Here is a 115,343-nt window from a genome sequence, read left to right on the forward strand (position 1 = left end):
CTATCCATCTGTAATCCCCCTTTGGCTTACTATTCTTCACAGCAGCCGCAGCCGCCCTCATGTTTGTGTTCTTTTCTAAACTCTGCCTGAGCTTCTTCGCTCTTATACATTGTCTGTCTTCTCATAGCCTCATCAAAATCTACTAAATGTCCGTTAAACTCAGGTCCGTCTACACAGGCAAACTTAGTTTCTCCGCCTACTGTAACTCTGCAGGCTCCGCACATGCCTGTTCCGTCAACCATTATTGGATTTAAGCTTACTATTGTAGGTATGTCTAATTCTTTAGTAAGCTTTGCCACAAATTTCATCATTATCATAGGTCCTATAGCAACTACTAAATCGTAGCGTTTTCCATCTTCTAAAACAAGCTTCTTTAAACAGTCTGTAACCATTCCTTTAAAGCCATAGGAGCCATCATCCGTAGCCACATATAAATTACCTGCTACCTTTTTCATTTCATCTTCAAGTATAAGCATGTCCTTATTCTTGCATCCAACTATAACATCAGCTTTTATTCCTCTTTCATAAAGCCACTTAACCTGAGGATAAACAGGAGCAGTACCCACGCCTCCTGCAATAAACATAATCCTCTTGTTCTTTAAGCTTTCTAAATCCTCATGCACCATTTCTGATGGCTGTCCAAGAGGTCCTGCAAAATCTGCAAAGCTGTCTCCTTTTTCAAATGCTGCCATTTCCTTTGTAGATTTTCCTAAGGTTTGAAACACTATAGTAACAGTTCCTTTATCAGCATCATAATCGCAAATTGTAAGAGGTATTCTCTCACCTTTTTCATGCATTTTTACAATTAAAAACTGTCCAGGCTTAGCTGCTTTTGCTAACCTTGGTGCTTCTACATCCATAAGATAAATATTTGGTGCTAATATTCTTTTGTCTACTATTTTATACATATTACTCCTCCGTATTTCTTACTATCTGACTTTCAAATCAGATTTTACAAATAGTCTAAAAATTTCCTCTAATAAATTCTATTATAACATATTATCTTATAATTTCATTATTTAAAAAGTAAATTTTCTAGTAAAATATTGAAATTTATGTTTAAAAATGCATAAAAATACATTAAAAACTCCCCTTGAGCTTTATAAACAAAGGAGAGTTTTATAAATATACAGCTAGTTATTTTCTTCCTCTTTATCTTTTAAAAGATAAGTAAGTGTAAGAAGACTTTCACTTAAGTGAACATTTTCTACTACTACATCATCAGGAACAATTAAATCAGTTGGTGCAAAGTTCCAAATTCCTTTTATTCCATTTTCAACCAGAAGATTGCAAACCTTTTGAGCATTATTCTTAGGAACACATATTACCCCTATATCTATTTTATGTGTCTTAAGAAAACTAGTAAGGTTATCTATATCCTGAATTTCAATATCTCTTATCTTAAGTCCAATAAGTTTAGGATTTGCATCAAAAATTCCTTCTAATTCAAATCCTAATTTATCAAACCTTGTATAATTTGCTATTGCTTGGCCTATATTACCAGCACCGATAATAATATGTTTATATTCTTTGGAAAGACCTAATATTGCACTTATCTCATTATATAAGTCTTTTACATTGTAACCATAACCTTGCTGACCAAAATCGCCGAAACAATTTAAATCCTGCCTGATTTGCGAAGCTGTAAAACCTATTTTTTCGCTTAATTCCTTAGAAGAAATTCTGTCAACATCATTTTTCAATAATTCACTTAAATATCTATGATATTTAGGCAGTCTTTTAATGACAGCCATTGAAATATTGCTTTTTTTCTTTTCCATAACGCACCTCTCACTTTTTAGTTATATCTTATAGTATTAACTAATTTATCTTTGATGTCAATATTTTAACATATATATGTAAAAATGAAATAACTTTACTAACAAAATACAATAAATTATAATAAATAACTATTAAATTTATCTTTTCCATAGTAAAATATACTTTATACTTATTTTGATTTTTATACTTTTATCTTATCAAAATATTGGGAAAGGTGAGAAAAATTGATAGTTTTAAGCTGTAAAGATATTCATAAAAGTTATGGTATAGATATAATTTTAGACAAAGTAACCTTTAATATAAATGAAGGCGAAAAAGCAGGATTAATAGGTGCAAACGGAGCAGGAAAAACCACTCTTTTTAAAATACTTACTGGTCAATTAGAGCAAGATAGCGGAGATTTATTTATAGACAAAAATAAAGTTGTAGGTTATTTATCTCAGCATCTCTCTTTAGATAGCAGCAATACAATTTATGAAGAACTATTAAAGGTATTTAAAGATTTGCTGGATATAGAAACTAAGCTTAAAGATTTAGAAGCAAAACTTAATGAACCCTATGATAGTTCTAAACATAAGTATCATGAAAAACTCATTGAAGAATATACAACCCTATCAGAGCTGTATAACCATAGAGGAGGTTATACCTATAAAGGAGAAATAAGCAGAGTTTTAAAAGGATTAGGATTTACTCAGGAAGACTTTGATAAAAAAATAGGTATCTTAAGCGGCGGGCAGAAAACAAGATTAGCACTTTGTAAGCTTCTTTTGACAGCACCTGAAATACTTCTTCTTGATGAACCTACAAATCATCTTGATTTAGATGCTATTGAATGGCTGGAAGAATATTTAAAGGCATACAAAGGTACTATCATAATTATATCCCATGACAGATTTTTTCTTGACTCAATAACAAATAAAACTTTAGAAATGATTAACGGTCATGTTAATACTTATAATGGCAACTATACAGCTTTTATAGAGCAGAAAAAGAAAAATTATGAGGTTCAGCTAAAGGCTTATAATCTTCAGCAGGCTGAAATTAAAAGACAAGAAGAAATTATTGAGCGGTATAGATCCTTTAACAGAGAAAAAAGCATAAAAGCAGCTGAAAGCAGGGAAAAAGCACTTCAGAAAATAGAAAGGATAGAAGCACCTGATGCAGACACAAAGGTTTCAAAAATAAAGTTTGAAACAAGAATTAAATCTGGTAATGATGTTCTTCACATAGAAAATTTAAGTAAAAGCTATGGAGATAAAAAGCTTTTTTATAATTTAAACATGGATATTAAAAAGGGTGAAAAAACTGCTCTTATAGGAGAAAATGGACGAGGTAAAACTACTTTATTTAAAATTATAATGGATAAAATTGAAAAAGACAGCGGTATAAAGGTTCTTGGCAAAAATGTATTTATTGGTTACTACGACCAGGAACAATCGGATTTAAATCCTGAGAAGTCTATACTAGATGAGGTATGGGATGAATTTCCTGATATGACTACTACTCAGCTTAGAAATGCTTTAGCAGCTTTTTTGTTTACAGGAGATGATGTATTTAAAAAAATTTCTACACTTAGCGGTGGAGAAAAGTGCAGAATTAATCTTTTGAAACTTATGCTTTCAAAAGCAAACTTTCTGCTTCTTGATGAACCTACAAACCATCTTGATATTGTGTCTCGTGAAGCTTTGGAGGACTCTCTTTTAAATTATGATGGAACAGTGCTTGTAATATCTCATGATAGATATTTCTTAAATAAGGTAATAAACAAAATTTATGAACTTAAGGAAGATGGAATAAAAGAGTATCTTGGAAATTATAGTTACTATGTTGAAAAAAAGAAAAATCCATTAAGATATGAAGAAGAAATTGCAAATCAAGGTAAAACTAAAACTCAAATACAAGAGGAAAGGAAGAAAAAGAAAAATTTAGAAAAGGCACAAAAAGAAAAACAATCTAGAATAAAAGATATAGAAACTGCTATAAGCAATAATGAAAAAAAACTTTTAGATCTTCAAAATCAGCTTTGTCTTGAAGAGGTTTATTCTAATCCTTTAAAAAGTGAAGAAGTTAATAAAGAAATTGCATCTACCGAGGCTGCTTTGGAAAAGCTATATAGTGAATGGGAAGAACTATTATAAAACAAAAAATTAATTATAAATTTTTGAAATTGGGTATATATAGCTAAAATTCAAAACACATTTTATATTGGAATAGTTTAATTGTTTAAATAACCTAAAATAATCACATAATAATTTTGTAAACTTCTTTTTTAAGGAAGGTGAATTTTATGGGAAGAAAAGAATATGAAAACAGAGAACGCAGCTCTGGTCCTAATAGTGCTAAATATCATTCAAGAAGTGCAGGTTTTAAGCAGGAAAACAAAGCTCATGAGCAAAACGGAAAGGAAAAATTTCAAAATAGCGCAGAATAATTAATAAATCTATAAGCTGCAGACTTTTCATACTTATATAAAATAAGCCTTAGCCATGCAAATAATCTGGCTAAGGTTTATTTTATGATATTTAAATAAATAAATAATAAATTATCGGTATAAAAATAGCAGGAAGCATATTTGCAACTTTTATTTTTCCAATGTTCATCATATTAAAGGCAAGACCCATAATAAGAAGACTTCCTACCGCTGACATTTCTGTAATTACCGGCTGTGTAAGTATTCCCTGAAGAAGAGAAGCCGCAACTGTTATAACTCCTTGATACAGAAAAACACAAACAGCTGAAAGTGCTACTCCAATACCTAAAGTTGAAGTAAACATTATAGATGATATTCCATCCAACATTGCCTTAGTATATAGTATCTCATGGTCTCCCTTAAGTCCGCTGTTTAATGAACCTACAATAGCCATAGCACCAACACAGAATATTAAGCTTGCAGTTACAAAACCTTCAGAAACTTTTCCACCCTTACCCTGAAGCCTGCTTTCTATACTGTCTCCAAGCCTTTTAAGCCACTTATCTATATCAATAATTTCACCGATAAAAGCTCCAATTACTACCGAACAAATAACAAGCAATGTATTTTCACTTTTTATAGCACCTGTTACCCCTATTATTAGTATACAAAGCGCTAACCCCTTCATAATAGTTTCATTAATCCGCTCTGGTATTCCCCCTTTAAAAATAAAGCCTACCAAGCTTCCTAAAATAATTGCTGCACAATTTACTATTGTCCCCAGCATTATATCCCCCCTTTTTTTTGCAAAGTCTATTATAACCTGTACAAAGCAGCTATAAAAGACTAAACTGTAACTAGGCAGTTTAGTCTAAATTTAACCTTATCTATAGTTTGTAAATTGAAGCTCTATTCCAAAATCCTTAGATTTTAATAATGCGATTGTTTCCTGAAGATCATCTTTATTTTTACCAGAAACTCTTAATTGATCTTCCATTATTTGTGCTTGAACCTTTATCTTGCTGGCTTTTATTTCAGCAGCTATAGCCTTTGCCTTTTCCTTTGAAATGCCTTTAACAATTTTGGCAGTCTGCCTTACTGTTCCCAAAGCCGCCTTATCTATTTTACCAAAATCTAAAGCTTTTGGAGATATTCCTCTTTTAATGAATTTTGCCTTTAAAATCTCGATAACGGATTTTAGCTTATATTCATCATCAGAAGTTATTTTTATTTCATCATCCTTTACTTCTATTTCGGTTTTACTTCCTTTAAAATCATATCTCTGTTCAATTTCTTTTTTAGCTTGATTTACAGCGTTATCCACTTCCTGCATATTAACTTCTGAAACAACATCAAATGAATATGAACCTGCCATTCTACCCTCTCCTCTCTACATAATACTTATATTAATAGAATTCCCTTATTTTATCAATATTAAATTCAACATTTACCTTAAACTCAACTTCCATTTAGTTACATCACTAATTGGCTCAAATACAAGCAACAATATTTATATTATATAACAAAAATAAAAAATTTACATGGGGTGTTTAAATAATATTGAATTTTATGTTAAGTATGTTATAATAATTATTGAGCGAAGCTCATATATATTTTTTTGGGTCAATTTTTCAAGGCACTTTTACCCCTTTAATCATATAAAGAGGAATGTGGTCCATGAACAATTAGTCCCTATGATTAAAGGAGGTTTTTTATAATGGCAGACAAGAACATCGTATGTAAAGACTGCGGAAAAGAATTTGTATTTACTGAAGGAGAACAAGCTTTCTACAAGGAAAAAGGATTTGAAAACGATCCAGTAAGATGCCCTGAGTGCAGAAAAGCTAGAAAAGCTCAAAAGAACAATCAAAGAGAAAAGAGATTTTAATTAAAAGAGAGGATTTAAATCCTCTCTTTATTAATTTGTCTTAAGTTTTGCAAGCTTTAAAGCTTTAATAACAGGTAGTGCAATAACTATACCTGCAGCAACTTGAATTATATTTCCAGTTATATCTCCTATAGCAGTAATAAAGCTTTTATATATTACTCCCCCTGCAAAGAAATACCCTGCAATCATCCATATTCCTGCAACTGTAAATGCAAATATATTATTTACTAAATTATTCCCGTTATAATCTTTTCTATAAGCAATTGCTCCTGCTATATAACCCATAAGTCCTTTAATTACAAAAGTAAACGGTGCCCAGACTGCATAAGGTGATAGAATATCAAATAATGCCATTCCTATTGCTGAGGCTAAAGCCGCTTTTCTTTTTCCAAGTATTACAGCTCCTGCAAAAACCATACTGTCTCCTATGTGTAGTACTGCCTTAGTTCCTACAGGTATTTCAATTACATAAGTTGCCACAAAAATCATTGCAGCCATAAAAGCTACTTGTACAACAGCAGCTGTACTTAAATTCTTAGTTTTATTTTGTTGTGTTTCCATTTTTGAACCCTCCATTAATTATATTTAATCTAGTGCACTATATTATCTGTATTCATTATACTAAAGAACTTTAATTAAATAAAGTGTATGGGTACAATCACTGTAAAGAGTAAATTTCATATTTTGTAATAATTTAAAAATTAGTGCTAATACTAAGTAACAAGTAGAGTAGTTGTTTCAAGCACAAAGCATTAGGAGAAAAGTATTATCAATTTTAAGCTTAAGGAGGGCTTACAATGACAGTTTTACGTTGGATAGGCGGATTCGTTGTTTTATTCTGGCTTATAGGTCTTATATTCAGAATTGGTGGCGGTCTAATTAACATATTGCTTATAGCTGCTGCTGTAATATTTATAGTTGATGCTTTATTGGGACGAAAAAAAACAATGTAGGCTTCAGCAAAAAAGTGAAGGGTATACTTTAAATAAACCCTTCACTTTTTTATTATGCATTATTTTTTGCTATATCAGAAAGTACCAATCCTTTATTATGTTCCAAAGCCCAGCTTATAGCCCAATCACTTTGGAATATAAGCAGGTTTCTATCTCTGAAATCTTTAACTCTTTTAGTATCACTGGTTAAATTTAATTTTTCTACATCAATTTCTGTATTTTCAATCCATCTTATATATTTAAAAGGAAGCCTATCCATCTTGATATCAACGCCGTATTCATGCTTTAATCTATATTCTAAAACTTCAAACTGAAGAACTCCTACAACTCCAACTATTATTTCTTCAATTCCTATAAAAAGCTCTTTAAATACCTGTATTGCTCCCTCTTGTGCAATCTGAGTTACACCTTTTATAAACTGCTTTCTTTTCATTGTATCTACAGTTCTGATTCTAGCAAAATATTCCGGAGCAAAAGTTGGAATTCCTTCAAATTTAAACTTCTTAGAGCTTTCACATAAAGTGTCCCCTATATTGAATATTCCTGGATCAAAAACACCTATTATATCTCCGGCATAAGCCTCATCTACAATTTCCCTGTCCTGAGCCAGAAACTGCTGGGGCTGTGCAAGTTTAACCTTATTGCCAGCCTGCACATGATAAACTTCCATTCCCTTTTTAAACTTTCCTGAACAGATTCTCATAAAAGCAATTCTATCTCTGTGAGCAGGATTCATATTAGCCTGTATTTTAAACACAAAAGCTGAAAACTCCGGATTAAAAACATCTACTTCTCCTATATCTGCTGTTCTTGGAAGAGGCGGAGAAGTTAAATTTAAAAATGCCTCAAGAAATGGCTCAACCCCAAAGTTAGTTAAAGCACTTCCAAAGAAAACAGGAGTAAGCTCTCCCTTTTTTACCTTTTCAATGTTAAATTCATCTCCTGCTATATCTAACAGCTCAATATCTTCTATTAGTTTATTATGAAGACTTTCCCCAAGAACATCCTTAAACACATTGTCTTCTATATTTCCTTCAACAGATTCAACTAGTGTTTGACCATGATTTCCACCGTTAAAGGCCTGAATAACGTTTCTTTCTCTGTCATATACACCTTTAAAATCTGCTCCGGAACCTATAGGCCAATTCATAGGATAAGATTTTATACCAAGTTCGTTTTCTATATCTTCTAAAAGTTCAAAAGGATCTTTTGTTTCTCTATCCATTTTATTTATAAAAGTAAAAATAGGAATCCCTCTTATGCTGCATACATGAAAAAGCTTTTTAGTCTGCTCCTCCACACCTTTTGCTCCGTCAATAACCATAACAGCACTGTCAGCTGCCATAAGCGTTCTATAAGTATCCTCACTAAAGTCCTGGTGGCCAGGTGTATCTAGAATATTTATGCAATACCCTTCATAGTTAAACTGCATAACTGATGAAGTAACAGAAATACCTCTCTGCTTTTCAATTTCCATCCAGTCTGAAACTGCATGTTTTGATGCCTTTCTAGCTTTAACAGAACCTGCTAATCTAATAGCTCCCCCATAAAGCAGAAGTTTTTCCGTAAGTGTAGTTTTTCCTGCATCTGGGTGTGAGATTATAGCAAAGGTTCTTCTTCTCTCTATTTCTCTGATTAAATCTGCCAAAACTGCTCTCTCCTTCTTTATTTTATATGAATATAATTATTTCAATCTTTACATTGGGTTAAGCCTCCGATTTTATATACAAAAGTCTGCTTTTTGCAGCAGACTTATCAGTTTTATTATCTTAAACTTAGTAGATTATATCAGTTTATAGTGTTTTTTTCAATAAAACCTATTATATTTATAAAAATTATTTTTCAGCAAACAATTATGATAACATTTACATTGCAATTAGTGCCATTTATTTTCTTGTTAATAATGTTATAATAAAATTGGCTAATAAAAAGGAGGTTGGTTTTATGTACAAGTTAATAGCGCTTGATATGGATGGTACACTTTTAAAAGATGACAGAACTATATCAAAAGAAACCTTTAAAGCTATACAAAGAGCTAAAGCTAAAGGTGTTAAAGTAGTTTTATCAACAGGAAGACCTATGATTGGCATTAAAAATTATTTAAAGCAGTTAGACCTTGTAAATGAAGATGATTATGCGGTTGCCTATAACGGTGCTCTAGTTCAAAATACAAAAACCGGCAGGATTGTTGCACAAAACCCAATGACCTTAGAGGATTTGAATTACTTATATGATTTAAGCAAAAAATTAGAGGTTAACATACATTTTTTAACCGATTCTTCTTGTGTAACTCCAAAATGGAGTAAGTACAGCCAAGTAGAATGCGACATTAACAATATACCTATGGAGATTGTTGACTTTACTAAAATAGATGAAAACACCAGCATTGTAAAGATTATGTTCATAGATGAGCCTCATATTTTAGATAGAGTTATAAATCAGCTTCCAGAGGAAGTATACAATAAATTTTCAGTACTTAGAAGCGCCCCATATTTTCTTGAATTTTTAAATAAAAAGGTAAATAAGGGTTACGGTATCGAATTACTTGCTAAAACCTTAGGCATAAAACGCGAAGAAATTATATGCGTTGGAGATGCAGGAAATGATATAGCCATGATTCAGTTTGCCGGCCTTGGAGTAGCCATGGGTAATGCCTTCCCTGAAGTTAAGGATATTGCAGATTATGTAACTCTTTCCAATGAAGAACATGGAGTAGCACATGTTATAAACAAATTTGTATTAGGTATTGAAAAGGCAAGCTAAAAGGGACTGTTTTTACAGCCCCTTTTCTTTATTTTTCTTTACGTAATATCTTTTTTACCAAGCCAAAAAATTAGTATAAAACCTATTACAAAAGCTGCCGCGGACCACAATATAGTAAGCCCTTGCGGTAATCCTGGGTAAGCCGGCATTAAAGAGCCTGCTACAAAACCTAAAATCAGCATATAAGTTTTTCCCGGATGCTTTTGAAGCAGATTTTCTATAGTTTTTGCAGTACCTAAAGTTCCTAAAGCTAAACCTAGTCCCAGTGGAATTAAAAAAGGTATATTCCTGTTATTTATAGCATTTAAAGTAATATCATAAAGTCCTAAAGTATAAAGCATAAAAGAAGCACTTATTCCTGGCAAAATTAATGCTATAGCTATTATAATACCAGCGATTAAAAGAAAAATTATGCTTGTTAGACCTTGTGCGGTGGCTAAAGTAGTTGTAGCTGTTGTATCCTCTGACATAAAAAATACAATTATAAAACCAATAATTAGGTATATGAAATCTATAGAATTTCTTTTTACCTCTCTTGATTTTCTATACAATACCGGCAATCCCCCGCATATAACGCCTATAAAGAAAAATTTCATTACAAAAGGATATTTTTTAAGAGCCTCTTCCATCAATCTGCTAAATAGCAAAATTCCTGTAATACCGCCAAGTCCTATCTGAAAAAGTATCCCAATCTGATTTTTCCAATCTTTAAAAAATGAACTTACAGCATGAATTAAATCATCGTAAACCCCAAGTATAATAGCCATTGTACCTCCGCTTACACCTGGAACCAAGGTGGCTACACCTATTACTATTCCTTTTAAATAATTAATTATATATCTCACTTTATCCTCCTTAATTTCGTAAATATCTTGTCCTAAAGCTTTAACAAACATAATTATAGAATTTTAATATAAGCTTGTAAAGAGCGATATTATCCTTCCAAAGCTTATATTTACTTTAGTTTATTAATAATATTATTAATAGTATCATATTCTTCACTTCTGCCCAGTATTGCCAAATGCTTATTAAAATTACAATCAAAAATTTCATATTTCAGTTCATCACTTAATTCCTTATCATAATCCCGCTGCAGCTTATCTAACAAATCCTCTTTGCAATATTCACTGTTATATAAATAGTAATAAACATTAAATATATTAAGAATATGTTTTATTTGTTTAAGCTCAGCTAAATCTATAATAAAACCTAATATGTATTCTTTATGCTTTTTTTTGCTGTCAATTCTCATTGGCATTCCAAATATTTTCATATCTTCATCCGTCTTTACCACAATTTTCTTATATTTAATACTTAGAGCCTCAATTTCTGTTATTAATTCATCTAAAATAACATCATAATCTTTTTTAGGTTCCTTGTAAGTTAATTTAGTATCAACAATTACAAAACAAGTTTTCCCACTAATCATTTCCTTTAACAGTTTAACAGTAAAATCTTCATTTTTTATATTATTATAATCAATATAAAACTTAACTTCATCGTCTGTAAATTCACTTCTTACTTTTAACTTATCTCTGCTGAAAAATTTCATTGTTATCCCCTCACTGCCGCTTAATTTCAACTATAAGCTGTTTTTATATATTTCTTCAATAACTTTAACATCTACATCCTCTGGGTGATTTTTTAATTTATTTTTGTTCTGAGCAAAACTTAAAGCATATTTATTTATTTCTTCATAAGTAAGCTTTATATGAACTTTAAATAAGTTGTCGAATATAGTCTTCAAACCATTTAAATCTTTAATTTCCATTATACCTAACATTTTTGTAAGTTTTTCTTTATTTCTAAAGGCTTTTAAATATTCTACAGTAAGCACCCCATTAGCAAGACCATGGGGAAGATTTTTATAGTATGTAAGTGCATATCCCATCCCATGCGGCAGCGAGGTTCCGCACTGGGCAATAGCTACCCCGCCAAACATAGAGGCTAGCATTACCTTCTCTCTGAATTCTTCAGTAAGCTCCTTTTTTATAAGGCTTTCAAAACAGGACTTAAATAGCGCAAAACCTTTTTCAGCATAAGTATCGGACAAAATATTGGCGTTAGTATTTAAATAGCTTTCAACAAGGTGAGTAAAAGCATCTACAGCTGTATTTACAGTAATATCATATGGTAAATCATCAGTATAACTGCTGTCCATAAAGGCAATTACAGGAAAAATTCTTTGACCTAAATTTTTCTTAGTCTGCTCCTTATGAACTGTAACTATGCTGTAAGGAGTAACCTCCGAGCCTGTTCCTGAAGTTGTAGGAACTGCAACCACTGAAAGACTTTCAAGTTTCCCGCTTATAAATATATTATCCTTATTAATTTCTGGATTTTTAATAAATAATGCTACTGCTTTAGCTGCATCTAAAGGTGAACCCCCTCCAATACCTATGACAAAATCTGCTTTTAACTCTTTTCCCATAGCAGAAGCTATCTCTATAGTTTCAAGAGAAGGGTTTTCCTCTACATCATCAAAAACTCTGTATTTAATGCTTAATGCTTCTAGAGCATCTGTCATATCCTTTAAAGAACCGTTTCTTTTTGAGGAACTTTTCCCTGTAACAATCAAAGCTTTACTGCCAAGCTTTAACATGGCACTTTTATTATTTTCAACAGCCCCTCTTTCAAAATAAATTTCTGTTGGCATAGAATAATTAAATTTCATATATAAAACACCGCCTGTTGTTATTAATAATACCTTATAGAAATAATTTTCTATGATATTAATTTTACCATATAACAGCGGTGATTTTACAATATTTATATAAAAATAAAAATCATTTAATTTTTATAACCATTTAAATACCACCATGCCCAAATTGATGTTATTGATATAGTAACTAAACTTAAAGTATAATGTTAATGAATACTTGTAAGATATTACGTCTCTTAGAGGAGGACATGTTATGAAAATTTCAAAAAAAGATGCGCTTATGTGGTTTGAATTTTTCTCAATATTGCCAGAGGATGAGGAGCCAATGACAAAACAAAAGGAAATCATCTACTCTACCTTTGCGCAAATTGAGGCAGCCATAGAACATAGAAATAATATATTAATGTCTGAAATTAAGGGTTTAAAAACCTTGAAAAATAGAACTTATTTTGTAGGAAATGAAAACAAATTTCCCAAAGGATGTTGTTCTTGTCTGTTAGGCACTGGCCTAGGTGCAATCAGGAAAACAAACAAATGCAATATTGAGTGTAAGTTCTGTTATAATTATGGTGAACTCAATGATATTCCTCCAATTGGGGAAGGCATGTGGGAAATTGGAGGCACAAAATTTTACGAAAAAGATATAGATTTGCTTCTTTCCATCCACAAGAAGCCTACTGGAGTTGCTTACGTTTATTTAGAGCCATTCATGGAAATTGAAAAATACTATTCCGTAATAAAAAAATTCAGTGATGCAGGAATTCATCAACATTTATATACAAATGGCACTTTAGCTACGGAAGAAACATTAAAAGCATTAGGTGAAGCCGGTCTTAACGAAATACGGTTCAACCTAGGTGCTTCTAAGTGTTCAGACAAAGTTATTGAAAATATTAAAATAGCTAAAAAATATATTGAAAATGTAGGTATTGAAACACCAATGACGCCTGAGTTTTTCAAAGCTTTTTTTGAAAAAAAGCAAGCAATTTTAGATACAAAGCTTGATTTTATCAATTGTGCAGAATTACATTTAAATGCCAATAACATAAACAATTATTACGGAGAAAACATGTATATTTCAAGGCTCGGTTATATATCTCCCATTTGGAGCAGAGAATTAACTCTGAAATTCATGAAAATAGCAGATGAAGAAAAATGGGACTTAGCAGTTCATGATTGCTCAAACAATACAAAATTTGTAAGAGATTTAAATTTAAGCAGCAAAGAGGGTAAGTGGTTCGGAGCCAGTAATTATGGCTGTGAATTTTCAAAAATTCCATACGAAGTATTTCTACCAATACTTCGTGATGACAATTTCAAGTTTTTAAATGAAGAAGAATTACCTGAGGGCTATAAACCCGGAGAATTAATTTTTTAGTAATAATTTAAAGCATTTAAAAAACGAGCCGTACAGCTACTGTATGGCTCGTTAATACTTTATTCTTAATTTAGAACTTATTTTACTTTGACACTGGTATAAATCCAATCTTTTTCTGCATTTTTCTAAGTGTCTTCGTTGCTACATAATTAGCTTTTTCTGCACCTGCTTTATAGATGCTTTCAAGGTAAGCTTTATTTTCTAAAAGTTCTTTTACTTTCTTTTGGATTGGCTCTAGTTCAGTAATAATAGCTTCTGCAACGTCTTTTTTAAACTGAGCATACCCTTGTCCTTCATACTTTTTCTCAATATCTTCAAAAGACTGACCTGTTATTGTGCTTAGTATTGTCATTAAATTTTTAACTCCCGGCTGTTCGTCGCTATACTTAACAACACCAATACTGTCAGTTACTGCTCTATTTATCTTCTTTCTTATTACTTCCGGAGGATCCATAACTAATATATAGCTGTTTGGGTTGTCATCTGATTTAGACATCTTTTTGGCAGGATCTTGAAGACTCATTATTCTAGCTCCATTTTGAGCTATATAAGGTTCTGGAACTACAAAAGTTTCACTATATGTATTATTAAACCTTACAGCAATATCTCTTGCCAGCTCTAAATGCTGCTTTTGATCGCTTCCAACAGGAACTAAATCTGTTTGATATAAAAGTATATCTGCAGCCATCAGTACAGGATAATTATAAAGTCCAGCACTAATTGATTCTCCATATCTTTGGGATTTATCTTTAAATTGTGTCATTCTTCCAAGTTCACCCATATAAGTATAGCAGTTTAAAAGCCATGCAGCTTCACAGTGAGCCGGAACATGAGATTGAATAAATATAGTATTTTTTTGAGGATCTATTCCAGCTGCTATATATATAGACATAACTTCCAGTGTTCTTGCTCTTAAATTTTTAGGTTCCTGTTTTACTGTTATAGCATGCAGGTCTACTACACAAAAGTAGCACTCATACTCATCTTGAAGCTTAACCCAATTCTTTATAGCTCCCAGATAATTGCCTAATGTTAATTCTCCTGAAGGTTGAATTCCGCTGAATATAACCTTTCTCTTGTCTTCCATAGCGTGTGCCTCCTAATAGTTTATGAAATATAAAAACCCTATAGTAAAACTACAGGGCTAAACATCCATTGATTACCTAATTATATATTATTCCCAATGAAAAGGAATGTCAATATACTTATTAACATTCCTTCAAAAATAAACTTTTCTGCCTTATGCCTTCCATAGTCCGTGAAGATTACAGTATTCTCTTACAAATAAAATCTCTTCATTAAGTGCAAAAAAAGCTTCTGGTTTTTCTCCTGAATTTAAATATTTTCTATAAACTTTATTTGCTGTATGAACTTCTATCCATTCAATATAATGATTGTCAAGCATTGGGTGTTCAACTGAACCAACCTTAACTAATACCCCACCTTCTGCTTTTTCAACAAATGGAACATGTTTTTCTTTAGCTCCATCAGAAGTGTTTTCTGCTTTTAAAGTCATTGGCTGACCACAGCATACTAATGTTCCACCTGCAGCATGAACTACTTCAACTATGTTTCCACAGCTTGCACATTTATAGACTTGCCTTAATTCTGTCATTTTAAAACCCTCCTAAAAATATATTTTTATATAATAATGATTATTAATATTATTCTACATTTATTTAGGAAATCCTTCTAAATAATAAAAATATTTAACCACCTTCAATTATACTTTTGAAGATGGTTAAATATAATTTTAATTTTTAGATACTTATATTATCACTTCAACTACATGTTCTCCAGAATCTAAATAAGGTATAAGATTATCTTCTAACTGCTTTCCGTCAAGATAAATCTCTTTTTTATCTCCTCTTTTTATTTGTATATTATACTTAGCCTCACCCTTTCTATAATAGATTTCATATCCATTCCATTCCTGTGGAATAGTAGGCTCAACTTTAAAGCCTTTTCCACCTTCAAGCTTTAAGCCGAGAATTCCTTCAATTCCTACTCTGTACATCCAGCCTGAAGCACCAGTGTACCAGCTCCATCCTCCTCTTCCCTCATGTCCTTCTGTATAATATACATCTGCGGTCATAACATAAGGCTCTACCTTGTATCTTTCTGCATTAAGATAAGATTTTGAATGATTAATAGGATTTATCATGTGGTAAATTCTCCATGCCTTATATCCGTAGCCTAGTTTAGCCATAGCAAGCACTACCCAGGTTGCTGCATGAGTATACTGTCCTCCATTTTCTCTGACTCCAGGAACATAGCCCTTTATATATCCTGGTTCCAGCTTTGAATTATTAAAAGCTGGAGTTAATAGAAGCACAATACCTTTATCTTCTTTCACAAGATGTCTTTCAAGAGCTTCCATAGCTTCTTCAATACGGGAACGTTTTGCAGCTCCAGAAATAACTGCCCAGGATTGTGATAAAGAATCTATTTGACACTCGTCATTTTCCATAGAACCAAGCGGAGTTCCATCATCAAAGTATGCTCTTCTGTACCATCCGCCATCCCAAGCATTCTTTTCAAGATTTTCTCCAATAAAATCTCTCATCTTTTCATATTTTTCAGCTCTTTCTTCATCACCTTTATATCTGCAAAGTTCCTTAAAATTATCCAATATCTTATAAAGAAACCATCCAAGCCATACGCTTTCTCCCTTACCTTCATTTCCTACAGTACTCATACCATCGTTCCAATCTCCGCTGCCCATTAATGGTATGTTGTGGCTTCCAAATCTTAAAGAAATATCTATAGCTTTAATGCAGTGCTCATATATAGAACCTTTTTTATCTGAAACTGGTGTAACCTTATATCTTTCATCTTCCCCTTCTTTAAGAGGTTCTTCTTCAAGATAGCTTGCTTCCTCATCTAAAATACTGTAGTCTCCAGTATTTTTTATATAATCTGCAGTTACAAAAGGAAGCCATAAAAGGTCATCTGAAAATCTAGTTCTTATACCGCTGTTAACAACAGGATGCCACCAATGCTGTACATCACCTTCTAAAAACTGTCTTGAAGCACTATGAAGTATTTGTTCTTTAGTAAATTCAGGCTTTAAATATCCTGCCGCCATAACATCCTGAAGCTGATCTCTAAAACCCATGGCTCCACCTGATTGATAAAATGCTGTTCTTGACCAGTATCTGCAGGATATAGTCTGATACATAAGCCAGCCGTTAAGCATAATATCCATTGTTTTATCTGGAGTTTTAACCTGTATTCTGTGAAGTAAATCCTTCCAGAAATTTTTAACTTCTATAAGTTTTTCTTCCACTCTTTCTATATTGCTGTAATTTTCGCAAATCCTTTTTATATCTTCCAGGCTTTCCTTTTGCCCAAGCATAACTATAAGATTAACCTCTTCCTCTGGAGCTATGCTTACTTTTGTATTTACTGTCAAACATGGATCAAAGCCTGAACCTACATTATTTGAAAAAGCTTTGTATTTCAGTCCTTCAGGAGCAGCTGTACTTCCTCCTCTTCCAAGAAACTCTGTTCTGTCTCCTGTGTAAGAAACTTCCTCTCCTCCAGCAATTCTTAAATAAGCATAAGCTCTTCCAAAATGCTCGCTGTAAGGATTTTGAGCGTATATAAAATTCTTTTCCTCATCAAGATAAGTTGATATATATTGTGCAGTACTTTGCGGTACAACTCCTAATACAAGCTGTGCATAATATGTAAGAGACAGCCTTCTTGAATATTTTGTATTGTTCTTAAGTTTAACTATACCAAGCTTTACACTTTCATCAATTGCTGCAAAAACTGTCAGCTCTCCTAAAACTCCTTCCGCTTCATGTTTAAAAACAGAATATCCAAAGCCATGCTGTATTCTATACTCACCTTCATCTCTTACAGGCTTCGAAGTTATGCTCCATATTTTACCTGTTATTTCATCTCTTAAGTATAAAGCTTCCGTAGGCGGATCAGTAATGGGATCATTAGACCATGTAGTTATCTTATTTTCTCTGCTGTTTTTAAACCAGGTATAACTGCTTCCGCTTTCAGATATATGGAAACCGAATTCCCCGTTTGAAATTACATTTATCCAAGGAGCTGGAGTATTTTTATAATCCTTTAATATTATTGTATACTCATCATTTTCTGTATCAAAGCCTCCATAACCATTAAAAAATTCTAAATTTACATGTGGAAACTTATAAGGCTTTATATCATACTTTTCTTCTTTTACAGAAAGAAGCTCTAGAGTTTCTGATATATCTTCATCTTTTATCTGCTGAAGCAGATTTCCTTTTTCTGCATCTACTACAAGTCTTGCTACAGAGATTAAAAAATTCACATCTTCAGCTGCCATACTTCCTCTGCTGTGAAGGAATACACCTCCTGTCTTATTCATTTTATCTCTTGCATGACTTGATGAAATTAAATCCCTAACAGAATCTAAAAGAGGCTGAACATAGAGTGTATTTTGAAGATTTAATATAACTAAATCTACTTTTAATCCCTTAATACTCCAATACTCGTGAGCCTGAAGCACCTGTCTTACCAAATCTACATCCTTCTCGCTTCTTATAATAATTAAAAGAATAGGTACATCTCCTGATATTCCATAAGGCCATAGGGATGATTGAAATTTTTTGATATTTTTTATATAACTTTCTCTAGCTCTAAGATTTGAGTTTATAAATAGTATTTTAGAAGCTATATGCTGGTACAAATTTGCCTGAGTTGATTTTATTCCCAGGTACTTAAGCTCTACCTGAGTCTGAGTCCAAGCAAGCTCGAAGACTCTGTTTATGTTGTGCATTTCACTGTACTTTCTTGCAAGCTCAACTGCCTCTTCCCTTGAATCTGCAACTGCTGTAGTGTATGCAATCTTTACTGTTTCCCCAGGTCTTATCTTAAGCCTTCTCCTTATGCTTATTATTGGGTCAAGTACTGCACCCACACTGTTTTTTAATGGAGCGTCATTTTCCATAACTAATGGATTTGATACATCTCTGCCTCTTCCTAAAAAATTTGCCCTGCTGGTTTCAAACTGCATACTTCCTACAGTTTCACCTGACACTGCAATTGTCTGTATTAAGTGAGGCTTTTTCTGTCCCTTTGCCCTTGGTCTTCTGTTTGCAATTATGCATCCTGGATTTTCAACAAACTCTGTTCTTATAAAAAGATTGCTGAAAGCAGGGTGCACTATATCAGCATTATAAGGTGCCAGAGTTACTTCTAAATAACTTGTTATCTCAACTGTTCGTGAATGTTCGCTATGGTTTGTTATAGATATCCTTCTGACTTCAGCATTATCCTCCTGAGATACAGCTATTTCAGTATGAGTAACTAAATTACCGTCTTTTCTCTTAAACTCTGCCTTATCCAGAGAAAAAATAACTTCATAATTTTCTCCTTCAGTCTTAGAAGGCTCATAGGCACTGCTCCAGAATTCATTTGAATTCAGATTCTTTATATAAAAGAACATACCTGTATTATCTAAGGTAGGATCTTCTCTCCATCTGTATACAGTCATATCATTAAGCTTTCCATAACCACTTCCGCTGTTAGTAAGCATTAAAGAATAACTTCCATTAGATAATATATGAGTTTCCGGAAGCTTTGTTTTTGCAGTATTAAAGCTTCTAACCACTATATTCTGTTTTTCAGAAGTTACATCAACAACTTCAAATTTTTGTTCTCTGTCATATACAACTCTTCGTGGAATCCTTTCTTGCAGTAAAAGTTCTGTTGCTTTAACACAAGGTATCCTATGAAATCTTTCCTGTAGTATGTTGCTGTTTAATACGTTATTTAATGCCATTAAACTCATACCTTCATGATGAACCATAAAACACTTTATAATAGCTTTGTTTTTACCCTTAGGAAGTCTTTCTTTTGTATAATCTACTGCTTCATAAAAGCCGTATCTTCCTTCAAGACCTTCTTCAACAAGATTTTTCATATTTTTTATAGCTCCATCAAAATCTATCTGTAGAGCCATAACTGTTGAATAAGGTGATATTACAAGCTCATTTACAAGCCCTCTTTTAAGACCAATTCCAGGTACACCAAAAGCTTTATATTGATAATTAAGTGCCGGGTCGAAAGTATGATAAGCTGACTCAGATATTCCCCAAGGAACCTTTCTTTCTGCTGCATATCTTTTTTGCCCGTCTACTACTGCTTTATAAGTTTCATTTAAAAGAGTATCTGGATAGTTTTTCATTATAAGAAGGGGCATAAAATATTCAAACATTGTTCCGCTCCAAGATACTAAACCCTTGCTCTTTCCCATGATTGTCATTGCTCTTGATAATTTAAACCAATGCTTCTGCTCTACATCTTTTTTTGCTATAGCCACAAAGCTTGCTTGCCTTGATTCAGAAGCTAATAAATCATAATAAGAGTTTCCTAAAGTATCCTTCTCTATATCATACCCTATTGCAAAAAGCCCTCTCTTTTTATCATAGAGCATAGAAAAATCTGTTGACTCCGCCATGTTATTTAATCTTTCACGCAGGTTCTCAATTTTTTTTAACAGATTAATTATTTCATTTCTGCTGGAATCTAATAATGTATTTAACTGTTCCAGCCATTCACTTTCTGAAACATCTCCTTTTTTATCTATACAGCTTTGTGTTATTTCGCCTGATATTTTATCTATTTCATCTATTACAGTTTTTAATGAAGCCTGTGATGCAATAGTTTTAAGTTTTTCACATAAGCCTTCCCAATTGTCTGGTCTTTCAATTATTAAATCTGTCCAGGGAAAAAGTTTTTGCAGCTCTGTTAAGTACTTAATCACTGAATGTTTACACTTAGAATTCCAATATAAATTTTCGCAGCCTTTTACCTTTTCAATTTCTAATGCTTTACTCCAAACATCCATAAGTATTTTCTTCCAGGATATTATATCTAAGTCTGCTTTCTTTATATTGTTTATTGTATTTGAATAAAAATCTTTAATTTCAGCAGAACTTTCAATTTCTCCACTGCATAGATTTAAAGTATCGATTAATCCATAAGCTTTATTTTTACATATAACTGGATTATTAATGTATTCCTTGAGGCTTTCTGCAGTAAGCCATAGATAACCTACCAAATTTCCGCTGTCTACAGTAGATATATATCTTGGATGCAGAGGCTCTTTTGAAACTGTATCATACCAATTATAAAAGTGACCCTTATATCTTTTGATATCTTCCATACTGTTTAGTATTTTCTCAATTCTTTCTACAGCTTCAAGAATCCCTATATAACCTAAATCGTAAGCGGCTAAATTAGAAGTAAGTCCCATACCCATATTAGTAGGAGAGGTTCTTGTAGCAACTCCATTTAAAGGATCTTCCTGAAAATTATCAGGTGCCAGATAGTTATTTTTATCATCCACAAAATCCTCAAAATAAGCCCAGGTTTTTCTGCTAAATCTTCTAAGCATATCAATCTGTTCACTGCTGATTTGTACAGACTTTAACTTTATTTCTCTGCTTATATAGTAAGCTATAACAGGACTTACAAACCACAAAATACAGGAAGGCAGCATTAAAATCCCGCTGCTTGCAGAATTATTGAAAGCTAATATTAATACAATTACCGATATTAAACTTCCCGGCCACATAGCTGCAATAAAATTACCAAGCTTTCTTCCGAGCTTTGCCTCAACATCTGCTGCAGTCTGCCATTCCAGCAGCTTTCTTTTACTTATAGTTAACCTGTAAATTGTCCTTACTATAGCATCTAACATCAAATAAGCTTGATAAGGCAGAAAACAAAATATCAAAAATACCTGTTCTACTGCAATCTTTTCATTATTTATTTTTCCAGATAGACTTATACCTTTAATGGGAGATACTACCGCCTCCGATACATCAAAAAAGATTGGACAAAGTATAGCTAAAAATGCCACTATAAGCCACTGGTCGCTGCGTGGAAGAACAGCAAAAGATAAAATCACCAAAAGCATAATGGATGGTGCTAAAAGACTCCTTCTTAAATTATCAAGTATCTTCCACTTTGAAAGTGTATTAAGCGGTGATTTTTTAGCAAGCCATCTTATTATCTGCCAGTCTCCCCTGGTCCATCTGTGCAGTCTCATGGCACTTGAATTATAGTAGGCAGGATAACCATCTATAAGCTCAACGTCAGTAACTAATGCAGTTCTTACGTAAGACCCTTCAAGCAAATCATGGCTTAGAACAGTATTTTCAGGTATTTCATCCTTAAGCATGTAGTTAAATACATCTACATCATATATTCCCTTTCCTGTAAAAATACCTTCTCCAAAAAGGTCTTGATAAACATCGGAAACTGCAGTAGTATACATATCAATACCAGTTTCACCTGAAAAAATCTTAGAAAACATTGTCTTGTTTGCTGCAATAGTACTTACGCTAACCCTTGGCTGCATAAGTCCATAACCTCTTAATACTCTCTTATTCTTATAATCTATATGAGGTTTGTTTAACACATGGCTCATAGCACCTATAAGCTTTTTAGCTATATCTCTTGGAAGCTGTGTATCCGCATCTAGAGTTATAACATATTTTGCTTTACGCAATGTGTTAATATCTCCGCTTATTACATTATAGCTTGTGCTGTTGTCTCCTCTAAGCAAAGCGTTAAACTCCATTAACTTTCCGCGTTTTCTTTCCCAGCCAAGCCAAATTCCTTCCTTTTCATTGTATTGTCTGTATCTGTTTAAAAAGAAGAATATCTCTTCTCCATTTTTTGAATACTTTTCATTTAAAGCCTTAACATCTGCTAAAGCAGCTTTTACTATATTACTGTCATTTTCTTCATGCTCTTTAGCACTGTCTTTAAAATCTCCAAGAAGTGCAAAATAAATATTCTTTTCCTGATTTGCAAGATAATATACTTCCAAATCAGCTATTAATTCATGCACTCTGCTTTGGTTATTCAAAAGAGTTGGGATTACAACTACAGTGCTGCATTCTTCTGGTATTCCCTGCTCAAACTCCATCTTTGGAATAAACCTTGGAGAAAACAGATGGTTTATACTCCAATTAAATATAGAAATAACAATTTCACTGCAGGGTATTATAAGCACTATAAATGCTGTAACAAGCTTCCAAACAGGTATATTATTATTTTCAGCTATTATGGAACAAATAACTGCAAAACATAATAGTACTACAGAAGTTAATATGGTTCCAATATAAAACCCGATTTTATTTTTATTAATAACACCTTTCAGTTTTCCAAATCCTTTTTCCTTAAAATTAAGCCTTGTTTTTAAAATTTCCATACCATCATCTATAAGATAATATCCGATGTGGCTTAAGTAATCTTTATTCTTTTCTGCTAAAGCTGCACATTCCAGTGCTTTTTTAGCAACAAATATTTCATCTGCATTTATGTGCTTAGCTAACTTTTCAACCTTATGTCTATAGTAGTCTCTTGATTCAAAATCCATATACTTATAAATATTTGCAGGATCTTCCTTCAATATCTGTTCAACAAAGCTTAACTTTTCAAAAGCATCTCTCCAATTGATTGCCTCTACCTCTCTTATACTTGTAATAGAATTTCCTATTGAAATTTGGAAAGCAGCCTGCTTTTGATGTTCTGTACTTATCATTTTTTCAGCAGTAACTTGCTGAAACTCCAGCTTTTCATCCAGCCATTTATATAATTCTGCACTATCTACACCATTATCTCTTATAATCTTTAAAAATCTTTCTACAAAATGTGAGCTGAAAGTCATATTTTCAAATGTTGATTTATTTAATTCCTCCTGAAGCCTGTTTTCGTTATAAGCATTAATGAACCTTTCAGCTAATAAATCTCCTCTTTTCTTTTCTTCCTGAGAATAAATTATTCTCTCTGAAATTTTGCTTATATTCTGTATAAGAGCTATTCTTATCATTATAGGAAGAGCCCAAAGCTCACCTATAGTAAGTATAGTATTTTTTTGATAAGCATTTATAAATAGTTCTATAGTTTTTTCATCTACTCTTCCATCTGTATGTGAGACTAACTCTACAGCAATATGGTAAATTCTCGGATATCCCTTTAAAATTCCTTTATTTATTACAGGAAGCCCTCTGTAATAAGAACTAGGCATATTGTGTTTAATATCCTTATATTCTTTTTCTATTAAATAAAGATTGTCAAGCATCCATTCAGCTGCAGGAACTACATCTCTCTTATATTTTACATCTTTATCTATGTACTCATAAGTCTTTAATATGTCTGCATAGCTTTTATCTAGACTTTTCATAAGCTTTCTTCTGCAATTTGACTTTCTTGTTACTTTTGAATAAAACTGAGAAATTTGTGCTGCGTGCTTTTCCAGATCTTCTTTGTTTACACTTATAGTTGGAACATCCTCCATTAAGTTATGCTCATCATCATTCGTGTCCTTAATCATCATGTATAAAACAAGTAATACTAAAAATATTAATACAGCTATATATAAATAGAACATTCCACCCACTCCTTACTTTATTCATAGCATAATTTAGTATTACCGAAGAAGTTAAAATTTATAATAAAAAAAAGCAGAATTTGCATAGAATGCAAATTCTGCTTTTTTTATTATAAAGGCAGTTCATTACTAATTACATCTTCATAACTCTGTCTTCTGCAAACAAGCTTTGATTTACCATCTTTAACAAACACTACTGCAGCTCTTGGGATTTTATTGTAGTTACTGGACATAGAATAACCGTAAGCACCTGTAGAAAGTACTGCCAGAATATCTCCGCTCTGAGCTTTTGGTATTTGCACGTCATTTAAAAGTATATCCCCAGATTCACAGCATTTACCAGATATTGTTACAGTTTCTTCAGTTTTATCTTGAACTCTGTTTGCTATGACACACTCATACTCAGCCTTGTAAAGTGCTGGTCTTATGTTATCAGTCATACCGCCATCTACTGCTACATATTTTCTAACCTCTGGAATTTCTTTAATTGAACCTACAGTATATAGCGTTGTTCCTGCTTTACCTATAATAGACCTTCCTGGCTCTATAGTTAAGCTTGGCAGTTTTATATTCAGCTTTTCAGCCATTTTGTCAGCCTTATTTATTATGGCACTACAGAATTCTTCTATGGTTCTAGGCTTATCTCCACTTCTATAGTGTATTCCAAAACCTCCGCCTAAATCTAATTCTGTTATTTCATAATTTAATTGTTCCTTGATATTTGCAATTAAAGACATCATAACTTCTACTGCATCTTCATAAGGAGTTATATCAAATATTTGCGAGCCGATATGGCAGTGAAGTCCAACAAGCTCTATATTAGGAAGCTCTACAGCTTTTTTTACCGCATTAAGAGTATTATTGTTCAATATTGTAAAGCCGAATTTTGAATCAATCTGCCCTGTTTTGATATATTCGTGTGTATGTGCTTCAATACCTGGAGTAACTCTAAGAAGTATTTTTTGAACTTTGTTATAACTTTTAGCAATTTCATTTATCTTTTCAATCTCATAAAAGTTATCTACAACAAACTTGCCAACTCCACTCTTTATTCCCATATCTATTTCTTCCAAAGTCTTGTTATTTCCATGGAAATATACCTTTTCAAGGGGAAAGCCGCTCTTAATTGCAGTATAAAGCTCTCCGCCAGATACTACATCCAGGCAAAGACCTTCTTCGCTAATTAGCTGGCACATAGCAAGTGTTAAAAAAGCCTTGCCAGCATAAGCAACTCTGTTTCCTCTTTCCTGAACTTTAAAGGCTTTATAGTACCTGCTGCATTTTAATCTGACAAAAGCTTCATCAATAACATAAAGAGGAGTTCCGTATTCTTTTGCAAGTTCAGTAGTGCTTACACCGCCTATATAAAGTACATTGTCTTTAACCTTTGTAGTACCAAAAAATTCCATAATGCCACCTCTTTTTTTTAATAACCTATAGATTAAATTCCTCTGCTACTATATTAATTGCTTTAATCTTATCTTCCTGCTTTATTGCACAAGTAATTCTTATCTCTGATGTAGTAATCATTTTAACACAAATGTTATTATCACTGAAAAGCTTAAACATTCTAGCTGCTACACCAGAAGTTGTTTTCATTCCTATTCCAACTATTGAGAATTTTGTTATGTCTTCATCAATTTTTATATTTTCATCTTTTGCAAAATCTCTGGCTATACCTAAACATTCTTTTAAATCATCCTTAGGTATTGTAAAGGATATATTTACCTTTCCATTCATAGGTGCAGTCTGGCTGATAATATCCACATTTATCCTTCTGCTTGCAAGGCTCTCAAATAAATTTGAAAGTATATTTATATCACTATCTATGTCCACTATTGTAATAGCCACATCATCATCGCTAGTTGCTAGTCCTGTTACTGGTTTGCTTTCCATATTCATATTTTTTACCTCCCTAATTACAGTTCCTTTTATATCGCTTGTGCTTAATCCTACATATATAGGTGTTTTATATTTTTCACCAAGTTCTATAGATCTTGAATGCATAACCTGTGCTCCAAGGCTTGCAAGCTCAAGCATTTCCTCATAATCTATTTCATCAAGTTTTTTAGCCTTAGGATATTTTCTCGGGTCAACACTATATATTCCATCTACATCTGTATATATTTCACATATTCCATTTAACTTGACTGCTATTGCTACTGCAGTAGTATCAGAGCCCCCTCTTCCAAGGGTAGTTATATCTCCATCTTCATTTATCCCCTGGAATCCAGCTACTATAACTATCTTTCCTTCTTCAATACTTTCTTTTATTTTACTTCCATCAATATCATCTATAAGTGATTTACCATATTGCCCGGTAGTTCTGATTCCTATTTGATAAGCTGTATAACTTACAGCATCATGCCCCATCTCTTTAAGAGTCATTGCAAGAAGAGATGCTGAAATCATCTCACCTGTAGAAAGTAATGCATCCAGCTCTCTTTTATCTGGATTGTCTGAAATTTTCTTTGCAAGTGCTATTAAATCGTCTGTAGTATCTCCCATTGCAGATACTACAACTACCAGACTATCTCCATTATTTTTTCTTTTAATAATAGTTTCTGCTACTTTTTTTATTTTGTCAATTGTACCTACGGAGCTCCCGCCGTATTTTTGAACAACTATTGACATGTAAATTCGCCCCCTTTTATTGCTTATCAGCATATAAGAATTAATAATCCTTATGCATTTTATAAAAATAAATGCAGCAAAGGAACACCTTTGCTGCACTATAACACAAATGTATTATGCAACTTCGTGTACCTTGTAGCTCTCCACCATTTTCATGATGACAGCCTTGCGCATGTTTTACGCAAAGCCAGGAAAAATACCTGCAAAGCATATTTTCCTTCGGCCATAACTCCTTTTTCCATACATCATCGCATGCCTGCTTCTTATGGATACTATTAGTTACAGCACCTCTACCCTAGGTAAGCTTAAACACTTTATTAAGTTAAAGTAAGTTTATCATAAATTTTTAAATAATGCAATAGAATTTTTATAATTTATAAAATTCTTCAAAAGATTTGGCTGCATAACTATGATCTTTTACTCCTCCAAGTTCCCTTACTGAGTGCATAGCAAGTATAGGAGTCCCCATATCCACAGAGCGCACAGCTAAATGTGTAGAAGATATAGGTCCGATAGTTGAACCGCCTGGAGAATCTGAACGGTTAACAAATTTTTGTACAGGTACTCCAGCTATCTTACATACTTGTTCATAAACTGCTGCTGAATTACTGTCTGTTGTATAACTTTGGTTAGCTGCAAGCTTTATAACAGGTCCTTTATTTAAAATAGGTCTGTTTATCGGATCTGCCTTTTCACTAGCATTTGGATGAACAGCATGAGCTAAATCTGCTGAAATCATGAAACTTTTCGATACAGCTCTAAAAAAATCTTCTCTATCTCCACCTAGACTTATAACTATTCTCTCAATTATATTTGAAAGAATTTCTGAATCTGCCCCTTGTTTTGTTGAACTTCCAACTTCTTCATTATCAAAACATGCCATTATATTAGTACTCTTTGAAGTTCCTGCATTAATTAAAGCTGTAATTCCTGCATGAACCATTGCTAAATCATCAAGCCTTGAACTGCTTATAAACTCATTATTAAGTCCTATGATTTTTCCTTTTTCATACTCATATAAGAAAAGATCAAAATCTAAAATATCAGCTGCGTTAACCTTTAACTCATCTGCAACAGCATTTAGAAGATAGTTTCCTTTTTGAAGTTCCTCATTTATAAGAGACAGCAGCGGAAGTGTATCTCTCTGCCTGTTAAGTTCGTAACCTTTATTAACTTCTCTGTTCATATGTATTGAAATATTTGGAATTATCATTACAGGTCTATTTATATTTACTAGTTTAATTAAAGGATATAGTGGATTTTCACCCTTAAAAATTACCCTTCCTGCAACTGAAAGCGGCCTATCAAGCCAAGTATTTAAAATAGGACCTCCATAAACTTCTGTATTAAGCTTTACATAAGCATTCTCTGCTGTAATTTCTGGATCAGGCTTTATTCTAAAACCTGGGGAATCTGTATGTGCTCCAATTATTTTAAAGCCATTTTCTGTAGTATTTCCACTGCCTACTGCAAAAGCAAATATTGCTGAATTATTTTTAGTTACAAAGTATTTTGAGCCTTTTTTTAATTCCCATCTTTCTTCTTCCTTAAGCTCATTAAAACCGCTGTTTAAGAGAAGTTTTTTTACAGTTTCTACTGCATGAAAAGCTGTAGGACTTTTATATATAAAATCGATAAGCTCCTGTGCAAATTTAAGTTCTTCTGACATTTGTATCCCTCCTGTATTCCTTTTAAGCACATAAAGATTATCAATCTTTATGCCTCCTGTATTCCTTTTAAGCACATAAAGATTATCAATCTTTATGCCTCATGTATTCTTTTACGCCTCCAAATTTATACATAATACAATTACTAGAAGTAAATCATATTAACAGTATAACAAATAAATAGTTATAATTTCATAAATAGTTATAATTTCCATGTTTTTATTTATTTACTTGCATTATTGGTATTATGTGCTATATTAAAATTATTATTATTTTAAGGAGTGTTATTGTGTTATCTCAATTTTTAGTTTCACGTTTTATAAAAAATCATGAGAATACTAAAGATACTAAGGTTCGAGATTCTTATGGTTACCTTGGAGGAATAGTTGGTGTTTGTGTAAATGCTGTTCTATTTGCAATAAAGCTCTCTGTTGGTTTAATCTCTGACAGTATAGCTGTAATTGCTGATGCCTTTAATAATTTATCTGATGCAGCCTCTTCAATTATAACCATTGCAGGTTTTAAGCTGGCCAGCAAGCCTGCAGATGAGGAGCATCCCTTTGGTCATGGAAGAATTGAATATATCTCTGCACTTATAGTATCTTTCATGGTTATGCTTGTAGGCTTTCAATTTATTAAAGCTTCTTTTGACAGAATAGTCAATCCTTCACCAGTTACTTTTGAATTAATTCCTTTTATACTTCTTTTAGTATCTATAGCTGCAAAAATCTGGCTCAGCAGTTTTAATAAATTTATCGGTAAATCCATAAATTCAGATGCCCTTGAGGCTTCATCCTTAGATGCACTCGGAGATGTATTTACATCAAGCTGCGTTGCACTATCACTTTTAGTATCAAAATGGACTGCTTTTCCAATAGACGGTTACATAGGTATATTGGTAGCTTTATTTATTTTGTACTCTGGTTTTACACTAACAAGAGATACATTAAGTCCCCTTTTAGGAGAAGCTCCAGATGCTGAACTCGTTGAAAGTATAAAATCCGGAGTTTTAAGCTATGAACATATAAGCGGCGTACATGATTTAATAATACATAACTACGGACCGGGACGCTGTATGGCTTCTATCCACGCAGAAATTCCCTGCGATATTTCTGTTGTTACAATACATGAAATTATAGATAAAGCAGAAAGAGAGCTTTCAAAAAAGCTTAATATTTTTCTAGTTATACACATGGATCCAATAAATACAGACAGTAAGGAAGTTAACAAAGCAAGAGAGGAACTAGAAGGTATTATAAAAAATTTCCCATTAGTAAAATCCATGCATGATTTCAGAGTAGTAGGAGATGGAGAATACAAAAACTTAGTTTTTGACCTTGTAGTAGAGCATACTAAAGGTTTTAAACATGAGGACGAAGAAACTCTGAAAAAAAATATCAATAAAGAACTTAAAAAAATTCATCCCCTCTACAATGCACTGATAACTATAGATAGAGATTTTACTGTATTATAAAAAGTCCCTCTCACAAGGGACTTTTTTGCGTAAAAGGTTTATTTGTATTTGGGCAACCAATCTCCATGCACATTTTTTGCAAAAATAGTGCTGCCTGCACCTATAAAAGTAACCTTCTGCATTTTTATTCAGCTTTTATTTTCCATATGGCACTCTTATAATCTCCTTGAAGATCCGGCAAAGCAATCCCTATATTCATTAATTCATCTCCACCATATACTCCTTTTTTTCCTTCAACTATATAAGTTTTATCTGGATTTAAGCCTCTTAAAGTTAATCTTCTTACTGGAGCATCTGGTTCAGCAAGAATTCTAAAATATGCAACAAAAGCCTCTGTCTTATCTTCTGATACGTACATCCATGCAGTTTCATTTCCTTCAAATGGACTTAATAGTCTATACATATCACCAAATTGAATAAGTTCTCTTAATTCTTTATACCTAACAACCTGCTTCTTTACTTCTTCTTTTTCTTCTTCTGTAAACTTTGTAAGATCAAGCTCATATCCAAAATTTCCCGACATTGCCACATCTCCCCTCATCTTAAGAGAAGTATTTCTATGAACTTGATGATTAGGTACTGCTGAAACATGAGCTCCCATAGTGCTTGCTGGATATACAACACTTGTACCGTATTGTATTTTTAATCTTTCAACAGCATCAGTATCGTCACTAGTCCATATTTGCGGCATATAATAAAGTATACCTGCGTCGAAACGTCCACCTCCACCAGCACAGCCCTCAAATAACACATTTGGAAAAGCACTTGTTATAATTTCCATAACCTTATATAAACCAAGCATATATCTATGGGCAGTTTCCCTTTGTCTCTCAGGAGGCAGCAATGCTGATCCTATCTCTGTCATATTTCTGTTCATATCCCACTTAACATAGCTTATTGGTACAGTTCTTAATATATCTGATACAGATTTTATAATATAATTACAAACGTCCTCTCTTGATAAATCAAGAACTAATTGACTTCTTGCTGTTGAGCGTGATCTATTTGGGACATGAAGACACCAATCTGGATGCTTTCTATATAAATCACTATCTGGTGATACCATTTCCGGCTCAAACCATAAACCAAACTGCATATCTAAATCATTTATACGCTTTGCCAAATCTTTCAGTCCATTAGGCAGTTTATTTTTATCCGGCACCCAGTCTCCTAACGAACAATTATCATTATCTCTTTTTCCGAACCAGCCATCATCAAGAACAAAGAGCTCTATTCCAAGTTCTTTTGCTGTCTTTGCAATATTTTCAATCTTTTCTGCATTAAATTTAAAATAGGTAGCTTCCCAGTTATTTACCAACACAGGTCTTGTTTTATCTCTAAACTCTCCCCTGCAAAGTCTTGTACGATAAAGTTTATGATAAGTTCTTGACATTCCTCCTAAACCTTCATAAGAATATACCATAACAACTTCAGGAGTTTGAAAAGCTTGTCCTGGTTCTAAAAGCCACGAAAAATCAAATGGGTTTATCCCAATAGATATTCTAGTAGTTTTATACATATTAATCTCTGCTTGAGCTAAAAAATTTCCGCTATATACTAAATTAAACCCATAAACTTCTCCATGTTCCTCATTACAATCACTGCTTAATAGAGCAATAAATGGATTATGCTCATGACTGCTTGCCCCTCTTCTGCTGTCTATTTGATGAACTCCCGGCTTTAGTGCTTCTCTAACAATGTGTCTTTCTCTTGCCCAAGATCCAAATAAATGCATAAAATCAAAATCATCTCTTATAAAATCTACGCTCATACTTAATGCACGAAGCAGCTTTAAATTTTCTTGACCATAATTTATAAACCTAACACTCCTTGCTATTGCATTAAAATTTTCAAATACTGTATATGAAAGAATAACCTTTAATCCTATTAAAGAATCTACTAACTCTATTTCTAAAGTTTCAGCTTCATTATCATTTTCTACATAAGTAGCTGGGAGACCTTCTAACACCTTTTTTCCTTTAAAGATTCTATGTGATTCATATCTTAAATCTGTTATTGTACTTCCATTTTTCAACTGCAATTGATATGCAGGAGTTCGAAAATCTGTATTCCCATATGCAGGATATTCTTGAGGAAGAATATCTAATGAAAACACTTTATCATTAAGATCCGGATTTGCTGAAAAAGATGTTCTTCCTTTTAATATTATAAGTTCCTCTGAATTAATATTTTTTATCTTCCTGCCCCAATACAAGTGAGCAAGATACCCATCTCTATATACCTGCATAACATAACTTGTGTTTCCAGCCTGCAAATGAAAAACTTTATTAAATTCATTATACATTATTCCCATAAAAACTTCTTCCCTTCTTAAATGCGTAACATTATACTTTATTGTATCAATAATTAAATTATAGCGAATTTTAACTAAAACGTATACATTGAAATTCTATGAAAAATTATAAAATACTATAATCTTATAATAAAAAAGAAAGGTTAGAAAACAAACTAACCTTTTCCTAATGTAATAGAATCTGCTTCCTCTTTTTTTATTATTGGAAGTGTCATAACAATGGTAGTACCTTCCGAAGGAACACTTTTAACATTAGCTCCATAATTATCTCCAAAAAATAATTTTATTCTTTTTATCACATTTCTAAAACCATATCCTTTTTCTATATCTTTATACGATGTTATGCTGTTAAACATATCTACTGCATCTTTACTCATTCCTATTCCATCATCAGAAACCAATACTTCTATTTTATCTTCTTCATTATAAATACTAAGTACTATTGTACCGCTTTTTTTAGGCTTTATCCCATGAACTATAGCATTTTCAATTACAGGCTGAAGTAAAAGCTTTAATGTATATAAACTATATACTGTTTCATCTATATCAAAAATAACATCAATTTGAATACTATAAACGTATCTGATTAAATCTACATAAATTTTAACCATATCTACTTCTTCCTTAAAACTGCATAATGTTTTGCCTCGGCTTAAAATTCCCTTATAAAAGTTAGAAAGGCTGTCAGTTATATGAACTATTTCAAGCCTGCCTTCTTTTTTTGCCGTGTAACTTACCATTGCTAAAGTATTATACAAAAGATGCGGATTTATCTGCTCTTGAAGAAGCTCAAGTTTAACCCTATTTATCATTATTTGAGATTTGTATTCTGTTTCTATCAAATTATTAATTCTTTCCACCATTTTATCAAATGTTCTATCCAACTTTCCAAGCTCATCATTTCCTTTGAGTGATAAAGTTGTTTTTAAATTATTCTCACCAATCATATTAGCTTTCTTTACAAGTATTTTTATTCTTCTAGTAATAATATCAGACAGACTATATGCAATGGCTGCACAAAGCAATAACGCTAAAAGCATTAATACTGCATTTAAAATAATCATTGTTTGAGTCTTTCGGGTTATCTCCTCTATAGGCACAAGGTAAATTATTTTCCAGCCTGTGGTTCCAGACTTTAAAAAACCTACTAAAAAATTTTTATGGTTTAATGTAATACTACTTGTTCCCTCGGGCAAATTTATAAACTTTAACTTATCAAAATCATTATCTTTTTCTAAACCCTTCTCTTGAGTTCCTATTATATTATTGTTATTATCATCAACATAGTAAACCTTGTGGCTATTGCTGCCAACGATGGATTTTATGACATTGTTTATTCTTTGTACTGGTATAAACACTTGAAGCAGCCCTTTTGTTTCTGAACTATCGAAATTTACAAGCCTTCTGCTTAAAGACACATAAAACTCCCCATTAATAATTTCGTTACCTTTCCATTTAAAGGTTCTAGTTTCAACCTCAAAATCTTTATACCAATCTTCTTTTACTATATTTCTAAGTGGCTTAGTTTGACCTCCAAATGATGTAAAACTATCGTTATCTAAATATAACCTATAAAATATATTTCCTCCGTAATAGTAAGAATTTTTAAGTTCTGGATATTTATTATCATTTTCTATATAATCACATAAATACTTTATTTTTTTATCAATTTCAACAGCCTGTCCAATATTAAAAACAGGAGTTTTCATTATATATTGAAGCTCATCACTCATAAACACAAGATTAGTTCTATCCATATATATTTCAAAAAAATAGTCTAAACCATTATTTAACTGAATCATATTTTGCTCAATATTAGCTTTTTCACTTTCTATAAGATATTTTCTTGAAAAATATATTGAAATTACTCCAATTATCAATACAGTTAAAACTATAAGGGCAGAAAAAGCTAGTATTAATTTTCGAGTTAATGTTATATCATTAAGATAATCTATTATTTTATTTTTAAACCTATTCATCATGATTTATGCCTTTCCCTATATTCCTTTGGTGTCATTAAAGTAAATTTTTTAAACACACTGCAAAAATACGCTGTATTACTAAAGCCTAATGCCTCAGAAACACTATAAATTTTATTTCGTATATCTAAAAGCATATTTTTTGCTTTTTCTATTTTAAGCTTTGTAATATAATCAGCTATTGTTTCTCCTACTTCCTGTTTAAAGATGTAACTTAAATAATTAGGGCTATAATGAAGCTCATCTGCTATAGTTTCTATGGTTATACCCTTTGCAAAATTTCTATCTATAAATTTTTTAGCTTCTTCAACTACAATCTTATGTTTAGTTCTTGCTTTACTAGTAAAATAATTATTAGCATTTAAAAGCAAATTTTTAACCCATATTTTTAAATGTTCTATAGTCTCAAACTTTAACAGTTCCTCCCAAACTAGTTTTTCATCTTTAAATATACTATTTAAACTTTCATTATTTTCATTGAAAACAAATATTACAGATATAACAATTGAAAAACTAAGGTTTCTTAAATATCTTTCAGAGACTTTCTCAAATTCATTTATAAAAAGCTTATCAACATAGCTTATTATTTCCTCCTTATTTCCTGAGTTAATTAAAAACTTTATATCTTTTTGCATTGTATTTATATCTATATCATGACTATAGGTACTAGAAGGTATATCGCTTGATTTTAATACCTTGCCATTACCTAAAGTAAATTTATATCTCATTATATAAAGGCATTGCTGATATAAAGATTTCACATTCTCAACTTTTTCACATATATCACTACAAGAAATAGTCACACTTGTATCAGATATATTGAATACTTCTATAACATTTCTAGAAAACTTCAAAATTTCTTCCTGTATCTCGCTTTTATTATAACCGCTGACTAAATAAACAAAATGACAATCATCCAGCCTTACAATAGGATAATTCCCACAACTTCTGGAAATCTCCTTAAGCTTTTCATATACTTTAATAGTAAAAAACTGCCTTTGTTCAATAGACTTATTTTCAATAACTTTTTCATAGTTATCAATCTCTATATAAGCTAAAATAAAATTCCCACTAACAAATTTAACACCTAAATAATCCGCTTTATCCATTATATTCTGATCATTTATTGTGATGCCGTTAATAATTTCTCTAATAAAATTATTTATAAGCTGAGGCCTGCTGCTTTCAATTATCTGTTTAAGTTTCTCATATTCTTTCTTAAAACCTACTTCGTTTTTTATTTCTAAAATTATGCTGTTTAAAGCTTTTTCTAACTCCTCTTTATCTATAGGTTTTAGTATATAACCATAAGTATTTAAAAAAAGTGCTTTCCTTGCATACTCAAATTCATCATATAAAGAGCAAAAGATTATTTTTATATTAGGATATTTAAAATTCACATTCCTTGCCAGCTCTAATCCATTCATAAAAGGCATCTCAATGTCGCTTATAATTATATCTACTTTATTTTCTTCAAGAAACTCCATAACCTCAATTCCATTATCACACTCACCTGCAATATTAATCGGCATATCATGAAAAGAATAAAGTATATCTCTTATGTTTTTTCTATCTATTTGAAAGTCGTCTACTATAAGCAAATTAAACATTATATTTCCTCCAATTTTTTATTATTATGCCTCTTAACATAGGTAATTAATATATCCTGCCATATCTATTAAACCATTTAATCATATCTTCTCTTGCTTTATAATACCTGCCTTTATTAATAAATAAATCAAACTGCTCTTTCCAAGCTGTTTCAAATTCTTTTTCATCCTTTGCGCTAAGTATTTTGGCAATGCCAACATTTTGAAATTCAGCCCAAAAATAAGTAGAAGTAATAGAAGTATTCATACCTCCATCACCATATGAAGCAATTCCTTTTGTATCATATCCACCTAGAGCAATTTGTCTATTTGCCATATATTTGTCAATCTTCATATCATAATTTTTTCTGCTATCAAAAGGATTAAAATCTGCTAAAACTGGTGCACATACAGCTGCTTTTGATGTAAAAAAAGTCAATTCTGAAGAATTACCTACAGGAGCCCATAATCCATACTTTTCAGGGCTTTCTTCTCTACCATTCGTACCATTTATAAGTGATTCTGCTAATTCTTTATTTTTAAACTGCTTTTTTCCATCTTTTATTTCCCAAAGCCCGGCATTCTCTGGACCCCAAGTTAATATATCCAGTCCTTCATCAGAATAAAACCAATCAAAATATTCAATAAGTCTTTTTATGTCTTTAAAATCTTTTCTTATAAGATATCTGTAAAAACCCGGCTGTGCTATGTCGTAAAATCCTAAATCCTTGTTTTTCTTTGGTAAAGGTATAAACCTTATTTTATAATTTAAATCCACCTTGCTCATAGAATTAACCGCTCTATTAAAGTCCGGAATAATCATACCAGAACTTACCTTGCCTTGTTCTATTTTTTTCTGTAATTCCTCAGCACTTTGAAGAAGAAAGTTTTTATCAATAAGCTTCTCTCTATACATGGTCCAAAGCATTTTCATCCACTCTTTTGCCTCTGGAGTTCCTAAAAAACCTTCTATATTTCCATTTTTATCTATTCTCCAATGTCCATAATCAAACATGCTTCCAAGATGAAAAGTACTCCAATTTATACTAGAAAAAGGTACAACCTCTTTATTGCCTTCTTTTATATTTAACTCTTTAACCTTCCTTAAAAAATCTAAAAACTTATACGGTGTATCTATGGGTGGGTCAATATAATAAGACTCAAGCGGAGCTATTTTGCCTTTGTCCATATACTGCTTTGCTATATCATCTAACGGAGTAAATTTATATCCAAGCTTTTTAAGCACATCCTCCCTTACCCATAAAGAATGTAAATAAGGCAGACAATAAGGATTATCCTTATAACTATCATCTGAAGGATTAATTTTAACAACTGGTATCTGATACTTTTTATCATTGTTTGTGAATCTATACCACATATTTTCTGGGAAATATTTATTGAAGTTTTGCATATCTTTTATATAATCAGTTAAATCCGCAAATTTCCCAGTGGACACAGCATAATCTGCAATATCCTTAGCTGCTACAAGCACATCAGGTATATCGTTTGCAGCTATAAACATATTAAGCCTTTCCTTAGCTGAAATCTGATCATTAGGCTGTATTACTCTGTTTACATGTATATTGAACCTATTCTCAATATATTTAGTAACAACATCATTAGGATTTTCCACAGCCTTCTGTACTTTTGTTGATATACCAAAAAATATTGAATACTCCAAAAGCTCTTTGCTAGAAGGTGTTTCATTATTATTTTCATTTGTACACGACAAAAAGCTTGTCCCTGAAAATGCAATACAAATAACAATGCTTAGTTTTTTTAAAACCTTGCCTAACATCTTGTATACCTCTTAATATATATATTTTTAATGGCTTGAAAACATTTTTATTTAATTATAACATTTATTAGAATTTATATCTCTTATTTTTTACCAAAAATTATAAACAAAAACAGGAGCTGCTGCACAGCTGATTATTAAACTAATTGTGCAGCAGCTTATTATCTTTTCTTAAAAGCTAATTTTTAGAACCTGTAGTTGCAATACCTTGAATAAATTGTTTCTGAAATATAATGAATATTAAAAGCATAGGCCAAATGGCTATCATTGAACCTGCCATAAGCTGTGGAAAGTTAGTTGAATACTGCCCTTGTAATGATGCAAGTCCTGCTGATAATGGCATTTTTTCTATGGACATATTTACTACTAAAGGCCACATTAAATCTTTCCAAGCAAATAATGAAGTAAATATTCCAAGGGCTATAAGTCCTGACCTTGTAAGAGGAAGCATAATCTTCCAGAATATCTGCCATCTGTTACAACCATCTAATAAAGCTGCTTCTTCTAATTCATTTGGGATTCCAATGAAAAATTGTCTAAGCAGGAATGTACCAAAAGCACTTACTATACCAGGTACAATTAAAGCTTTAATAGAGTTTAACCATCCTAATTTTGAAACTAAAAGGTACTGTGGAATTATAAATATTTGTCCAGGTACCATCATTTGTATAAGAACTATCATAAACAATATATTTTTTCCTGGAAATTTTAATCTTGCAAAAGCATAGGCTGCCATGGAACTGAAAAATACTGAGCCTGCTATTCTGCCTAAAAGCATTAATATAGTATTTATATAAAATTTTGGAAAAGGCAGTATATCCCATACATCTTTGTAATTATACCATCTCGTTTCTTTAGGCAATATCGTCGGTGGTATTGATGTAGATTCTGTAAGAGATTTTAATGAAGTTAAAATCATCCAAATAAATGGAAGCAACATGGCTATCGAGCCGACTATAAGTACAGTGTGTATTATATAATTATTTTTAGTTGATTTTACACTCACTGGTTACACCTCCTTGATTTATTGATAATGAACCCATTTCTTTTGCAGGTAAAGTTGAATTACTGTAATTATCAGTATTACTGCAAGCAAGAACATTACAATAGTTGAACCATATCCTTTATCATACATAACAAATGAATATTTATAAAATAAATAAACTAATGATTGTGTTTTTTCAAGAGCTATATTAGTCTTGTCAATCATCATAAATATATGATCAAACACTTGCAATGATCCTATAATTGTTGTAATAACAACAAAGAACATTGTTGGTGATACTAGCGGAAGTGTTATTGTGAAAAACTGACGAACAGACCCTGCACCATCAATTTCTGCGGCTTCATAGAAAGTTCCCGGTATTTCTTGAAGTCCTGCAAGAAGTATAACCATGTTATATCCTAGTGTACTCCATATACCTACAATTATTACTGAAACTAGCGAAAATTTAGGATCTGTAAGCCAATTTATTCCTTTAACCCCAATTAAAGAAAGCAAGTAATTAAATAAACCAAATTCACCATTATACATCCATCTCCAAACCATAGCTATAGCTGCTGGAGCAGAAACCATTGGCAGAAAGTAGATTGTACGATATAAAGATTTACCTTTAATATGAGAATTTATTAGTACCGCAATTAAAAGCGAAAGAATTATTCCTATTGGAACAGATACTATAGAATACATAAAAGTATTAGCAATAGCTTGTATTACTATTTTATCTTGAAATAATTGTTTATAATTATCAAAACCAACAAATTCATTTAAACCAAAATCGCCGGTTTTATGCAAGCTTAACCAAAAGGTTTGAATTATAGGCCATACATTTAAAATTATAAGACCGATTATTGTAGGGGCAATCATAAAATAAGCCCATGCGTAATCCTTTAAATCCTTCTTACTTGCTTTTATTTTTGTATATGAAGACGTTGATATATTGCTTTCAGCCTCTAACTTCAATCTTTTCATCCCCTTTATGCTTATTCTAAATAAAGGACTTAACTTAACATATAGATAAATTTATTAGAAGAATAGCAATTAGTAATTTAGTACTAATTGCTATTTTTAAAGTAACTTATTTTTCAGTTGCTAAAAGTTCATCTATTTGCTTAGCAAGTTGATTTGCTCCTTCTTCAACTGTAAGCTCTTTCATCCATACTTTCTTTAAAATATCTGTTTCTATTTCCTGCCATTTATTTCTTGTCTTAGAATTAGCCATTATTACTGCATAATCTAACATTTCCGGATAAACCTTTAAATTAAACTCTTTTGAGAAATCAACCCAAGCCTGTTCAGTTCCTTTAAATGCTGGTATCGCAGCACCTTTTTCAGCCTGAATTTGATTAGCTTCTTTTGTTCCTAAGAACTCTAAGAACTTCCATACTTGCTCTGGATACTTAGTTTTAGCATAAGCAACATTTGCAAGCCCGTTGTAAATAGTGGCTCTTTGTTTTCCTTGTGGAATTACTGCTACATTACAATTTTCTCTTACATAGTCATTAGCTTTAAACTCACTTACCATCCATGAACCAAAAAGACCCATTGCAGCTTTTCCTGATTCGAAATATTGAGTAAAGCTTGTATCAGCAAACTTGTCCTGAGTAGGAGATACTTTATATTTTTGACTTAAATCAACTAACCATTGAATAGCTTCTTTTGCTTCTGGCTGATCATAACCTGACTTCTTCTTATCTTGTGAAAGTATATACCCACCATTTTGATGTATAAAATTATAATATCCTTGTTGTGCATCTGCTGGAGCAACAAATCCATAAACTCCCTTAGCTGGATCATTTAATTTTTGAGCAGCTTCTAAAAGTTTGTTCCAGTCCCAAGTTGCATCTGGATAAGTAATCTTCTTTTCATCAAACATTTTCTTATTATACCAAAGTGCTATTGTGTCATAATCCTTTGGAATACCATAAGTTTTCCCATCAAATGTGTACAAATCAACAAGTCCCTTAGGGAAGTTATCCATACTCATATCCTTACTGTTTTTAACCTTATCAGTTAAATCTAATAACTGTTTTGCTGAAGCATACTTTACAAAGTTGTTTGAGTGCATCCAAAATATATCTGGAACAGATCCGCCAGTAGCACCTGCTTCTAGTTTTGTCCAATATTGTTCCCAAGGTGTAACCTCTACCTTAATTTTTATATCAGTATTTTTAGCTTCAAATGCATCAGCTATAGCTCTCATACCTGGCTCTTGGTTCTTATCCCAAATTGCGTAAGTAAGAGTTACAGGCCCTGATGATTTTCCCTGAGAAGATGTATTTGTTCCTTTTGTACTACAGCCTGTAAATGCTGTAATACCTGCCGTTAAAGAAAGTGCTAATGCCACTAATTTCTTTAAATTTTTTTTCATTAATAAGTTCCCCCTTTATTTTATATTTATTTTTACACCTTGTGTTTACGATTACATTTTATCAACTAACATAAGCATACGTATACAATAAAATTCTATGAAAAATTATAATATTCTATCGAAATAAAAAATTCAAATATAATAATGCTAAACTTATAACAACAAAATTTACCTCAATACACAAATAAACAACTTTATATTCTAAAACTAAATATCTATACACACCTTGCCAACAACCTTTTGAAAAGTAATGCAATAAAAAGTTTCACACAATACCTGTTTACTACATAGTATATAGTGATTAGATTTTTAGGAGTGTGAGCTATGAAAGGAAAAACAATTGACTTATTCCCTGGTGGAAACACATCCAAAGGCTTTTATTCTTTCTACAGGTATATTTTAAATCAAGAAGAAGCTAGAAGAATAATATGTATTAAAGGCGGACCAGGCACAGGAAAGTCTTCACTTATGAAAAAAGTAGCTGCTTTTTTTAATGATAAAGGCTACGATATAGAGTATCATCACTGTTCGTCAGATAATAACTCATTGGATGGAGTTGTTATTAAAGGTTTGAATGTTGCTATTTTAGATGGAACTGCACCACATGTGGTTGACCCTTTAAATCCAGGAGCAGTTGACGAAATTCTGAATATGGGCGACTGCTGGAATGAAGAAGGCTTTAAAAAATACAGAAAAAATATAATAGAAATAAATAAAGAAGTTGGTAAGACATTCAAACGTGCTTATAGATTTATTGGAGCTGCCAGAGCTGTACATGATGATTGGAGCAATTTTAACAACGAAGCTTTAAACCCAGGCAAGCTTAATAAACTTAAAGATGAGCTTAAAGCCAAAATTTTTACAGCTTCTAAAAATACTTACGGCTCAGAGAGGCATCTTTTTTTAACAGCCTTTACACCAAATGGCATTGTAACTTATGTGGAAACTATAATAAAAGACTGCGGCACAGTTTATGTACTTAATGGAGGTCCTGGTACAGGCAAAACTGAAGTTCTTGATTTTCTATCTAAAGAAGCTCTTAAAAGAGGCTATAACGTTCAATTTTTCCACGACCCGCTTATTCCGGAAAGAATTGAACATATTTTCATTCCAGAACTAAATACAGCTGTTGTTACTTCTAATGAGATTAATAATAGAAAGCTTGAAGGCAAGCAAATATATATGGATAACTACTTAAACTCTAATGTACTTGGTAAAAACAGAGAAGAAATTAAACAGGTCTCTGAAATATTTTATGAGCTGCTTAACAAAGGACTTAAAATTATAGCTTCCGCAAAAATTCTTCATGATCAGATGGAAACTTATTATATTCCTAATATGAATTTTGATAAAGTAAATAAGATAAGTGAAAATATTATTAATAAGCTTTTAGGATATGAGAAAGATTATTTAAGTGAAAAGTAAAATAAATAAAGTGTAAGCTATAAAACAATACGCTCCTCTCTATAATAAACAGTTTTATTATAGAGAGGAGCGTATCAAATTTTATTTTAAATTATTATTTCACCTTTATAATCTTAAAACTTATAAACCTCAACATAAAAACAGCTCGGCATATCCTTTAAATTCAATGCTATTTTTTCATCACCATTTAACCTGCGTCTACTCTTCCATTCACCTTTATAGAAATCCCCTTCTTCAAATTTCAGAATCTCAACTTTAACATTTTCACCCGGCTTTGGCAGAATTTTAATAGAACACATCATACCTATAATATAAAAACTATTTTCAGATATTTCATATATCATTCCTGCAGCTACTGGTTTATATGGCTGTTTAGGTGCATAAGCTATCTGCATATCGTATTTTTGAAAGTGTAAAAATGCTCCAAAATCATATTCTGACTTTTTCACAAAGCTTTGAAGTTTAGATGTACCACGATATTTGAAATACAAGGGCTTAATATTTTCCATCAACTCATATACCCTTGAAAGGTAAGCTTTACTTCCTTTTATATCAAATGCTGAAGGATCAATGTTTAATGCAATCATTACTTCCATAGGAGGCTTGTCAATATCCTCCGGATCCATAGATAATTCCTCTACAGCAAAAGGTGAATATCCAATAGCATTATATTTTCCAAAGGCATACAACGCATAGGAAGCTGTTACTGCATCTTTACGTACTTCTGGAATAAAAAGAGGATTGCCCTTTTGCGAATACTCTTCCATAATCTGCGGTACATATGGAACATATATATCCGGTGCAAAGCAGAACAAAGATGGAGCCATAAGCTTCCACATCTTATACATAGATATAATAGGTCCTCCGCTTGGATAAGACCCAGCGTACCATGGATACTGCTTTAACCAGGCATTTGCATAACATGGAAGATTGTATTCTTTTTGTGCTGCTTTCGTAATATATTCTACAGCCTTAGCAAAATGATATGCCATAAAGTATTCTCCAGCTTCATCTCCAAAACAATCCTTCCAGCTGCCAGAAACAGAAAATTCCTTTTCTATCTCAGGTGGCACATGTTTTGCAAATTCACTTTCTGCCTCTTTCGAATAATCTCTGTCAGTTCCAAGAAGACCAATTTCATTTTCCACCTGAATTGCAATTACTGTATTTTCTTCTTGGTCAATTTCTTTTAAATGTGCCATAATATGAGCTAATGCATTAGCATCCTTATCAATAGCAGCCTGGCATAAAGGAGATATAGTGTTAATTGCTTCCCCATTTACTTTTCGAGCATGAAAATAAGTATCAACATCTCTTTTTATCCATGCTGGTACATAAGAAGATTCTGAATTCTTCCACAAACCAAACCACAATAAAATTAAATGCATTTTATTTTCTCTTGCTTGGGAAACAATACCGTCTAAAATAGAATAATCAAAAACTCCTTCTTTCTCTTCAATAAGTTCCCAATATATTGGAATAATAACTGTATTCATATTTAAGCCTTGTAAATTCGGCCAAACATTTTTCTTCATAAACTCAAGACTGCTGGCACTTGAATTGTGTATTTCCCCTGATAGTACAATAAAAGGTTCATCCTTAACAAATAAAGTATCAATGCCATTGTACTTTCTAATTTCAGGCAAACTTTTCATAACTTTTCCCTCTTTCTCCTTATCAGCTTTGTTTATTTCTCTCCTCTATACTCAAACCAATCAAAATCAGCCATATTATCACTATGTTTTCCATTACTTGAAGCAAACATGCCTATATAAGTTCCTGAGCATCCCCCTGCTATTTCAGGACTTAATATTCTTCCATCCACATTTTCTATAAGAGGTTTCATTGATTCTAAACTGTCTCCATAATAAAAGCTGTAATCTTGACCTCTGGCAGTTACTTTTAAATATATTACTTCTGAAGCAAAAGCTTTCTGCGCCAGTTTTTCTTCTAGATTTTCGTAATTAAATGTTTTTGCTGCAAAATCAAGTTCAACTTTAGAAGTATGCTTAATTAGGCGAATAACCTTCTCACCATTTTCAACTGTATATTCAAATCTGAATTGATGATTGTTATTTTGAATTAATGCGGCTCCTGCAGCTTCATTTTCACCTTGAGGCTTAAACTCCATTTTTACATGAGCCTCAAAGTTCATATGCTGCTGACGTCTTCCTATAAAGCTAGGACAATCTAAAATTATTTCCTTTCTTCTTTCGTATTTAGCATCATATGGAGGCATTTTAAGAATTTCAACTAATCCTAAAGAACTAAGCTTTAATCTTAAATGTCCTTTTCTTTCTGTAAGACTCCAGAAATTTTCTCTCGGGGTGTGGTAAAAATTCCATACATAGTCTAAGGTTTCCTTATCAAAATCATCACGATTTTCTCTTTTATCAATTTTATATTCAGGAAGATTAGGAAATGGGTAAGTAAATTCAATACGACCCGTTCCCGGGCTTACAATAGGCCAGCCGTCTTCCCACTCAACAGGCATTAAAAATGTTTCTCTGCATAGATTTTTATAATACCCTCCATAAGGACGGGAAGCTAAAGCTACCATATACCATTGTCCATTTTGAGTTTCCACAATATCTGCATGTCCTGGATTTGATATGGGATAACCTTTACCAATATGTCTGTGAGTTAATATAGGATTGCCTGGATTTCCTTCATATGGTCCTAATATACTTTTACTTCTTGCAATAGTAACTGAGTGATAGTGGTCTGTGCCTCCTTCAGCAATCATAAGATAATAATATCCATTAATTTTATATAGATGAGGACCTTCAGGGAAAAATGCATTTTTTAAAGCTCCATCCCAAAGTGCATAGCTTTCGCCAACAAGCTTCATTGTATTTAAATCAAGCTCTTGAAGCCAAATTTCCTGATCTCCGAAATACTTTGGCTCCTTTTTACTTCTTGTTCCTATATAATAAGCCCTGCCGTCATCATCAAAAAACAAAGAAGGATCTATTCCCGGTGCATCATCAAGCCAATAAGGGTCTGACCATGGTCCTTTCGGATTTTCCGCTGTTACAATGAAATTCCCTCCATTATCTACATTTGTAGTAATTACATAAAATGTTCCATTATGATACCTTATTGTAGGTGCAAATATTCCTCCAGTATATGCAGCTCCATCTAAGTTTAACTGAGATGGTCTGTCTAATACATGACCAATCTGTTTCCAATTAACAAGATCCTTGCTTTTGAATATCGGTATCCCAGGAAAAAAAGAGAAACTTGAATTAATCAGATAATAGTATTCTCCTGCCCTGCAGATTGACGGATCAGGATAAAATCCTGGAAGAATTGGGTTATTAAAAATTTTACTACTCATAAACGTTAAACTCTCCTTCTAAACCTTCTTTTGAGTTTGGTCCAGCATATATCTTAAATAATCCTGGTTCCACAATATATTCTAGATTTTCATTGTAAAACCCAAGTTCACTGACATTAAGCTCTATACTTACAGTTTCGCATTGACCTGGCTGAAGCAGTATCTTTTTAAAACCTTTAAGTTCTTTAACAGGTCTTACTCTGCTTGCAGTTACATCTGATACATAAACCTGTACTATTTCTTCCCCAGCTACATTTCCTGTATTTGTTACATCAACACTTATTATTAATTTTTCATTTGCTTTAACTTCTGTTGATGATAAAACTAAATTATTATAACTGAAAGTTGTATAGCTTAATCCAAATCCAAAAGGATATAATGGTTCTACAGGTCCATCTATATATTTTGATGTAAATTTTATCTTACCAGCAGGTCTGCCTGTCATAGGATGATTATAATAAATAGGTACTTGCCCTACTGAATACGGAAATGTAACTACTAACTTTCCGCTTGGATTATAATCTCCAAATAATACATCTGCAACAGCAGGACCACTTTGTATACCTAATTGCCATGCTTCTACTATAGAAGCTGCATTTTCTGAAACCCATGGAATAGTTAAAGGTCTTCCGTTAATTAAAACTACAATTAACGGTTTATTAGTTTCATGAAGTGCTTTTAAAAGCTCCTCCTGTTTTCCCGGTAAATCAAGATACATTCTGCTTGAAGCTTCTCCGCTCATGTCTGACTTTTCACCAACTACTGCTATAACAACATCAGCCTTGCTTGCAGCTTCAACTGCTTCTTTAAAGTCAGCATCTTTATCACCAGTTATTTCACAGCCTTTAGCATATAAAATTTCAGTTTCGCTGCTTACTTTAGATTTTATTCCTGATAAAATAGTAACTACATCCTCTGCTCTTCCTGTAACAGCCCAGGTTCCAAGCATTTCTTCAGCATTATCTGCAAGAGGACCTACAACTGCAATTTTCTTTAAGTTCTTTTTTAATGGAAGAATATTATTTTCATTCTTTAAAAGCACTATTGAACGCTTTGCCATCTCTCTTGCAGCTTCAATATGTTCAGCACATAATATAGTCTTTTCTTCTTTTTCTTTACTTGTTCTATAAGGATTATCAAATAACCCCATCATAAATTTTATTCTTAGTATTCTTCTTACTGCTTCATTTAAAACCTCTTCTGGTATAGTTCCATCAGCTGCCTGGTCAGGCAGGTCTTCTCTGAAAGTTCCATGGCTCATATCCATATCCAGTCCAGCCAGTAATGCTTTTCTGCTGGCTTCCTTTCTGTCAGCTGAATGTCCATGTACAACACATTCAGCTACAGAATTTGCATCACTTACAACAAATCCATTAAATCCAAATTTACCTCTTAAAACATCAGTTAAAAGATATTTATTTGCAGTACTAGGCACTCCATTTATATCGTTAAAAGAACTCATAAAGGTTGCTGCCCCAGCCTTTGCTGCTGCTTCAAAAGGAGGCAGATAAACCTCATGTAAAGTCTGCAGGGACATATCTACCGTATTATAATCTCTTCCTGCAACTGCTGCACCATAGGCTGCAAAATGCTTAGCACAGGCAAGTATGCTTTCTGTGTCGGATAAATCATCCCCTTGAAAACCCTCTACTCTTGCTGCAGCAATAACGCTGCCTAAATAAGTATCTTCACCAGCTCCTTCTGCTATTCTTCCCCAGCGTGGATCTCTGGATATATCCACCATTGGTGCAAAAGTCCAATGAATCCCTGCTGCTGAAGCTTCTTTTGCTGCAATTCGGGCACTCTTTTTAATCATATCAATATCAAAACTGCAAGCTTCAGCTAAAGGTATGGGAAATACAGTTCTAAAGCCATGTATAACATCAAGTCCAAAAAGCATTGGAATACCAAGTCTAGACTCTTCAATTGCAATTCTTTGAAGTTCATTGCTCTTTTCAGCTCCAATTACTCCTCCCATGGAACCAATTATTCCTTCACGTATTTCATCTTCGTGATAATCTCTATCAAGCTTTTCAAATTCTTCTGGAGATAACTCCCCATTAACAAGCTTTTGAATTAATTCATCTACTGTTAGTCCAAATGCTCCAAACAGTGATGGAGATATCTGAACTAACTGCCCTATCTTTTCCTTTAGCGTCATTTTTGCTATAAGTTCGTCTATTTTCTTTTCATAATCTTCACGAATAAACTTTTCCTGCTTATTTGTCATAATCATATAAAATCACCTGTCCTTTATATCTATAAATATAAATTTACCCTTCCAAACATACCAGTTGGATCAATTATATCGTGCGATAAAATAAATGGAGGTTCCGGATGGTTAAATTTATCCCTGTCTAATGTTGTTGCTACTTCTACTCGTATTGTATTTTTACCCCTCTTTAAATACTTTGAAATCTCATAAATATAAGGACAGCTTATCTTCATTCCAACATATTCATTATTTATCCATAGTTCCATTGTTTCATATACATATTCAAAACTTAAATATGCTTTATCTTCTACACTGTTAAGTTCTATTTCCTTTTCATATCTTATTATTCCTGCAAAATAAGGGTTTTCTTTTGAAACTGGAATAAGCTTATGCATGTTTTTTGTTTCACTGAAAGCAGGGTATAATTTACTCTTTACTAAAAAATACTTCCAGTCTGAAGATAAATCTATTTCTTCCTTAAATTCAAGAAGTCTTTCTGATAAAGACCTATAACTTTCTATATCCATATTTTCTGAATCCGCCTTTTCAAATATAATGCAAGATTCAAATGGTTTAAGTTCTAATCTAATGCTTGTCTTACCTTGTTCTTCAATTACTTCCAAGGCTTCAAATCTATTATCCAATCCGTAATATATAACAGCATCTTTTCCAATAGATAATTCAATCTCTCCGCTGAAAGTTTCAAAAGCCGACTCATTTTGGAACATGTATATATTTCCTTCTTTATAATAGTGATAATAAGTTAAAGATGAAAATTCATTTTTAAGTGTTATATCATAAATTCCACAAGTTTTAAGTTCTTCTGCAAGTTTTTCTAATTCTAAAGCTCTACACTTTCTAACAATATTCATTAATTCTGAAGCAGCAGCCTCATTAGTTTCATTGGATATTCCCTGTGGCAAATCGTCAACAAATATTACATTAAAATCTTTGGAATTTTTTATGAATATAGCTAATTCCTTTGTAATGTATTGAGAATAAGGAATTATCAGACATTTAAATTCTTCACCATTTATTTTTAATGTGTTATTATCTATACTTCCATTGTAGGAATTCAAATCAGCAAGCATATCTAAAGATACAAAATCAAAATCTATCTGGTTTTCCGTTAATATTCTTGCAGGCACCTGCATCTTCATGTACTCCCCAGTCCATTCACTCTCTCCATGATATAAAATTGCTGCTGGTGCAATATGTCTGCCGCCATTAAAAATATGACATAAACGGTTAGCATATTTCATAAGATGCGCAAAAGCTTTAAACTGAGGATTATTTCCTCTTGCATAAAAATGAGGAGGACAATCTACGTCTGGATATTCCGCCATTGAAAAAGCATGAGGAACAAGGTAGTTAATTCCTCTCACAACCAAATGATCTAAAATATATTTCATATCTCTTACTCCCAATTTCCAGCCATAGGCTCCAAAAAGCTCGCACATTGTTCTTCCTTTTTTATTAGGCTCAAGATGTCCGCAAGATGAACCTAATTTCCCTAATGCATAATGATAAAATTCTCCGTCTCCCTTTGTAATTCCCATTATTTCCATACCTGCACCTCCAGGAATTACCTGACCGCCGATAACATCTATACCAGCCATATGCTGCCCTGACATTGCCCTGAAGTAATGACCGGTACCGCATCCTAACCTGCTGTGCTGATTGTTGTCCTCAACTACGTGACCTATATACTCTACATTATGTTCTTCACACCATTTTCCTAATTGACCGCTGAAGTTCTTTTCATATAATCTAGTTACTACATTCATGTAAGTATATCGTGTATTTACACACTGCTTCATTTCCATTGTATCTACCCACAAGAATGGCAGTAATGATTTCCACTCACTCCCAAGTTCATCTTTCATCATAATTTTTGCTTCTTCATTCCAAGGAAGAGGCATGTCTCTTTTACCTATTGATTCGTTAAAATCATAACCAACAGTATTTCCGAAGGATGTTTCATCTGAAAAAAATCCTGCAAATGTTTTTCCAAAATCTTTCTTATAATGCTCGTAGTGTGGTTCATACACTGCTTCTATTTGAGTACTTACAGATTCTTTATCGATTACATTTATATATCTGTTGTCACCGCCATCTGTTTTAGTCTCATATACAACATAAATCCTCCATACACCTTCTGGAAGTCTGCAGGTTAAAAAACCGTCTTCTACCTTACCTGTTAAATCTATAAATTCTTCTTTAACTATACCATTTTTAACCATTCTTACAGCTGTAACACTAATAAGCTTATTCCTCTTTTGCTCTTCAACCTCTTTTTTCTTGCCAAAATCTAAAAAAGAAGTTTTAGGCTTTAACATTGGTGTAATATGAACAGTAAATTCACTTTGAGCTGCAAATACATCTAATGAATTATAGTTTATATAAGTTTTCCTTCTTTCAGGATACTTCTTCTCAATAAGTCCATTAGCATATCCTGTTGGGAAATGAGCATCGTCTAAAACCCATACTTTCATTCCCCTTTGCCTTGCTTCTTCCATTACAATATCTAAATCATGCCACCATTTTGGTCCTGCAAAATCAGGATGTGGTCTTGCTTCAACACATATTCCTCTTATTCCGCACTCATATATCTTACTTATTTCTTCTCTGATAATATGTTCTTCTTCCCCACGCATCCATAAGAAAGGAAGTATATAGTTATCATTTTTACCATCAATTAAATCCCTAATTATCTTTTTCATTCTTAATCCACTTACCTTTCACTTAATATTATTATAGTACTCTAATCTTTTTATTAACTAATCATACATAGTAAACCAAAGGGACATTTCCTTGACACATAAATATGCCAGAGGAACCGTCCCCTTTTTCCATGTCACTAATTATTAGCCTTTTACCGCTCCAAGCGCTATACCCTTAACAAAATATTTCTGGAAGAATGGATATGCACACAATATCGGAACTACACCAATTGCTGCCATTGCCATTCTTACGGTCTCAGCAGGTATTGTCTGTGATGTAGATTTGTTTCCCATATTTGTTGATGCCAGTACCTGAATATCTGCCATAATTCTGTTTAAAAGATTCTGAAGACTGAATAATCTTTGATCTGTAAGGTAAATAAGACCATTGAACCAATCATTCCAATACGCCAGCCCTGCAAGCAATCCGATTGTTGCCAGAATAGGAAGTGACATTGGAATAATAATTTTAACAAATGTTTTTATCTCTCCTGCTCCATCTATTTTTGCAGACTCGATAAGTTCCACAGGAATATTTGTAGCAAAGAAAGTCCTCATAAGCATTACTCCAAAACCATTTATAAGTAAGTTTGGTATTAAAAGTGCCCATATAGTATTTTTAATATGAAAAAACTGTGTATATACTAAATAGGTTGGAACCAAACCTCCATTGAAAAGCATGGTAAAAACAACATAAAAAGAGAAAATGTTACGGTGAGGCAAATCCTTTCTAGACAGCGGATAAGCAAGCATGGAAGTCAGTACTAATGTACCTATAACGCCGACTACTGTTATAAATATTGAAATAAAATATGCATGTCCAATTTGTGTCCACTTTGCAGCTAAATAATTATATGCTTGAATACTAAAAACTTTAGGAAAAAAAGAATATCCGTCATTTTGAATAGCCATTTCATCTGTAAATGATGAAATTATCAATAACACAAAAGGTAGGACACATGCTAAAGAAAATAAACCTAAAATAATATGTCCAGCTATCTGAGTTCCTTTATCTTCAGATTTTTTCATAAATAATACACATCTCCTTTCTAAAACAATGCGTCCTCTTTGCTTACTTTTCGCACAATTAAATTAGATACAAGCACTAATATAAATCCTACTAAAGATTGATAAAATCCTGCTGCTGAAGACATACCGATATCTCCAAGCTGCATAAGGGAACGATATACATATGTGTCAATTGTATTTGTAACATTATATAGCTGCCCAGAATCCATAGGCACCTGATAAAATAACCCGAAGTCTGAATAAAATATTTTACCGATAGCAAGAATAGTAAGCATGATTATTACAGGTTTAAGCAGTGGAATAGTTATTTTTGTAATCTGCTGCCACTTAGTAGCTCCATCAAGTTTAGCAGCTTCATAATACTCAGGACTTATACCTACTATTGAAGCTAGATAAATAATACAGCCAAAGCCCGAATTTTTCCATACATTTACTAATATTAAAATCACAGGCCAATATTTAGATTCTGCATACCAGGCCACAGGTTCCATACCAAGTGCAGGAAGAATTGATTTATTGAAAAGACCTGTATTTATGCTTAAGCCTGCATAAACAAGATAGGCAACAATTACCATTGAAATAAGTGACGGTAGAATAATTAGACTTTGATATAATCTTGAAAAAAACTTTTGTTTTATCTCATTAAGCAGTATGGCAAAAGCCAACTGAACTATTGTTCCAATTATAATAAAAGCTACATTATACAAAATGGTGTTTCTTGTAATTATTAACGCGTCTGACGTTGCAAATAAATATTTAAAATTATCAAAACCAGCCCAATCACTGGCGAATATTCCTTTTTGAAAATCTACATTTTTAAAAGCTATAACAAGGCCAAACATTGGCAGATAATTATTTATAAAAAAGTAAACTAATCCTGGTGCCATTAAAAGAAAAAGCGGAATATACCTTTTATACTGAATTTTCTTTTTAGTCTTAAGGGGCTTTTGGACATTTACTGCTACGGTATTATTTTTTTGTACTACCTCTTTCATATTCAACCCTTCCCTATAATAAAATCATATAACCCAACCAACATTGTGTCAGTTGGGCTAAAAATTTATAAAAATTATTATTTTACATTGTTTGCTGCAGCCCATTCATCAAGCTGTTTCTGCTTTGCAGCTATAACCTTGTCAATACCTGCTGCTTTTAGTTTTTGAATAAATTCTGGATATGTCTTGTCAGGATCAACAGTACCTGACTCTAATCCAAGTTTATACTGAGTCCAAACGTTTGAAAGTGCTGCAATCTCAGTCTTTACAGAAGTCGCATCGTAAGTAAAGCCAAAAGCTTTTGATATTGAAGCTGAATCATTGAATTTCTTTGTCTGCTCCCTAATGTCAGCAGGATTTCCCTGCCATACTTTTGAAAGGAACTCATTACCAAACATCCAAGAAGTATTTAAATAATAACCTGAATTCTTCTCAGAAACACCTGATGGGAATCCAATAGTTCCGTCTGATTTCTTTTCATAATGCTTTCCTTCAATACCCCATGCAAATAAATTCTGCACTTCAGCATCTGTATACATTAAGTTGAGTAATTGAACAGATTTATCAGGAGTTTTAGCTGCATTTGGTACTACCCATGAAAACACTGCACTTCCAGCCATTGGTTTAGCAAATTCTATAACAGTCATTTCATAACCATTTTGTGCTGATTCCTGTTGTGCTATACCAGGCTTTGTTGCACTGAAATAACCTAAAGCTTTACCAGATTTTACAAGTGTATGTTGATCTTCTTTAGCGTATGCTACATCTTTCATCACGTAGCCTTTTTGATACCAGTCCCTCATAGTTTTAAGTAAATCTTTGTATTCCTGTGTTTCAAACATATTTACAACCTTAAGCTCCTGGCCGTAATTCATAAGTACACCAAAATAATCGCTAAGCCAGTCTATACTTGAACCAAGAACTGATTCCGCAAAACCAATACCTTGAGATCCATAAGTAAGAGGATATAAATTTGGCTCTTTTTCCTTTATTATTTTAAAAATATTGCCTAAATCTGCAAAGCTCTTAACCTGAGTTGTATCTATATTATATTTATCTATAATGTCTTTACGAATAATTAATCCATTTCCTCCTGCCATGTCACACAACGGTCTTACCCCATATATCTTACCGTTAACATAATTTGACTTTAGATATCTTCCTAAATTATCTTTTATACCTTGTCCATATTTATCAAGCAGCGGTCCTATTTCCTGTACCTTCTTTTGAGCAACTAAACTCTGATAAGTGTTAGGGAATGTAAGCAATAAGTCGATTTTTTCATTACTTGCAAGCATTACGTTATACTGCTGCATAGCTGCACCAAAATTTATAGGCATAAGCTTAACTTTTACATTAATTTTAGGTGTAACTACTTTATTAAGTGCTTCTTCCACCAATGCCTGATCCGCTGGCTGAGGACCTGTAGTTAAGAATACTACTGTTAATTCTGTAGGTGCTTCCTGACTTGTCTTATTTTTTGAGTTGTCTGCAGATGTTCCTGATGAACTCTTATTTCCACAAGCTGAAAAAGTCATCATTGCAGATAGTGCCAATGCTAAAATGCTGGTGATTTTAGTTTTCTTCATTTTAATCCCCCTTAAAATTTTTAGCACATGAAGATTATTAATCTTCATGTCCATTGATTTTTTATACTTTAAATGTTTACAATCACATTTTAATCCTTTTCTTAAATATACACTGCTCCAAATAAAACTTTTAATTTGCACTTTTGAAACTTTTCGGACTATTCTAATTTTTCGCTGTATTTTTTCTATAATCAACAGGGGAAATGCCTAAAGCTTTTCTGAACATCCTTGAAAAATGAGAAAAATTTGTATATCCAACCTGTGCAGCTATTGAGCTTACTGGCATATTTGACTTTGATAAAAGTTCTTTTGCTACTTTTAAACGTTCCTTCTGAATATATTCAGATAGTGGTATACCTGTTTCTTTTTTAAAAATACGTGCTAAATATATTGGATTTAAGTAAACCTGGTCTGCAATATATTCTCTTGTCAATTCCTTATCGATATTTAACTTAATGAAACTTTTCACCTTGCCGACTAAAGACTTGGATTTTTCAATTTCAGCTACGTAGGATAAGGCTTTTTCTATTCCGTATTCTGCAAACTTAATCATATGTGCAATTGAGCGTGTAGCCTTGTTGTATAATTCTGCAGACTGATTATCACTATAAAGCATATGAGCCAGTACTCCTTTTCCTTTTAAATAAGAATGGAGTACCTGTATAAAATCCTGCTGAAACTGATACAATACATTTGCATTAACTTCTTTAGAGTTAGTAAGTTCTTTCATAAAAACATAAATTTCTTCAAGCACCAGGTCTTTTTTTCCGCTTTCAAGCATTGGCAGCCACATGCCCATATCAGGCAGTCTGATATCTTGTGACACTTCTCTTTTTTCATCAAGAGAAAATACTTTGTTAGTAAAAATAACATTATTTTTATCAAGTTCCAGCAGTTTGTTAACTGTTTCAAATAATTCATGATTGCTGATACGGCTTCCCAGATAACAGGATAAATCACAGCCTAAGTATTTGCTGCACTCTGTTATATATTTTTTGCAGTCCTCCTTAAGTAAACTTAAATCCTTATCTTCAAATTCGTCCAGATAAATAAGGATAAGCACTGTTTCTTTATCAAGCTCAAGAGTGATGCCGTTACTTTCTTCCTTTAATATTAAATTTTGAGCAATATTTCCTATTGCAAATTCCATAAGCTTTTCATCTCTCATATTCATTTCTCTATTCCAATTTTGAACTTTTACAAGTATTGGAATAACATTCATATCCTCAAGTCCTGGAAAATTAATTTCTAAAGCCGCTTTTCTTATTTCTTCATGGGTGGAAGGTATTGTCTGATTAATTATATCAAGCCAAAAACGTTCTATTATAAGAGGCTGATGCTTAACCCACAGCTTGCTGAAACGGCTATGCTGAAGCTGTTCATTAGCCATTTTAATTTTTTCCATTGCTTTAACTACTACTTTTTCTAATTCCTCTGGCATTGCCGGCTTTAGTATATAGTCAAGACTTCCAAGTTGTATAGCCTTGATGGAATAATTAAAATCAGCATGGCAGGTTATGAATATGCACTCAGTTTTCGGGAAATTTTCACGAACCCATTCAAGTAGTTCAATTCCGCTGCCTTGCGGCATCTCTATATCACAAAACATTAAATCAATTGAATTATTTAAGAATAATTCTTTTGCCTGACGTATATTATTAGCCTCAAAAATCTCTGTAATACCTAATTTATAAAAATCTACAGTTGATTTTATTCCCTCAATTTCTAATTTTTCATCATCTACAATAATTAAATTAGCCATAATATCACCTTCTTCATTATATCTCAGGCTGCAGCGGAAGCGTTATTTTAATAATTGCACCCTTTTGATTACCGTTTGAAAATTCAATACTTGCACTTCCCTTGTATAAAAGCTGCAGTCTTCTCTGCACATTCCAAATTCCGATATGCTCTCCATCCTTGCTTATAACTCGTTGCCCTGCTTGTATTTGTTTTAAAATTTCTTCAGGAAATCCTTTTCCTGTATCTTGTATAATAATTTCAAGTTTATCCTGTCCTTTTTCCTTTACAAAATCTGCTTTAATTAAAATATGCAGAGGCTCGTCCAATGTTACAGCATATTTTATAGAGTTTTCCACAAAATTTTGTATAATAAGGGGCGGCACAGGAGTATTCAGTATAAATTCCGGTACCTCTATATTATAATTAAGGCTTTCAGGAAACCTTAATTCCTGTATGTGAATATAGTTTTTAACATGCTTAAGCTCATCTTTTAAAAAAACAAAGCCGGAGTTTTCTCTGAACATATATCGAAAATATTGAAGCAGACAAAGAGCCATCTCCTTAATTAGCTCATATTTTCCTGTTTGAGCCATTCTATAAATAATGTTTAGAGAATTTAAAAAAAAGTGAGGATTTACCTGCAGCTGTAAATGCTTCAGCTCCGCCTTCTGTTTACTTAGCTGCTCTTCATATATACTAATTTTCAAATCATGTATTTGATCAACCATTTTATTAAAAGTATCATAGGCTATCTGAAACTCATCTGAAGTTTTATAGTTTTTAATACGTACTTCAATATTACCATCTCTTATCTTTTTCATAGCAGTCATCATACGATTTATTGGAATTAAAACAACTTTACGAAGAAATACTAAGCATAATGGAAGTAAAAGTATTGAAGCAAAAGCGATAATGTTAATAATATTTTTAAGATAAGGAAGCTTCTCTAGAATTTCTTCATCAGGTATAACTGCTACCAGATTAAAATCTCCTTTAGTTGAGTTTTCTCCTACAACAATATACTTGTTTTTATCTCCTGTTATATAGTAATTCTGTAAATCTCCAGTTAAATCTATATCTATATTGTTAGTTTCAACGGAGCTTGCCATAATTGTTCCTTCGCTGCTAGTTAAAGCAGATTTTCCCCCTTCACCAAGATTAATTAATCCTAATGGAATTAAAAGCCTTTTAGTATTTACCCAGGCTCCTATATAAGAATCCCCTGCTTTAAATATTTTAATTAAATAAAATTGCCCGTCTATTTTGACAGGAGTCCATTTTTTTACATTTAAATCATCAGATTGAGTACTTTTATCTAATAAATTAATAATATATTTTTTTACTATTTCACGTTCTTCAAAATCATTTTTATAATTAAGTGCATACAAGAATTCTTTGCTGATTGTATTATAAACAAAAACAACATCTATTGCCTTATAAGAACCAATATTTTCCGAAAGCCTGTTAGATACTTTTATTTGAGCCAATGACCTGTAATTTGGGTCAATATCTGCCCCTATGAGCTTTAAATCATTATCAAGTGCTGCCATGTATGCCATATTTTCATCTGCAGCATCAAGGCTGTCATCTATCTGTCTCATATATAAAGTTAATAAATTCTTATAAGATTCAGCTACCTGATTGTGTATAACTTTAATTGAATAAATGTTATTATAAATAAGCAGAAATATCAAAGGCAGCAATACTGCAAAAACACCTGCTGTTAGTTTAAAACTGATAGAATTTAAAGGAATCTTTGAAATAAACTTTCTCATAGCTTCTGTTCTCCCTTAATTTTTAATAAATTTACAAAACGTTTTCTCGATTTATTATAACATTTATAAAAATCTATAAATAGTTCTAAGTCTCAAATACTGTATAAGTATAACAAACTTCTTTATAATTATAAAGCGGACATAGATTATACACATCCTTGTCCGCTGATTATTAATAGAAAATTTATTTCAAAGAAACCTTCCGTTATTTTATGCATTCAGTTCTACTGCTGATTTTTGTGCACCCTTTTTAGAAACAGCTACTAAAATTCCAAGCAATACAGACAGGAATGCTGAAGCTAAAACTCTGTACTGAGGAGGTAGCAGGAACACAATAGTATGACATGGTATCCAGATTAAAGTACATGTTTTTAGCCAGGAAAAGCTTACTAATGTATACCAGTCAATTCTGTCTACCATTTCTTTTACTGTAAATTTATTGCCATTTTTCTCAATTTTCAAATCAATATATAAATCTCCAAACTTATGGTATATATACAGCATCGGCCCGAAAGTCAGATTCATTATGGTGCTACCGAAAAATGCCTGTGCAAACTTTGAGCCTGCAAAAGGAAGTCTTCCTAAAGATTGGGCTACACCTGCACCAGCAGTAAATACAGTAAATACTAAAGTAATAGCCATGCCTAAAATTCCCCATACCACTGCCTTGGCAATAAATCCTTTTGGCAATATCCATTCACCTTTTAGTATTCTTACTCCAAGAAGGTCACCCATTGTAGCCAGTATAAAAAACTTAACAAATCCTCCTATATAGGGATGTGCTTCAGTTACAGCTATAAAAACAGTACGAGCTGCAGGAACTACTAAAACTAGTATCCAGAGCAGTAATACAAATCCCCATAGAAAATCTCCTTTTTTATTATTCATTTTTAACACTCCTTTTTATACCCAGTCCAAACAGGTTTACCAGTATAGGTTTTAATTTCTTCTGTACCTTTTAAAGCTCGTTCTGCTCCTGCAGCCATAGCTTCCATTTCAAACTCACCTGGATATGCAGTAACTGGTGCAATAAAAGAACATGCCTCTGTAATTGTTTGAACTAAACCTTTATTATGAGCCATGCCTCCACCCAGCAAAATGCCATCCACCTTTCCATGAAGAACTGCTGCCATAGAGCCGATTTGTTTTATTATCTGGTAAATCATAGCGTCCCATATAAGTTTAGCGTAGGAGTCTCCTTTACTTGCCATTTCAATAACCTCAATAGCATCAGAGGTACCAAGATGGTCAACAAAACCACCTGTCTTTGTGCATTTTTCAAGCATTTCCTTCTGGCTGTACTTACCGCTGAAGCATAATCTGATAAGCTGATCAGCAGGTACTGCACCTGCTCTTGTAGGTGCCATAGGTCCTTCTCCACCAACAATATCATTACCATCAATCATTCTGCCCATGCGGTGTGCAGCCACTGACACCCCGCCGCCAATATGACATACTATGAAATTACAGTCAGTATATTTTTTACCTATAGCTTCTGCATGACGCTGAGCGGTTTCTTTCTGATTTAGCGCATGAATGTGACTTGTACGATTGATTTCTTTAATACCTGTTACTCTGGCTACTTCCTCAAATTCATCTACATCTGGCGGATTTACAACAAAAGCCTGCCCGCCATATTGCTCACAAAATTCATTTGCCAGAAGGCTCCCTAGATTTGCAGGGTGCAATACACCATTTGCACAATTTGCAGCGTGATTGAGCATTATGTCATTAACTGCATAAACTCCGCCTTCCATAGAAAGAAGTCCTCCTCCACGCCCAACAAAAGCATCACAGCCATCTAAACTAATATTCTCTTCTTCTAAAATATTAATAATAGTCTGTTTCCTGTAAGGCAGCTGTTCTGACAGATTTTTATATTTCGCAAGTTCTGATGCTTCATGTTTAACATTTTTTATAAATATGCATCTATCATTATTAAAAAGAGCAATTTTTGTTGATGTTGATCCAGGATTAATTGCAAAAATCTTCATATAATAGCTCCTCCCTATTTCTTTTCTGCTGCAGCACGGATTATTAGCATAGCTACATTGCCAAGCATTTCCTCAACTGGTGCACTACGTGAAAAATCGCATACAGGCTGTTTAAAACCTTGTAAAATAGGTCCATACGCATTAGCATGACCGAAAATCTGTATCAGCTTAACGCCAATGTTTCCTGCATGTAAATTTGGGAATATAAGCACGTTAGCTTTTCCGGCTACATCACTTTCTCTCGGTACTTTCTTAGCTGCCACCTTTGGAAGAAGAGCTGAATCCAACTGAAATTCACCATCACATTTTATATCCGGACGCTTTTCGTGTACAATTTTAATCGCTTCACGAATTACTTCTATGCTCTCATGCTCTGCACTTCCGCAAGTAGAGAAAGCAAGCATAGCAACACGAGGCTCCCATCCAAGTAAGGTGCTTACTGTATTAGCTGATGCAATAGCTATTCCTGCCAAATCTTTTGCATCAGGCTGTGCAGTAATAGCACAGTCAGCCACCCCAAACATCTGACCCTCTGAACCTAGAAAACCAGGTACATCTGCAATACCCAGGCTTGATGGGCTTTCTACTCCCTCCATGAGACCAACAATACTCATAGCCTCGAATACTACATCTCCTGTTGAATATTCTTTACCAGCAGCTACGCAATCAACTTTACCGAGTTTTAACAAAAACATAGCACAGCGAACTGCATCTTTTATTTTACGTATTACTGCCTTTTCGCTGAAATCGTCAAACTTGGAGCAGTATTCATAAGCCAAAGCAGCTTTAGCTTCTTCATTTGTATTATCAAAGTAAGTAAATCCCTCAGTGGACACATTATTCTGTGCAGCAAGAGTTTCAATCTCCGCCTGATTACCTACTAATAACGGATAACCGATTCCTGTTAATACAACTTGTTCTGCGGTGCGTAAAATATCTACATTTAACGCCTCTGGGAAAGCTACTCTTTGCGGAGACTGCTTTGCCCTTTTAGTCATTTCTTGAATAAATTGGTTCATAATTATACCTCCTGTATTTCATTTAATTCAGGTGCTCGTTACACAAAATGCTATAGCATAATCTTTATCATAAGAAAGGCTTAACATGATTTGCTGTATCCCTTTTTCCTCTGCTGCCTTTTTCATATTGCCATGCAGCCTTACATAAGGTGCTCCATTATCACTATTTAAAATTTCTATTTCATTCCAGTGTTTAAGCCTATCAGGGTAAGTATTAAGTGCCTTAAACACTGCTTCTTTTGCCGCAAACCTCATACAAAAATATATGTGCGGAACATCATTAAGTGCACCCAGGCGCTGTTCTTCCTCGGTAAAGGTTTTGCAGAAAAATGGATCATCGAATTTTAAAAATTGTCTGCTTAGTGTGCTCATATGCAGAATGTCTGTACCGATGCCAACTATCATTGTTTTCACCTTCCTTTTATAAAATGACGGGAACCTTTTAAGCAGCCTATAAGGTGCATCAGGGTTCCCGCCGTTACTTTTAACTTGTATTATTCTTCCATTAACTCTACTACATAATCAGCTGCTTCGCCTAAAGTCTTACATCTCTTAAAACCCATATATGGTACTTCCAAATCAAATTCATCCTCTAAAGCAGTTGTAATTTGGGAGATGTGACCTGATTTAGCATTAACTTCTGCAAAAGTAGTATCAGCACTTAATTCGCTAGCGTCCTTTCCCCATAAATAAGCTCCACGCTCAATTATTTTTGCTAAAACTTTTTCTCTCATTTTTTTCCCTCCTGTATTCCTTTCTCGCACATAACAATTATCAATTGTTATGCCTCCTGTATTCCTTTTAAGCACGTAAAGATTATCAATCTTTACGCCTCATATATTCTTTGATTATTAACGATATATATAGTCGCCATCTTGATAACGTGGTGGTATAACAGGTATTTGCAAGTAAGAATCGTATTTACCACCAGTGTAAATTAAATGTCTTCCCTTATTATCAGTATCCCATACTAATGGCTCAAACCAGTTTTCACGAATATATCTGCCTGCAATTTGAACACGAATCTTCTGACCTTTGTGCCAAATCCAGCTTGTTGGATTAATTTCAATATCAACAGGTACTATTTGACCTGGCTCTAATTTTTCATCAACAGTATGAGCTTGTACAGGATTGTAGTGAGTACTAAGTTTCTCATCAAGTTTTCTACGAGAAACTCGCATCTTACCCCATACACCAGGATGAGGTTCTCCAAATACTGTAATTGGAAGCCATTCTCCTTTTGTACTTAGTTTCTGCACGTTAATGAACAAGTCCATATCGTTATAGCTTTCTGCTGCAACCCAAAGACGTAATTTCATGTAACCAGTTAACTCTGTCTCTTCTTCAAAAGTATAGTCAAAAGTAACCTCTCCATCTGCACTTTCATAAGCTGCCATAGCTTCCTCAGCAACCGGCTGTGCTTTCATTGACATATCTGTAGCATCCAGATACAACTTTTCATACTTTGTACGTTTTAAAGGGAAGTTTTCTTCTGGTCTGTTTATCTGATAACAGTAATTAAAAGCGTCCTGTACTTCTATACGTACTCTTGGAGTAAGCTCCCAGCCGTTTCTTTCAAGTTTAAGATAACGTGCAAAGAAACGTTCAAGTTCTTCCAAATTCTTATTATTATATGCATCCGGCCATTCAAAATCACGATGTGCACGAAGCCACTTCTTGCTGGACTTTATCTTACGGAAAGCATTAATAGAACCTCTTAAATGAAAGTGATTCCAGCAGGCAGTAACATAAACAGGAATTTTTATATTTTCCCAGATTGGATCTTTATCTTTCCAATAAGCACAATTAATAAACGGATATTTTTTTGCATTTTCTGCAGTATTGTCTATATAATTATATCCAACTGCATCACCCATTACTAAACCTACAAATGTTGTTGCAGGAATTCCTCCCTCATATAAGGATTCACGATACAAGTCGCTTGTACCTTCCCATGGAGCAATACAAGCAAGGTGAGGCGGACATTGGGAAGCAATACGCCATTGAGTCATTGCTACAGCACTGTTTCCGGACAAAGCACATCTTCCATTACACCAAGGCTGCTGAGCTGCCCATTCTATAAAGTCATATCCATCACGTCCATCCTGTGAACCAAACTGTATATAGTCACCTTCAGAATGACCAATACCACGTGGATCTACATTTGCTACTGCATAACCTCTGCGGCACCAATATCCAGGGTCAGGACTTTCAAACTTGGACATATTTGATATAGTTTGAGGTGGTACACCCATAACCTGCCACTCACTTTGTCCTTCAAACGGACGTTTCCCATAAAAACTCCAGCTTATTATAAGCGGAACCTTTACATCACCAACAGGTTTGTATATGTCAACATAAATAGTAACACCATCTCTCATTTTTACCGGCACATCCTGCATGCATTCAATACCATCTTCAGCAATATATGTGCGAATATTAAGCGGAGAAAGGTATTTATAACGGGAACGGGTTTCAGGATCCATAGCGTCCAATTCCTCACGGGATGCAGGGCGAACCATCTCAGTCATTATAATATCAACTTGCTCGCCGCACATTTCAACAGTTTTAATAATTTTTTTTACTTCAGACATATTTTTCCTCCTCTTTATCAAACACAGGGCAGCCATAAAACACTTGGTGCTGCACACCAGTCTGCCCGCAGCAAACTTGAAACATTAAAAGAAATAAGCTATAATAAATTAATAATTGCTGCTTTTCTTTAAATTCAGTTTATAATAAAATGGTTTACATATATAGAACACTTTCTATTCAAAGTGTTCAATTTAGACATAAAGCGCAAAAGTGTTCAATTTTTATAGCTGCTTTGCACTATCAGAAAGGAGGCTTTTCATTATGGGCGAATCACGAAATACTGTAAGCAAAACAAAGAAAAGTGCCCAGACGCAAGCACGTATTATATCTTCTTATTTGTCTTTAATGCAGGAAAAACATTTTGAAAAGATAACTGTAAAAGAAGTAGTTGATAAAGCAAACATTACCCGTGGTACTTTTTATTTATATTTCAATGATATCTATGAAATGCAGCAATATATCGAAGATGAACTGCTGGCTCATTTTAATAGCTTCTGTCTGGACGTACAAGAACCTTCCTGTGCCTTGCAATGTAACTTGACAGACTGGGGTTTTTCTCTTAATCCTCCTGCAGCACTTATGCGATGGTTTGAGTATTGTAAACAGCATGGAGAAGCAATTAAAGCTCTGCTGGGTTCTTACGGCGATCCGTATTTTGTAATAAAACTGCGAAACCAGATGCGGGTGTTTGTTAATCAGTTAATGGATAAAGATAATATGCCTCATGATCAGCTTCGTGAATATTATCTTGAAACTTTTGTGGAACTAAACTTTTTACTTGCAAGACAATGGCTTAATGAAAGTTCCGAATCTTCCCTTACAATTGAAAGGATGACTACCATTTTAAACACAATAAGAGTGGGTGCAAATACTCTAAGTTATTTTGAACGTAAGCAAAATAAATGACGTTTTGTATGGCATATGCTTTTACCATATAAAACGTCATTCTGATTTTAGCTCAGTTCTTCTTTATAACTTTTCTGCTCATATTTCGTTTTTATAACAGTAATAAGAAAAATTGCCATCATTGCAATAGCTGATATCATAAACTTTTCTTTTACTCCTCCATCAAACACTGAATTAATTTGATTTACTATGACCGGAGATAGAGCGTTGCCAAAATTACAAAAGGCAAACACAATTGCAATACCTATAGATAGGTTTTGTTCTGTTAGATATTCTGATACAAGAAATGATAGTGATGGTGCAAATATTCCAAGGGCGAAACCTACCAAAAATCCACCAACACAAATAACTGATAAATTGCCAGCTATGGAGATTAACCCAAGTCCTATGGCTGCCATTACTACTGAAAACGAAATTATATACTTATTAAATACTGACAATGTCTTCTTTAATGTAATCCCTGCAAGTATACCACCTAAAGTGCTGAACGTAGATGCAGTACTAGCTTGCACAGTACTTCCAAGCTTTTGTTCAGCTACATATAGGGATATGTTTGTATTATAAGTATTAATGAAGATACATAAAAGAAAACCTATAACAGCAAGATAGAAAACATTTATCCCAATATTGTTATTGTCAGCTTTATTAATCTTTTCTTCAATTCTCCCCCGTGGGAGCAATAACGCAACTGCTAATATTGCGGGTAAAGTAATTAGATAGGAGCCATATGCAAATTTCCAGCCAATTCTAGAAAACTGTCCTCCTAGAATACTGAAAATCATTGCTCCTGAATTTACTACCGCAGCCTGTATTCCCATTAAACTGCCTCGTTCTTCTCCATCAAAGTATTCACAAATCAAGGCTGAAGTAGCAGGAATCAGTGCACCCATACCAATTCCTATAAAACAGCTTGCAATTATTAAAAAGACTATATTGCTGGAAACAATCAGTGGAATACAGCCCCCAAAAAATACAGCCCCAATTGAAAACATTATAATAGTTTTCTTAGTAAATGTTGAGGCTAACCTTCCCGCTAAAAGTGAAAAAGGTACAGTCATTAGCTGTGATATGGTTATAAGCATCTGTATAATAGACACGCTTACATTAGGAAAGCTTGCTGAAATATCAGCAAGAGCAGGGGCTATAGCTATATTAGAGGACATAAATAAGCATCCTGTCAAAATTCCAATTTTGATTTTTGTCAAACTAACTTTTTTTAAGACCTTTTCAGTTGGATTAATCATAATATCTCCTATAACTTAAAACTTCGGGCAAAATTCCTTAACATTCACCCGAAGTTTTCAATTCTGTTTATTATCCTAGTATTTTTTTATTTAATGCCACATATCTCTGAAGCTGTACAGCAGAATCTATAGTTTCATCAAAATGATGTCCTTCGTATTCACTGGCAATATAACCGTTATAACCAAGATCTCTTATTGTTGTAAGGATCTCCTCGTATGGAATACATGGATCATGTTCTCCATCTGCAAGGTAGTAGAACTTTCCGTGAATATAGAAAACACAATCTATAATATCTTTAAGCTGTTCAATACGAGCAGGTGCACTGAATTTATGATAAATTTCTTCAGCAACATGTTTTTCTATCTCTAAAAGATCATCTTTAAGTACTTCCTCTAGAGGTACATTCTGATCATGCTTTTTAATAATCTCATTTAATTTATCTTCTCTGCATCCAAAGGAAATAGATTGGTTTATATATAGCTGGTGCGGTCTTTTCTGGAATATACTGAAATCAGGAACAAAGCCTAAAACTCCCTTGCCTTCCCCCTTCATTATTTCAAAGAATTCCTTCCAAACTGGAACGTCTGGGTGATGAGGGTGATGCATTTCTATTGTAAGCTTTACACCAAGCTGTTTACAGTATGGTATCATTGCTCTGAATATCTTTGGTGATATAGCGTGCTGAGTTCTAACCATTGGGAACCCGGCTTTTTTAGCGTATATTAAATCATTAAGCGTATACTGGATTATTTCTTCCTCTGTTAAATCACGGTCGCTTCTTATACCCATGTCTATATATGCACTCCAGCACACTGGTGTTAATTCATATTTAGCAAGTAAACCTTTAAATTCTTCTATCCATTCATCTGACAGATAAGGATACTCTGGAGCCATTTGTGCCGGTATCATTTCAATACCTTCAAAACCAAGTTCCTTTACCTTTTTTAATAAACCTTCCAAATCTAATTGTTCTGATATATATTCTGTTGAAAAGCTGTAAAGTGATACACCAAGCTTTATTTTATTCTCCATTTTATGTACTCCTTTCTGTTATATAGCATTAAGTGTTTTAGTTACATTGCTGTCTAATACTAGATACTGGCCGAAATATCCTGTATAAGGAACTCTGTGCTTCATAAATACGTTTACCTGATGCTCACCGCTTGTAATTCCTCCATCCTTTAATACTAAGATAGTAGCCTTGTCTCTAACAAACCAATATTCCTTAAATAACTCAGGAAGTTCATCAATTAAAAACTGTTTTCCATTCAGGTAGAATAAAACATCTTTCTTATCAATTTTTTCTCCATCTATCTGAAACTCCAGTTGTTCAATACAACTTAAAAATGCTCCACGGTATGATGGATATTTTATCTTGAACTCATAACCTATAGTTACGCCTTCAACTACTACATTAGTGATTTCATCGTCACAAATAAGTATTTTATTATAAGCCTGAAAATCCATATTATCTCTCCTTGCCTTGTACTTTTTATGTTTCTGCTTCTTAAATTAATTTTATCATTTACTTAGCTTTTTTTAGACATCCATATGGGAGTAAAAGTTTCAGAATATAATTATTAGTTTCTAAAAACAAAACAAGGTTTCAAAATCTGAAACCTTGTTAATCCAAATACATGCTTCTATATTGTATTGATAACAAACTTAAAAACATCTGCAATATATACATATCTATAAGATGAAGCTCCCCTTCAAAGGTAAAACTTAAGTCTGCCTTTTTTAAAATGGAAAAATGTTTAGTATCTGTAATTACACATAGCTTAGCTCCACGTTCTTTTATGGCTGTAATAGTTTTATCAACGGCAGAACTTTCAATACATTTTGGTATAACTAAAATAACTATGCATTGCTTGTCTAATGTTTGTGCATTTTCAAACTGGCTTTTATCATCATTATAAACATCACATATAATACCGCTCATAAATAAATCTGACTGAAGATAAAACTCTGCAAAATTAACTCCGTAGGTATAGATACTAACCCTTTTGCTTCTATGAATCTCTTCAGCTAATCTTCTAAGCTGAGCTTTATCAATTTGTTTCCTGAAATTGACTATTAAATTTTCAAGAGTGTTTAAAAATGCCTCCTGCAAATCTTCCTTTTCTTCTATTTCCTCCATTTTGATATATCTATTAAGATGTTCATATTTTTTAACACAGTCCGACAAATCTTTTTGAAAGTAAGTATAATTCTTATACCCTAATTTTTTTACAAGACGGCTTATTGTTGCTGGAGACGTAAAACACATATTTGCAAGATCATATATATTATAATTTTCAACTTTATCTAAATTAGTTAATATATTGCGTAATACAGAATGAAACATATTATCTTCAGGGGTATTGTTATAAAACGCAATTATATTTTCAAGACCGGTCATAAGCTACACCTCCAAATGCTATATCTATATTATATCCTCTAAAAAATGCTGTAAGCAATATAAATATATGATATAATAAAAAAGGATTTCAGCTGATAAAGTTAATTAGTCTCATAAGATAATTTAGAGGTGAAAACATATGAATATACTAAACAATTTATTCTCATTATATAATAATACTGAAGAAGATAATATATATCATATTGCAATTAAAAATCTGCTTAAGCATTTCGATGAAGTAGAAAATTGCACTATATATGATTTAGCAGAAATATGTTCAGTTTCGAAATCCACCATAGGCAGACTTATACAAAAATTAGGATACAGCAATTTATCTGAATTCAGACATGATATTAAGCTGATACATCAAAAATATACATATTTTAATCGTATTTTGCCTGCAGAAATGCTCCAGTCAGATGAAATGATAGTTATATCATATATTGAAAACATGAAAAACATCTTAACAGATTTAGAAAAAAACATTAATATTGCAGAACTATCCAAAATTGTTGATGCCATGCACGAAGCAAAAATAATAAAATTTTACCCTGGAGGCAAAGTTTTTGCTGAAATTGCTCTGCAGATTAATCTTACAATAGATAATAAAGAGACACTTGCGCTTTCCAGATACGCTGAACAGCTTGAGGATGTAAAAAATCTTGATAATTCCTGTGTCGTGTTTATTACCGGCTTTGATATACCCAACTCAGTGGATATGATGCCCATATTTAAGGGAGCTTATGAGCGCGGTGCCAGAATTGTACTCTTAACAGATACAACTAAATCTCAGTATCAGAAATACTCAGAGTTTACCATAGTTTTAAAAGGACTTCCAACTATGATGCGCTCCTATGGTTCTCTTATGCACCTTGATATACTCAGCGAGTTATATAGAAGGAAATATATTGATAGTAAATAGCTAAAAACCATGGAAATTAGAGCAGTTTCCATGGTCTTTTTATAATTATTCATTATTCATTAAATATAATTTAATCCCCTTTTCCAATCGTTTTAATCCATCTAACAATCGTTCTCTTGGACAGGCAATATTCATTCTTATAAATGTTTTGCCATTAGGTCCATATTCTTCTCCATCAGTTACATATAAACCAGTATTTTCTCTTATAAAACTAGTCAATTTAGCACTTCTTGAACATACTTTTGAGCAGTCTATCCACAATAAATAAGTAGCCCGTGATGGAACAACATAGAGATTTGGAATATTCTCTCTTATAAAATTATTTACTGTATTCTTATTTTCCTTAATATATTCTCTTAATTCATCCAGCCACTCTTCACCTTTAGTATATGCAGCAACTAAAGCTGTAACTGCAAAGCTATTAGGTTCTGCTATCTCGTCTGTATTTATTCCTCGATTAACTTTATGACGAAGCCTTTCATCAGGAACAACAATACAGGCTGTCTGCAGTCCTGCTATATTAAATGTTTTTGTAGGTGCTATACATGTAATGCTGTTTTTAAGGCATTTTTCTGATACGCTTGCAAATGGTATATATTCATGACCAGGTTCAACCAGGTCGCAGTGTATTTCATCTGATAAAACTAAAACATTATGCTTATAACATAACTCTCCAATTCTTTCTAAAGTTTCTTTATCCCATAGTTTTCCAATAGGATTATGAGGATTGCATAAAATCATTAAAGTTGTTTGAGGTAAAGCAAGCTTTTTTTCTAAATCATCAAAATCAATATGATATTCTTGTCCATCATAAACTAAATCACTTGATAAAACATGTCTTCCGTTATTCAATATGGAATTATAAAAAATATTATAAACTGGTGATTGAATTAATACATTTTCACCAACTGTTGTCACTTTCCTTACTATTGAAGAAACTGCAGGAACAACTCCAGTGCAAAACATCATCCAATCCTTTTCTATTTTAAAGTGATGTCGTTTATCCCACCAATTAGCAATAGCCTGAAAAAACTCATGGGGAACAATATTGTAGCCGAAAATTCCATGATTGGCTCTTTTTAAAATAGCTTCAATTATTTCCGGAGCTGTTTGAAAATCCATATCAGCAACCCACATGGGAAGCTCATTTTCTTTTACGTCCCACTTTAAAGAATTAGTATTTCTGCGATTTGTCATTAATGAAAAATTATACTTCACAATTATCTTCCTTTCCGTAATTTATCATTAATTAAATTATATTAACATCTTATGTAATAAAATAGTATACTTTTAATAATCTTCTAAAGTTATAATTTTAGTCTGTTCCGGATTAATTTTAGTTTCGTCCAATATAAGCTCTCCAATACTTTTGGCTTTAATAATTCCACTGATTGGATTCATCACACTGTCAATATTTGATATAACCTCTGCATTAACTGTAGAATACTCAAAAGCAAGTGTAGTATTTAATAATTTACAGTTTTTAAGTACAAGATTTTCTATGTAACAAAGTCCCTGCAAACTGTCAATAGTACAATTAATAAAAGTTAGATTTTTTGAATTCCATCCTAAATATTCACCAATAATTAATGAATCATACACAACAACATCTTCGCAGTTCCAAAATGCATCTTTAGAAAGCATTTTAGCATTATAAATTTCAATATTTTTGCAGCCGTCAAATGCATAATTTCCAGTTAAATGAAAGTTATTTGCTTTAATATTTTTGCTGTTCATGCCGAAGTAGTCACCTCTGGCTGTTACATTTGTTAATTTTATTCCTTCGCAATTCCATAGCGTTTCTTGAGATATAGGCATACTTACATTTTCTAAAGTAATATTTTTAGATCTTCTGAAAGTTTTTGGAGCTTCAATTGTACTTTCTTTTATATTAATATTTTTTGTATACCAAATTCCTGAACGTGCTGTTTCTAATAAAGTTGAGTTTAAAACAGTAACATCAGAACAATACCATAGTGGATATTTCCACTTAAAAATACTGTTTTCAATTATTAAGTTTTCACTTTCTTTTAATGGAGACTCCCCCTCAGCAAAGGTACAATCTATTATTTTTAAATCTTTGCTTTTAAAAAGAGCTCTTTCTCCTGTTAAATATTTTTGCTGAACTAATTCCATATATATTTAACCTCCATAATTTTCAATACTTTATGTTTTTTAATTGACTACATCTTATCTTTTTTCAAAATAAATCCAGTAGAATAAGCTGTAAGCCTTCTACTGGATTTATTTTTTTAATTTATTTCAACAAGCTCATAATCCATTGTTCCTAATCCAATTTTTTCTGCATGTCTAAGAGCCGGCCTGCCTTTTTCAAAAAGTTTCTTCCCGCTGCTTTTCTGAACTAAGTCAAGGCATGCAGCATCTAAGGCAACAGGATCTTTTCCTGCAAGAATACCAATATTATCTGCAATTGGTTTCATATGCGCACCAACACAGTCACACTCCTCAGTAATATTGTGAACAAAAGTTATGTATATAATATCTTTGTCTTTTGCGGCTCCGTAAGCATACTCTGCAAGTTTCTCAAGAAAATTCGAGCCGCTCCAGGTGTTTTCAATTGCACCTTTAGGACAAACAGCAATACATCCAGCACAGCCAATACATTTACTCTCATCAATTACTGCAGTCTCTTCAATTTGGATAGCACTATAGTTGCATTTTTTCACACAAATACCACAGGATACACATCTTTCAGCATCTACTACAGGTGATATTCCTGAATGCTGTTCCAGCTTGCCGCCTCTAGCAGCAAATCCCATAGCAAGCTGCTTAATTGCACCACCGAATCCAGCAGCTATGTGTCCTTTAAAATGACTTACAACAATAAATTGTTTATATTTCCCGTATCCTCTGCCTATTTTACATTTCTTTATATATTCTTTATTTATTTCTATTTCATCATACTCTGTTCCAATATCTCCATCTGCTATTATTATTGGAATCTGTGTAAAGCCATGAGCTTTTGCTGTTTCAATATGACTCTCTGTGGTAGTCCTTGATCCTCTATAGAGCACATTGGTTTCAATATAAGATGGAGATACTCCCTTTTCTTTCAAATAATTTATGACTTCATCGTAGCATTTTGCAGGTATAAAAGTTTTGTTTCCCTTTTCACCGAAATGAACCTTTATAGGTACTTCTTTTTCAAACTGATGTCCAGTTTCTGATACTACTTTTTTAACAAGTTCCAAAGCATCTTTTCCAAGCTTATTATAATCAGACTGTAAATTTTTAATAAAATATACTTTACTCATCTTTGCACCTTCCATTTCCACAATTTAATTTTATTATTTACTTAAAATCCTTCTACATTATTGTTGAATTCATACATATTTATGTTTTTTAATCTGACTCCTAAAGCCAGGCAAATTACACAAATAAAAGAAATAAGCTTAAATAGTGTAAATATTGTAATATGTTCAAGAAGCATTCCTCCAGCTATATTCCCCAAAAATGTTCCAATACCACAGGAAGCAAAATACATTGTCATAGCAGTAGTTTTCATTTTTTGGTGAACTGTTCTATTTAAATAATTAAGTGAAGCTATTAAAAATAAAGGATAGGTTAATGAATGTATTACTTGTATAGCAATTACAAAAATATAAGAATAACTTATTGAGTCTAAAAAAAATCTTAATGCAAAAAATATAATTGCCAATATAAATAAATTTAAATCACTGAATTTTTTTAACAATTTATTTCCTAAAAATAAGATTGGTATTTCACTTATTGCCATAACAAACCAAAGTAAACCAAGTTTTGAAACATCTCCTCCTGTATTTTGTATCAATATTGTAATGTATGAATTATTACAGCCAAAAGAAATATTCACAATAATAACCATAATCAGAAATATTGAAAATTTATTATTTTTAATTATATCGGCAATATCACTTGTATCAATTTTTTCATGAATGCTTTTACCTTTAAATTTAATGCTGATTACAATTAATGCTCCTAAAAACATGACTACTGAAAAAAGAATAAAGGCACTATTTATACCAATAACCTTTACAGCCTGCCCTATACATAGCGTTGTTACACCATATCCTAAAGAACCCATAAGTCTTATCTTGCCATACTGAATTTCTTTATGTTGTTCAATTATTTCATATGTATAAGCATCCGACAAAGGCATGACTGAACTTTGAAAACACAATACTAATATCATACTTATGATAATAAAATAAAACCCTTCAGCAATAATGAATATATAAATAGTTAAAGAGCTTAAAAGCATAGCTGTCATTAAAGAAGTTTTTTTATTTAAGTACTTATCTGTAATAAATCCCCAAACAGGCTGTGCAATTACACCAGCTATAGAATAAAATGCAAGTGCAATTCCTATCTGTGTGTAACTAAAGCCTTTCTGCTGAAAGTAAAATGTGAGAAAAGGAAAAAAACAAGCTATTGCTGCACATACAAAAATATAAAGAAATTTCAATTTAGCTGATAATATATTAGAATTATTCATAAAGCACTCCTTTCTTTACATTAAGTTACTAATCGCATTTTAAACACTTATAATCATATCATAAAGGATAAAGTTAACTTTAAGTCAATATATTATTTTACTTTTTTTAATTTATTAAAATATTGAAGCATCTTATTAAATTTTTGAATTTAATATCTTTATAATTATATTGAATATTAATAAATAAAAAAGAACCGCTTACTTAAAAACGATCCTCTGAAATCTATAGTTTATATAATTATAGATACTTATATATTATAATTCTTCTTTTTATAAGTGTACACAAAATGATAATAACTATATGACATTATGACTCTCACCTTGAAATATTTTTACTTATCACTTACAATGAGTTTGTCCTTTTCTAATATATGTTTTACCAGCCAATCAACTATAAAGTTGATAATTTCCAATAGATATTTATCTTGATTGTAATCTATCTTATTTAAATCAACACTCTTTATCTTTTGAATAAACTCCTCATGCTCGATTTTATGTGAAAAAAACTTTTTATACCCTATTTGACGCATATAATTTTCTTCATCATTAAAATGAAATACTGTATAATCCTCAAGTTCTTTTAAAATTTCTACTATTTTATCATATTTGTCAATATAAAAATTATTATTTAAAATTTCATATGCTCTATTCGCTATTTCCACTAATTTCTTGTGTTCATCATCAATTCTGTCAATACCAATTGAATATTCGTCTTTCCACTTAATCATTGCCTCACTCCACCTTTCTTAACTACTTCTATTTTATATTTTATAATTTTAAAATATAAATATAAGTATAGACGATTTATTTTTTTTTATTTTTTAAAACTTGTGCAATAATTTCTGTGATAAAACCTAAAATTACTCCTATTACTATAATTTCAATATAAATTACTGTACCGATTAAATCTTGCCACCCACTCAAATTCCTAATATATGAAAAAGATGCAAATATTACAGCTACTATATTTGCTATAAAAATTATCATAAAAAAATATTTAAATCCATAATAACCAAAAACACAAATAAATATAGATATTACGCAAGAAATACCTAAAAACACTAAACTCATTTTAGTTATGAATTCCTGCTTAGTTCCAAAACTATAAAAAAAATTTAAAATAATAGTTACTATAATTATCATTATTGGTAATATTTTAAACCAAGTTCTGCTCTTTTTTTCTGGAATAATGTTTTTCAAACTGTTCTCCCCCTCTTTATCATAAAAGTTAAAATAAATCTATAAAAATTCAATAATCTAACTTCATTATAATATTTACAGTATTAGAATACTACATTAAATAATATTTTTTATGCATTTTTTCATAGATTATATTTTTTGTTATTTCTCAATAACATTTATATTTATATAATGAGTATCTTTATATATCTAAGAATATATTTTAACTTTACTTTATATAAGTTATTAAAATAATCCTTTTTCTTCTATTTCTTTAGTAAGCTCTTGTATAACATTTTCTACAAGACTGCTACTATCCTCTTCTATAGCTAATTCACCAATAGCATTTATTAATTCAAAATAAAACTTAGGGTTTCCTGTTAATCTATGCCAAAAATCTTGTCCAACTATTACAGGATAAGTTTCGTTTACTTTCTTATAATGGACGCTTAGCTGCTTTTCAGTACCATAAAATACACCAACAACTAAATCATCTACACTAACCCTTAATCCATTTGTACGAGCTAAATTTTTAACTGCTTTAAAATGATTGTTAATAGTTTCAACATCATCTTTATTAATTGTATTCGGCCCTGATTTAATTTGACAATATTTTTTTCTACCATCAACTTGATCAATAAATTCAATATCTATACCAGATGTAGTTGAAGCAAATCCACCTAAAACATAACTGCAGAACTTCTGCATGTTATTACCAAATGTAGTAGTAATAGAAGTTCCGAGTATGCGTGGATATATTAAAGCTCTTGCCAAACTCTCAGAATTACTGTTTCCTGTCAAATAATTGGATAAATAACTTACTAAAAAAGGATTAATATTAAAATTAGAAAGTTTTTTACACTTTATAGTATTCTTTTTATGGCTTTCTATAACGGATTCCTTAAAAAATTCCTTTGCTTTAACTAAAATCTCATATCTTTGTTGCTCGTCCATATATATCATCCTTTCCCCCTATGCTAACAATATTATAGCATACAGCTTTAAACAGTTCAGCATTTTTATGCTCAATAATACCTTTACTTCAATAAAATAACATTATAAAATTAATATACTTACTTTAATTTATTTTCTTTGTGAAATAATTACAACAAAAAAATAGCCCTATTTTAAAAGGCTAATTTTATTAATCTAATTGATTTAATACGTTTATTATTGATAATCCTACCGCTTTAGCAAACTTTACCGGTACAGCATTTCCTATTTGTTTATATTGTTCACCCATGGAGCCGGTAAATTGCCATGAATCAGGAAAGCTTTGAATTCTGGCATATTCTCTAACTGTAAAAGGTCTCGTTTCATCTGGATGACACCTCTCCGTTTGTTTTTGTGCAGGACTGCAAGTTAGCGTTAGACAAGGCTCTTCCCAAGAAATTCTTCTTGCCATTCCTGTTCTTCCTCCACCTGAATAATAACTCTTGCCCATATATTCCATTGCAATTTCATCCGGCAAATCTTTCCAATAACCTCCAGGTGGAACAAGTTCTAAAACCTTTCGTTTAGTCTCAGGATATTTTGCACCAATAGAATTTGGAACATTGGCTAATGCGTCTCTCAATGTAGGAATATAATCAAATGGTTTAGGATATTTATATTTAATACCTGTAATATCTTCTCTAATCCCTACAATAATTATCCTTTGTCTTTTTTGAGCAACACCATAATTCATGGCATTTAAAACTCTATATTCAACTCTATACCCAATTTCCATAAATACATTCAGCATTGTCCTAAGCGTCTTTCCACCGTCGTGGGATACTAACCCTTTAACATTTTCAGCTAGAAACATTTTAGGTTTTAATTCTCTTAGTATTTCTGCATAATAATAAAACATTGTACCCCTAACGTCCTCTAATCCAAGCTTCTTACCTGCATAACTAAATGCTTGACAAGGATACCCGCCCGATAATACATCAATTTCTATATTTTTATCTATATAATTTCTTATACCCTTTTCTACAACAGTCACTATATTTTCTTCAATAACATTCCAATTTGGTCTATTTATTCTTAAAGTATTACAGCAATGTTTATCTACCTCTACTAGTCCAACAGTATTAAAACCAGCTTCTTCTAAACCTAAAGCTAATCCTCCACCACCCGCAAATAATTCTAAAACATTATAACGTCTTTTAGGCACAATATTCATTATATCAACATAATCATTGTCAGAAGCATATTGTGGCTTATAAATATCATATTTTTCTAATTCTTCGTTTATAAAAGAGTTTTCAGCAGAATAATATTTATTTCGTTCAAATTCTTCACATTCATTTAATTCAGCTATTTCCATAAAATTGACACCCAGAGTATCACAAAGCAGTCGTACATTACTTTTGATAGGGTCAAATTTATCTGATAGTAAAACAGATAACTGATTCTTAGTTATTCCCAAACGTTTAGCCAATTCTGTTTGAGTAGATATATCTTTTTGTTTCATAATGTACCTTACTTTTTCTTTGCTGATTTTTAATTCTTCCATACAAAACGCTCCTAACCCTTATATAAGTTATGAAAATATCTTAACAAAACAAAAGGTTTTTGTAAATGAATTTTTCATAAATTCTGCTAACATGATACTCATCCTCATGGAAAAATTGAAAAATATAAATATTACAATAATTTATCTTTTTTAAGCTTTAATAGTGTAACCATAAAAAACTAACCGTATTTAATTTTTAATCTAACTATATAGTAACAGCTTCTTTCGGTGTCAAAAGTAAATAATACCACAAACAACTTGTGGTGTCTGCTGTGTATTGGCAATAGAAATCACTGCAAATATTATCAATTGTTATCAATATAATTATCAAATTTTATGACAAAGGATAGCATAATTCCCTCTGCTATCCGATGTTATAATTGTATTTTTCTTTATTTTAATAAGATAACTATAAAGCTCATTTAAAAACTGAAACGCAAAAAAAAGCCGGTTTCTTTATACCATCTCTTGTGAGAAGTCCTGAGCCTCCGTTAATAGGCTCAACTGAATCATTTGCAGAAGTAAATTGATCAGAACCAACCCAAAACCCAATCAGATCTACTTTTTCTAATACATCTGCAGCATTCTTTACACAGTATGCAGCCTGATAGCAGGAGTCATTTTGATAATTTCTGCTTGAAACAGTAGAATTCCACTCTGTTACATAAATCTTACAATTCATATTTATCCTTCCTTGAGATATAATAATATTGTATCAGAGTTTCTGACACATAAATCTTTTATCTCTGAGCTTACTTCAAGATTAAATTCATAGCTGTTATAAATATATTTCATGCCAAAACAACCTCTTATAACTAATAAATTCTAAATAACATAACCTTATACTGATAAATTATTATTACTTATTCAATTATACATAAATTTAATACAAAAATGCAGATAACACTGCTGTATTAGAATGAAATCTGCATTTCTTTATTAATTATATAATTAAATAAAACTAAATTCTAATTTTTACTTTGTAACTATACGTCAAATTCCATAACAAAGGGATTTTTCTCTGAACAAGGCTTCCATTCCGGCAAATTTATTGAATTTGGATTTCCTTTTTTCATAAAATTCGTCCAATAATCAAGCATTTTTTCAGAAAGCTCATAATCCTTATCAGTTAATGGACGCCAGCAGTTTTTTAATGTTCCAAACATGTACCACAATTCAGCAGAATGAAATGCACCTGCATTATCACCTGGCATGCATCTTTTAAAATAATATACATAAGCCGGCTTTCTCCCGAGTTTTTCCTGCATTAAACTCCATCCAAGGCATCCTTGCTGCAGTCTGCTGTTACACTCTTTTGCTTCTTTCTCAGTAACAGTTATATCATGACGGGTAGAACCTATCATTACAGGCACATCATGAGTCCTTCCGCCTGCAGCTAAATTATCATAGCTATCCTCAACAACATAGCCATTCATTACTGGTTTATATATAAGTCCTTTGCCTGCCTGCATTACTTCAGCTACTATTTGTTTTTGTAATTGAAGAATTTTTTCCATAGGAAGCTTTCTTAGTTCATAAAGAGAAGATACTCCTGAAAGCTCAACTATACGATTACCGAAAGTAAAAGCTTCATCCAATGTAATATCTTCGTCAAGAATTTTAGGATATCCTCCACCGCTCTGTATTATTGCTTTAGAAAATTTCCCCTTTGTATATGTTGATGATAAAAGTGTCTGAACACTAATAGCACCAGCTGACTGGCCGAAAATTGTAATATTATCAGCATCTCCGCCAAATTCTGCAATATTGTCTCTAACCCAGTTCAGTGCTGCTATCTGATCCAGTATTCCATAGTTTCCACAGGCAGCTGCATCTTCTTCATAAACCCAAGGATGTGCAAAAAAACCCAAAAGTCCGCAGCGATAATTAATTGTTACAAGAATAACATCTCTTTTTGCATATGCATTAGTTCTAAATTCTAATTCATGTCCGGTTCCACCTGAAAACGCACCTCCATGAATATAAAAAGCTACCGGCAGCTTTTCTGTAACTTCTTTATCTGGTACCCATATATTTAAATACAAACAATCTTCGTCTATAGGTGTAGCATATATAGAATCACTATAAAATTCTTTCTTGAAAAAGTTATCAGGTAAATCCCATTCTGTCTGTGGAGAACGATTACCAAAATGATCTGCTTTATAAATTCCTTCAAAAGGTGCTAAAGGTTTTGGGGCTGAAAATCTTAAGTCTCCGATTGGTGGTTTAGCATAAGGAATCCCTTTAAATACTATGCAACCGTCTTCACGGACGCCCTCTATTAATCCTAATTTTGTTTTCACAACCACTTGTCTCATAATACCCTCCTTTTTTTCTGAAGCATGCAAAGATTTTTAAACTTTGTATCTCCTATATTTTATATTTTCAAATATAATTACTTAAGTTCATTATATCAGAATAAGAAAAACATAGCTTTATTAAACTAGTCCAATTATTTTTAAATTCTTGTGGACTAGTTGTTTTAAACTCACAGCACGGTAAAATTTTGCAAATTGTTAGTGCAAAATCTGCAAATAATTTAAACTCCCCTTATAGCTGAAGGTATATTACCTAAACTAACTACTATAAGGAGAGCCTTTTATAACTATTCAGTATTAATCTTTATTATTTTATCTACTTTGTCAGCTTATCAAAATCTTTATATCTTTGCAGTAATGCTGGCAATCTATCCTTTGCAGCCTGAAGCTTAGGACCTGCTATAGCTCCAAAACCTGTGATTTCTAAATAATGTTCTAAAAGTCCTTCATAGGTTCCTCTAGCTCTTGCCTGCTGCTCTTTAGAGAAGGTTACATTTACTTTATCACCATCTACTGAAAGTTTTCCTTCAATTCCACAAACAGGACATTCTACTGTAGTTGTACCATTTAAAGTAATTAAATTTTGATGACAGACTGGACATGTTCCTTCTTCACCATACCATTCTATTTCTTCATCTGGTTTTCCAACTGCTTCTGTTACTTTAACTCCAAGTGTATTAGCATTAGCTATTAGAGCTTCATCTAATACCGGATTTCCTGTTTCACCCATTTTATATGCATCAATTTCACCAACAGCCTTCATTCCTGATGATATGCCGAAAAGGTGAAGTGTTGGAAGTCCCATAGATACCCAGTTTTTAGTTGTAGCACCACCCACTGAAATATAACCAACATATCTCTTTTTGAAATATCTTGGATCAACTGGATTGTCAGTTTCTCCTCTTTCCATACGTTTATCCTGTTCTGCCTTCATTGCTGCCATGTCATGCATAGGTCCAAATCTATCTACGAAATCTTTAAATTGTCCAACTGGCTGAAGAACATAAACTGGAGCTCCTACTATTATTGCATCTGCATCAAGAACTTTTTGCTCAAGCTCATGATAGTCATCTTTAATTATACACTTTGCATCTTTTCCTTGTCTAAATCCTGAACTGCATGCTCCGCAGCCTATACATCTGCCTATGTTCATGCTGACAGTATTAACAAATTCAACTTCTGCACCTTTAGACTTAGCTCCAAACAATGCCTCCTTTACTAATATATCTGTATTACCCATTTTTCTTCCGAATGAAATTCCTAATACTTTCATGTTCTAACTCCTTTTTATAAATAATTTTTTATTTGAATTTTCCAACTTTAGTCAGTTTCTTCGGCAGTCTAGGCTTGATTGCTCCCATAATCATAATAGCGCCTTCAGGACAAGCTGTTCTGCATTTATCACATTTAGTACATAAATCAGTATCTATCATGTGAATAAAACCATCCTTGCCTTCAATTGCATCTTCTGGACACGCATCTAAACATTCTTCACAGCCTGTACAATCAGCAGGTGAGATATAATAATTCAAAAAGCTTTTGCATACAGATGCAGCACATTTCTTTTTTCTTATGTGATCCTTATATTCTTCATCAAACAATTCAATTGAAGAAACAACAGGCTCTATCATAGTTCTGCCAAATTCACAAAATGTACCGATTTTAATTATTTCAGAAGTTTCTTTTATTAAATCCAGATCTTCAATTTTACCTTTTCCTTTTGTTATATCTCCTAAAATCATCTTGTACTGCGTAGTTCCTTCTCTGCATAAAACACATTTTCCACAGGACTGCTCATAAGAACCTGTAATAACCTTTAATGTTTCATCCACCATACAAGCAGAATCATCAAAAATCTGAATGCTGGAATATAACGGATTATTTTCTATAAAAATCTTGTTTAAATCTGCAGCGGTGATAAATTTTCCTAACATATCACCTAAAAGAATACCTTTCAGCCTGCCAGTTTCAATGCCAAGTTCTTCAAATAAATCTGATAATTTTGTACCTAACTTCACTTCCGCTATATAAGACAGATTATCTTTGCTTCTTATATATATTAGCTTTCCAAAAGTATTTTCATTAATTGCTTCGAAAACACTGCAGGCTGTTTCACCATCTATAACAAGAGCAGGCTTTCCATTATACTCATTTATTTTACTGTCGGAGAAAAAAGGCCTAATGTACTTTCCATCTAAAGCCTGAAACAAAGCAGTTTCGTTTCTTAATACCAATGTTTCTTCCCCTGCAGAAAGCTTAATGCAAAAGATTTCTTCATATGCCTTTACCTTCTCTGTCATTTCTTCACTTAAACTATTTGCTGGTAAATATAAAATACCTTCCTTAGTATTTAATATTTTTGCCAGAACGCACATACCTGCAATAATTTTCTCAAAATGATTTTTCAAAAGATACTTTGAAATACTATTACTTCCATCAGAACTTCCGCAATTGCAGATTATAACAGGGTTATTATCTAAGCTTATTAAATCATTTATTTTTTTATCAAGACATAAAGAATCCTGAGCCTTCAAATTTGCTTTGCTTACTTTTTGAAGCAAACTATTTGGTTCTTCTTTTATATTTTTTTTCAACTGTTCTAAAACATTGATATCATCATTTAAAATTGTTCTTAACTGTGAATTTGTTTCTTTAATAATTTCTATACTCATTTATCCTCTCCTCCTTTTGGAACTTGTACATAATCGCTCCAAAACTTTTGAGGTGCGATTTTAAGACGAAGATCACACTGTAGGCATCTATCAGCTTCACGCTTTGCACTTTCTTCATCAAAACCTAAATCCATCTCACAGAAACTTGAACATCTAATTTCTGGATCTACTACTTTTGTATGAACACGCTTTTTATATGCAAAGCCTTTTTCTTTTCCAAGCCATGCAGATGAATTCTGGTCTGGTGACAATTTTTCCTCTATATCACCGTTACCTCCAAGATAAATATCAATGTTTGAAGCTGCTATTCTTGCATTAGCAATAGCCTGAATAACAGATTTTGTTCCAGTAACAGCATCCCCTGCAGCATATATACCTTCTTTTGCTGTAGCCATAGTCTTTTCATCTGCAATAATTCTATTTCCACGGCCTAGCTCTAAACCGAAGGTCACATCAATATCGGGTACTTGTCCAACCGCAAAAATTATATTATCAGCTAATATAATTTCCTGACTGTTTTCTTCTTTTTCAATAACAGCTCTTCCCTGCTCATCAAAACAGAAGGATTTCACTTTAGAAATCTGAATTCCTGTTACTTTTCCGTTTTCACCAATAATTCTTTCAAAAGTTCTAGAATTGTGAATCAGTATTCCTTCCTCTTTAGCCCAAGCTATTTCTTCCGGATCTGCAGTCATAGCTTCTGCAGATTCTAAACAAGCCATATGAACTTCTTTAGCACCTAAGCGTTTTGCTACCCCTGCACAGTCAATTGCAACATTACCTCCACCTAAAACTACAACCTTCTCACCAATAGTATTGATTTCTTTCAGACTTACGCCTCTTAAAAATTCAGTATTTACTAAAACTCCCTCTAAGTCATTACCCTCTAATGGAAGTCTTACTCCCTTGTGAGTTCCTACTGCCGCAAATACAGCATCAAAGCCTTGATTTTTAAGCTGCTCACAGGATTCAATTTTTGTATTAAATATAATTTCAACCCCAATATTTCTGATTTCATCTACTTCTTTTTCAATAACTTCACGAGGCAGACGATATTCAGGTATTCCTACACGCATCATTCCGCCAGCATAAGGCAGTTTTTCAAAAACCGTTACTTTATGCCCAGACTTAGCTAAATAGTATGCTGCAGTAAGTCCTGCAGGACCTGCACCAATTATTCCAACCTTTTTACCAGATTGAGGCTTCTTATAGGAATATTGTCTAAAACTTCCATCATCATGACTTGCAGCAAATCTTTTTAAGTTTCTGATAGACATTGTCTCATTAACACTTTTTCTTCGGCAGAACATTTCACAGTTATGAGTACAAATATGACCTAAAGAATTTGGAAATGGTGCTTTTTCTCTTACAACAGCAGCTGCAGCTGGATAATTCCCTTCTCTTATAAATCTGATATATTTTGGAATATTGATTCCAGCAGGACATCCTTCAGTACATGGTACTAAAGCCTTTTCTCTTGAAACTCCCTGTTTAATTACACCTTCCTGATCTCTTATAGAGCCTGTAGGACATACTTCAATACAGGCGCCGCAAAAACGACAATCCGCATCCTTTAAACTATCACCATCTATAACAACCTGCAGTCTTCCATCTATCTTTTTAAACTTTAAAACGCCAACACCGCGCACTTCCTCACAAACTCTTACACACCTGCCGCATAATATACATCTATACATTTCATGTAAAATAAGCGGATTTGATTTATTAGAAGGTGCTTTTAAAGCATAATGCCTGAAATTACGTCCCGTATCTCCTACATACTGTGATATAGACTGGAACTGACATTTTCCAAACTTAGGACAGCCTGTACATTCCTCTGGATGTGCTTTAAACATAAGATCAACAGACAGCTTACGTACTTTTTCTGCAGCTTCAGCCTTTGTATTTATAACCATTCCTTCCTTTACCTTAGTAACACATGATGTGATAACTCCTTCTACACCTTCCTGACCAACAACGCACATCCTGCAGCCTCCTGAAGGATGTAAGTTTTCATGATGGCATAGGTGTGGAATATAAATACCATTTTCAAGTGCTGCCTGTAAAATTGTCTTATCTTCAGTTGTTATTATCTCTTTATTATCTATGACTATTTTTACTTCTTTCATGGTACCTCCACTAAACTCTAATTTTTGACATTCCTCTGGCATATACTGCTCAGCTATCTTCAGCAAACTTTGCTGTATTTATACAATATTCCTAAGAAAAATTCTTTCAACCTATGTCTAAATTATATCAATCTTTAAGCTTGTAAGCGTTTCGAGTAAAAATCATCATGGTTCTATATTATATACTGATGTTTCTTACTAGGGGACTTGTCCCAGGATGAGAGAACTAAGGTTTACTGCTCTAATATCCTCTTTTCCATTGCAATATGTCTTTTTACCATATTTACAGCATTTTCATTTGCTTCATATTCAGACATAATGTAACCTTCAAAATTTGACTCCTTTATAACAGGAAGAATTTCATCATAAGGAATACTTGCCTCAGTATCATCTTCCAACAGGTAATGAAATTTTCCATGGAAGTGGAAACAATATGGCAATATTTCTTTTAATCCTTCTAAATCAGGTTTTTTATGAAACTGAACAAATCCGTACATTCCTTCAAAAGCCTTAAATACTGGTGCCCCTGCCCCTGCTTCTATTAGTTTTTTTCTAGCCTCTTCTTTAGGAACACCGTTATATCTTAGTTCTGCTGCTAACTCTAAATGTTCCAGCTTAGCCCCTGCTTTTAACGCCTGCTCCCAATGAAGTCTATTAGGCTTTGTAGCAAATGATCCAAAGTCTGGAATTAATCCGATAAATTTAGAACCAGATTCTTTTATTACTTTAAGATATTTTTTAACAATTGGAGTTGATGGAGTTTCTGGGTTATGAATTTCAACGCCAACCTTTATTCCGTATGCCTCTGCATATGGAGCTAACCTGCCAAATGCTTCTGGAGATAATAAGTACTGTACTCTCATTACTTTACAGCCAAGTTTATGTGCACTTTTTAAATCTGTAACAGCATTTGCCAGCATTTCATCTTCTGTTAAACTACGCCCTGGAATCATACCTCTATCCTGATTTGCTCCATAACAAATTGGTTTAATACCGTATTTTTTCGTGCAGGCTTCAACTACTCCTAAAAAGTTATCGCTTACATATGGATAAGAAGGAACCATTTGTGCACCTACAATCTCATATCCTTCAGCACCTATTTCTGCTGCAGCTTTTACGCAGCCTTCAAAAGATAAATTTCCTTTTGCATATTCAGCTGTAAAGCTGAATAATGATACACCTAACTTTATATTACTCATTCTGTAGCCCCCTTAAAATTCCTTAATGCATAATACTTTTTCACCGCAGCTGTCTAACGGCATATATTCTGTATCTTCTGCAGAAGCAGACAATGGCATATATGGTATTCTTAGCATTAAGTGTACTTTAATATTATGCTCTCCTGCACTTAAACCTCCTGGTCTATGCACCTTAATATGAGCAGGTTCTAATAATTGCCAGAACTCACTAATCAAATAAGGAAATTGTTTAACGTTGAATTCCTTATTATTTATACCAAATGTTACATCTTCATCTGCAATTTCTTCACCATCAACTGTGATTTTGAATTCATCAATGCAGGAAAGATAATGCCCTCTATAATAACTTAAGCGTATACAAAATTCAAAACCTGTTTTTTTCCCATTTACATAAGTATTTTTAAGACTGTCATCACAGACTACATCCACGTAATTTATTCTCATAGCAAAAGCCATACTAACTTACCTCCATATAAAAATATTACATCTTCCTGAGTGTCACTGATTTAACTATTATTCACCAATAAGCCTTTTAAGCATTTCATGGTGTCTTCTGACTTGTTCAACTTCATCAGCTAAATATTCAATACCTCTGTCCTGCTGATCTCTTTGTCCTTCATACTCTGAATTTATATAACCATTAAATCCATGTTCTTTTAAATACTTTATTGGTGTTTCATAATCTATGGACTTATCTTCGTAACATCCTGGTTTCCCTGGAATTTCGGTCATGTCGTAGAATTTACCATGTATACTTACAATGTAAGGAATAATATCAATAATATCTTCTGGCTTTGCAGAGGATTCATGAAGACTCATTCTTTCAATTGTACCAATATCAAGCCCATGAGCTGGATATTTTTCATCAACAACCTTGAAAATTTCATCAAAACCATAATTTTTGCTGTTTTCCAGTATAAAATCAATTACTTCAGGATTTTTAGCATGACGTTTTGCATATTCAACTGCTACCCTGGAAGGAGAATGCTGAAAAATTCCAAAGTCAGGTACAAGTCCTACATGTTTACTGCCGGTACGGTCAGCCAGCTCAATAATCTGCTCTGCCATTCTAAAATCAAGAGCTGCAGCCATACCTGTTTTAGGTTGTTTTTTAGTACCAGGTTTTATTGGGAGCGGTGCATGAATTTCCTTACCAATTCGTACATCATATTTTTCTGCTGTTTCTAAAGCCATTTCTATAACATCAATAGGCACAAGGCATAATGCACGAACATTTTTAAATCCCATCCTTGCAGCAATCTTAATATCATTTTTTAGTCTTTCTGCCGCTTCTCTATGTGTCATTATGTGGTCTCGGAACTGATGGACATCCAGATATACATCCATTGTTACTGCCTGCATATTATATCTTGCCATTTCATTATTCCAGTCAAAAATAAACTCTTCTGATGGAAAAGGATAATTCCTTATAATTGCCTCATCTATAATTTCAATTCCATCTGTTTGAAGATTATCATGTACTTCACGAATCATATCCTTCCAATTCATTTGTTTAAAAAATTGTGCTTGCTGATAGCTATATAAAGAAACTCCTCGTTTTATTGCCATTTATCCCACCCCTTATACTTATACTAATTCTAATTCAAACATGCATATATTGGCAGTCTTTCCTGCACCAGCACCGCTTCCTGGTACTGGAGGATTTTTTAACCACTCTTCATCCCATGGCATATATCCATACTGAGCAAGCACTGACTGCTGAAGACCTATAATATGTTTTCCTTTTGAAAGTCCTCCTTCTTTTTGTACATAAACGTAACCTTCATCATCATAATTCCAATGCTCCCATACGCATTTTTTTATCTCCTCAAAATCTCTTGGAGGCTTACCGTTTATTTCAAACTTCTGAACTGATTTAGGATACTCTATTCCATCACAGATAATATAGTATCCATTGTGTAAAGATAAAAAACAGCCTCTGTAATCCGCAATACGAACAGCAAACTTAAATCCTACCGCTTTTCCGTTTTCATATACATTTTCAAGGCTGTCTTTTCTGATTAAATACTGATCAAACATATTTATTCTCCTTTCAAATAACTTTTTTCACCCATCTTTATCTTGCTAAAATAATTATATCTTTTAAAATATGTAAACGCATTCTGAAAATTATTCTCTTTATGTTTGTTTTTTAGTTTAAATTGAGTATGTATAATTACTACTTTTCAAAAAGATTAATATTTTATAAAAATTTTTAATCTTTTTCACGCAAAAAAATACTAACAAGTTTTATATCTTGTCAGTAAACTAATGTGTAAATATTAACTATTAATATTTACTTTATATTCTTTTGTCTGTCATATGCAGTCTGAATTATAGCAATTGCTTCGTCTATTTTCATAGCTTTAATATGTCTAGCCTGAACTTCCATCCAGTTTTCCGCTATAGCTGGTACTAAAACAGCTTTAATTGTCTGTTCGTAAGTATAACTTACAATATCATCCATAATTCTTGTTAGTTTTTCACCTTCTTCTGCAGTAAGCTGATAGTCTAAATAAATTATCCTGCTGGAATCGTAAAAAACATCTCTCTGTGCCAAATTATATGGTGAAAATAATTGCTTAATTAAATTCTCGCTGTACTGTAAACTGAAAGGGCGAAAATTACCAGTATAAATATCAAGAGCCACAGATGCACCTAAGGGACTTTTTATCACCTTATCTGTGAGCTTTAGCATATTATTTTCTACTATATAAGTATCCCCTGAAATTCCATAGTTTACCTGAATTAAACCTTCATCAGTACACAAATAATCAAAAAATTTTATAAGAAGCTCCGGCTGTTTACAGGCAGATGTTATAGAAACAGGCTCTGTTGTATATTTAGGTCTAGTTATTGGTACTGTAACAATTTTACCTCCAGTAATGCTTGGAAAAGGTGCTGCAACAAGTTTAAAGTTTGGATCATCTGCAGCTGATTTAAACATATCTATCCAGTTTATATATATAGCAGTAGCTCCAGCTTTATTGTTTCCCACAAGCTTTGCCCGTGATGTTAAATCATAGTAACCCCGGGTCATGAAGTCCCTATCCAAAAGTCCTTCCTTGTACCATTTACTCATTGTTTTAAGGTATTCCTGATACCCAGTTTCTATACCTCCATATCGTATTCTGCCATTTTCATCAGGATAAAAATACTGATGAAGTGCATTTGCACCAAAAGGTTCAGCATAAATGCCGAAAGCGGATAAAAAAGCCTGTTCAACCCCATATGTTGCTCCTACTAATAATGGAAAAACTGCTTTTTTCTTTTCTTTAAAAGCTTTTAACGTAACATACCATTCATCAATTGTTTTTGGTATAGGCAAATTTAACTCTTCCAGCCAATCGCCACGAAGCATCATCCCTCTTATCAGACCTGGCTTGTCTTTATATAATTCCTGTATCTGATATATACCTGGTATATATCCTTTATTGGTAGTAATCTCATTCATTATATCTTTATTTGTACTTATTTTTGACCAATAATTCGGTGCATATTCCTGAAGTTTATCTTTAAGATCTATATATACACCATTATCTACTGCTTTTTCCAAACCTCCAGGATACGTGAAATTTACAGAACTGAAAACCAAATCAGGAAGCTGCTGAGATGCTAAAAGCAGTTCAAAAGCCTGAGCAGCATTTTCAGGTCCTATAGGATTCTGCCACTCAAAATATATTCCAGTCTTTTCAGACAACCTCTTCCAAGATTCATTTTTATTCATATCATATTCTTCAGTATTAGCCATTTTAAAAGCTTTAAAAGTAACCTTTTTATCCGTCAATTTGAAATTTTTGCTTTCTTCAGTCAGGGTAGCTTTGCTATTTAAATCTATATCTAAGTTTGCAGATGCAGTACTTAATTTCCTGCATCCCATAAAAGATGCATATAGTAATATTACAGCAGCGATAAAAGCTGATTTTTTCTTATAATTCATACCTTCCCCCCTAACTGTGATTTAAAGCTTCTGCATTACTGCCTACTTTTCTTAACTGCTCCCGATATTGAGTTGCAGTTATTCCTTCTGTTCTTTTGAAAACATAATTCATGGAACGAAAATTATAATACCCTACACGCATCGATATCTCATTTACACTTAGATTAGTTTCAACCAGTAATTTTTTAACAGCAGCAATTCGTCTATCCTGTATATATTCCAAAGCCCCCATACCCATTTTACTTCGCATCATACGTGTTAAATAAGATACGCTTATACCAACACTATCTGCAACCATAGTAACAGATAGATTAGGGTCTGTAAGATTGTTATCGATATACTGAAGAATTTGATTAATCTTTTCATTTGATTTTAAAATTTCATCTTTTTCCCTATTCATCTTATGGAACAAAGAAAACAGCTTTTGAATGAGAGAAGTATACTGTTCAAAATTCCTGCAGTTAGCAAGTTCTAATATTACATTATATGCTTCCTGCCAAAGCTCCTTTGATGAATCTTCTGAAAGCATGTCCAATACACAATAAAGATCATCTAAAAGACTGTATCTTTGTAATTCATTTTTCTTTGGAAAAGCTTTATGTTTTTTATCAAACTGAATAATTTCCTTTACTAACTGCTCAGCCTTTTCAAAATTTCCAGCCATAAAGTTATTTAATAATTTATATCTTAATTCAATTCGTAAATATCCAAGCTGTTTGTTTCCTGTTTCATAATTTAATTCAGCAAACTTTGTTACTATACGGCCTCTATCAAATAATAGTGTTCTATCCAAGGCAATTTGAGCTTCTACATAACATTTTCTAATTCCAAGTAAAGAAGAATGTATTTTACTTATAGAACAAAATATGTGCATATTAAATTTATCTTTTATAAAATATATAGCTTTTTCTATATTTTCCTCAACATATTTTTGAACTTTCTCATCTTTTTCATATACACTTATAATACATGCCAGCACTGTATCAATTTCAACAACATAAACCTGATAGCCATCTCCTAACATATTTTCCAATATATTTTGAACTACTATATAAGCAAGTCCCACAGCTTCATTTACATCTGGATCTTCAGAGTCATCTTTAAATAATTTACCGTAATCTTCTATTGATATATTAACAACTATAAATTTATCCGTTTTAAAGCTAACGTTTTCAGTGGACATAACATCCTTAATCTCCTCTAGTGAAGAAATACGTCCTTTAAGTAATTGTATAAGCAAAGAATTTAAAACAGCACTTTTCTGCCTGCTTAAACGCTGTGAAAAGCTTTCTTTCTCTTCAAATAAGATATTGAAGGAATTTTCAATACATTGAAGCTCATTTGTGCCTAGCGAACTAGTATTATTTAATTTTCCGTTTATATTTCCCATAATACGCTGCAAAGGACTATAATTTCGTTTTGCAAAAAAATATGATGCTATAATACCTATCAATAAAAATACAGCCAAAAGCAGAATTGTCATATTTCTCACTTTATAAATATTACTAAGATATTTATCTTCATTGTATATTAGAACATACTTCCATTTACTTATATCAGATTCAGTAGAATAAACCATATAATCGTCTATTTTCTGCTGATAATTATTAGACTTACCTGTTAACTCATTATAAAGGGGCAGCTTTATATTATAATTTTTCCTTATCACATGCAGCTGCTGTCCATTTGAATCTACTATTACTAATCCTGCATTTGACATTACATCAGTTCCATTTATAAGATCAAGTAATTTTTCTGTATTTATTTCAACAACAATAATACCGTCATTGCTGTCGATTCGCTGGGAAACCGGGTATAAAAATAAAATATGTTCAGAGTCTGTACCTTGTGAAGGAGGTAAAATTACATATTTATATGAAGGCTTATCTTTCAATAATTTATAAAACTCATCCAGTGTTATACCAAAAGTTTCTTCAGAGGGAAAGTTAGAGTTATCATTTTCACTTAGTCCATATTTATTTGACAAAATAATACCGCTTTGAAAAGAATATAAATAAACGTTTGATATGTATGAATTATAATTAATAGTTCGTGTGAATAAATCCAGAGATTTACGAAAAGCAACCATTGTATCTGCCTCACTAAAGGGAGACTCTGACTTAGCAACAGCTCTAATACTATTATCAGCTTCAAGCATAGATATAGCAGCACCTAACTCTCTCAATTTACCATCTAACAAAGTCTTAATGTTTTCAAGAGACCCTTTGCTCACAGTTTCAACCTCTCTGTTTAAAACAGAGACTGCGTTGGAATAGATAATAATACTGGTTATTAAAGAACAAAACAGTATTACTAAATATGAGATTGTCCAGGAAAACAAAATCTTGCTCTTAATTTTGGGTATTCTCATAATTTATTCTCCGCCTTTTATTTTTACTATATGTAAATAATTTCAAAATATATAAATTAATTATAATAGCTTAATTATTGTCCGTCAATTCAATATGCAGTTTTCATAAACCTTGTTCAGTTTTTTATACATTACAACCATTATTTTTCCTAATCACGCTCAAAAAAATAAAAAGCCACACGATGTGCGGCTGCTTAAAATTAGTACTAAATTTTTTCAATTTGCTTAACTTATTTATTCTTTAACACCACCTAAGGTAATACCTGCAATAAATGCTTTCTGGAAAAATGGATACAATACCATGATTGGAATTATCCCTACAACAGCCAAAGCCATTCTAATACTGCTTCCAGGCATTCCAGCAGCAAGGGCAGCTGCATCAGCGCTGTCACTCATTGAAGATAAGGCGCTTATATTGTCAATAATAGTCTTTAAATATTGTTGTAACGGATACATTTTTGTATCACTTATGTAATATAAACTGTTAGTCCAGTCATTCCAATAACCAATACCTACCATCAAGCCTATTGTAGCAATAATCGGCAGTGACAGCGGAAGTACTATTTTAAAATATATATAAAATTCTCCTGCTCCATCAATTCTTGCAGCCTCAATTAAAGAGTTATGAATTGCTGATGAAAAATAATTTTTATATAGTATAATATAAAAACCATTAAATAATAAACTTGGAAAAATCAGAGCAAAAATTGTATTTTTAATATGAAAAATCTGTGTCCACATAATATACGAAGGAACAATACCTCCGTTAAACAACATAGTAAAAAATACCATAAAAGTTAATATTTTAGATCTTTTATAATCACTTCTTGATAAAGGCCATGCCAGCATTGGTCCTATGAGCAGACTTAAAGCAGTTCCTGCAATAGTTATAAAAAAGGTTATTCCATATGCTCTGAATACTTTTGCTGCATTTGTGCTAAATAGATATACATAAGAATAAAAAGATATCTCAATAGGAATAAATGAATAGCCTTTGCTTAATAGTGTACTTTCATCTGTAATTGAGGAAGAAAGCAGTAATAAAAACGGTAATAATGCACATAATGCTAAAATTGAAAGAAAAAATACAATTATAAACTGATATATTCGATCTTCCCTAGTCTTTACACTTGAATTTTCCATTTTCTTCCCCTTTCTAGAACAATGCGTTCTCTTTATCTAGTCTGCGTACTATTAAATTAACTGCTAGTACAATAACAAATCCTACAACTGCCTGGTATGTACTGGCTGCAGATGCAGTTGAAATATTATTTGATACCATTAAACTTCTATATACATAAGTGTCAATAGTATTAGTTACATTGTATAATGCACCTGAATCCATTGGAACCTGATAAAATAATCCAAAATCAGAATAGAATATTCTGCCTATCTGTAAAAGAGTTAAGGTAATAATAGTAGGCTTTAACAAAGGAAGAGTTATATATCTTATCTGCTTCCATCTCGTTATACCGTCTACCTTTGCAGCCTCATATATAGACTGGTCAATTCCAACTATAGAAGACAGAAAAATAATAGCACTGTAACCTAACTGTTTCCATATATATACAAATATCAAAATAAATGGCCAGTATTTTTCAGTAGAATAGAAATTAATTGGATTATCACCTAGCATTTTGTTAACCATACCCGCTTCATTGCTTATAAAACCATACACAATATATGCAACGATAACCATAGAAATTAGTTGTGGCAGCAGAATTGCTGTCTGAAAAAATTTCTGTAAAGTTTTGCTGAAAACTTCTGCCAGAAAAATACCTGCAATAATTCCAACTACGGTGCCAATCACGATAAATGCTGTATTATAAAGCAGTGTGTTTCTAGTTATGATAAATGCGTCACTTTTAAAAAAGTTTCCATTACTTGCAAAAAGAATCTTAAAATTACTGAAGCCTACCCATGGGCTTTTAAGTATACCTAAACTGTAATCTATTTTCTTAAAAGCAATGGATATTCCTAACATTGGTATATAATTATTTATAATAAAATATAACATACCGGGAATAATCATAAAGTCATAAGTTACAAGAACTTTTTCTTTCCACAGTATATATAAGCTTCGAATTAAAATTATCATTCCTAATAAAACTATTATCAAACTACCATAAGAAGCATGTACTCCTTTTGCACCTGTAAGCAGCTTAGTTACAGATGATCCCATAAATACATATAAAACTACTGAAATAATTGATAAAATACTTAAAGCACCTGCACCTGCCTTAACCTTCAGCTTAGAATATAAAATAGAAGTTATAAGTATTAAAGTATTAGCAGCAACAGCTATACATAACACTTTATCTGTAGTAAGTACAACTTTTCCCCCAGCTATAATCTTTCCTGTTAAAAGATCTATACCTGTTACTGTATATTTTTCGTTTCCATATACATAAGATGCAAAAGGAAGCACATTGGAAACCAGCATTAAGATAGCAATAATCATAATATAGTTAAACCTGTGTTTCCTTTTAACAGTACTTTCTAATTGTAATTTCACTTTTACATCTCTCCTTCAAAACATAAGTTTTTGTGAAGGTATGGCATATCTAGTGCACCTAGATATGCCCCTTCAATCATAATGAATTTATACATTATTTTCCATTTTTTACTAACCATTCATCAAGCTGTTTCTGATAAGTTTGAATTACTTTATCTATTCCAGCTGCTTTTAACTTATCAATAAATTCTGGATATACTTTTTTGTAGTCTGCAGAACCAGACACTAATGCAGGCTTATATTGTCTAACAACATTAGCGCAGGCAGTAACTTCATTTTCAATACCAGTGTCATCAACACTGAATCCCAGGTACTTGGAAACAGGTGCTTTTTCATTTTCTTTCTTCTGAATTTCTCTAATATTTTCAGGACTTCCTGCCCAAGGTGTAATTAAGAAACGATTACCGTATAAGAAATCTGCAGTATGATAATTAACTGTATCAGCAGTAACTCCTTTTGGATATTCAGCCATACCCTTATCATTTTTAACCCAATCTTTTCCTTCAATCCCCCATGTAAGTGTATTAACAAATTCTTGATCAGAATAAAGCAAATTAAGGAACTTAGCTGCTGCTTCAGGTTCTGTAGCTGTAACAGGTACAGCAAATCCAAATTTTGTAAAAATACCTGTTCCAACTTTACTTTGTGTAACTTTTGCAGTAACGATATCAAAGCCTGTAGATGCCTTTATTCCAACTTCATTACCCTCCTCCAGTTGAGCAATATATGAAAAACCGACTTTATTTTTAATTAAAGTTTGACCATAATCTTTAGCTGTTGCTGCATCTTTATAAATCAATCCTTGCTTGTACCAATTATTAGCACGTTCAATTACTTTCTGAAATTCCTCAGAAGAAAAGGTAGATATTACTTTATTCGTATTTTCATCAATCATAACTAATGAATTCATATCAAACCTATCATAATAATAATTTTCTTTAAAATTATTACTTCCATTCATATATGGCATTGGTGAAATTACAGTTCCTTCAGCATCAGAATTAACAATACCTGCAATTTTAGCTTTTGAAACAACTTCTTTCAAAATTGCTTCATAATCTGTCCAGGTTTTCATATTTTGTGCTTTCTCTGTTAATCCTAACTGATCTAATATATCTTTTCTCATTACAATAGTTTCATATCCTGAGAAAGGACCAAGATTAGGAACACCTAATACTCCTTTAGAGGTTGTTGTACCTTTTAAGTAATCTCCTAATGTTTTAACTACATCCGGAGCATTTTTCTTTAATATATCCCCTATGTCCATAAGCTGATTCTGGGACATAAAAGAATTAAAACTGGCCGTTGGAACTGGAGTATACATCATTAAATCTAATTTTTCTTTAGCCTGAATTTTCATTGGAATTTGTGTTCCGTATGTTGCAGCATCATACCAATGAATATCTGCAATAACATTAATTTTTTTCTGTGCAATCTTGTTGATGGCTGCTTCTACCTCGTCTGTCTTGCTGGAATCCATAGGCCTTAACGTCATTAGTGCTACTACAATCTTAGTTGGTTCAGCGCTAGTTTCATTACCTTTAGAATTATTTCCATTTGAAACTGTTTCTGATTTTCCACAGCCTGCTAACATAGATACTGTCATACCTGCTGCTAATAAAATTGATAACAGCTTTTTTGTTTTCATATAAAAATACCCCCTCTGTTTTCTATTATTGTCAATTAATGTTTTAAAATATTATGTAACCTTAATATAAGCCAGTTTATTAAAGATCGATCTTTATTGTTATAATACCTTATGTAAACATTTTCGAATAGAACAAATATCTGAACCTATGTTAAAAATATAAAAATTATGTATAAATTAACAAACTATAAACTTGCTCATTCATTGATAACCTAAGTAAAAAAGTATTTTTTATAGATTTATGTTTAAAATCTGCTATGTACAGTAAATTTCACTGATGTTCAAAAATCTGTAATAGTTAAATATTTGTGCACTCAAAAAATTAAGAAGCCATACTATGTATGACTTCTATAAATATATTTACATCTTGTTTTTTGAACCTATTTTAACTTATTTTTATTCTGCGTAACCAATATATTTCTCAAGTAATTCTTTTTTATTTGGAATTTGTCCTGATCCAACTGCTTTTGTAGATATCTCAACATAATGCTCTAATTTACCATCATAAAATAATCGGGAGCGTTTTTGTTCTTCTTCACTGAATTCTACTTTAATTTCTCCATCTGCTAAAGCTAAGCTGCCGCTTATTCCACAAACTGGACATTCTACTTTGTTTTTATTATGAACTACAGTAAGCATATCACAATGGCATACTGGACAAACACCTTCTTCATCTCCTCTCCACTTACTCATATCTTCCTCGCTGCTAAAAACAGCCTCTGCTACATTTTGTCCCAATCTTATCATTCTATCCATAACTTTTTTATTTCCTACAACATGCTCATAAGCCATAGCACCAAAGTACTCATACTTATCAATTACATCTATACCCATAGACATTGTAAATTCATACATTGTTGGCATAGCAAAAGATAACCAGTTTTGTGTCATTGCACCGCCAACTGTAATGAGAGCTGCAACTCTTTTCTTAAATGACCTTTCATCTGGTAACTTAGATAAGTCTTTTCCCATTTTGATTCCATTTTCTTTAGCATTAGTTCTGAAAGATATATCATGAGATGGTCCAAGTCTGTCGCATACTGTTTTAAACTTACCTGTTGGTGATAAAACATAAGTTGGAGAGCCTACAATTACTGCATCACACTCCATTAATGCCTCATCAATAATTTTAAAATCATCCTTTAAATGACAATTTCCGTTTCCTCCATGTAATAAACTTATTACACAAGCAATACAGCCTGTACAATCTTTTATGTCTAAATCATCTGCGCGAATAAACTTTACATCAGCTCCTGCTTTTTCGCACTCCATAAGAGCTGTCTTAATCATTACTTCTGTATTGCTCATCTTTCTTCCAAAGGAAATTCCTAGTACTTTCTTTTTCACTTTTATACCTCCTGTAAATATACTGTATTGCAAATTTTAACATTAATAAATTTTATAAATCCTTGATTAAATTATAACAATGTTTAAATTTCAAAGTATCTCGAAAAAAAATCCCCAGATATCTAAAACACAAATTTTTATTTCTTATCTTGGTACTTAGTACCTCATTAAGAGATTATAAAATATTTTTTATAATTGTTCTAAAAACGTTTAACTGATATAATTAAAATGAAAATTACTTTATGTTTTTTAGACAAAAAAATAAGATGTCATAATTGGACATCCTTTTCAATAAACTTTGAAAGGTGTGTTTTTAATGTTCTACCATGAAAATAGAAAATATGAACATGGATTTCCAGTACATGCTACTGTTTTTCATAACATTAACTTCCTAGCTCACTGGCACTCTGAAGTTGAAGTTGTGCTTATATGCGAAGGAAACCTAGGAGTAGGTATTAATTCTGAATATCGTATATTAGAAAAAGGAGACATAGCCATTTGTACCAGTGGAGACATCCACTATTACAATAGCAAAGATATGGAATCAACAATTATATTAATAGTTTTTCGCCCTGAATTAACTGGAAATGTAATTAATCTATTAAATAATACGAGATTTACATACCCTTTTATCAACTCTTCTACTTTGGAACAAATTAACATTAACACATCTATTCTTAATGATATTAAAACCTGCTTAAGTAGCATTTTAAATGAAATTAATACAAAGGATAATTACTATCAGATTTTAATAAAAAGTCATCTTATAAAACTTGTGGGTCTGCTTCTTAGGCATTTTCCTCACTCTATGGCGAGCTCCAGCGATAAAATCAGTAGCGAAAACAGTTTAGGAATAGTACAAAAGGCAATAAACTATTTAGAAAACAATTATACTCAGGATGTAACGCTAGAAGATGTATCGGTATTTTTAGGCATAACTCCGTTCTATTTTTCTAAAATTTTCAAAAAAACAACGGGGCTAAACTTTAAAACTTATTTAAACTCCTTAAGAGTAGAAAAAGCCTATCATCTGCTTAAAACAACTGATGATCCTATAATTGATATAGCTTATGAATGCGGCTTTAACAGCATACGTACTTTTAACAGAGTTTTCAAAGCTAATAAAGGTATTACCCCGTCGTCTCTACGTTAGAAACTATTTATTCACTTTGTTATCTTTCAAGATTAAGCCAGGAAAGTTCTTCACTTGTAAGTTTAATATCTAATACTTCCAAATTAGATTTCATTTCTTCCCTGTTAGCTGCACCAACTATAGGGAATACATTCATCTTTTGGTTTAATATATATGCAAGTGCAATTTGAGGAACAGAAACACCTTTTTCTTCAGCAAGCTTAAATACTCTATCTAGACGCTTAAAATTCTGTTCATGACAATAAGCAGTTAAGCATGCTTGATCAATAGTTTCCTTTGATTTTTCATAAACTTCTCTTGTAATACGTCCCGAGAAGAATCCTCTTGCCAGACTGGAATATGCAAATACAGGCATCTGATTATTTTCATACCATTCTCTGGCCTTTGTTTCATTAGGACCGCTTATTGCAATGCAGCCAGGTGCCCAAGGTTCTTCTACCTGTTCTGCTAAGCTGTAGTGAGGACTGCTGGCTATAAATGGAACAAGCCCATGTGCTTTTGCATAGTCATTTGCTTCCTGAATGCGTTCATGAGTCCAGTTTGAACCTCCAAAAGCACGAATTTTTCCTGCTCTGTAATGTTCGTTTAATATTTCTACTATAGGACCTACTGGAAGATCAGTATCATCTCTGTGAAGAAGATACAAATCAATATAATCTGTTTTAAGCCTTGCAAGTGAATCATGTAAATCAGCTGTTATGTCAAAAGGAGTTACACGTTTGCGATCACGACTTGGATGGGCTCCTTTAGTAATAATAACAACTTTTTCTCTTGCTTTTCTGCTTTCCATCCATTGACCTATAGGCCATTCACTTTGATAACCATGCGCAGTATCAAAAGTGGTATAACCTAATTCAACTGCTTCATCTAAAAGTTTAAAGCTTTTTTCAAGTTCATTTGAATTAATAATCATTGTTCCAAGAACAAGGCGAGCAACTGGTTTATCAATTCCTTCAATTTTTGAATATTGCATTATTATACCTCCTCCATTGGATAAACAAATCCCCAATCTTTTCTTATTTTATCCATTACTTCTAACACTTCTAATGTCTGCTCCAAAGGCATCAAATCGCAGCTCTTTTTACCTTCTTCTAGACATTTAATAACTGCCATTGCTTCATATTCATATCCTGTTGCTTTAAATGGCATTTCAACTACTTTTGGTTCTTCACCATTTACTAATAATGCTGCGCTTGTAGGATGCCAGAAATCTTTTATATGTATACATCCTTTAGAGCCGTAAATGTATGCATCCTGTGGCATATTAACATTAATTGAAGCATATAGCATTGCCATTTTTCCTTTACCATAATCAAATAACATAGCTTCGTCTACATCTACAGCAGTTTGTCCCATATTTTTTATTGTTTGAATATTCTTTGGCTTTTCTCCAAAGACAAACTGTGCAAAAGAAACTAAATAAATTCCAATATCTAAAAGTACTCCTCCAGCAAGATTTATATTCACATGTCTATCTTCCGCAGGCCATGGTGCATAATATGCAAAATCAGCCTTTAACAGATGAATATCTCCTATTGCACCTGACTGAAGCCACTTGCGAAGTTCTGCATATACAGGAAGAAATCTTGACCATACTGCTTCCATAAAGAAAACATTGTTCTTTTTTGCGCATTCTATCATTTTAGCTGCTGTTTTTGCATTTAAAGTAAGTGGTTTTTCACACAAAACATTTTTCCCAGCATTCATACAAAGTATTGAATTTTCATAGTGATAAGGGTGTGGTGTTGCTATATAAACTACATCAACATCAGGATCATTAGCTAAAGCTTCATAGGAACTATATCTTTTTGTTACTCCATATTTTTCTCCAAAAACATCTGCGCTTTCCTGACTTCTTGAACCAACTGCATAAATTTCTGCATTTTCAATTGATTGTAATCCTTTGGCAAACTGGTTTGCAATAAAACCTGTCCCTAAAATTCCCCATTTGATTTTTTTACTCATTTCAAATTCCTCCTTTTTATCTAATTTAAGTAAAAATATATTAACACTTTATTTACCTGAAATGAGCTTCAGGAGGTTTAGGGGTACAATTAATTTTATTAATGCTTGTTAAATCATTAATTAAATTTATCATATTGAACTCCCTCTTTCCTTTATAAAAATTATTTTTTATATTAACTTAGCATTTCAATTATTATTTTAAGTGATACAACATTTACATTCTTGCCAATAATTGAACTTAGATTGGTCATTTTTTGTTAATAACTACAAAGTGATAAAAGTCTATCTTTTTGCCGATAAAATAATTATGAAATGCTTAAGTAATACTTTGGTATAACACTTAACTTAATTAATATGCTGATACATTATTTCTGTTTGAAGTTTGCAATATTATCTATATCGATTTCATCAACTGTTGCATAATCATCTTTTTCAATTTTTTCACCTTTCAGCAGGCTTATTGATTTACTAACTATTTTATCAAACATAGCCATAATATCTCCGCCTAATAGAGCTGTTCCACGGAGTACTGACTTATTATCCTTAGAATCTTCTATAGCTTTTGAAACTTCAGTTGTAAGCTCTGAGCCAAATACTCCAAACTTTGATTTGTCTTTTATAAGTGAATTAGGACTCATTGCATAAGAGTTAACTCCTATAGCCATTGACCCGTTGTAGCATAATATCAGGTTTGTCTCTGGGTTTGTCTGCATTAAATTTTCAGTTGCCTTTAATGCTGTATCAGTATTATAATCCCCAAGCTCAACAACTTTTGTAATCTTAACTTTCTTGTTTTTGTCTGCTATACTAGATAAAGCCTTTGAACGTGCTGCAGCATCAGGATTATTATTTAAAGAGAATATAACTGTATTAACTGTACCGTCACCAGCATTTTTAAAAGCCTTGTCCACCCATTTTGAAGCAATATTAGCAATTGATTCACCTACCTTTGTTTCATTGCTGCCCATAAAAGCATCATAATTTCCAGTATTGGCAGTGAAAGCAAGTATTTTAACCCCTTTATCCATAGCCTTTTTACAAACATCCGGCAAACTTGACGGCTCTACAGCCACAACTATAATTTCATCAGCACCCATAGTAACAAAGTTTTCTATCTGTTCTATCTGTTTTTGAGCATTTCCATCTGCTGAAGCAGATTCAAACTTATATCCTGCAGCTTTAAATCTATCGCCTAATTGTTTCTGAATTAATGCCATGAAGTCATTTTGTGTAGTTGAGATTGCCAGTGCTACTAAAGTATCTTTAGGTTCTTTAACCTTTTTTTCATTTGAATTAGAACTGCTTGAAGATGCATTTGAAGTTTATTGTCCACACCCTGCAAACAATCCAATTACCATAATGCACATAGTTAATAGACTTAATAGTTTTTTCATCACTTTTACTCCTCTCCCACATTACAATGAAATATTTTACATTTTTATTGTAAACGTTAATATTTGTATATTCACGCCATTTTTATTTTGTATATAGACATTTTTTGTCATAACTTAAAATTAAACACAAAAAAGCCAAGCAATAAAGCAGGCATTTACACCTTTTATTTGCTTAGCTTTTAAAAAGTATATATTAATATTAATTCAATATGCTTATTTAAAGACCTGATGAAATTTTATCAGGTATCTTTTAAAATTATTACTTTTTATTCATAAATTGGTGATAGAACATGGTTTATATAATACTTAGAAAGCAGCATTGTAGCCATTGGATCTGGGGTACCGTCTGTTTCAACACCTATCCATCCCTTATATTGATGTTTCTTTAATTTATGCCATAAGCCTACAAAGTCTACCTTACCTGCCCCTATTTCCCAGAACCAGCGGTCTCCATTATCCTGAAACTCAGCTCCTGCCTTTAGCCTTAATTCATCAGGTGCATAGGCAAAGGTAGTATCTTTAAGATGGAAATACTTTACAAAATCATGATATTTGTCATACATTTCTACAGGGTCAAACCCCATAATAAGAACCTGTGCAGTATCTAAGCAGAATCCTACATAGTCAGGATCTAAAAGTTCAATATATCTTTCTAATTCATTTTTATTAATAGCTCCCCAAAATTCAGTATGAACACATGGTATTATACCTTTATCAGCACAACGTCTGCCAAATTCATTCATATATACAGCACAATTTTCTACTTGTTCTTTACTAAGTGGTCCAAGTCCGTAATATCCGCCGCAAGGCATAATATTAATTCTCTTACCACCTAAATCAGCCGTAAAATCAATTATTTTTTGAGCGTTTTCCAAAGAACTTTTATGCAGACTTTTATCTTGTGAATTAAATGCTATGCTGAAAGTACCTGTTACTTCTTCAATTCCGCGCTGCTGTACAAATTCAGTAAATTTCTTAGCTTCACCGAAAAACTGTTCTATATAAGGCTGCATATGAAACATTAGTTCAATTCCCTTAAATCCAGCACCTACATGATACTTAATTATCTGATCCCAATCTAAATAGTAAACTGAATTACTGAAATCCCCTTTATAAAATTCACTCCAATTATTTATTTTTGGATATTGAACCATTAATCCCCACATATTAGTCTGATAAGAGTATTTCAAGTTTCCCATTATAGATCTCCTCCTAACTTGCCTACAATTTCATGATCTACAAACCAACGCATCTTTAAAAGAGCTTTATATACATTAAGTGTTTTCTTTGATTCGCAAATCACCCAGCCATCATAATTACTGTCTTTTAATATCTTTGCTACACCGAGAAGATCTACCTCTCCGTCTCCTAAATCAGAAAATACCTTTTGGCTTCCTTCTACAGGAATTTCTGCATTCACTTTTTTATAATTGCAAACCTCATCAGTAAAATCTGTATCGCTGAACCTTAAATAAGCAATTTCGTTTTTATGTGCATTTACTACCACTTTAGGATCGTCTCCAGTTATCTTAATATGAGCAAGATCTGGGCTAAATAGTGCACCTTCAACTTGTTTTAGAAGCTGTGCAATTTTATTTCCTCTCATTAAGCTCCAATATTCATTTTTAACAGCTACGATAATTCCCTTCTCTTTGGCTGCGGAAACAAGCTTTTTTAAAACTTCGATGGTTTTTGCAGTAAATTCACCATCTAAATCACCATCTGGCATTATGTTAAGCCATCCAATTTCAGGTGTAGGTGAAACAACCAACCCTTTACTTCCAAGTGAAACTAAAAACTCAATTGCTTCCATTCCCATTTTTTCAAAGAGAGTAAAATAGTTAGACATAGGTTGTCCTGAAGCAACGATTTCTAACATTACGTCATTAGCATTGATATGAACTCCTGTTACTTCTTCAATTCCCACATCATTTAAAAAGCTCATAAACTCCTTTGGTGAACCGTATTTTGCATTTACTGCGAATTTGCTTATAGGCACTCCGCACCTTCCAATTTCAAATGCCATAGGGTCGCTTGAAAATGGATTATAAGGCAGTTCAATTCCCTTAAACCCTGCAGCAGCAACAAATTTAAATAAATCAACCCAAAAGGATTTAGATTGCATATATATAAAATTTGGACCGCTTGTCTTTAAATTTACTGTTTCTAAACTTAAACCAAATTTCACAATAACAACTCCATTCTATTAAAGTCTTTTTTTATGCGCCATCAAAAGTAAATTTGAATGGCGCATAATCACAATTTTATTAAAAAATCAACTAATCTAATTCTCCTACTTCTAGTCCTAGAGGAATTGGTTTTGGTATTTCGCAAGTGCTTGTCATTTTATAAATCATACCCTCATTTGCTGATTTATCAAAACTTGTAAGTGCCTCTGTTACATGGTACATAAGTTCACCATTAGCTCTATGTTTACGTCCTTTAACTAAAGAATAAGCCATATCTAATAGACCTAACCCACGAGCATTCATGGCAATATGATGATACATTAATGGAATTTCTTTTACAAAATTAAGCATTTCAGGTGAATGTATTTTTACTACTGCTTCACCAGTACTTAGCCCTTCAACGCTGTCTAACATATTTTCACCTCTTAAGATCTTAACCGGACCACCAAACATATTTGGATCAGGAACGATAAGAGTACCTGCTGTACCATAAATTTCTAAACACGGTAAATTAGAATGCCAAATATCAAAACTCATATTAATATTGGCAATTACACCATTTTTAAACTCCATAGTACCTGAATAGTGTGTAAGAACATCAACATCTACCTTTTTACCTTTTAAAGGTGATGTGCTGGTAATAGTTCTTTGATTGAAGCTCTTCTTTGCAAAACAATGGGTTTTACTTATAGGTCCAAGTAATGACACTAATGCTGTAATATAATACGGTCCCATATCCATCATTGGGCCAGCACCTTCTTTATAATAAAACTCTGGTGCAGGATGCCAGGATTCATGGCCATGGCAAATCATATTTGCAGTTGCCGCAACAGGTTCACCTATCCATCCTTCATCAATTATTTTTTTACAAGTTTGAATACCAGCTCCTAAAAATGTATCTGGTGCACAGCCAACCATCAAACCTTTATTTTTTGCTATCTCTAAAGTTTTCTTAGCATCTTCTAAATTTAAAGCCAGCGGTTTTTCACAATATACATGCTTTCCAGCTTCCAGTGCAGCTATATTTATTTCTGTATGCGCTGCTGGAATTGTAAGATTTAATACTATTTCTATTTCTGGATTTGCAAGTAATTCACTTACAGTACATGAATTAGGAATATTAAACCTTTTTGCTGTTTCTTCAGCCTTTTCCTTAAACATATCTGCAACAGCTACAACTTCAAGAGTCTTATACATATTGGTAATATTAGTTAAATAAGTATTACTTATTACTCCGCAGCCAATAACTCCAATTTTAACTTTCCTCATATTTTCCGTCCTCCAATTTTTTATCGTATTTTTCTCTTTTAAGCATTTTTTAATGCGCCATCAAAAGCAACTTTGGATGGCTCAAAATCACACTTTCTTACAAAAGCAGCTGCTTCTGTTGCACCAAATATACGATCCATACCGCTATCTTCCCATTCAACAGATAATGGTCCTGTATAGTTTGCTGCATTCAGTTCGCGAATAATCTTATCAAAATCAACATCTCCATGTCCCAGAGAAACAAAGTTCCAGCCTCTTCTTGTATCTCCAAAGGTAAGATGTGAGCCTAAAATACCTGCTTTTCCATCTAGATTAACATAAGCATCTTTCATATGAACGTGATATACTTTATCAATAAAATCATGAAGGAAAATTGTAGGATTAACCCCCTGCCATATTAAATGACTTGGGTCAAAATTTAAACCTAAAGTAGGTCTATTTTTAAATACCTTAAACAGTCTTTCTGTAGTATAATAGTCAAATGCGATTTCTGTAGGATGTACCTCTAAAGCAAACTTAATACCGTTTTCATCAAACACATCAAAAATTGGTGACCATAAATCTACCTGCTCCTGATATGCTGCTTCAATCATTTTCTCACTAGTTTGCGGGAATGAATAAAAGTACTTCCAAACAGCAGAACCCATAAATCCTGTAACAACTTTTGCACCTATATTTTTAGCAGCTCTTGCAGTATTTTTCATAGCTTCAATAGCCCATTTTCTTATTTCATCTGGTTTTCCTGCTAAGTTAGCTGGAGCAAAGCCATCTAAACGCGGATCCCATAAATCTCCCACACATTGACCTATTAAATGTGACGCAATTGCATAACATTTAAGACCATTTTTTTCAAGAACACCCTGTACATATTTTACATATTCCATATCAGATGCTGCTTTATCTACATCTATATGTCCCCATGTAGCAAGTTCAACACCATCATACCCCATTTTTTTTACTAATGGACATAATTCCTCAAGCGGAATGTCCGCCCATTGTCCTGTCATTAATGTTAATAGTCTACCCATAATATATTCCTCCTCTTATTTTTTAAAGATTAACCCACTGAGCATCATTGTCTCCGCTTTTAATTACAGCATGTATAAACTTAACACCATTCAAACCATCAAGAGCCTTAGGGAAATCTAAATCGTTTGCAGTCAATTCTTCGCCATTAATCTTCTTTAAAACAGCTCCAATATAGGTTTTATAAAGATTTGCAAAAGCTTCATAATAACCTTCCGGATGTCCGCATGGAATTCTTTTTAATTCTGCAGCCCTTCCATAAACATATTGATTTCCTCTAGCTAAAATTTGCGGTGCTTCGCCTTTTGGTATAAATGTCAGATATTCTGGTTTTTCCTGATCCCATTCTATTGCTCCTAATGTACCGTATATTCTAATTCTCAAACCATTCATATTGCCCACTGCAACTTGTGAACACCAATAATTACCGCAGCTTCCATTATCGTATTCAACAAGCATATTTGCATTTAAGTCTAATTCATGTCCAAATCTATCAACTCTTGCTGCCACTCTCTTTATCTTTAAACCAGTAATATAAGCTACTGTATTTTCAATATGGGAGCCTATGTCACCAACACAATTAGAAATACCGGCAACCTTAGGATCTGTTCTCCATCCAGATAATTTGCTTGTTCTGCTTACTACATCGCTTAATTCATCAATTAACCATTCCTGTGGATATTCAGCACTTACATTGATAACTTCCCCAATTTTACCGTCATCAACTAACTGTTTTGCAAATTTAACCATTGGGTAACCTGAATAAGCATAAGTAACTGCAAATAAAACGTCTTTCTCTTCAGCAAGCCTTTTCAATTCTTCTGCCTGTCCCACTTCAAAACACAGCGGTTTTTCACATACTATGTTTATACCATGCAAAATAAACTCTTTAGCAATTTCATAATGTGAGTTGTTTGGAGTTACTATGGAAACAAAATCAATTCCATCTTCTCTTTGACTTTCTTTCTCAGCCATTTCTTTGTAACTTGAATATACTCTGTCAGAATCTAACCTGTAAGCTTCTCCTGTTTCCTTGTTTAACACAGGATTAGTGCTGAAGCAGCCTGCTGATAAGACTGCACAGGATTCAAAATTAATAGCATTTCTATGAACTCCGCCTATAAATGCATTCAAGCTCCCTCCAACCATGCCGTAACGTACAATTTTTCTTTTCATTGATATACCCCCTAACTTATATAGTAAAATAACTTTATATCATTATTCTAAACAAATGTTATTGTGCTTTCTTGCCAGTTCTTAATATGATATGGTCATTTTTTGTTGTTAATACCAAAAATATCAAATGAAAAATTATAAAATCAAAGCTATTATAAAATTACTCAAAAAATTAAAGCACATAGAGAAAGACTCTCAGTATGATTTGCTGTGAGTCTTTCTTTATATGCTAATAAATTGATTTGCAATGAAATTTTATTTTAATACAAACGAGTATCCCACATATTGCAGAAAGGATCTACCGGGCTTTTACCTTTAAATTCACTCTTTCCTTGAAGCTTCTCAATTAATGTTTCCATAACGCATTGAGATGAGCCATAAGTATTAATATAGGTTCTAATTCTAGGTACATCAACCAAATGATAAGGATTTTCCAAGGAAATAAAAATTGTAGGAACTTCATGTATAAAAATCGGACAGTCTGCCCCCATTGGTTGAGCCCACTCAATTCGTACAGTAGTCTGATTTGATTTAGTTGCCATATTTGCCAGATAAATCAATAAATCATATTTATCTGTTGTATCAGCCATTGGTGCTACAACTCCTTCAAATCCAGGAGCAGGAACATATAAATCTACCTGATATCCTTCTTTCCTGAGCATATCCACAAAAATTCCTGCTTTGCTTTCCGTTCCAAATCCATCGGCTGTCATTCCATTTTCTTTTCCATAAACCAATATCCTAGGATACTTTTCTGGACTTAAAGGCAGTACACCCTTTTCTTCTTTTACTAAAGTAATAGCATTGTCAGCTATTTCTTTTGAAATTCTCAGATGTTCTTTACATCCAACTACTTTCTCAGCTTCACTTAAATCAGGATAAATAGAACCATCAGCTTTTTTCTCAGGTAATTTCAATGCAGCTTTTAAAGCTAATATATTAGTAACTGCTTCATTCAAGCGTTCCTGTGTTATTATTCCTTTTTCTACTCCATCAGTTATATACTTTAAATCCTCTTCCTCATTTTTAGTAAACAAAATCATGTCACAGCCTGCAGCAACACAAAGAGGCAATGCATCTTTCCTAGCCATAGCACATCCAAGTCCAGCCATGGCAGAAGAATCCGTTACTGTGGTTCCATTAAAATTAAGTTTTCCTCTTAAAAGTCCCATAATTAATTCTTTAGAAAGTGTTGCAGGCATAATTTCTTCATCTTTTAGCTCAGGATTTAATGCTTTTGACCATGCTGGCTGCATAATATGACCAATCATAACTGTTAATACTCCTGCATCTATACTTCTTTTATACGCTTCTCCAAATGTTTTCATCCAATCCTCTTTAGATAAAGAGTTAATAGAAGTTACTAAATGCTGATCTCTTTCATCTACACCGTCACCAGGAAAATGTTTAATTGAAGCTGCAATATCGTACTTTTGCAGAGCAGTCACATACTCTTCTCCCATTTGAGCAACTAATTTTGGATCAGAACCATAGGTTCTAGTATTTGTGATCGGATTTCTCCAGTTATAGTCAATATCAATAACTGGTGCAAAAGCCCAGTTTAAGCCAAGTCTACTAGCTTCTTCGCCTATAATTCTTCCTAATTCTGAAGCATATTTAGTATTTCCAGTTGCTCCAATTGACATTTGAGTTCCTACATAAGTTCCAGTAGTACATGTTTGATTCATCCCCGCTTCCATATTTGCAGCTATAAGAAAAGGGATTTTGGAATATTTTTGAAGAACTGTAGCAGTATTAATTAGCTCTTTTTTGCTCATAGGTCTGCACATTAATCCTCCATAGCCTTTTTCTGCCATTCCTTTTAAATATTCTTCATTGTCAGAATAAGTAATCATACAAAATAATTGTCTTATTTTCTCTTCCTGAGTCATGTTTGATAAAGTATTTTTTACCCATTGTATTTGTACATCATTTAAGTAGTAAGGTTTTTGTGATAATCTATCTTTCAGTACCATTTCATCAATTCTCCAATTCTATTTTAAAATATTTTTTCTCTAACTTGCCAACTAATCTTCCTATTTTAGAAAATTGAGCAGTTAATGAGTAAAAACTTAGCATGAAACAACCTAGAATTATTTGCTGCCAGCCTCCTGCACCAAGACCAATACAATTCAAACCATAATTCAGTATTTCCATTCCAAATGATGCCATTACTACTCCAACAGCATCATTACCTGCCAAACCGATGAACATCCCCATATAAGCTGGTGCTATATATGAAAATAAAGTATTAGCAGTAGATAGCCCAGATTGAGGTGCAATTGTGTTTTGAGAACCATAAATAACTCCAGCTAGTCCCAAAAGTAATCCGCAACAGATAAATGTCTGAAGAACGTTCTTTTCTTCCTTAATACCAATATTCACACCCGCTTGTTGATTATTAGAAAGGATTTTTGCTTGTTTACCTGGTACTGTAAAATTACAATACCCTATAAATATGACTAATGCTAATATTAGTACAAATAGTATATAAGGCATCTTTCCAAAAATAGTCAAACTAGCATTACTCATTATACTTAATCCTTGTGAATTAAATATAAGATATGTAAAAGACTCATAAAGCAATGCTACACCAATAGTACATATGATAATTGGTAGACGACCAAATATATATATTATTCCTGTAATTAAACAAAATCCAACCCCAAATACCAAGCATAAAACAAGATAAATCCAAGGATTATTATTCATACGCTGTGCTAAATTACCAGCTAGAATTGCAGATAAAAGCATGGTAGCACCACCTGAAAAATCAAATCTTCCATTTTTTAATTGAAGCCAAATGGCCACTGCTGCAACCGAAGTTGTAGCAGTATTAACCAGAACAGTTCTCCACATATCAACAGATGTACCAAAATAAGTAATATTGTTAAATCTAACAATAATAAACATTACCCAGAACATAAGAAATGGAAAAAGTATTGATAAAAATACACTTTTAATTATTTTATACGTATTTTTTCCTTTATTCATATTTTTTCTCCTATCTTACTGCTGTGAATTTAACTGCATATTTATTTATAATTTATATTTCTTTATTTTTTCATCAGATTATCTACAGTTAATGACTTAACTGTTTCTATTAATTTAGCATAAGTTGCATCTTTATTATATGAAACACATAGATTTCTTACATCTTGTGAAGTTAAAAAAGAATCCCTAAAATTAGCTGTATAGTATATTGATTTAGTTTTAACAGTTTCCATCTCTTTATCATTACTTATAATCATTAAACCGGAATCAACACGTTCGCTTACAGCAGGAGCATCACTATAAGATTTTCCATTTAATTTATCAATAAGCTGAACAAGTGGATATACTATAGCCTCAGGGCTGGAAAAAATGATTTGTTGAAAACTTCTATTTCCTAAAGAACCAAAGTTAGCTGCATCATCTTTTCCTTCAAAACCAGAAGTATATAACTTTATATTAGTTTTACCCGACGCAACTAAAGTTGGATACACATTAATTGCTCCTGCAGCTATTGAAAAAATAGCATCTAAATTTGCGTTCTTAGTAAGATATGTGGAATCTAATGGTTTAAATTCTAATACCTGTGTAGGGATAACATTAATTTTTTTACTTGCATCTGCAGTTTTGTTATACTCGTTTATTACAGTTCTAAAAGTTTCATCTACTTTTTTCTGATTAGGATATGCATACTCTGGAAAAGTTAGTACACCAATATTTTTATACCCCTTTTTAATTACATCTTCAGCTACAATCTTTCCCCAATCGCTCAAATCAATCTTACCATCAGCAACTGTTCCCACAAAATATTTATTCTTGAATACTTTATCAAATGCAGTATTATAGCTTAGATTATAATCACAAAGAAAACCTCCAAGATATACACCAGCTTTTTCACATTCCTGCAGTATAGACACTGTCCCCATATCTGCTGTCATTATAATTCCCTCAGCACCTGCAGAAATTAATTGCTGAATTTTTGATTTGTTTGTTGCTTCATCATAAACAGTTAATGTAGTATAAATAAATTCAGTATTTATATCCTTTGAAATTCCTCCAAGAAAAGCTTTTATTGCTTCTACTGCTTTCCCAGTATCTGTATATAGAGCAACTCCTATTTTATGTTTTTTTTCGTTAATATTATCAGTCTTGCTATTGCTGCTGCATCCAGTTAACAATGTTGTCATAAATAATGCACATAACAACATTAAACTCATAATTTTTTTAAAATTTCTTCTCATAATTAAATCCTCCATTAATTTTATATTTTAATTTGTCTAATTATCTCGGTAAAATACCTTCTTTTTTACGGCAAGTTAATAGAATAACCACAATAAATATAATTGCTTTTATTAAATTCAACTGTGTCAATTCAACTCCTGCCAATGTCAAACCATTTGTTAGTATTACATAAGTAAACGTACCTATAAGAGCACTGCTAATTTTCGACTTCATTCCTCCAGATAAAGGCATTCCTCCTAAAATCAGTGCAACCATTACATCCATAGCGTACCCGTCACCTGTTCCTTTTCCTGCTGTTCCTGTACGTGCTGTTAAAAACACGGTAGCAACTGCTACACAAAAACCAAGGAAAACATATGCTATAACTTTCCATCTTGTAGTATTTACTCCTGCCTGAATTGTAGCAAGTTCATTTGCCCCTATACTTTTTGTATACTTTCCCAGCTTTGTATATTTAAAAAAGTAAGCAGAAACTAACGCAATAAGTATAATTGCAGCAACCATTACTGGTGTAGAATTCCAAAATTCAAAATTGTACTCTGTTGAAACAGAGTTACTGCCACTGTTCTCCATTAACAGCATTCTTATCCCAGTAAATAAAGACGATAAAAACATTGATGTAACAATAGAAGGAAGTCCAAGCCATACTGCTACTGCTCCATTTATCACACCGCAAATCATAGCTAATATCAAGACTGTAAGAAAACCTAAAACAACACTTCCTGTCTTATTGACAATACTAATTATAAGAATACAATAAACTCCTATTTGTGCTCCAATGCTTATATCCATATATCCCATAGAATAAATAAATACTGCTCCAAGAGCTAATATTGCATAGACACATACAGATTCAACTAGAACACCTAAATTATAAGTATTCCACAATCTTCCTGAACTTAGAATTGTAAAAACAACTATGCAGAATAAAAGCCCGCCATAGGATGCAATCAACGATATATGTTTTTTATTTAACTGAAACTTATAATTATTAATTTGGTATTCTTTCATCGTAATTTCCTTCCTTTAAATCATATATTCGATTACATCAGTTTCTTTAAGATTCTGCGAACGTTCAAACTCATGACTAACTTTGAAATCTTTCATTATTATTAATCTATCAACCATACCTATCAATTCTGGTAATTCTTCACTAATCATCAATATTGCCTTACCTTCTTTTTTCATTTCTGAAATCAATCTATACATTGCTTGTTTTACTCCGATATCAACTCCTCTGGTTGGACAATCCATAATAAATACTTCACTTTCTTTTGCCAGCCATTTGGCAAAAGAAACCTTCTGCTTATTGCCACCCGATAAAGTACTCACCCATTGTGTTCTATTGCCGCATTTTATTGAAAGAAGATCTATTCCTTTTTCTGACAATTTTCTCTCTTTTATTGGATTAATAAAAGATTTACAGCTTAAGTTAACAAGGGAAGGTAATACAATATTTTCTTCAATAGATCCATTCAATATTAAAGCATCTTTATCACGGTTTTTTGAAATATATCCCATTCCATTTTTTACCGCTATATTTGGATTTATAATTTTAATGCCATTTCTAAGTACTTCACCGCTTTTAGGCTTGTCTAACCCAAAAGCAATTCTTCCAATTTCGTGCATGCCACAACCTGAAAGACCACCAATACCAATAATCTCCCCCTTATGAAGCTTAAGAGAGAAATCAATAATCGATCCGCAATTGATATTCTTTAACTCTAACGCAATTTCTTCATGATGTGATATATCATAATCTTCTCTATAGTAAGCTTCACCAATTTCACGTCCTACCATCATATTACGAATTTTTCTTGGAGCATTTTCTAAATTCATTTCATTACTAGAAACCTCTCCAATAATATTTCCATCACGTAATACAGTTAAAACAGTACATTTATCTAATATCTCATCAATATCATGGGATATAAAAATTACAGCCTTTCCATCAGCTGATAATTTATTCATTAGCTTGTACAATATTTCTCTGCCTTCAAAGGATAATGCTGTTGTTGTCTCGTCTACAATAAGCACCTCTGTATTTTCATCTATCCCTCTTATTATCTCAATAAGCTTGCGTTCTTCAAAACTATATTTATTTATATTGTCTTTACCTTTAATATGACTAATACCAAATTTATTCAGCAACTTATCTGCTTCATCATTCATTTTTTTATTACTGAAGAACCCGAATTTTGAAAATTGCTTTTCACGACCAGCAAATAAATTTTCTGCAACAGTGCAGTTAGAAATAGTATTGGCTTCTTGTAATATCATTGATATGCCATGTTTTTGCGCATCTACCATGGAACTTGGTTCCCAGAGATGTCCTTTGAAATACATTTCACCCTTTGTAGGTTTCTGCATACCAGCAATAATAGAAGTTATTGTTGACTTACCACTTCCGTTTTCACCAACTAATCCTCTAATTTCTCCTCTATTTACTGTTAAACTGACATCTTTTAATGCAATAGTTGAACCAAAAACCTTATTCATATGTTTTATCTCCAGCAAAACTTCTTTATTAGCCATATTCTACCTCCTTTCAAGAAAACATTTTCTAATACTCAACTACATACTAATTATATTTGCTAACGTTTAACTTACCAACTTATCATTTTGACAGATATTACTGCAATTTTTGATATTTTCTCTCTATTAAAAATTTATTTTTATTTATAAGTCAAAAAAACGAGGTGTAATATTTATAATTCAACAAATTATAAATATTTGATTTCTTTTATTTTTTTATTTATACTAAAAATACATTAATTTTTCCAACCACATTATTAAAGGGGTAATTACTTATGGAAGAAAGACATGAAATTATTAACTTTTCGGATAAAATTCCTGTTAAGATTTTTATAAATAAACTTGGAAACGTGCCAAAACACTGGCATAATAGTCTTGAAATTTTATTTATTCTATCTGGTACTGTTCATATTCTCGTCGATGATAAATACTATAGTTTAAATAATGAAGATTTGTTATTAATAAATAGTCAGTCTCTTCATGAGTTATATTCTGATGAATGTGAATTAATTACATTACAGATTAACCTTTCAAAATCAGAATTTTTTAATGATTATAAAAATTTATTTTTTTCCTGCTGCTCTATAGATGATACAGATAAAAATAATTACGATTATATCCGTTATCTTTTAGCAAAATTAATTAAAGTAAATGAAAGCGGTGAAAATTCTTTCTTAACTATTGCAATAACCTGTCTGCTGCTAAACGAACTTGTAACGAATTTTCAAGCTAAAAAACCAGATAAATTTACTGAAGATAAAAAAAATTTCAATCAGCTTTCAAATATTCTTGACTATATTAACAATCACTACAGAGAAGGTATTACACTTAATGATATTGCTAAAAATGAGCATTTTTCTGTGTCATATTTATCTCGTTTCTTTAAGAAATATATGGGCGTAAATTTTACTTCCTACTACAATAAAATTCGTTTAGAACATGCAGTGAATGAAATGTTATCCAGTGACGAGCCTATTTCTGCTATTGCAATCAATAACGGTTTTCCTGATTCCAGAGCCTTTGTTAGCTTGTTTAAAGAAAGCTATGGTATGCTGCCCAGTGAATACAGAAGTAAGAATACTGCTAATCATTACTTTGCTT

General features: G+C 32.5%; 89 protein-coding genes and 1 riboswitch (1 of these 90 running past the window's edge). Of the genes, 12 read left to right on the top strand and 77 right to left on the bottom strand.

Annotated features, from left to right (window positions below; genetic code table 11):
* Positions 1 to 29 precede the first annotated feature (29 nt).
* Both M2651_RS02385 and M2651_RS02390 read right to left on the bottom strand, forming a co-directional pair.
* Entirely contained in the window at positions 30 to 908 is an 879-nt protein-coding gene (locus tag M2651_RS02385) for a sulfide/dihydroorotate dehydrogenase-like FAD/NAD-binding protein (protein WP_252130736.1), read from the bottom strand.
* 225 nt (positions 909 to 1,133) lie between these two features.
* A complete protein-coding gene (locus tag M2651_RS02390; protein ID WP_252130737.1) occupies positions 1,134 to 1,781 on the bottom strand; it encodes a redox-sensing transcriptional repressor Rex in 648 nt (215 codons plus the stop codon).
* A gap of 225 nt (positions 1,782 to 2,006) precedes the next feature.
* Between M2651_RS02390 and abc-f the strand changes: the two genes are divergently transcribed.
* Together abc-f and M2651_RS02400 are read left to right on the top strand one after the other, a co-directional pair.
* Positions 2,007 to 3,920 (top strand): ribosomal protection-like ABC-F family protein, encoded by a 1,914-nt coding sequence (gene abc-f / locus M2651_RS02395; protein WP_252130738.1) that lies wholly within the window; start codon positions 2,007 to 2,009, stop codon positions 3,918 to 3,920.
* Between the two features lie 149 nt (positions 3,921 to 4,069).
* Entirely contained in the window at positions 4,070 to 4,213 is a 144-nt protein-coding gene (locus tag M2651_RS02400; RefSeq protein ID WP_252130739.1) for a hypothetical protein, read from the top strand.
* 91 nt (positions 4,214 to 4,304) lie between these two features.
* Here the strand turns inward: M2651_RS02400 and M2651_RS02405 are convergent, their stop codons facing one another.
* Together M2651_RS02405 and M2651_RS02410 are read right to left on the bottom strand one after the other, a co-directional pair.
* Positions 4,305 to 4,979 carry a DUF554 domain-containing protein gene (locus M2651_RS02405; protein WP_252130740.1) on the bottom strand — a complete coding sequence of 225 codons (675 nt, stop codon included), beginning with the start codon at positions 4,977 to 4,979 and terminating at the stop codon, positions 4,305 to 4,307.
* A gap of 96 nt (positions 4,980 to 5,075) precedes the next feature.
* Positions 5,076 to 5,567: a YajQ family cyclic di-GMP-binding protein gene (locus M2651_RS02410; RefSeq protein WP_252130741.1), complete on the bottom strand. Its 492-nt coding sequence runs from the start codon at positions 5,565 to 5,567 to the stop codon at positions 5,076 to 5,078.
* A 342-nt stretch (positions 5,568 to 5,909) separates the two neighbouring features.
* Here M2651_RS02410 and M2651_RS02415 point away from each other — a divergent pair, with 342 nt between their 5' ends.
* Positions 5,910 to 6,080, top strand: coding sequence for a zinc-ribbon domain-containing protein (locus M2651_RS02415; protein WP_252130742.1), 171 nt, complete (start codon positions 5,910 to 5,912; stop codon positions 6,078 to 6,080).
* Positions 6,081 to 6,110: 30 nt separating this feature from the next.
* Here M2651_RS02415 and M2651_RS02420 read toward each other — a convergent pair whose 3' ends face one another.
* Positions 6,111 to 6,641, bottom strand: coding sequence for an ECF transporter S component (locus M2651_RS02420; protein ID WP_252130743.1), 531 nt, complete (start codon positions 6,639 to 6,641; stop codon positions 6,111 to 6,113).
* A 236-nt stretch (positions 6,642 to 6,877) separates the two neighbouring features.
* Between M2651_RS02420 and M2651_RS02425 the strand changes: the two genes are divergently transcribed.
* Positions 6,878 to 7,033, top strand: coding sequence for a DUF5670 family protein (locus tag M2651_RS02425; RefSeq protein ID WP_252130744.1), 156 nt, complete (start codon positions 6,878 to 6,880; stop codon positions 7,031 to 7,033).
* Positions 7,034 to 7,085: 52 nt separating this feature from the next.
* On the opposite strand, the gene M2651_RS02430 is transcribed toward M2651_RS02425, so the two are convergent.
* Complete coding sequence (locus M2651_RS02430) at positions 7,086 to 8,681, bottom strand: peptide chain release factor 3 (RefSeq protein WP_252130745.1); 1,596 nt, start codon at positions 8,679 to 8,681, stop codon at positions 7,086 to 7,088.
* A gap of 296 nt (positions 8,682 to 8,977) precedes the next feature.
* On the opposite strand from M2651_RS02430, the gene yidA reads away from it, so the two are divergent.
* Positions 8,978 to 9,796 carry a sugar-phosphatase gene (yidA, locus tag M2651_RS02435; protein ID WP_252130746.1) on the top strand — a complete coding sequence of 273 codons (819 nt, stop codon included), beginning with the start codon at positions 8,978 to 8,980 and terminating at the stop codon, positions 9,794 to 9,796.
* Positions 9,797 to 9,834: 38 nt separating this feature from the next.
* Here the strand turns inward: yidA and M2651_RS02440 are convergent, their stop codons facing one another.
* From M2651_RS02440 to M2651_RS02450, 3 genes are all read right to left on the bottom strand, one after another.
* The gene (locus M2651_RS02440) at positions 9,835 to 10,641 is read right to left on the bottom strand and encodes a DUF368 domain-containing protein (RefSeq protein ID WP_252130747.1); all 807 of its coding nucleotides are present in this window, start codon (positions 10,639 to 10,641) and stop codon (positions 9,835 to 9,837) included.
* A 110-nt stretch (positions 10,642 to 10,751) separates the two neighbouring features.
* A complete protein-coding gene (locus M2651_RS02445) occupies positions 10,752 to 11,348 on the bottom strand; it encodes a hypothetical protein (RefSeq protein ID WP_252130748.1) in 597 nt (198 codons plus the stop codon).
* Between the two features lie 30 nt (positions 11,349 to 11,378).
* The gene (locus M2651_RS02450) at positions 11,379 to 12,470 is read right to left on the bottom strand and encodes an iron-containing alcohol dehydrogenase family protein (RefSeq protein WP_252130749.1); all 1,092 of its coding nucleotides are present in this window, start codon (positions 12,468 to 12,470) and stop codon (positions 11,379 to 11,381) included.
* A 241-nt stretch (positions 12,471 to 12,711) separates the two neighbouring features.
* Between M2651_RS02450 and M2651_RS02455 the strand changes: the two genes are divergently transcribed.
* Positions 12,712 to 13,836, top strand: a complete 1,125-nt coding sequence (locus M2651_RS02455) for a radical SAM protein (RefSeq protein ID WP_252130750.1) — start codon at positions 12,712 to 12,714, stop codon at positions 13,834 to 13,836.
* Between the two features lie 82 nt (positions 13,837 to 13,918).
* On the opposite strand, the gene trpS is transcribed toward M2651_RS02455, so the two are convergent.
* The 6 genes from trpS to M2651_RS02485 form a co-directional block, all read right to left on the bottom strand.
* Positions 13,919 to 14,923 (bottom strand): tryptophan--tRNA ligase, encoded by a 1,005-nt coding sequence (gene trpS / locus M2651_RS02460; RefSeq protein WP_252130751.1) that lies wholly within the window; start codon positions 14,921 to 14,923, stop codon positions 13,919 to 13,921.
* Between the two features lie 153 nt (positions 14,924 to 15,076).
* Positions 15,077 to 15,451 (bottom strand): desulfoferrodoxin, encoded by a 375-nt coding sequence (locus M2651_RS02465; RefSeq protein WP_252130752.1) that lies wholly within the window; start codon positions 15,449 to 15,451, stop codon positions 15,077 to 15,079.
* A 153-nt stretch (positions 15,452 to 15,604) separates the two neighbouring features.
* On the bottom strand, positions 15,605 to 24,247 hold the full coding sequence (locus tag M2651_RS02470; RefSeq protein ID WP_252130753.1) for a glycoside hydrolase family 94 protein: 8,643 nt from the start codon (positions 24,245 to 24,247) through the stop codon (positions 15,605 to 15,607).
* A 110-nt stretch (positions 24,248 to 24,357) separates the two neighbouring features.
* Entirely contained in the window at positions 24,358 to 25,656 is a 1,299-nt protein-coding gene (gene lysA / locus M2651_RS02475) for a diaminopimelate decarboxylase (protein WP_252130754.1), read from the bottom strand.
* A 25-nt stretch (positions 25,657 to 25,681) separates the two neighbouring features.
* Complete coding sequence (locus M2651_RS02480; RefSeq protein ID WP_252130755.1) at positions 25,682 to 26,881, bottom strand: aspartate kinase; 1,200 nt, start codon at positions 26,879 to 26,881, stop codon at positions 25,682 to 25,684.
* 128 nt (positions 26,882 to 27,009) lie between these two features.
* Positions 27,010 to 27,182, bottom strand: a riboswitch (Lysine riboswitch).
* A gap of 66 nt (positions 27,183 to 27,248) precedes the next feature.
* Entirely contained in the window at positions 27,249 to 28,550 is a 1,302-nt protein-coding gene (locus M2651_RS02485; RefSeq protein ID WP_252130756.1) for a M18 family aminopeptidase, read from the bottom strand.
* 287 nt (positions 28,551 to 28,837) lie between these two features.
* Between M2651_RS02485 and M2651_RS02490 the strand changes: the two genes are divergently transcribed.
* On the top strand, positions 28,838 to 30,022 hold the full coding sequence (locus M2651_RS02490) for a cation diffusion facilitator family transporter (RefSeq protein WP_252130757.1): 1,185 nt from the start codon (positions 28,838 to 28,840) through the stop codon (positions 30,020 to 30,022).
* A 124-nt stretch (positions 30,023 to 30,146) separates the two neighbouring features.
* Here the strand turns inward: M2651_RS02490 and M2651_RS02495 are convergent, their stop codons facing one another.
* The 7 genes from M2651_RS02495 to M2651_RS02525 form a co-directional block, all read right to left on the bottom strand.
* Positions 30,147 to 32,336 (bottom strand): alpha-galactosidase, encoded by a 2,190-nt coding sequence (locus M2651_RS02495; RefSeq protein WP_252130758.1) that lies wholly within the window; start codon positions 32,334 to 32,336, stop codon positions 30,147 to 30,149.
* Positions 32,337 to 32,491: 155 nt separating this feature from the next.
* Entirely contained in the window at positions 32,492 to 34,318 is a 1,827-nt protein-coding gene (locus tag M2651_RS02500) for a sensor histidine kinase (protein WP_252130759.1), read from the bottom strand.
* Positions 34,315 to 35,925 carry a response regulator transcription factor gene (locus tag M2651_RS02505; protein ID WP_252130760.1) on the bottom strand — a complete coding sequence of 537 codons (1,611 nt, stop codon included), beginning with the start codon at positions 35,923 to 35,925 and terminating at the stop codon, positions 34,315 to 34,317. Before M2651_RS02505 ends, M2651_RS02500 begins: the two co-directional genes overlap by 4 nt.
* Before the next feature lie 46 nt (positions 35,926 to 35,971).
* Entirely contained in the window at positions 35,972 to 37,702 is a 1,731-nt protein-coding gene (locus M2651_RS02510) for a type 2 periplasmic-binding domain-containing protein (protein WP_252130761.1), read from the bottom strand.
* A 178-nt stretch (positions 37,703 to 37,880) separates the two neighbouring features.
* The gene (locus M2651_RS02515; protein WP_252130762.1) at positions 37,881 to 38,708 is read right to left on the bottom strand and encodes a carbohydrate ABC transporter permease; all 828 of its coding nucleotides are present in this window, start codon (positions 38,706 to 38,708) and stop codon (positions 37,881 to 37,883) included.
* Between the two features lie 18 nt (positions 38,709 to 38,726).
* The gene (locus tag M2651_RS02520; RefSeq protein WP_434062131.1) at positions 38,727 to 39,674 is read right to left on the bottom strand and encodes a carbohydrate ABC transporter permease; all 948 of its coding nucleotides are present in this window, start codon (positions 39,672 to 39,674) and stop codon (positions 38,727 to 38,729) included.
* Positions 39,675 to 39,780: 106 nt separating this feature from the next.
* Positions 39,781 to 41,073 carry an ABC transporter substrate-binding protein gene (locus tag M2651_RS02525; RefSeq protein WP_252130763.1) on the bottom strand — a complete coding sequence of 431 codons (1,293 nt, stop codon included), beginning with the start codon at positions 41,071 to 41,073 and terminating at the stop codon, positions 39,781 to 39,783.
* 324 nt (positions 41,074 to 41,397) lie between these two features.
* On the opposite strand from M2651_RS02525, the gene M2651_RS02530 reads away from it, so the two are divergent.
* The gene (locus M2651_RS02530) at positions 41,398 to 42,498 is read left to right on the top strand and encodes a PRK06851 family protein (protein WP_252130764.1); all 1,101 of its coding nucleotides are present in this window, start codon (positions 41,398 to 41,400) and stop codon (positions 42,496 to 42,498) included.
* A 113-nt stretch (positions 42,499 to 42,611) separates the two neighbouring features.
* Here the strand turns inward: M2651_RS02530 and M2651_RS02535 are convergent, their stop codons facing one another.
* The 15 genes from M2651_RS02535 to M2651_RS02605 form a co-directional block, all read right to left on the bottom strand.
* Positions 42,612 to 44,153: a DUF5597 domain-containing protein gene (locus tag M2651_RS02535; protein WP_252130765.1), complete on the bottom strand. Its 1,542-nt coding sequence runs from the start codon at positions 44,151 to 44,153 to the stop codon at positions 42,612 to 42,614.
* 32 nt (positions 44,154 to 44,185) lie between these two features.
* Positions 44,186 to 45,838, bottom strand: a complete 1,653-nt coding sequence (locus tag M2651_RS02540) for a glycoside hydrolase family 43 protein (protein ID WP_252130766.1) — start codon at positions 45,836 to 45,838, stop codon at positions 44,186 to 44,188.
* Complete coding sequence (locus tag M2651_RS02545; RefSeq protein ID WP_252130767.1) at positions 45,831 to 48,074, bottom strand: glycoside hydrolase family 3 N-terminal domain-containing protein; 2,244 nt, start codon at positions 48,072 to 48,074, stop codon at positions 45,831 to 45,833. The genes M2651_RS02540 and M2651_RS02545 overlap by 8 nt, the downstream gene beginning before the upstream one ends.
* 23 nt (positions 48,075 to 48,097) lie before the next feature.
* Complete coding sequence (locus tag M2651_RS02550; RefSeq protein ID WP_252130768.1) at positions 48,098 to 50,776, bottom strand: sugar-binding domain-containing protein; 2,679 nt, start codon at positions 50,774 to 50,776, stop codon at positions 48,098 to 48,100.
* A 144-nt stretch (positions 50,777 to 50,920) separates the two neighbouring features.
* Positions 50,921 to 51,805, bottom strand: a complete 885-nt coding sequence (locus tag M2651_RS02555; protein WP_252130769.1) for a carbohydrate ABC transporter permease — start codon at positions 51,803 to 51,805, stop codon at positions 50,921 to 50,923.
* Between the two features lie 20 nt (positions 51,806 to 51,825).
* Positions 51,826 to 52,800 (bottom strand): ABC transporter permease, encoded by a 975-nt coding sequence (locus M2651_RS02560; RefSeq protein WP_350338279.1) that lies wholly within the window; start codon positions 52,798 to 52,800, stop codon positions 51,826 to 51,828.
* 77 nt (positions 52,801 to 52,877) lie between these two features.
* Entirely contained in the window at positions 52,878 to 54,389 is a 1,512-nt protein-coding gene (locus M2651_RS02565) for an ABC transporter substrate-binding protein (RefSeq protein WP_252130770.1), read from the bottom strand.
* Positions 54,390 to 54,552: 163 nt separating this feature from the next.
* A complete protein-coding gene (locus M2651_RS02570; protein ID WP_252130771.1) occupies positions 54,553 to 56,151 on the bottom strand; it encodes a response regulator transcription factor in 1,599 nt (532 codons plus the stop codon).
* A gap of 16 nt (positions 56,152 to 56,167) precedes the next feature.
* Complete coding sequence (locus M2651_RS02575; protein ID WP_252130772.1) at positions 56,168 to 57,907, bottom strand: sensor histidine kinase; 1,740 nt, start codon at positions 57,905 to 57,907, stop codon at positions 56,168 to 56,170.
* A 210-nt stretch (positions 57,908 to 58,117) separates the two neighbouring features.
* Positions 58,118 to 58,795 carry a hypothetical protein gene (locus M2651_RS02580; RefSeq protein WP_252130773.1) on the bottom strand — a complete coding sequence of 226 codons (678 nt, stop codon included), beginning with the start codon at positions 58,793 to 58,795 and terminating at the stop codon, positions 58,118 to 58,120.
* A 2-nt stretch (positions 58,796 to 58,797) separates the two neighbouring features.
* A complete protein-coding gene (buk, locus tag M2651_RS02585; protein WP_252130774.1) occupies positions 58,798 to 59,901 on the bottom strand; it encodes a butyrate kinase in 1,104 nt (367 codons plus the stop codon).
* 14 nt (positions 59,902 to 59,915) lie between these two features.
* A complete protein-coding gene (locus tag M2651_RS02590; RefSeq protein WP_252130775.1) occupies positions 59,916 to 60,920 on the bottom strand; it encodes a phosphate acyltransferase in 1,005 nt (334 codons plus the stop codon).
* 27 nt (positions 60,921 to 60,947) lie between these two features.
* On the bottom strand, positions 60,948 to 61,325 hold the full coding sequence (gene acpS / locus M2651_RS02595; protein ID WP_252130776.1) for a holo-ACP synthase: 378 nt from the start codon (positions 61,323 to 61,325) through the stop codon (positions 60,948 to 60,950).
* Between the two features lie 89 nt (positions 61,326 to 61,414).
* Positions 61,415 to 61,654, bottom strand: coding sequence for a phosphopantetheine-binding protein (locus M2651_RS02600; protein ID WP_252130777.1), 240 nt, complete (start codon positions 61,652 to 61,654; stop codon positions 61,415 to 61,417).
* A 117-nt stretch (positions 61,655 to 61,771) separates the two neighbouring features.
* A complete protein-coding gene (locus M2651_RS02605) occupies positions 61,772 to 63,514 on the bottom strand; it encodes a CocE/NonD family hydrolase (protein WP_252130778.1) in 1,743 nt (580 codons plus the stop codon).
* Positions 63,515 to 63,776: 262 nt separating this feature from the next.
* Here M2651_RS02605 and M2651_RS02610 point away from each other — a divergent pair, with 262 nt between their 5' ends.
* Positions 63,777 to 64,421, top strand: a complete 645-nt coding sequence (locus M2651_RS02610) for a TetR/AcrR family transcriptional regulator (RefSeq protein ID WP_252130779.1) — start codon at positions 63,777 to 63,779, stop codon at positions 64,419 to 64,421.
* 47 nt (positions 64,422 to 64,468) lie between these two features.
* Here the strand turns inward: M2651_RS02610 and M2651_RS02615 are convergent, their stop codons facing one another.
* The 4 genes from M2651_RS02615 to M2651_RS02630 form a co-directional block, all read right to left on the bottom strand.
* Complete coding sequence (locus M2651_RS02615) at positions 64,469 to 65,665, bottom strand: MFS transporter (RefSeq protein WP_252130780.1); 1,197 nt, start codon at positions 65,663 to 65,665, stop codon at positions 64,469 to 64,471.
* 70 nt (positions 65,666 to 65,735) lie between these two features.
* Complete coding sequence (locus M2651_RS02620) at positions 65,736 to 66,698, bottom strand: sugar phosphate isomerase/epimerase family protein (RefSeq protein WP_252130781.1); 963 nt, start codon at positions 66,696 to 66,698, stop codon at positions 65,736 to 65,738.
* 18 nt (positions 66,699 to 66,716) lie between these two features.
* A complete protein-coding gene (locus M2651_RS02625) occupies positions 66,717 to 67,133 on the bottom strand; it encodes a C-glycoside deglycosidase beta subunit domain-containing protein (protein WP_252130782.1) in 417 nt (138 codons plus the stop codon).
* A gap of 157 nt (positions 67,134 to 67,290) precedes the next feature.
* Positions 67,291 to 68,067, bottom strand: a complete 777-nt coding sequence (locus M2651_RS02630; RefSeq protein WP_252130783.1) for a MurR/RpiR family transcriptional regulator — start codon at positions 68,065 to 68,067, stop codon at positions 67,291 to 67,293.
* A gap of 139 nt (positions 68,068 to 68,206) precedes the next feature.
* Here M2651_RS02630 and M2651_RS02635 point away from each other — a divergent pair, with 139 nt between their 5' ends.
* A complete protein-coding gene (locus M2651_RS02635; RefSeq protein ID WP_252130784.1) occupies positions 68,207 to 68,989 on the top strand; it encodes a MurR/RpiR family transcriptional regulator in 783 nt (260 codons plus the stop codon).
* Between the two features lie 45 nt (positions 68,990 to 69,034).
* Here the strand turns inward: M2651_RS02635 and M2651_RS02640 are convergent, their stop codons facing one another.
* From M2651_RS02640 to M2651_RS02750, 23 genes are all read right to left on the bottom strand, one after another.
* Positions 69,035 to 70,207, bottom strand: a complete 1,173-nt coding sequence (locus M2651_RS02640) for a MalY/PatB family protein (RefSeq protein WP_252130785.1) — start codon at positions 70,205 to 70,207, stop codon at positions 69,035 to 69,037.
* A 72-nt stretch (positions 70,208 to 70,279) separates the two neighbouring features.
* On the bottom strand, positions 70,280 to 71,125 hold the full coding sequence (locus M2651_RS02645; RefSeq protein WP_252130786.1) for a DUF3737 family protein: 846 nt from the start codon (positions 71,123 to 71,125) through the stop codon (positions 70,280 to 70,282).
* Between the two features lie 116 nt (positions 71,126 to 71,241).
* Positions 71,242 to 72,264: a DUF362 domain-containing protein gene (locus M2651_RS02650; RefSeq protein ID WP_252130787.1), complete on the bottom strand. Its 1,023-nt coding sequence runs from the start codon at positions 72,262 to 72,264 to the stop codon at positions 71,242 to 71,244.
* Between the two features lie 41 nt (positions 72,265 to 72,305).
* Positions 72,306 to 73,484, bottom strand: a complete 1,179-nt coding sequence (locus M2651_RS02655; RefSeq protein ID WP_252130788.1) for an MFS transporter — start codon at positions 73,482 to 73,484, stop codon at positions 72,306 to 72,308.
* A gap of 332 nt (positions 73,485 to 73,816) precedes the next feature.
* Positions 73,817 to 74,212, bottom strand: a complete 396-nt coding sequence (locus M2651_RS02660; RefSeq protein ID WP_252130789.1) for a bacteriohemerythrin — start codon at positions 74,210 to 74,212, stop codon at positions 73,817 to 73,819.
* 76 nt (positions 74,213 to 74,288) lie between these two features.
* Complete coding sequence (locus M2651_RS02665; RefSeq protein ID WP_252130790.1) at positions 74,289 to 74,684, bottom strand: hypothetical protein; 396 nt, start codon at positions 74,682 to 74,684, stop codon at positions 74,289 to 74,291.
* Between the two features lie 225 nt (positions 74,685 to 74,909).
* Positions 74,910 to 75,617 (bottom strand): PmeII family type II restriction endonuclease, encoded by a 708-nt coding sequence (locus M2651_RS02670; protein ID WP_252130791.1) that lies wholly within the window; start codon positions 75,615 to 75,617, stop codon positions 74,910 to 74,912.
* Positions 75,618 to 75,807: 190 nt separating this feature from the next.
* Positions 75,808 to 77,163: a DNA (cytosine-5-)-methyltransferase gene (dcm, locus tag M2651_RS02675; protein WP_252130792.1), complete on the bottom strand. Its 1,356-nt coding sequence runs from the start codon at positions 77,161 to 77,163 to the stop codon at positions 75,808 to 75,810.
* Positions 77,164 to 77,581: 418 nt separating this feature from the next.
* On the bottom strand, positions 77,582 to 77,845 hold the full coding sequence (locus M2651_RS02680) for a GH39 family glycosyl hydrolase (protein WP_252130793.1): 264 nt from the start codon (positions 77,843 to 77,845) through the stop codon (positions 77,582 to 77,584).
* Positions 77,846 to 78,149: 304 nt separating this feature from the next.
* Complete coding sequence (locus tag M2651_RS02685; protein ID WP_252130794.1) at positions 78,150 to 79,481, bottom strand: carboxylesterase/lipase family protein; 1,332 nt, start codon at positions 79,479 to 79,481, stop codon at positions 78,150 to 78,152.
* 316 nt (positions 79,482 to 79,797) lie between these two features.
* On the bottom strand, positions 79,798 to 80,754 hold the full coding sequence (locus M2651_RS02690; RefSeq protein WP_252130795.1) for a flavodoxin family protein: 957 nt from the start codon (positions 80,752 to 80,754) through the stop codon (positions 79,798 to 79,800).
* A gap of 28 nt (positions 80,755 to 80,782) precedes the next feature.
* A complete protein-coding gene (locus M2651_RS02695; protein WP_252130796.1) occupies positions 80,783 to 82,153 on the bottom strand; it encodes an NADH-ubiquinone oxidoreductase-F iron-sulfur binding region domain-containing protein in 1,371 nt (456 codons plus the stop codon).
* On the bottom strand, positions 82,150 to 84,282 hold the full coding sequence (locus M2651_RS02700; RefSeq protein ID WP_252130797.1) for an FAD-dependent oxidoreductase: 2,133 nt from the start codon (positions 84,280 to 84,282) through the stop codon (positions 82,150 to 82,152). The genes M2651_RS02695 and M2651_RS02700 overlap by 4 nt, the downstream gene beginning before the upstream one ends.
* A 233-nt stretch (positions 84,283 to 84,515) precedes the next feature.
* A complete protein-coding gene (locus tag M2651_RS02705) occupies positions 84,516 to 85,481 on the bottom strand; it encodes a sugar phosphate isomerase/epimerase family protein (protein ID WP_252130798.1) in 966 nt (321 codons plus the stop codon).
* Between the two features lie 12 nt (positions 85,482 to 85,493).
* Complete coding sequence (locus tag M2651_RS02710; RefSeq protein WP_252130799.1) at positions 85,494 to 85,937, bottom strand: C-glycoside deglycosidase beta subunit domain-containing protein; 444 nt, start codon at positions 85,935 to 85,937, stop codon at positions 85,494 to 85,496.
* Positions 85,938 to 85,994: 57 nt separating this feature from the next.
* Entirely contained in the window at positions 85,995 to 87,050 is a 1,056-nt protein-coding gene (locus M2651_RS02715) for a TIM barrel protein (protein WP_252130800.1), read from the bottom strand.
* 18 nt (positions 87,051 to 87,068) lie between these two features.
* Positions 87,069 to 87,521 (bottom strand): C-glycoside deglycosidase beta subunit domain-containing protein, encoded by a 453-nt coding sequence (locus M2651_RS02720; protein WP_252130801.1) that lies wholly within the window; start codon positions 87,519 to 87,521, stop codon positions 87,069 to 87,071.
* Between the two features lie 256 nt (positions 87,522 to 87,777).
* On the bottom strand, positions 87,778 to 89,421 hold the full coding sequence (locus M2651_RS02725; protein WP_252130802.1) for an extracellular solute-binding protein: 1,644 nt from the start codon (positions 89,419 to 89,421) through the stop codon (positions 87,778 to 87,780).
* 10 nt (positions 89,422 to 89,431) lie between these two features.
* On the bottom strand, positions 89,432 to 91,654 hold the full coding sequence (locus M2651_RS14400; RefSeq protein WP_252130803.1) for a helix-turn-helix domain-containing protein: 2,223 nt from the start codon (positions 91,652 to 91,654) through the stop codon (positions 89,432 to 89,434).
* 372 nt (positions 91,655 to 92,026) lie between these two features.
* On the bottom strand, positions 92,027 to 92,935 hold the full coding sequence (locus M2651_RS02735) for a carbohydrate ABC transporter permease (RefSeq protein WP_252130804.1): 909 nt from the start codon (positions 92,933 to 92,935) through the stop codon (positions 92,027 to 92,029).
* Between the two features lie 13 nt (positions 92,936 to 92,948).
* Positions 92,949 to 94,307, bottom strand: a complete 1,359-nt coding sequence (locus M2651_RS14405) for an ABC transporter permease (protein WP_350338280.1) — start codon at positions 94,305 to 94,307, stop codon at positions 92,949 to 92,951.
* A gap of 94 nt (positions 94,308 to 94,401) precedes the next feature.
* Positions 94,402 to 95,955 (bottom strand): ABC transporter substrate-binding protein, encoded by a 1,554-nt coding sequence (locus tag M2651_RS02745; protein WP_252130805.1) that lies wholly within the window; start codon positions 95,953 to 95,955, stop codon positions 94,402 to 94,404.
* 396 nt (positions 95,956 to 96,351) lie between these two features.
* Positions 96,352 to 97,302: a flavodoxin family protein gene (locus M2651_RS02750; protein WP_350338281.1), complete on the bottom strand. Its 951-nt coding sequence runs from the start codon at positions 97,300 to 97,302 to the stop codon at positions 96,352 to 96,354.
* 316 nt (positions 97,303 to 97,618) lie between these two features.
* Between M2651_RS02750 and M2651_RS02755 the strand changes: the two genes are divergently transcribed.
* A complete protein-coding gene (locus M2651_RS02755; RefSeq protein WP_252130806.1) occupies positions 97,619 to 98,455 on the top strand; it encodes an AraC family transcriptional regulator in 837 nt (278 codons plus the stop codon).
* 19 nt (positions 98,456 to 98,474) lie between these two features.
* Here the strand turns inward: M2651_RS02755 and M2651_RS02760 are convergent, their stop codons facing one another.
* The 13 genes from M2651_RS02760 to M2651_RS02820 form a co-directional block, all read right to left on the bottom strand.
* Complete coding sequence (locus M2651_RS02760; RefSeq protein ID WP_252130807.1) at positions 98,475 to 99,428, bottom strand: aldo/keto reductase; 954 nt, start codon at positions 99,426 to 99,428, stop codon at positions 98,475 to 98,477.
* Positions 99,429 to 99,430: 2 nt separating this feature from the next.
* Positions 99,431 to 100,420, bottom strand: coding sequence for a Gfo/Idh/MocA family protein (locus M2651_RS02765; RefSeq protein WP_252130808.1), 990 nt, complete (start codon positions 100,418 to 100,420; stop codon positions 99,431 to 99,433).
* Between the two features lie 365 nt (positions 100,421 to 100,785).
* A complete protein-coding gene (locus M2651_RS02770; RefSeq protein ID WP_286207918.1) occupies positions 100,786 to 101,667 on the bottom strand; it encodes a sugar ABC transporter substrate-binding protein in 882 nt (293 codons plus the stop codon).
* 413 nt (positions 101,668 to 102,080) lie between these two features.
* On the bottom strand, positions 102,081 to 103,013 hold the full coding sequence (locus M2651_RS02775; protein ID WP_252130810.1) for a sugar phosphate isomerase/epimerase family protein: 933 nt from the start codon (positions 103,011 to 103,013) through the stop codon (positions 102,081 to 102,083).
* Positions 103,013 to 104,002 carry a sugar phosphate isomerase/epimerase family protein gene (locus tag M2651_RS02780; RefSeq protein ID WP_252130811.1) on the bottom strand — a complete coding sequence of 330 codons (990 nt, stop codon included), beginning with the start codon at positions 104,000 to 104,002 and terminating at the stop codon, positions 103,013 to 103,015. The genes M2651_RS02775 and M2651_RS02780 overlap by 1 nt, the downstream gene beginning before the upstream one ends.
* 91 nt (positions 104,003 to 104,093) lie before the next feature.
* The gene (locus tag M2651_RS02785; RefSeq protein ID WP_252130812.1) at positions 104,094 to 105,272 is read right to left on the bottom strand and encodes a Gfo/Idh/MocA family protein; all 1,179 of its coding nucleotides are present in this window, start codon (positions 105,270 to 105,272) and stop codon (positions 104,094 to 104,096) included.
* A 38-nt stretch (positions 105,273 to 105,310) separates the two neighbouring features.
* A complete protein-coding gene (locus tag M2651_RS02790; protein WP_252130813.1) occupies positions 105,311 to 106,300 on the bottom strand; it encodes a sugar phosphate isomerase/epimerase family protein in 990 nt (329 codons plus the stop codon).
* Between the two features lie 22 nt (positions 106,301 to 106,322).
* Positions 106,323 to 107,474, bottom strand: a complete 1,152-nt coding sequence (locus tag M2651_RS02795) for a Gfo/Idh/MocA family protein (protein ID WP_252130814.1) — start codon at positions 107,472 to 107,474, stop codon at positions 106,323 to 106,325.
* A 260-nt stretch (positions 107,475 to 107,734) separates the two neighbouring features.
* Complete coding sequence (locus M2651_RS02800) at positions 107,735 to 109,450, bottom strand: glycoside hydrolase family 3 protein (protein ID WP_252130815.1); 1,716 nt, start codon at positions 109,448 to 109,450, stop codon at positions 107,735 to 107,737.
* A gap of 4 nt (positions 109,451 to 109,454) precedes the next feature.
* Entirely contained in the window at positions 109,455 to 110,468 is a 1,014-nt protein-coding gene (locus tag M2651_RS02805) for an ABC transporter permease (RefSeq protein WP_252130816.1), read from the bottom strand.
* 62 nt (positions 110,469 to 110,530) lie between these two features.
* Positions 110,531 to 111,706: a sugar ABC transporter substrate-binding protein gene (locus tag M2651_RS02810; RefSeq protein ID WP_252130817.1), complete on the bottom strand. Its 1,176-nt coding sequence runs from the start codon at positions 111,704 to 111,706 to the stop codon at positions 110,531 to 110,533.
* Positions 111,707 to 111,746: 40 nt separating this feature from the next.
* Complete coding sequence (locus M2651_RS02815; protein ID WP_252130818.1) at positions 111,747 to 112,718, bottom strand: ABC transporter permease; 972 nt, start codon at positions 112,716 to 112,718, stop codon at positions 111,747 to 111,749.
* A gap of 15 nt (positions 112,719 to 112,733) precedes the next feature.
* Positions 112,734 to 114,242: a sugar ABC transporter ATP-binding protein gene (locus tag M2651_RS02820; protein WP_252130819.1), complete on the bottom strand. Its 1,509-nt coding sequence runs from the start codon at positions 114,240 to 114,242 to the stop codon at positions 112,734 to 112,736.
* Positions 114,243 to 114,517: 275 nt separating this feature from the next.
* Between M2651_RS02820 and M2651_RS02825 the strand changes: the two genes are divergently transcribed.
* On the top strand, positions 114,518 to 115,343 hold the 5' end (the start) of the coding sequence (locus tag M2651_RS02825; protein WP_252130820.1) for a GH39 family glycosyl hydrolase. It continues 1,679 nt past the right edge of the window; the window shows 826 of its 2,505 coding nt (coding positions 1-826); its start codon is at positions 114,518 to 114,520; the stop codon falls past the right edge of the window.

This window comes from Clostridium caldaquaticum (assembly GCF_023806125.1).
Classification (GTDB): Bacteria; Bacillota; Clostridia; order Clostridiales; family Clostridiaceae; genus Clostridium_AT; species Clostridium_AT caldaquaticum.

What these genes read in the sequence shown, in the direction of transcription:
- M2651_RS02695 (WP_252130796.1), bottom strand. Translation starts at nt 82,153, where the DNA reads ATGAGTATAGAAATTATTAAAGAAACAAATTCACAGTTAAGAACAATT.
- M2651_RS02385 (WP_252130736.1), bottom strand. Translation starts at nt 908, where the DNA reads ATGTATAAAATAGTAGACAAAAGAATATTAGCACCAAATATTTATCTT.
- M2651_RS02580 (WP_252130773.1), bottom strand. Translation starts at nt 58,795, where the DNA reads ATGAATAATAAAAAAGGAGATTTTCTATGGGGATTTGTATTACTGCTC.
- buk (WP_252130774.1), bottom strand. Translation starts at nt 59,901, where the DNA reads ATGAAGATTTTTGCAATTAATCCTGGATCAACATCAACAAAAATTGCT.
- M2651_RS02600 (WP_252130777.1), bottom strand. Translation starts at nt 61,654, where the DNA reads ATGAGAGAAAAAGTTTTAGCAAAAATAATTGAGCGTGGAGCTTATTTA.
- M2651_RS02660 (WP_252130789.1), bottom strand. Translation starts at nt 74,212, where the DNA reads ATGATTAAGTGGAAAGACGAATATTCAATTGGTATTGACAGAATTGAT.
- M2651_RS02510 (WP_252130761.1), bottom strand. Translation starts at nt 37,702, where the DNA reads ATGTTAGGCAAGGTTTTAAAAAAACTAAGCATTGTTATTTGTATTGCA.
- M2651_RS02790 (WP_252130813.1), bottom strand. Translation starts at nt 106,300, where the DNA reads ATGGGTAGACTATTAACATTAATGACAGGACAATGGGCGGACATTCCG.
- M2651_RS02620 (WP_252130781.1), bottom strand. Translation starts at nt 66,698, where the DNA reads ATGGAGAATAAAATAAAGCTTGGTGTATCACTTTACAGCTTTTCAACA.
- M2651_RS02735 (WP_252130804.1), bottom strand. Translation starts at nt 92,935, where the DNA reads ATGGAAAATTCAAGTGTAAAGACTAGGGAAGATCGAATATATCAGTTT.
- M2651_RS02530 (WP_252130764.1), top strand. Translation starts at nt 41,398, where the DNA reads ATGAAAGGAAAAACAATTGACTTATTCCCTGGTGGAAACACATCCAAA.
- M2651_RS02555 (WP_252130769.1), bottom strand. Translation starts at nt 51,805, where the DNA reads ATGAAAAAATCTGAAGATAAAGGAACTCAGATAGCTGGACATATTATT.
- lysA (WP_252130754.1), bottom strand. Translation starts at nt 25,656, where the DNA reads ATGGAATTTTTTGGTACTACAAAGGTTAAAGACAATGTACTTTATATA.
- M2651_RS02425 (WP_252130744.1), top strand. Translation starts at nt 6,878, where the DNA reads ATGACAGTTTTACGTTGGATAGGCGGATTCGTTGTTTTATTCTGGCTT.
- M2651_RS02655 (WP_252130788.1), bottom strand. Translation starts at nt 73,484, where the DNA reads ATGAATAATTCTAATATATTATCAGCTAAATTGAAATTTCTTTATATT.
- M2651_RS02650 (WP_252130787.1), bottom strand. Translation starts at nt 72,264, where the DNA reads ATGAGTAAAGTATATTTTATTAAAAATTTACAGTCTGATTATAATAAG.
- M2651_RS02775 (WP_252130810.1), bottom strand. Translation starts at nt 103,013, where the DNA reads ATGGGAAACTTGAAATACTCTTATCAGACTAATATGTGGGGATTAATG.
- M2651_RS02560 (WP_350338279.1), bottom strand. Translation starts at nt 52,800, where the DNA reads ATGAAAGAGGTAGTACAAAAAAATAATACCGTAGCAGTAAATGTCCAA.
- M2651_RS02500 (WP_252130759.1), bottom strand. Translation starts at nt 34,318, where the DNA reads ATGATGAATAGGTTTAAAAATAAAATAATAGATTATCTTAATGATATA.
- yidA (WP_252130746.1), top strand. Translation starts at nt 8,978, where the DNA reads ATGTACAAGTTAATAGCGCTTGATATGGATGGTACACTTTTAAAAGAT.
- M2651_RS02605 (WP_252130778.1), bottom strand. Translation starts at nt 63,514, where the DNA reads ATGTCTGAAGTAAAAAAAATTATTAAAACTGTTGAAATGTGCGGCGAG.
- M2651_RS02810 (WP_252130817.1), bottom strand. Translation starts at nt 111,706, where the DNA reads ATGAGAAGAAATTTTAAAAAAATTATGAGTTTAATGTTGTTATGTGCA.
- M2651_RS02480 (WP_252130755.1), bottom strand. Translation starts at nt 26,881, where the DNA reads ATGTCAATAGTTGTTCAAAAATACGGCGGGAGCTCCGTAGGTACAATT.
- M2651_RS02520 (WP_434062131.1), bottom strand. Translation starts at nt 39,674, where the DNA reads ATGAAAAGATTGAAGTTAGAGGCTGAAAGCAATATATCAACGTCTTCA.
- M2651_RS02745 (WP_252130805.1), bottom strand. Translation starts at nt 95,955, where the DNA reads ATGAAAACAAAAAAGCTGTTATCAATTTTATTAGCAGCAGGTATGACA.
- M2651_RS02700 (WP_252130797.1), bottom strand. Translation starts at nt 84,282, where the DNA reads ATGAAAGAAGTAAAAATAGTCATAGATAATAAAGAGATAATAACAACT.
- M2651_RS02710 (WP_252130799.1), bottom strand. Translation starts at nt 85,937, where the DNA reads ATGGCTTTTGCTATGAGAATAAATTACGTGGATGTAGTCTGTGATGAC.
- M2651_RS02615 (WP_252130780.1), bottom strand. Translation starts at nt 65,665, where the DNA reads ATGATTAATCCAACTGAAAAGGTCTTAAAAAAAGTTAGTTTGACAAAA.
- M2651_RS02495 (WP_252130758.1), bottom strand. Translation starts at nt 32,336, where the DNA reads ATGGGAATAATGTATAATGAATTTAATAAAGTTTTTCATTTGCAGGCT.
- M2651_RS02545 (WP_252130767.1), bottom strand. Translation starts at nt 48,074, where the DNA reads ATGATTATGACAAATAAGCAGGAAAAGTTTATTCGTGAAGATTATGAA.
- M2651_RS02390 (WP_252130737.1), bottom strand. Translation starts at nt 1,781, where the DNA reads ATGGAAAAGAAAAAAAGCAATATTTCAATGGCTGTCATTAAAAGACTG.
- M2651_RS02525 (WP_252130763.1), bottom strand. Translation starts at nt 41,073, where the DNA reads ATGAAAAAAAATTTAAAGAAATTAGTGGCATTAGCACTTTCTTTAACG.
- M2651_RS02815 (WP_252130818.1), bottom strand. Translation starts at nt 112,718, where the DNA reads ATGAAAGAATACCAAATTAATAATTATAAGTTTCAGTTAAATAAAAAA.
- M2651_RS02590 (WP_252130775.1), bottom strand. Translation starts at nt 60,920, where the DNA reads ATGAACCAATTTATTCAAGAAATGACTAAAAGGGCAAAGCAGTCTCCG.
- M2651_RS02610 (WP_252130779.1), top strand. Translation starts at nt 63,777, where the DNA reads ATGGGCGAATCACGAAATACTGTAAGCAAAACAAAGAAAAGTGCCCAG.
- M2651_RS02550 (WP_252130768.1), bottom strand. Translation starts at nt 50,776, where the DNA reads ATGAAAAAGATAATTAGGGATTTAATTGATGGTAAAAATGATAACTAT.
- M2651_RS02485 (WP_252130756.1), bottom strand. Translation starts at nt 28,550, where the DNA reads ATGTCAGAAGAACTTAAATTTGCACAGGAGCTTATCGATTTTATATAT.
- M2651_RS02450 (WP_252130749.1), bottom strand. Translation starts at nt 12,470, where the DNA reads ATGAAATTTAATTATTCTATGCCAACAGAAATTTATTTTGAAAGAGGG.
- M2651_RS02680 (WP_252130793.1), bottom strand. Translation starts at nt 77,845, where the DNA reads ATGAATTGTAAGATTTATGTAACAGAGTGGAATTCTACTGTTTCAAGC.
- M2651_RS02625 (WP_252130782.1), bottom strand. Translation starts at nt 67,133, where the DNA reads ATGGATTTTCAGGCTTATAATAAAATACTTATTTGTGACGATGAAATC.
- M2651_RS02635 (WP_252130784.1), top strand. Translation starts at nt 68,207, where the DNA reads ATGAATATACTAAACAATTTATTCTCATTATATAATAATACTGAAGAA.
- M2651_RS02505 (WP_252130760.1), bottom strand. Translation starts at nt 35,925, where the DNA reads ATGTTTAATTTGCTTATAGTAGACGACTTTCAAATAGATAGAAAAAAC.
- M2651_RS02455 (WP_252130750.1), top strand. Translation starts at nt 12,712, where the DNA reads ATGAAAATTTCAAAAAAAGATGCGCTTATGTGGTTTGAATTTTTCTCA.
- M2651_RS02720 (WP_252130801.1), bottom strand. Translation starts at nt 87,521, where the DNA reads ATGTTTGATCAGTATTTAATCAGAAAAGACAGCCTTGAAAATGTATAT.
- M2651_RS02400 (WP_252130739.1), top strand. Translation starts at nt 4,070, where the DNA reads ATGGGAAGAAAAGAATATGAAAACAGAGAACGCAGCTCTGGTCCTAAT.
- M2651_RS02765 (WP_252130808.1), bottom strand. Translation starts at nt 100,420, where the DNA reads ATGAGTAAAAAAATCAAATGGGGAATTTTAGGGACAGGTTTTATTGCA.
- M2651_RS02540 (WP_252130766.1), bottom strand. Translation starts at nt 45,838, where the DNA reads ATGAGTAGTAAAATTTTTAATAACCCAATTCTTCCAGGATTTTATCCT.
- trpS (WP_252130751.1), bottom strand. Translation starts at nt 14,923, where the DNA reads ATGGAAGACAAGAGAAAGGTTATATTCAGCGGAATTCAACCTTCAGGA.
- M2651_RS02470 (WP_252130753.1), bottom strand. Translation starts at nt 24,247, where the DNA reads ATGTTCTATTTATATATAGCTGTATTAATATTTTTAGTATTACTTGTT.
- dcm (WP_252130792.1), bottom strand. Translation starts at nt 77,163, where the DNA reads ATGGAAGAATTAAAAATCAGCAAAGAAAAAGTAAGGTACATTATGAAA.
- M2651_RS02670 (WP_252130791.1), bottom strand. Translation starts at nt 75,617, where the DNA reads ATGGACGAGCAACAAAGATATGAGATTTTAGTTAAAGCAAAGGAATTT.
- M2651_RS02755 (WP_252130806.1), top strand. Translation starts at nt 97,619, where the DNA reads ATGTTCTACCATGAAAATAGAAAATATGAACATGGATTTCCAGTACAT.
- M2651_RS02575 (WP_252130772.1), bottom strand. Translation starts at nt 57,907, where the DNA reads ATGAGAAAGTTTATTTCAAAGATTCCTTTAAATTCTATCAGTTTTAAA.
- M2651_RS02805 (WP_252130816.1), bottom strand. Translation starts at nt 110,468, where the DNA reads ATGAATAAAGGAAAAAATACGTATAAAATAATTAAAAGTGTATTTTTA.
- M2651_RS02785 (WP_252130812.1), bottom strand. Translation starts at nt 105,272, where the DNA reads ATGAGGAAAGTTAAAATTGGAGTTATTGGCTGCGGAGTAATAAGTAAT.
- M2651_RS02645 (WP_252130786.1), bottom strand. Translation starts at nt 71,125, where the DNA reads ATGGAATTAGTTCAGCAAAAATATTTAACAGGAGAAAGAGCTCTTTTT.
- M2651_RS02760 (WP_252130807.1), bottom strand. Translation starts at nt 99,428, where the DNA reads ATGCAATATTCAAAAATTGAAGGAATTGATAAACCAGTTGCTCGCCTT.
- acpS (WP_252130776.1), bottom strand. Translation starts at nt 61,325, where the DNA reads ATGATAGTTGGCATCGGTACAGACATTCTGCATATGAGCACACTAAGC.
- M2651_RS02420 (WP_252130743.1), bottom strand. Translation starts at nt 6,641, where the DNA reads ATGGAAACACAACAAAATAAAACTAAGAATTTAAGTACAGCTGCTGTT.
- M2651_RS02465 (WP_252130752.1), bottom strand. Translation starts at nt 15,451, where the DNA reads ATGACAGAATTAAGGCAAGTCTATAAATGTGCAAGCTGTGGAAACATA.
- M2651_RS02565 (WP_252130770.1), bottom strand. Translation starts at nt 54,389, where the DNA reads ATGAAGAAAACTAAAATCACCAGCATTTTAGCATTGGCACTATCTGCA.
- M2651_RS02630 (WP_252130783.1), bottom strand. Translation starts at nt 68,067, where the DNA reads ATGACCGGTCTTGAAAATATAATTGCGTTTTATAACAATACCCCTGAA.
- M2651_RS02445 (WP_252130748.1), bottom strand. Translation starts at nt 11,348, where the DNA reads ATGAAATTTTTCAGCAGAGATAAGTTAAAAGTAAGAAGTGAATTTACA.
- M2651_RS02725 (WP_252130802.1), bottom strand. Translation starts at nt 89,421, where the DNA reads ATGAATTATAAGAAAAAATCAGCTTTTATCGCTGCTGTAATATTACTA.
- M2651_RS02690 (WP_252130795.1), bottom strand. Translation starts at nt 80,754, where the DNA reads ATGAAAGTATTAGGAATTTCATTCGGAAGAAAAATGGGTAATACAGAT.
- M2651_RS02715 (WP_252130800.1), bottom strand. Translation starts at nt 87,050, where the DNA reads ATGGCAATAAAACGAGGAGTTTCTTTATATAGCTATCAGCAAGCACAA.
- M2651_RS02820 (WP_252130819.1), bottom strand. Translation starts at nt 114,242, where the DNA reads ATGGCTAATAAAGAAGTTTTGCTGGAGATAAAACATATGAATAAGGTT.
- M2651_RS02405 (WP_252130740.1), bottom strand. Translation starts at nt 4,979, where the DNA reads ATGCTGGGGACAATAGTAAATTGTGCAGCAATTATTTTAGGAAGCTTG.
- M2651_RS02415 (WP_252130742.1), top strand. Translation starts at nt 5,910, where the DNA reads ATGGCAGACAAGAACATCGTATGTAAAGACTGCGGAAAAGAATTTGTA.
- M2651_RS02410 (WP_252130741.1), bottom strand. Translation starts at nt 5,567, where the DNA reads ATGGCAGGTTCATATTCATTTGATGTTGTTTCAGAAGTTAATATGCAG.
- M2651_RS02535 (WP_252130765.1), bottom strand. Translation starts at nt 44,153, where the DNA reads ATGAAAAGTTTGCCTGAAATTAGAAAGTACAATGGCATTGATACTTTA.
- M2651_RS02795 (WP_252130814.1), bottom strand. Translation starts at nt 107,474, where the DNA reads ATGAAAAGAAAAATTGTACGTTACGGCATGGTTGGAGGGAGCTTGAAT.
- M2651_RS02570 (WP_252130771.1), bottom strand. Translation starts at nt 56,151, where the DNA reads ATGGCTAATTTAATTATTGTAGATGATGAAAAATTAGAAATTGAGGGA.
- M2651_RS02800 (WP_252130815.1), bottom strand. Translation starts at nt 109,450, where the DNA reads ATGGTACTGAAAGATAGATTATCACAAAAACCTTACTACTTAAATGAT.
- M2651_RS02705 (WP_252130798.1), bottom strand. Translation starts at nt 85,481, where the DNA reads ATGAGTAATATAAAGTTAGGTGTATCATTATTCAGCTTTACAGCTGAA.
- M2651_RS02685 (WP_252130794.1), bottom strand. Translation starts at nt 79,481, where the DNA reads ATGAGACAAGTGGTTGTGAAAACAAAATTAGGATTAATAGAGGGCGTC.